The sequence below is a fragment of the Streptomyces sp. NPDC001348 genome (assembly GCF_053597535.1).
Genome location: NZ_JBSFIK010000014.1, coordinates 1 through 99,152 on the forward strand (window position 1 = coordinate 1; position 99,152 = coordinate 99,152).

Below are 99,152 nucleotides of genomic sequence, written 5' to 3' on the forward strand. Positions count from 1 at the left end.
CCGAGTTCGCTCGGCGAGTGGGGTCCCTTCGCACTGGTGAGGGCCGAGACCAATGGGGCCCGTTCTGATCGAGATGTTGGCGCGTCAGGAATCGGCCTGACCGCCAGCGGCAAGCCACAGTCGGTGGTCTCTGACCTGATCGGTGAAACTCTGTACGTCCCTGTTGCTACCGACGCCTGCAAGGTTCTGCCGGAACTCGGCAAGGTAGCTGATGCAACGAGCCGACTTCAGCTGCTCACCCAGGTCGAGCGCATCAAGGGCGACCCGGCAGGCCTCCTCGACGTCGCCGGCGCGTAGGTGGGCGTCGGCCAGAACCATGGTCGCGAAGAAGTCGCTTCGCACATGGCTGCCGCTCATGGCGTTCTCGGCGTGGGCGACGGCCCTTCGGGCGCTGTTGACGTCGCGAAAGCAGTGGGCGGCCTCGGCAGCAAGTTCAGCCTCGTCGAAGTAGCTGATCCATTCGGGCTCGTCGTCGCTGTTCCGGCTCTCCAGCGCTTTCGTGGCTGCGGTGAGGGCAGCTTCGCAGGCCCGTACATCGCCGGTTCGGGCAAGCGCGCGGGCCTCCATAGCGTGGAACTGGGCACGCAGTGTCGGCGTGGCCACGGGGGAGATGCCCATGAGCGCCGCGCGGGCGAGGGTTGCGGCCTGCGTGTAGCGACCGAGGAACGTCGCCTGGTGGCTCATGGCGGACAGGATGCTTCCGGCGAGCCGACGGTCGTTGGCGTCCTGGGCCAACCGGAGGGCCTGGAGGAAGTACCGCTGTGCCAGGCCATGGCGGCAGGCGTCGTACGACATCCATCCGGCCAGGAGGGTCGCCTCTGCCACGGTGGAGAACAGGGCTCGGCCAACCTGCTCGGTGTACTGCCCGCGCAGGAGCGGCGTCACTTCGGTGCTGAGGTACTGAACGGCTGCGTGCCGAGCGTGGTCGCCTCCGAACCGGTCGTCTAACTCGGCGAACATGTCCGCTGTGGTCTTGACGGCGGCGACGTCTCCGAAACTGACGCGCATTCCGTCTCGACGTTGGCGAGGAATGGCCGGCTCGGGTGCGACCAGCCAACGGAGCGAGGCTTCGTTCCACGCGGGCTCTGAGGGCTCGGCTTGTAGCAGGGGCTCATACCGGTTGAGATCAGCACGCCACAGCTGACCGACCGTATCGATCGCGCCCTCGGGACTCGCCGGATAGCTGGCGTCCAAGAGCCCGGTGTTCCGCTCGCCCTCGTGGTTCAGCCCCAGCTCGGCGGCGCTGAGATCGTACGCCTCGCACAGCAACGGACCGTAGAAGTCGTCCGGCGTGCTATGGCCGTTCTCCCAACTGGCGATACGGCGCTTCACGCTGGCGTCCGCCGGGAGTTGGTGACCGCGGCGGAGCGCAACCTGACGCAGCTCGCGTACCAACCTCGGCTGACTCCAACCTCGGCCCGTACGGGCTTGCCGTAAGCGAACGCTGATCGGCTCCAGCGAAGACGTGACCGTTCCCTCCCAGCACGGGTGCGACTTCTGGGGCGCACGACTCTTTAGCTTCACGACCGAATATACGCGCAGTTCTTTACCGCGCGCTGCAAGTAACCGTAGATCGACGGTCGTTGATCGGTGACGGGGGAGGACGCGTCCACGCCTGACCCGTCATCCCCCGTCACCTCTCGTCATCTGCCCTGGCCAGGGTCGTGCCCCGAGCCTGGACACAGGGCGGCATTGCGGCCGCAACCCCGTCTCGATCGAGGTGAGATGACGTGCAGAGGATGACCAGGAGCGGCATGGAATGGCTGTCGGCGGCAGCTGACAACCCCGTCGAGTGCCGACAGGTGTGGGCGGACGATCCCCGCATGCCGTGCCTGCTGCCGACCGGCCGCTTCTTCGACGTGCTGAGCGTGGAACAGCGCCTCGGGATGGAGATGTTCGATCGCCTCTTGCGGAGTGCGATGCCGTTCGGACCAACGGTCATCGACCGCAAGGCACAGCGAGTCGGCTTCTTCCTCTCCTCGCAGAGTCGCGAGACCTTCACGCAGTACCTCGAACGCGAAACGTCCTCACCACCGCCCTATCGATACCTGAGCAAGGACTGCGCTGTCGTCGTGCCGGGCCCCATCCCGCTGGCCGACGGCCGCTATCAGTGGCTCCGCGCGCCTACGCGTCGACCGGAAGCCAATCCGCTGCGCCCTGTCGCTCTGGCCACTGCGCTGGTCGCTTCCGCGGAACTGCTGGCGAGGATCGACCGCTTCGACGAGCAGTACCCGACGCCGTACGCGGCGGTCGCCGCGCTCCCCGAGGAGTCGAGCCCGGATGGCGAATGAGTCGACCGACGGGCGCGACGCTGCCGCGTGGTCGCCTCTCGACAGCGAAGGCTGGTACGCGGCCCGAAACGCGACCACTGCACTGCGTGACGTCCTCGTTCGTGCCGGCCTGGAGAAGGACTTCCCGTACCTCCGCGCGGACTTGAACGCCTTTGGACACGGCCTTGTCGAGCTGGGCCGAGTGTCCCCCGCTACGGCCGAGCGCGTTGCAGAACTCCTGCGCCTGGCACTCGCGAGCGGCTTCGGCCGAGACCGTAACGGCGAGGGTGACGAACCGACCGTCGCTGAAGAACACAAGGGAAGGGCCTGACATCATGACCGACCGGCGCGGAGTGGTGGCCAAACGAGCGGAGAACCTGTCGCTGGGAGTGCCCTACGTGCGCGGCTGGAACCGCGCACGACAAAGCGCCGGCGCTCTGGCTGATCAGCTTGTGCTGCTCGGGCTGGACTCGGACTTCCCCGGCTTGGTCGCCGACGTCAATGTCTTCGGTGACGGATTGGTGCAGCTCGGGGCTGTTCGTCCTGAGGCGGCTCAGCTGCTGGCGAGTCTGATTGCGGCCGGTCTGAAGGCGGAGTCAGAAGACACGACGGCAAGCATGCCTCTGCTCCCTCCTCGGGAAGCGCCCGCCGCTTGAACCGTTCCTCGGCAGTTGGTTGTCCTGCCGCTCGGCCGGGACCGGCGCCCCAGCGCCGCAGCCCGGACGAACGGCAGGACAAACTCCATCAGCGTGGGACCTGCGCACATTTGCGGCCGGTTCCGTCGCTGGCCTGGACGAATGGTTCGCTCGGCGCATCGATGAGTGCTGACCCTCTCACCGTGGTTCTCGCTGTACTCCGCTTGGTCCGGTGCTGTTGTGGTGCGGTTCGGTGAGCGTTCGGAATCAGCCCTCGGGCCTGTGCAAGCACCTCATAGGTGGTGCTTCGCTGAGCCGACGCCTTGGCTGTCGTTGCCTGGCAGAAAGACGTACGGTTCCAGTCTGCTGCCGACGCGGAAGGTGTACTTGGGCTTCAGATGCTCGTCAAACCATGCCGCGTACTTTCGGGCCGAACCTCCGGTCGGCGCGGAGCCAATCCTGATCTCTGGCGGTTCCTAGGACGCCTCGCCGTGGGGATGCTGATCGCTCTCCCCAAGTCACGCAGGCGCCGCCAGCGAAATACAGGAGTGGCGACCGTGGCGAACGGCGGCGGCTCTCCGGTGTGGAACCGCATCCAGCGCAGACGTTGAATGCAACGGTGCTGCGGACGCGCACCTCTTATGCCAAGTCCTCCGGCATGCCGCAGCCCGAAGTCGCCCATAGTCTGGTGTTGCTCGGGGCTCGTCGCGGACGTCCCCCACGCCCCAAACGATCTGGTCTAGTGCGATTGGTTTCGGCTTGGTCACTTCTCTGGACTTGGCCCGCTTGTCCGTGCGCGGGCGGCGGACCCGGACCTCGGTGCCCTCGATCCACAGGGTCACGCCTGCCGCGCTGGCGTAGGCGAAGGCGTCGGCCGGGGGGCTCGATGAGTGGGCAGCCGCACCCCTGGCCCGGTCGGGGTGAGGTGATCTCTTGCAGCGGGTAAACAACGTTCATAACGGTTAGGTAAGTTGGGCAATCCGTGTTTTTCCCCCCGCGTGGCCGTGGAATGATCGCGACACGCGGCAACCAGGGGAGGCGGTGGGTGCATGTCCAGCCCAGGGGATCCCTTCGAGGCGTCGGCGTCGGCGCTCGGTTACCTCTACCAACTTCGCAGGGCTCTCCAGCGGTGCGTGGAGCTCTCCAGGGGCGGGATCGAGTGGAGTGTGGCGATCGAGGCAACGGACGACGTCCAAGCCCTCATCGGGTCACACACCGAACTGACTCAGTTGAAGAAGCGGGCAGCCAGCGTGAAGCTGACGGACCTGTCGTCGGACCTATGGAAGACGATCAGGATCTGGTCGCAGGCCGTAACCGACAGCCGCATCGACCTCGCTGAGACGAGCCTGTACCTCATCACCACCGCAGAACTGCCTGAAGGCAGCGTGGGGTACCTCCTACAGCACAAGTCGAGTGGACACCGCGACGAGCAAACCGCCGAAGCTCTCCTCGTCCAAGCCCGCCAGTCCTCGCAGAGCAGAACCCTCGCAAAAGCCTTCGAAGCGTTCGACGCGCTTGGCGAGCGCCGCCGTGCTGAACTCGTCAGCCGCATTGAAGTCATCGGTAACGCATCGGGCATGGACGAGATCAGGGATGATCTACTTGGCTACGCGAGTCTTGCCGTCGAACGCCGATTCGCCACTTCCTTCTTACAGCGCTTGGAAGGCTGGTTCTTCGAACGCGCGACCGCTCAAATGAGCTCGCCTGGAGGAGACCCGGTGACGGGCGCCGAGTTCGACGAGCTGTTCACGGATCTGCGTAACCAGATCGGTGATCAGAACCTGCCCATCGATCCTGACATCGCCGCGCTCACAGCTGAGTCTCCTGCCGCTGCCGACGCCGCCGACAAGGTTTTCGTACAGCAACTGCGGCTGATCGACGTGGGCGCAGAACGGATCGGCTACGCGGTGCGAGACTGGATCCGGGCCTTTGTTCAGCGCTCCCGCTGGGCGAACGAGAACCTGCTTCGCGCCGGTGAGATCGGAGCGTACGAGCGCCGGCTTGTGGAGGAGTGGCAGTCGCGCTTCGCAGAGATGCGGGAAGAACTCGGGGACGAAGCCACCGAGGAAGAGATGAAGCGAGAGGCTAAGCTGATCTACCGGTGGGTCGATCGCGAAGCCCGCATTCGAATCCGCACTGGTTGCGAGGAAGTGTTCGTCGCCAAGGGGTCCTACCACATGCTCGCGGACGAACTGCGGGTCGGTTGGCACCCGGACTTCTCCGCGCGACTCGCGGCTCTACTGGAGCCGACGGGAGCCGCTGATGGCCGAGCGTGACCTCAGTCGGGAGGAACGTGGCCTGTTCAACCCGGCATTCACGGCACTCGTATGCGCCCGCGCAGTGCAGGGCTGTGAACAGCAGTACGCTGCCGCGTGCCCGCTACCTGTCGCGGTGACCGCGGCGGTCATGGCTCTTCAGCCGTCCATCCGGGCAGCGTTACCAGCCACCCTGCGCACCGGGCTGATGGGATGGCTCGACACGAACGAGGCCGTGCGCGTCGCCATGGGGCTCAACGCTGCCGCTCTTGCGGCAGTCGTCCGGCCCGGTCTGCTCTTTGCCCTTCAAAGCGATGTCCTGCGGTTTCAGGGCAGCGGCTTGACCGTGACACCGCGCGCTCTGGGCAGGGTGATCAAAGGCGGCACCGAGCAGAACACTGCCGTGCAGCAGGCCGCCCATCAACTCGGGCGCTGGTTGCCCAGCACCGGCAGTATCAGCACTGTCATGACACTTCTGGGAGTTCAAGCGTGACCTTTCAGATCAACGCGGTCACCGTCTACGGCAACCAGCCCGGGCAGGTCCGCACCGTCCCTTTCCGCCCCGGCACCCTCAACATCGTCACGGGGGACTCCCGCCGCGGGAAAAGTGCGTTGCTGACGATCATTGATTACTGCCTGGCCAGTGCCGACTACCCCGTAAAGGCCGGCATCGTCCGCAAGTACGTGAGCGCCTACGCCGTCACACTGACCAAGCCGGGTCAGCAGCTGTTCGTCGCCCGGCGTGCACCCGACGCAGGCAACGCCGTCAGCACGGTGCTGTGCGTCCTGTCGCAGGCCCCGGACAGTCCGCCTCCGCCACTGCAAGAGCTGTCCTTCTCGGCTCCGCTGGATGCCGCCAAGGACATCCTGAGCGGCTTCTGTGGCATCGACCGCACCATCAAAGTGCCGGCTGTCGCGCGCGCTCAGACCATCTCTCCGTCCATCCGCCACGCGCTGTTTTTCTCTTTCCAGGCCCAGAACGAGGTTGCCAACCCGGCCCTGCTCTTCCACTCCCAGGGTGAGGAGTGGCGGCCGAACACGATCCGCGGCGTGATCCCCTACTTCCTCGGCGCCGTAGACCCCGAACAGGCCGCACTGCGTAATCGGCTGCGCCTTTTGCGCCGTGATCTCTCCGACCTAGAAGCGAAACTTGCCCAGGCCCGTGACCTCGCCCCCGCCTCAGGTCAGGCTCGGGCTCTGCTTGCTGAGGCAGCCGAAGCAGGTCTCCTGCCGCCTCGCGACGACGAACCCGCAGCCGACGAAGCACTCGCCCTGCTGCGGTCTGCCCTCGATGACACCCCGCAGCCAGGCCCCGAAACCGACAGTGTTGACGACAGCGACCCGTTGGCCGCTGCAAGCGCCCGCCGGGCACAGCTGCGCCGCGCGCTCGGGCAGACCCGAGCCCGCATAGCCGACCTTAGGCGCGCGCTCGAAGAGAACAACGACTTCGCTGGGCAGGCCAACGAGCAGCGCGGACGCTTGGCATCCCTCGGGCTGCTGCGCCTCAACCCCGATACCTCGCAGACCGATCAGTGCCCGGTGTGCGAAAGCCTCATTCCCTCGGCCAACGCCACCGTGACTGCTATCACAAACGACCTGCAGCGCCTCGACGGCGACCTGCAAGTCATCGGCAGCGATACGCCAGCGCTGCAACGTTTGCTGGACCAGGAGCAGGAGCAAATGCAGCAGCTGCGCTCCGCGCTCGCCCGCAACCAGGACGAGATTGACGAGATCAGCGCCGGGCTGCGCGCGCTCCAACTGGAGCCGGACAATGCGCAGCGCGCCGCGCACGTGCGCGGACGCATCAGCCTCTACCTCGACACCACGGCCCAGCACGCGGCTACCCCCCAGGTCGAAGACCGCCGCGACGAACTCCAACAGCAGATCGCGAACCTGGAGGAACTCCTCAGCGACGACACCCAGGGCGACCGGCTCACCAGCTACCTGTCTCTGATCAGCCAGAACATCCGCGCCAAGGCCGCCGAACTCGGGCTCGACCACTCAGAAGCGCCTATCCGGCTCGACGTCAACCGGCTGACCGTTGTTGCCGATACCGCTGACGGTCCCGTCCGGCTCGCCGACATGGGCAGCGCCGAAAATCACCTCGGATACCACGTAGCCACGCTGCTGAGCCTGCACGAGTGGTTCAGCGAGCACAACAGCCCCGTGCCAAGAACCCTGATTCTCGATCAGCCGTCTCAGGTCTACTTTCCGCCCGACTACACCGGCGAACCCACCCCCCAAGGTACCGACCTCAACCACCTGCTGAATGTCTATCAGACCGTCGTCAACACCATCCAGGCACTCGACGGCGCCCTCCAGGTCATCGTCGTCGAGCACGCCGACCTAGCCGATCCACTCTTCCGCGACCATGTCATCGAGCGCTGGCGCTACAGCAACAACGAAGCCCTCGTGCCAGCGGAATGGATCACCGAACCGCCTGACGACGAGGACGAGTAGCCTCACACGGCCCGTCACTGAAAGCACAGCTCACCTCAACGACTTAGCAGCCGATGATGCCGCCTTCCCGCCTCCTGTGAGGCCTGCTCCTCGGACCTTCATGAACACTGCTCATAAGGCCTCTCTAGCCGGTCACCTGGCGACGTGTAAGCCGTGCGGCAAGAAACACCCCATCTTGCCTGACGTCCACCCTTGGGTGGTAAGCCGTATGACGGGAACCTCCTGACCTGCGGCTTCATGTTCGACTGGTGGGACTTGCCTGTCACTGTCGGTTGTCGTCGAGTGGCCTCGGGGAGCCTCGGACGGCCCACAGACGGCCCCGGGCTCGCTTCGCGCTCACACTCTCCGAAACAGATACACGCCGATGATCTCGCCCTGGATCTTCACGTGCTGCCCCGATGAGAACACCTTGTCTCGCGACTCCTCGGCGAGCTGGACGTACAGGTACTGAGCAGTGTGTAGTTCCCAACCCTCGTCCTCGATCTTGGGCTCACGTCTGACCAGTCCGAAGCTTGTGAGGAATTCGGGAACATTTGCCGCGCCGTGTGGAACACCGCCCTCGAACAGCGCCGTGAGTACCGGCGGCGCGGAGCGTGGATGAAGTACGTGCCGCAGGCCGCCGAGCTGGCGGAGGCCAAACGTGAGCACGAGTGGCTGCGTACTGCCCCGTCGGACATCCTCCAGCAAACGCTGAGGGACCTGGACACGGCATGCCGCACGCACGGTACGTTCAAGGTCCGCTGGCGTTCCAAATCCCGCTGGTCCACATCGTTCCGCTTCCCCGCTGGGAAACGGATCGTGGTGGAGCGACTGAACCGCAAGTGGGGCCGCGTGAAGCTGCCCAAGCTGGGCTGGGTCACCTTCCGCTGGACACGGCGCCCGGACGGGGAGATCCGCTCAGCAACCGTGTCCCGCAGGGCAGGGCACTGGTATATCTCTTTCCTCGTAGAGGATGGCGTCCTCACTCCCGGACACCACGCCGGGACCCCGGTCGGAGTGGACCGTGGCGTCGTCGTCGCCGCGACCACGAGCACGGGCACCTTCCACGACCGCAAGTTCGCCACGGCGGGGGAAAGGATCCGGTGCCGGCGTCTTCAGCAGCGTCTCGCCCGCAGCCGGAAGGACTCGTCGAGGCGCCGTAAGACCATTGCGGCAACGAACCGGATCATGGGGCGCGTCACCGATCGGCGCGCAGATTTCACGGCGTGGATCGCCAGCCGGCTCACGGCCCGGCATAGCGTTATCGTGCTGGAAGACCTGCGCGTGAGAACCATGACAGCCTCCGCCAAGGGCACCAGAGAACAGCCCGGCCGCCGCATTCGGCAGAAGGCGGGGCTGAACCGGGCGATCCTCGACAAGGGATGGCACCGCCTGGAGCTGGCCATCCGCAACGCCTCCAGGACGACCGGCACCGAAGTAGTGCTGGTCAACCCCGCGTACACGTCGCAGACGTGCCACCGGTGCAAGCACGTGGACGCGAAGAAACGTGAGAGACAAGCGGTCTTCGCGTGCACGGCATGCGGCCACCGGGATCACGCAGACGTGAACGCCGCGAAGAACATCCTCAGCGCCGCAGGGCATGCGGTGCCAGCCTGTGGAGACCTCGCCGCTGGGCGGTCTGTGAAGCAGGAACCAGCGGATCCGCGAGGGGTACCGCACCAACTGGCCTTTGAGCTGGTTTGGAATCCCCCGGCTTTAGCCGTGGGAGGAAGCCAAGTGGATGGCTCAGCCGCCCATCCAAGTTGCGTCATCGGGCGACGGTGAGTGGAACATCGCCGTCGAAGGCGCGGACAAGGACGACGTGACCGCGTTCTCCGGGAAGGACACGCGCGACCTGCTCGCCCGGCTGCAGGCTGCCTACAGCGCCGGGTAGACTGGTCGGTCGCCTCAGAGACGTCCTCCATGAGTCTCGCAGGACCGACCTTTGATCACCTTGGGACAGCGCGTGAGCAGCCGACTGGCCGGAAACCCTGAGGATTGCCGGGTGGCGGCAGGCTCGGCCGGACGTGCTGGCACGCGATCGGTTCCCCCTGATCGGCGGTGGGTCCTGTCAGGAGGGGCCATACTGGAGCCGTGACTGTGCACCATGCCGCTGCTTCGCGCTGGGCTCATGTGGCCGAGCGTCTGCCCGCTCGCCTGGACGAGCTGTCCGGTCCCGCGACGGGGACGGTCGAGCTGCCGTTGCATCTGGCGTGGTCGGGGCTGAGGTGCTTCGACGTGAGCGACGAGAAGCTGCTGCTGGGCTTGTACCGCATCGTGCTCACGAACGGTCTGCGCGAGGACCTCACCAGCTATCTCAACGCGGAACTGCTTGTGAGGCACTGGCCGCGGCTGCGGATTGCCTTGGGTAAGCCGGTGCGCACGTGCTGGGAGCAGCGGTTTCCCGAGCTGGTGGCGGCCGCCGCTGCGGCATGAGACTTCCAGACCTGCACCGGCGCCTGCTCAGTGATGCCCTGGACAGTGGTCATGCCTACCGGCTGGTGCTGGCCGGCGGCTATGCCGTCCAGGCTCATGAGCTGGTCAGCCGCACCCAGCCAGCCAGGACCTGGACCTGGCCACCGACGCTCCTGCGCGCATGAACGAGATCACCGGCGCCGTTGCTGCCGGCCTTGAGGACAAGGGCTGGGTGATCCGCATCGTCGAGGTCGCCCCGCGCATGGCCCGTCTGCTCGCCACGGACGCGGCAACCAGTGCGTTCGACCAGACCGAGGACCAGGACGGCGGTCGCGACGTTGCGGGTGATGGCCTCGCGACCAAGGACGCGCACCGTCACCTTCCAAAGGGACTGCGTCTGGCGCATGCCAGCAAGCGTTTTGGTGACCTGTGCCGTCATGGCCGGCGGTGAGACGCCGATGACGATGCGGGTGGCGGGTGCCGCGGTCAGGCGCGAAATGTCCGCGCGGGCAGCGTCCAATCGCAACAGCAGCGGCCCGGCGTGCTCCAGCAGCCGCACGCCGACGCCCGTGGGAGAGACCGGACGCCGCTGCAGCAGGACTGCTCCGAGGTCGCTTTCAAGCGCGGCGATGTGTTGGGACACCGCCTACTGGGTGTAGCCCAGCTCGCGGGCCGCCTCGGAGAAAGAACCCCAGCGTGCCACGGCCACGAGCGTGCGCAGAAGGTGCGGATCCATATCCATCAGTATCGCTAATGAAGAGGCCAAGGATAACCGTTGGTGCTGAACTCGGTTGCTGCTGCAGTATGTTCGTATGTCCGGGCCTACGAATATTTCGAGAGGGCGTGTCGCGCTGGTGGGTAACCGTTCGCCCAGCGTGCGGGCCCACACCTGTATCCCAGGGCTTCTCGACAAGGCCGGGACCTGAGTACGAGGAGAGATACGGTATGTCGGTGCCGACGCCCGGGTTGCAGTGGCCGCTCGTCGGTCGCGAGGCCGAGAGTGAAGCATTCGCACACGCTTTCGCGGGCGGTTTAGGTCAAGGATGGGTCGTTTGCGGTCCGACCGGCATGGGAAAGACGCGGCTGGCTGATGAGTGCCTGGCCTATGTGGCAGGTCAGGGTGGGCGCACAGCGCGGGCTGTAGCAAGCACTGCGGCCTCCGGCGTGCCGCTTGGGGCGATTGCGCCCCTGCTGCCCCCAGGAGCGGATCTCGCCGACCCCTCAACGTTGTTTCGATACGTTGCCCAGGGACTGCGAGGGGAAAACGGTACCCGTACCGCGATCTTCGTGGACGACATCCACCTTCTGGACAGCGCCTCGGTGAGGCTGATCGGACAGTTGCTCGACGCCGAAGCGATTTTCTTGATCTGCTCAATCAACACCAGTGTTTCGTCGCCCTTCCCCGCCTCTGCGCTGCTCGACCGTGGAGATCGCATCACCCGGGTCGATCTTGGGAGCCTGGGGTTTCGTGACGTTTCAGTGCTGCTCGAGCGGGTGCTGGGAGGACCTGTCGCCCTCCGCGCCGTGCAGGCACTCTTCGCGGCCAGCGCAGGGAACCCCCTGTACCTGCGCGAGCTCGTCCTGGGAGCGCTGGCGAGCGCTGACCTGGGCAACGACGGAGAAATCTGGGACCTGTCGGAGACACCCCTGCGCGGGACCCCAGGCCTCGCCGACCTGATCAGCAGGCGTATGGCCGGGTTCGGTCCCGCAGCGCGGCCAGTACTGGAATCCCTCGCCCTGTGCGGTCCACTCTCCCTGGAGGAGGCGGCGGAACTGGCAGACGAGAGAGTTCTGTCAGCCCTGGAGGAGGCCGGGCTGGTGCGCATGTCCACCAGCGGACGCCGCACCACAGTCACCTTGGACCATCCGGTCTTCGGCGACATCCTGCGCTCGAAGATCACCACGGTCCGAGGTCGCAGGCTCCTCCTGCAGCGCATCCAACGGGTCGAGACCCGAGGGTCCCGCCGGCACGAGGACCTCCTGAATCTCGTGTCCTGGCGCCTGAGCGCCACAGGAACGGCCCCGCCTGACCAGCTCGTCACCGCAGCTTCCCTCGCCCTGTCCCTAACCGACAGCGCCCAGGCCCTGCGGCTGCTGGAGAACCTGCAGCCGCAGCAGCGCACGTCGCCTGCTCTGCTCCTACAGGGCACGGCCCTGGCATACCTGGGACGGCTGGAGGAAGCCGACGAAGTCCTGGAAGCAGCCGAAGACGTCGCGCGCAGCGACGCCGAGAAGGCCGACGCGGCCACGGCACGAGCGCAGGTCCTCTTCTGGTGCAGCCATCGCGTCGACGAGGCCATATCGGTGATCGGGGAAGCCCGCGGCAAGATCAAAGAGCCGATGCAGCAGCGGCTTCTGGACATCTCCGAGGCTAGTGTCCTAGCTGCGACCGGAGAGGCCGTTGCTGGCCTGAAACTCCTTGAGTCGCAAGCGTCTCCACAATCGATTCCGGGTGACGCCCGGCAGATGGAGGACGCTGCCAAAGCCGTCGGCCTCCTCTACGTCGGACGCGTGCGGGAAGCAGTCCAACTCGCCGAGCGGGCGCACCATCTAGGTCAGGAAGGCATGAGGTCTATCGCGGTCCCGCACCCATCCACACACCTGCTGGCGGTGGTCTTTGGCCTGGCGGAGGACGGACAATTGGACCGGGCGCGCGCGATCGGGGAACAGGCCGTGCGGGAGCTGCCCGCTGACACCGCCCCGGTGATACGACAGTGGCTGGTGGCCTACCTGGGCAGGCTGGAATGGATGGCTGGCCGTGTGGCTCAGGCCCGGCGCTGGTATGCGGAAGCTGCGGCACTAGCCCGTCGGCAGGGCACCCTCCAGCACCTGGACGACCACCTCTCGGCGCTGGCCGCCTGTGCCGCGCTGCTTCAGGACACGACGGGGGCCGAGAAGGCGCTCGCCGCGCGGGCACGGCCTATGTCATTGCCCAAGCAGGGCCGCACCGATCCGCGCGACGTTGTGACCCAGGCCGTCGGGGTCGCCTGGGACCTGGCGACCAGCGGCAGGGTGAGCCGCGCGAGAACCACGTTGACGTTCGCGGCTTCCCTGGCGCGCCACCGTGAGTACGTCATAGTGGAGGCGTTCTTGCTAAACGAGGCCGCGCGCCTGGGCGCGGCCTCAACCGTGGCGCCCCGACTGCAGGAACTCGCGGGCGTGTGCGACGGCGAGCTCACCGCCGCGCGTGCGGACTTCGCCAAGGCATTGGCCGCGCGAAGCCCGGAAGCGTTGCTCACCGCTGCGGACCGTCTCGAAAGCATGGGGGCGCACCTGCTGGCGGCTGAGGCGTGCGCTGCTGCTTCCTCGGCCTGGAGGCGTGGCGGTCAGGCCCGCCGCGCCACAGCTGCCAGTCGGCGCAGCCAGGAACTCGCAAACCTCTGCGGGGGCGTTAGCACACCGATGCTCCTCGCCACTGGGGTCAGGTCCGCGGACCTGACCGACAGAGAACGGGAAATCGCGGTGCTCGCGAGCAGAGGGGCCAGCAGCCGCGCGATCGCCGAAGAACTCTCGCTTTCAGTGCGCACCGTCGACAATCACCTGCAGCGTGTGTACGTCAAACTGGGCGTCTCAAATCGGTCAGGTCTCTGCAATGCCCTGTGAAACTTCCACAACCGCCCGCCCGTGATGAACGACCGCGCGTTAATCGTCCCTCAGGTGGCCAGACGTTCCAAAACTCGCCTTGCCCTGCTGTTCGGCTCACTGCTGTAGGCACTCACGTCTGTGATCGAGAGGACGGAACGCGTGGTCGTGAACAGGTCGAACAAGAGATCGTCCGTAGTCGCCCAGAAATACACTTTCCAGGCGTCTCCAGCGGCGGTCGGCGACTCAATGCGGAGGCGCTGCTCCTCACCCGCGCCAACGAATCGCAATGACTTCGAGGTGCCCCACATGGTCACAGGCCGCACATCGAGCACCTGAGCCAGGGTCTCGATGTCGGCCTCCGTGACCTGCTGCACAGTGGCTGTCAGCGCACTGCCAGCCTCATCGCCGAAAAGCGCAGCGTCCCACACCCACGTATAGACCCACTGAGAGAAGCTGTCCGCATGGGGAACCCAGGAGTCGGGCTGCACACCGTCCCAGGAGAGCAGTACGGGCGGATCGTCGGAGCCGTCGAGACAGACGGCCAGGCAATAAACCCCGCTGTAATCCTCCAGGAACGGCAGCCAACCGTACGTCACGGGATCAAACTCCCGTTCCTCCTGCTCCTCCACACCGTCCGGCCAGTCCCCGTTATCAGGCGGCCAGTAGTACGATTGTCGTCCACCCAGACGTTCGACTGGATACGCATAGTCGCCTGACTTTGCCGACTCCAGAATCGTGGTGGCGGCGGACAGGGAATACCACTCCCGCACCGCCGCCGGCAGCGCACGCCCGTGTTCGGACTCGAATTTCTCCAGTTGAACAGCGGCCGCTTCCGAAGGTTCGGAAGCCACATCCGCAAGCGCCAGGGCAGTCATCAAATAGTTCACGATTTGTAGTCCATTCGTTGCTGGTGCGATGTGTCGTTCTAGGCACCATGTCGCATCGATTCGCGCTCTACGCCAGCAGCTTGTCGCTGCTTAGTTGCGGGCTGTCTGTTTGGTTGGATGGTGTCTGGCAGACTCCTTCTCCTTTATCAGACAGGACTGGCGCGATGGGTTGCGACGTTGATCGATAGTTGGCGGATTCTTTCTGTAGTTGGCGAGCCGTGGTCCGGTGACTATGAGTTGCGGTCGTGTACGGAGAAACGTGCAGGCGTCGTACGCCACGGTATTGTGCTGATGTCGTGAAGACACGCAGAGGTGCCCGCATCTGGTCGGACGTATGCGGGTTGGACGGGATGGCCTCCGCGTGCAACGTTGAGGATGCCGCAAGCGGTTGGCTGTTGCTGTACGACTCGTGGCCGCGACGGTAGTCCGCTACATGGTGTTTCGACGGTGCCTGCTGTCGGTGCTCGCAGCCAAGGACAACGAGCTGGAACGTCTCCGACACGAGCTCAATACTTCGCCGGTACGCACGCCGCCCAGGCTCGCAACAACGGTCAACTCCAGTCGTAAATCGTGATCTTCATGGCGAAGCACTGGGCTAAGGTCCTGACCATGAAACCGTACTCCCACGTAGAGCTGTCCCCGCCCGCTGCCTAGCGAGCGGCCCCACCGGATCTCCACTCCCTCCGAGCGTTCCTTGAAGGAGTCGCCGGAGCGGTGCCTCCTGCCCGCGTGCCAAGTCCACGCGCCGTCAGCGACCACTGACCGGAGTCATCCATGCGGGCTGCACCCGTACGTCCCCTGCTCTATTCCGGCTTGGCCTTGCTGTGGGAGCGGCATGTGCGGCCGCAGCGGTGGCCTTTGCAGTGCTGCCGCAGGGGTCGACGCCCTGGCCGACGAGTGGGAGTACCGCCCCTGCCGCCACGGCAAGTCGGTCGTCGCCTGCTTCCATGCCCCCGTCGGCCGCGTACGGGGCTGACGCGCGGAAGGGCGGGGAGGAACCGTGCGGACGGAGCCGCGGGGCACGGATCTGCGTGAAGGTGCCCTTCACCGGGCCGCAGCGTGCTCCATGGCCTGGTCGCGATGCGTGATGACGGCCGGTACGTCATCACTTTCGGTACGCCGGATCAGCTCCAGAACCGGCCGAACCAGACCGCCCGGTCGCGCGATCAGCCGTGCCAGCACTGCCGCCCGGTGGCACAGCCACCGCAAATCGGCGTGGGCGGTGTCCGCGGGGCTGCTGTTGAAGGCGAGGGCTGCTTCGGGCGCTGGCCCGTTGAACTCACGAGCAACGGATTCCATCCCTTGGGCCAATGCCCTGACTGGGCCGATCGCGCCAGCTCGGAAGAGGGGCGTCGAACCCGGCCGCAGCAGTTCGCCCTTCCAAAGCCTCCGCCCCCGGCGTCGCTGACGCCGGGGCAGAACCTCCATAGCCGTTGTTGCGCAGCCGTGTCGCAAGAGGCTGCAAGGTGGGTACTTCCGGCTCAGCCTCCGAACACCTCCGGCGGCACTCCCAGTTCCTTGGGTCCGACAAGCCCGAACGAGGGGCCTCGGGTGAGCCAGAGCAGTAGGGGCAGGGCGCGGTCGGGGTGTCGGCGGCTCATTTCGCGGGCGATGTCGGCGACGGGTACCCGTGGCTTGGCCACCTCCTGGTAGTCCTCCAGCCAGGCGCGGGTGTCGTCGATCACCTCTTCCCCGCCCACCGGGCCATGGCCCGGGACCACGATCCGGTGTTCTCCCAGCGCCTGGACCTGATCCAGGGCGATGAGCCATGACGCGGGGTTGTTGGTGTCCGCCATGTAGCAGTGCGAGTGGTGGTTGAGCAGGTCCCCGGCGATCAGGGCTTGCGCGTCGGGTACGTGGAAGGCGGTCGCGTGCACCGTCTCGGCCACCGGGAGGTCCACGAAGACCACTGCGTGGCCCTCCAGGTAATAGCTGTCCCCGGTCAGCGGCTCGGGCACCGGCATCTCGTCCGGGATCTGGTCGCCGTAGGCATCCTGCCAGTGCAGGCGCTTGGCCGGCCACTCCAGGATCCCGTCGATGACGCCCTGCCGGGCCAGGATCGGGACGTCCGGGAAGGCGGAGGCGATCTCCCCCATGCCGCCGTAGTGGTCCGGGTGCGCGTGCGTGATGAAGGCCGCCTTGAGCTGCTTACCGCTGTCACGGACGCGGTCGGCGAGTTCGCGTGCCTCGTCGATGACGAACTGCACGTCGATCAGGATCGCGTCGTGCTCGCCGCTGATGAGGACGCAGTTCGGCGACAGAGCCGCTTCGGAGCCCGCGAACACATCGAAGCGAAGCCCGTTTCGCTGCTCCGAGAAGATATTGGTGATCATGGGTCGTTCCTCTCTGACCGGCCCTTTTCGTTCCACTCAGTGCGTGGCATCCTCTGAGCCGTGCGGTAACGCTAAGGAAATCTGGGAATCCGTGACATGACTGGGAGCGCGCCGTTTCCGGCACCACAGCGCAGCTACGACGCCGAATGGCGTTTCACCACGCTCGGCCTGGAACATGACCCGTGGGACTACTGGAGCGAGGTGACCCGCATGGCGTTCGTCGCCATGCGCGCGGCCGCACTGCCCGACACGGTCCCCGTCTCAGGCAAGCACGGATTCGCCGCATCCGCTGTCGCCCGGGCGACGGGCGGGCTGCTGGTCAGCACCATGCGGGCGGATCCGCATGAGGCCGCTCGTACGCCTGACCTGGTCAGGAGGGCGGCAGGAGAGGACTTCTTCCTGACGCTGCTCACCGAGGGGTCGGCCAGGCTCCGGCAAGGCGACCGCGCCGCTGAGGTGGGTCCCGGCGACTTCGCTCTCGTGGACAGCGCCCGCCCCTACGTGTTCTGCTTCGACCGCCCGTTCCGCTCGGTGGTCCTGCAGATACCCCGCGCGATGCTCACCTCCCGCTGCGCTGTCGCCGAGCACGTCACCGCCGTACCGTTCCGGACCGCGCGCGGCACGGGCGCCTTCGTCAGTCCCGTCCTGTGCGCTCTGGCCGAACAAGGTCATGACCTTAGCGAGGCGACCGCGGCATCCTTCATGAGGAACCTTCTCGATCTCCTGGCCACCGCGTGTGACGCTCTTGGCTCGGACGTCTCGGGGAAAGCGAGTGCGGCCGTTCATCGACGTGATCTTCGGCGGGCCAAAGCCCACCTCGCCGACCGGCTCCACGACCCCGGCCTGACGCTGCTGGCCGCCAGCCACCACCTGGGCTTTTCACTGCGTTATCTGCACGAGCTGTTCCGCGAGGCCGACACCACACCGCGCGCATGGCTCTACGCCCAGAGGCTTGACCGCGCCCGCGCGATGCTGTCGGGGGCCGGATACGACGCTCAGAGCATCAGCAGCATCGCGCTGCGCGTCGGGTTCAAGGACGCTTCCCACTTCTCCCGGGCGTTCAAGTCCCGCTTCGGGACCAGCCCCGCTACCTACCGCAGGACGGCCGCAAGGGCGCCATCGGGGATCGCATCATCCTGATCGCTGCTGTGGCGTATGTCCATGACGGCCACAGAGAGTGCACGTGCGTCATGCGGGACGATCTGCCGCCCAGGCGGAATCGGGCAATTAGGCCCTTGTCGGGATGATTCGGCGCATGGCGCATAGGCGCAGGCCTGCGGCCGCGGGGCTGTGAAGAACGTGTCGCCGGTTGCAAAGGCGGGGGATTTGGGCGGTCAGGGGAGCGCAATGGCTTGGTTCATGGGTTCTGGGTTCGTACGGTTCCTGGCAGTGTTGCTGCGGACCACAGGTCGGCTGCGATCTGGTCGGTGGCGGCAGCGGCGGGGTGGTTGGTGGCTTCGGTGAGGGAGGCGGGGGAGGCGGGTTTTGTGCTGGTGGCGGGGTGTTCGGCGAAGAGGGCGACGGCCAGGGCGAGGTGGGGGCCGTATCCGGCTGCCCAGGCAGTACGGTTCCCGGCTGTACCTGTGTGGATGGCCGGCGGGCCGTCTGGGGCGGGACTGTGCAGCAGGTCGGTGACCGACTTGGCGGCGCCGGCTGTCATGGCGGGGCGGAGATTGTGGTACGCGGTGTAGACGGTTCGGGCATTACGGGTGATCTCGGTGACGGTGTAGGGCGCGGCGTAGTGGCCCTGGGCGGCCAGGGTGGCGTAGGCGGCAGCCATCTGAACGGAGGTAGGTGCGGCGGTGTGCCGGAATCGGTCCAGCGGCGGGTCAAGTTGGACATGGTCGAGGGGGGTCAGGGCGGTGCCGGCTTCGATGGCGCCGTTGAGGGCGTCGTTGAAGGGCTGGTGGGCGTAGTCGGCGCCGCCATACAGCAGGCGGATTGCGCCGTCGCCGGGAGCGATCGCCGTGATCGCTGCGTGTAGCCGGGCCCCGGCAGCGGGGCGGTGGCCGTGGAGAGCGGCGTCGGTTTGGGCCTGGACGGTCTGAGTGGCTGTGTCCTGGAGGGTGAGGTCGAAGGTGGTGTGGATGGTGTAGCCGCCGCGGGCGAGCTGGTCCTGGCTGATGCCGAGTCTGTTGGCGGCTTCGTCTGAGGCTGCGTCAATCAGGTACTGGCGCTGGCCTTCGGTCTGCCCGGGCGGGAAGAATCGGAAGGCGGGGAAGGCGGCTTGGCCGCGCTGGTGTGCGGTGATGGCGGCGCTGGCTTTCATGCCGTCCAGGACCCAGGCCCAGCGGCGCTGCAAGACGGCAGTCACCTTGGGGTCGGACCCGGCCCGCTCGTAGTAGGAGGGCAGGTTGATTATGGCCGCTAGCGCGGCCCCCTGAGAGAGAGTCAGCTCTTCGGCGTTGACGCCGAAGTAGTTGCGGGCGGCGGCCTGGATACCGGCCGCCCCGCGGCCGAAGTAGACAGTGTTCAGGTAGCCCTGGAGGATCTCGTCCTTCGTCCGGGTACGGTCCAACTTGACGGCGATCAGCGCCTCCCTGGCCTTGCGGGACAGCGACCGCTCCGGAGTCAGCAGGGCGTTCTTGATGTACTGCTGGGTGATCGTGGAGCCGCCCTGACGCGCCCCGCCGGTGACCGCGGCCAGCACCGCGCGGGCGATCGCGGTCGGCGCGATCCCGGAATCGGTGCGGAAGGACCGGTTCTCCGCCGCGATCACCGCCTCTTGCACAGGCAGGGGCACTTTCTTCAATGGCACGTCCTGCCGGTCCACAGGGCCCCGCCGCCCCAGATAGTCACCATGGACATCGAGGAACACGGTGCTCTGCACAACCGCATCCGGATGCGGGGCAGGGATCTTCACCACCGTGTACGCCCACATCACCACCGCGGACAGAAGTACCACCAACACCAGCGTCAATACGGTCAGGCGGCGCAGCCATCGCAACGCCCAGTGTCGAGGCGGGCGCACAGACGTGAGCGCGGGTGTGTGGACGGCAGAGCGCGGTTTTCGGTGACGCGGCAGTGCCAGAGATCTGCTTGAGCGATATGGCATGGAGAAATGGGCTTTCCGGTGTGTGTGGCCGGTTGAACGGGTGAGAAGTAGGCCACCGCCGTGTGCGGCCGGAATGACGGCAGCTGTTTCTTAGCGGCAGGAAGGGCACGTGACGGTGCGCTGCCGACAGGGAAATGGCCCGCTGTCACCTCAGCGTGGCTGGGACAGCGGGCCCTGGGCGGTGAGGCAGCCCGGCGTGGGTTGGGCGGTAATGCCTCGTAAGTGGTCGCGTAGGTGCGCTTGGCCGTTACAGGAGGGTCCGGGTGGCGATGGTGTGGCCTGCGGCGTCGGAGACAGTGACGCTGTGGACGAAGTTGTGCTTGGAGTCCTTGCTCTTCGGCCCGGCGGGGAGCTTGCTGGTGGCGTACCAGGCACCCCAGCCGGGCTGGCCGGACAGGTGGACCACGTTGCCAGTAATCGTGCCGCGGTCGGTGACGACCTTGACGCTGGCCGCGTCACCCTTGCCGTTGTAGATCCCGGACAGGAAGTACCGGCCGCCCACCGGCTCGGCCTCCAGGCTCACGCCGGGCTGGCTGCGGTCGATGTTGCCGTCGGCGACGCTGCGGAACTGATTCGCCTGAGTGGGCGTGGACCAGTGCTTGCCGTCCTTGGTCAGCCACAACTGCACCCCCGGCGCGGCCTGCACCCGCTCACCCGAAGCCACCACCCGGGCTGACCCAGTGGGAGCCGCCGGCAGCACGATGGGGACGGAAGCGGGTGTGCTGAGGTGGGTGGCAGTGGCGGCCAGCGGGACTGCCAGCAGCGCACAGGCAGTGGCCAAAGTGGCGGTACGGCGCCGCCGCCGGGTCCGGCGGCCTGCCTTCTCGATCGCGGCCAGCGGCAGGGGAGAGGGTGTGATGCCGTAGGCGGCGTCGGTGAACACTTCACGCAGCCGCTCGGTGTCGGGCCGGGAAGTCATGAGCGTGCTCCGGAAGGGGAAGTGTCGGGGGCGAATGCCGGATGGGCCCTCAGCGCCGCGAGTCCGCGTCGGGCGTGGGTCTTGACCGTGCCCAGCGAGCAGTTCAGCACGGTGGCGATGTCCTGATCGCTCAGGTCGTCGAAGTAGCGCAGCACCATCACGGCCCGCTGCCGTGAGGGCAGGGCCGCTAGCGCCTGGGCAAGGGCAGCGCGGTGTTCGACGGAGTCGGCGTGTCCGCTATGAGAGCGGTGTGACGTCTCGGGAAGAAACGGCATGAGCAAGTGGGCAACGCGCCTCTTCCGGATCCGGCTGAGGTTGTTGTTCACCAACGCACGGCGCACGTACAGGTCCACCTCGTCGCGGGGGATGCGGCGCCATCGGGCGTAGACCTTGGCAAGTGTGGTCTGCACCAGATCCTCGGCCTCGTGGAAGTCGCCGGTGAGCATGTGCGCGGTACGCACCAGCCGAGGCCAGGCCGCCCTGGCGAACTCGGCGAAGTCGCCATGGCTCTCGTCCGTCACAACTGGTGATTCCTTTGATGGCAGGGTATACGCATCGAGGAAGGTGGGGACCCGAGACCTCCGGATCCCCACGCGGGTCGAACGCGTTACGGGAGGGTCCGGGTGGCGATGGTGTGGCCTGCGGCGTCGGAGACAGTGACGCTGTGGACGAAGTTGTGCTTGGAGTCCTTGCTCTTCGGCCCGGCGGGGAGCTTGCTGGTGGCGTACCAGGCACCCCAGCCGGGCTGGCCGGACAGGTGGACCACGTTGCCAGTAATCGTGCCGCGGTCGGTGACGACCTTGACGCTGGCCGCGTCACCCTTGCCGTTGTAGATCCCGGACAGGAAGTACCGGCCGCCCACCGGCTCGGCCTCCAGGCTCACGCCGGGCTGGCTGCGGTCGATGTTGCCGTCGGCGACGCTGCGGAACTGATTCGCCTGAGTGGGCGTGGACCAGTGCTTGCCGTCCTTGGTCAGCCACAACTGCACCCCCGGCGCGGCCTGCACCCGCTCACCCGAAGCCACCACCCGTACCGTCGAAGCCGACTTGGAGGCGGCAGCGGCCACCTGCTCAGTAGCCACCGAGGCCTTGGCCGGCACAAACGCGTGCGCCATCGTCGGCATCGCCACCAGCGTGGCCGCGGCCGCCGCGGCCGCCATGTACTTCTTCATTCGTGTCATGAATGAAATCTCCTTGCGGATCTCAGCGAACAGGGTGGAGGGCGCCTCTCCACCCTCCTAAACCCCATCCACCCCAGACCTGGATGACACAAGCCCGAAAAAGACTTACTGATCCATGGGCCCTGCGCCCCCGGTGCATGTCTCTCTCTGGCGCCTGCGCTCACTGCATACAGCTCCCCACACAGGGACGGTGGTCCCACGCAGCAGGGTGCCGTCCATGGCGAAGACATGGAGGCGGCTCACTGTCCTTCCTCCGCAGACGCAACCGTGGCGGCGGCCGGATACCCGTCCATCCCTCGGGCACGGGCTTTTCCTGTCAGGAACCCAGGCCGCTGCGCTGGCCGCCGTGGAGGCGGGAAAATGGGTCTGCTCCGTCCGGAACGCCGGTTTCACTGTGATGCCTGTGAGCTCGCGTGTCAGGATGGCGATGGGGATCGCTGACAGGGACCGTCAATTGTTGCGACAGCACGCGGACCAGACTCTTCAGCCCTGTGGTCCCTCCGGACGGCGTGCCGTTGGCATGTCACGTCGTTGCCGGGGAGGGGTTCGTGGACGTACTGCATGAGCGGTGTGCCGCGCTGGATATCGGCAAGAAGGACCTCAAGGCGTGCGTCCGCACCCCGAGTCCTTCTGGCAGGCGTTCGCGCCGGCAGGAGATCCGTACGTTCGCCACCGTGACCAACTCCCTGCTCGAGCTGCGGGACTGGCTGCTCGCCGAGAAGGTCACCCTCGTGATGCTGGAAGCGACGGGCGACTACTGGCGAGGTGCCTTCTACCTGCTGGAGGACTGCCTGAACGTGATCCTGGTCAACGCCGCGCACGCCAAGGGCCTGCCGGGCCGAAAGACCGACGTCGCCGATGCCGCCTGGCTGTGCCAGCTCGGCGAATGCGGCCTGCTCAAGGCGTCGTTCGTGCCGCCCGAGCCGATCCGGCACCTGCGGGACCTGACCCGCTACCGCACCAGCCTGACCGCGGAGCGGTCCCGGGAAGTCCAGCGCCTGGAGAAGGAGCTGGAGGACGCGGGCTCGTCGGTGCGGCCGCCGACCTTGTCCAGCAGCGACATGAAGGGCGACAGGGCGTCGACCGAGTCCTGCACGGCCAGCACCACCCGCCCGAGGATGTCGTTGAGTCAGCAGGAAGTCGTGCCGCAGCTCGTGGATGTCCTGACCGGGGCTCGTGCGCGCCGCAGCGACGGCCAGGTCGAGGTTGATGTGCGCGTTCACGCCGAGTATCAGGTGCTGGACGATGATGGTGTCGTCGTCCCTGAGCAGCCCGAACGCCTCGCGCCAGCAGCGAGGCCCGCTCTGGTCCCGACGCCAGGCGTCATACGCCTCGAAGTAGCGGTTGGCGAAGTGCGTGTCGAAGCGGTCCATACGGGCGCCGTCCTCGAACTGCCCGGCGTGAATGGCTGAACGGACCTCAACGGTCACCTGCCGGTACGGCGCCGTGAAGTAGCCGATCCGGTCACCGGCACGGCCAGCGTCCCGCACGATGCCGGCAAGTCCGTTCACGCCGTCGGAGGAGGTGCGCGACGTCGGTGGAGGTCGACGCGGCCCTCCCAGCGCAGTTGACGCTCGTGTCCTGTCGCACCCGCGTGACCAGGCTCGTCGGACGGGTGTGCAGGAACACCTCGACAGGGAGAGGGCGACGCGGACCGCGCGCCGGTCAGGGCGCCGTCCTGGCCGAGAGTGGAGACAGCGGGACTGGTCACCATCAGCTACCCCGGCGGCACGGTGGCCGCCGTCGACTCGGCTGGAACATCCTTGCGATCACCCGACCTGATTGGCCTGACACTCACCTGCGCGGGCGAGCGAGCGATCGTCGAACTCGACGCCCTTCCCCGTCTGTCGGACGGCTTCGACACCGCCACCGCCAGCGCCCGCTACGGCCATGCTGGAGGCCTTCCTGGACACGGCCCGCACCAGCCGCCGCCCGGCCGCGGGAAGGGAGGCGGGCCTGCGGTCCCTGCGGGTGGTACTGGCGGCATACGAGTCACTGCGCACGGGCCAGCCGGTGGCGCTGCCGAGCTGATGGGCGGCCTCTGCGGTCGTACGGGGAAGGTCCTGCCGACGGCCCGGGTACGGCCGGTGCCCAGGAAGCGGGGGACTTCCTGGGCACCGGGGTTGTCCGTCGGTGTGCTCTCAGCCGGGTGTCAGGCGTCCGTGGCCGTGACGTTCGCCGCGTACACGAGGGCGACGCGGTGGTTGTACTGGATGGTGTACATCGCCTTGGCGCCGGTGACGACCCGCCCGCTGGAGGGGAAGTAGTCGTCCGTGAGGGACGGTGCGGTGGTCGCCACGTAGGCCTGGCCGGTGGGGACCATGTACATGCTCAGCGGGGCCTGCGTGGAGGGCGACAGGCCCGAGGGGTACTCGGTGGCGTCGGGGTAGCTGGAACCGTACACCGCCACCGGGGAGCTGCCGGCCGCCGTGATCACCTTCACGCCCTGGGCCGGCGCGGTGTTGCAGCCGTCCGGGTTGTAGAACCACGCCTTGGCGCCGCTGTACCAGATGGCGGTCCAGTCGCCGTCCTGGTCGGCGACTACGAACTGCTGACCGGCCACGGCCGTGCCGCCCCAGTCGTTGATCCGGTCGGTGCCGGCCGCGCCGGGATGGATGGCCTGGTCGCCGAAGAGCGGGGCGGTGTCGCTGGGCTCGGTGCGCAGATAGACGAAGTTCGCCTGCTGCTGCGTCTCGGTGCAGGCGGTGGTGGCGCCGGTCGGGTCGTCGGAGGGGCAGATCTGGAGGGTCTGCGCGGTGTCGTCGAAGCGTGGGGCGATGGTGACGACCGAGCCGACGGGGCCGACACCGTGGGTCCCGGTGTGCACCCCGAGCAGGCTCATGAAGTGGTTCCAGTCCCAGCCCGGGCCCGGGTCCCAGTGCATGCCGGAGACGAGGGAGGACTTGGGGCCGGCGACGTTGTCGTGGCCGATGATGTGCTCGCGGTCCAGCGGTATGCCGAAGCGGGCGGCGAGGTACTTCACCAGGTCGGCCGTGGCCTCGTACTGCGCCTCGGTGTACCAGGTCGCGCCATGGGCGGCGTAGCCCTCGTGCTCGATGCCGATCGAGTGCATGTTGGTGGAGTAGTTGCCCGCGTGGAAGGCGAGGTCCTTTGTGGGGACCATCTGCGTGACGGCGCCGTCGGAGGAGCGCATCACGTAGTGCGCCGCGGACCCGCCCGCCCGCTCGAAGGTGGTGATGGCGGCGTCGTAGGAGCTCTCGGTGTCGTGGATGACGATGGTGTCGATCCGGATGCCGTTGGCGGGACGGTTGGAGACCTGGCCGTTGGAGGGCGACGCCGGGACGAAGGTGCAGGCGACGGTGGTGGGGCACTCGGTGGCGGTGGCGGCCGCGGTCTTCAGGTGTAGCGCGGCCAACTGACCGGTGGCCGGGCGGATATCGGCGTCGGCGGTCAGGGTCACGCGCGTGCCGTCGGTCGTGGTGCGGTGCGCGCCCTTCTTCATCGTGGCGAAGACACGGTCGGCGAAGGCCTCGGCGCCCTGGCGCCGGGTGGACTGGCTGTAACGGGCCACGGCCGCGTACCAGTCGGAGGGCTGCGCGGAGGTGGAGCCGGTCGCCGCTTTCTGGTACGAGGCGAGCAAGGCCGCGCCGCCGCGGATGTTGGCGGACGGGTCGGTGCGCAGTTTCTGCGCCGACAGGCCGGTCAGCTTCGCGGCGGCCTGCACGGTGTGCAGGGCCGGGTCGGCGGCCAGCTTCGTCAGATCGCCGCGGCCCGCCGCGCCCGCGTCGCCGCCGGCCATCATGGCGGGGGTGACGTCGGTCAGGTGCATCGGCCCGTAGCCGCCGTCCGTGCTGTGCTGCCCGGGATGGGTCTCCCAGGCGGACTCCTGGTACGCCACCGCCAGCAGGACCTGACGCGGGACGTGATACGCGTCGGCGGCGTCCTTGAAGTCCTGCTGCAGACCGGTCGCCGCAGGTGCGGCCTCACCGGTAGCCAGTGCCGTCATCGGCACCGCCATGCCGCCCCCGACGGCGAGCGCGAGGGCGGCCAGCAGGCCGACACGGCGGCGCTTCGACGCGCGTCCGCGTCTGATACTGCTAACCTCGCGCTTTCATGAAGCGGGCTGTCCGGCAGGCGGTCAGGAAAGCAGAAAGTGCCTCTGACCAGCAAGAATGAGGATTGTCGAGGTCCTTGTTCCTGCCGGCGCCGGAGGCACTTCCCAGGTGAAGTACTGTATCGGGTCCTATCCCCGCGTCCGTGTCCAGGACGACGGCCGCCAGGTCGTCTCCCAGGCCGGGTCGGTCCTGCTCGTCGAAACGGTCCGCAAGACCGGTCTTGACCAGGCCATATCCCAGGCTCTGGGTCCGTGGCGCAAACCGCGGGCCGTCCACGATCCCGGCAAGGCCCTTCTGGACGTCGCACTGGCGGTCGCACTGGGCGGGGACTGCCTCGCGGACATCGCGATGCTGCGGTGTGAGCCGGCCGTCTTCGGCCTGGTCGCCTCCGACCCGACCATCTCCCGCCTGATCGACACCCTCGCCGCCTCCGGCGAGAAAGCCCTGCAGGCCATCCGGTCCGCACGGTCCGAAGCCCGCCACCGTGCCTGGTCGTTGGCCGGCGAGAACGCCCCCGACGCCGACGGCCAGGTCATCGTCGATCTCGACGGTGTCCTCGTGATCGCGCATTCCGACAAGGAAGACGCGGCCGCGACCTGGAAGAAGACCTACGGCCATCACCCCCTGACCGCCTTCGTCGACCACGGACCGGGCGGAACCGGCGAGCCCGTCGCCGCCCTGCTCCGGCCGGGAAACGCGGGCTCCAACACGGCAGCCGACCACATCACCGCCGCCCAACTCGCCCTGGCTCAACTGCCGAAGCACTACCGGCGAGGGCAGCAGACCCTGATCCGCACCGACTCCGCGGGCGGCACCCACGACTTCGTGTCCTGGCTCGCGCGACGAGGCCGATGGCTGTCCTACTCGGTCGGCATGACGGTCACCGAAGCGATCCACGAACACGTGCTGAAGGTCCCCGCCTCGGCCTGGACCCCGGCCGTCGAGACCAGCGGTGAGGCCCGTGACGGGGCCTGGGTCGCCGAGCTCACCGGCAAACTCCTGGACGGCTGGCCCAAGGGCATGCGACTGATCGTCCGAAAGGAACGGCCCCATCCTGGTGCTCAGTTGAGGATCACGGACGCGGACGGCATGCGGATCACGTGCTTCGCGACCAATAGCCCCCACCGGCCGATCGCCGAGCTCGAGCTCCGTCACCGGCTGCGGGCCCGGGCCGAGGACCGTATCCGAGCCGCCCGGGCCACCGGCCTGCGCAACCTGCCCCTGCACACAACAGCCCAGAACAAGGTCTGGCTCGAGATCGTCCAGATCGCCCTCGACCTGCTGGCCTGGATGCCCATGCTCGCTCTCACCGGCAAGGCCCGCCTCTGGGAACCCCGCCGCCTGCGTTTCCGCCTGTTCTCCGCGGCCGCCCAGCTCGTCACCACCGGCCGACGCAGGATTCTCCGCCTCACCCAGCACTGGCCCTGGACCGGCGAGATCACCGCCGCTCTCGAACGGCTCACGCTCCTGCCCACCCCCGGCTGACCAGCAACCTCAACCGTCCCGACGACAGCGCCACCCGATCCCGGGCCGTGGAACCCGGCGCCCACCCGACGCGACAACCGGGACACCGGCCTGCCTATCGCCAGCTCCGGAAAGCGAAAGGGCCCACCGACTCCGTCGGCGGACCCTCGCGAAAGATCGAGGCTAATGGTCATGAAGGTCCCCCGGACCTGAGCTGCGCGAACTCTGCGCCGTCGTCCGTCGGCTTCTGCGAAGTGGATGATCCACCTCAGGGGGAACTTACGTCAACCTCGGCCCAGGGAGCGGCAGTTCATCATGACGGAGGGTCCTGGCGCGATCACGGTTCCACGACGCGTAGGGGGCCGGCTGTGGTCAGTCGCACCACAGATCGTCGGCATTGCGCACCTGGGTCCGATTCCCACGTAGCGATGCCCCGGTGTCTCACCCGCAGAGCGAACGGCCCAAGACGCGACGCCCGTCATCGCAAAAACCGCGCTTGCCATAGTAGGCAAACAGATGAGTGACGTCTTGGCCGTTAGGGGCGATGACGACCTGAATGTGCCTACAGCCCTGCGTCCGAGCCCACTGTGCGGCGTCATCAATCAATCGTTCGGCGAGTCCCTGCTTGCGAGCGTCGGGAGCAACGTAGAGGTCCTCCAGTTCCGCAACCAGGCCGCCCTCCAGACCGAAAACAGTTGTCGTGATCGCAAACGCGGCGATCTTGCCGCTTACCTGGCTGACGGCGACACGGGCAACCGGAGAGGTGATGAGCGTGGAGAGGTTGGTACGCAAGTCGCTCTCCGGAGTCGAAAAGTTGTCCTCCTTGTAGAAGGCGATCGCAAGCGAGAGAACAGCTTCCAATTCGTCGATGACAGCGGCGCGCAAGATCATGTCTCCGATGCTCGCATACTGCATAGCTGCTGCGGAACTCTGCTCAATCCGTTGGGGCAAGCGTGTGAATGAGTGGCAATTACTCAAGCGGAACTGTGTCAGTGTCACGGATACCGAACCCGGAACGGTTCACTCGGCCTGTTGTTCCTGGTCTCGACCGACGAGCGGGGCAACGGCTGTGGATCTCTGCGGCACGGCCGGTTCCGAGGCGGGACCGTCGCAGCAATGCGACCGTCTTACCCGACTCTCACTGCACTTGGCTCATGAATACGCCTCCACGCCCGTGAACTGGCGGCTGTTCCTGCCCAAGTCCCAATGCCACTGACCTTAAGTTGATCATGGGTGTGGCATCGGCCGGTGGCGGATGGTTGTGGGCCGGTTCGGTGTGCCCTGATGGTGGGGTCGCTTGACGGGGAAGCTGCTGCTGCGGGGCTTCTTGACGACTCGTGGGTAGCTGGGGGGCCGCCTGGGCCGGTGGAGGTGTCGGGGCTTGACGAGTCCGGCTTCGAGGCGGACGCGCTCGGCTGCGATCTGTTCTCGCTGTTCAGGGGGGAAAAGCCGCGGTGTCGCGGACACGGCGGCGGACGGTCTTGAGCATGCGGGTGAACTGGATCCGGTCGGGGTCGACCTGGGCGTGAGTGGCAGCGCGGGCGCGGACCGCGGACAGGGCCCAGTGCAGGAGGAGGATGGCGTGGAGCTCCTGTTGGGCCATCTCCGGGCTCTTGGAGCGCAGGACCTTGGCGGGCGGCAGCAGGTTCGCCTTGATCTCGCCGATGGCGGTCTCCTCCTCCCAGCGGGAGGCGTAGGCGGACGCGAGCAGCGGTGCGCTCGCCGTGCGGGGGTCCAGGAGCGTGGTGATCAGGCAGAACAGTTCACTGCCTGTGGTTTCGGCGATGTCGTACTCGATGACGCGGACCAGGCGGGCGCGGTCCGGGTCGATGTCCTGTCCGGCGCGGGCGGCCCCGAGCAGGCGGGCCCGCTGCTGGGCGCGGGTGCCGGGGGCGAAGACCAGGCTGGTGAAGGTGCCGTCGGTGAGGACCTCGACCACGGGCAGGTCGATGCCGTCTTTCAGCCGCCACAGCAGCTCGCAGTGCCCGGCGGCGGCGCACCACTGCTCGAAGGAGTAGAAGCCGCGGTCGGCCAGCAGCAGCATGTCCTCTTCCAGGCGCGGGTACAGGGTGCGGGCCAGGGCGCGTTCCCCGGTGCCGTCGCCGCGGACCGGGCCGATCGCCGCGCCGAAGGTGGCGCGGGTCCCGACCTCGGCCAGCGCCACGACCCTGGCCTGCGGGAACGGACCCGGCGCGGCGGCGTCGCCCGGCCGGCCGAAGTATGCGTCGTTGGCAGGAGTGTCGGGCAGGTCGACCACGGTGCCGTCCACGGCCGCAAGCCGCCACCTCCCGGCCCAGGCCCCCGGGGTGAGGATCTCCGCGACCGGCTCGGCCAGCCGCTCGTACAAGTCCGCCAGCACCCCGGGCCCCAGCCGCTGCCGGGCCTTGGTGATCCCGCCCGAGGTCGGGGCCTCCCAGCCGGCCTCCCAGCCGCCCAGGCCCCCGAGCCGGTCCGTGAGCTGGGCCATCACCTGCTCGTAGTCGTCACCCGACCACAGCCCCAGCGCAAGTGCGAAGTACACCATCACGTGCGCAGGCAGTTTGGAGTCCCGCCGCCTGGGCTGCTTGCCATGCGCGGCAACGACATCGTCCACGGCCTCCCTGGGCAGCTCCGAGGCCAGCACCCCGAACGACATGAACTCCTGCAGCGAACCCGACGACACCCCGTCAACATCCATGGCCACAACGGAACTTTACGCAAGGACCGACACCCGAAACAGACAGATGACCTTAAGGTCAGTGGCATTGGCCCAAGTCCTGGGACCCGGCCAGCGAGCAGACAGATCCTGACCCGCCTGGGCATGTGAAGAAGTGGCTGCTCGTACTCGACCTGATCGACGAGACACCGCGAACATCCGGTGCTGGGCGGACAAGGCCTACCAGGGCGCCGGCCTAGCCGTCCGCGTTCCCTGCCGCGGCCGTTGGAACAAGCTCTCCGCAGGCCGGCGTCGACCCTGACGGCGCAAAACCATCCGGTCAGCGCCGCGACCGTCGGACACCTACTGCACGCTTTGGGCTTCAGCCTCCAGGCCACCGCGAAGACCACCGAAGGCGCCCGCCATCCGGACCGCGATGCCCAGTTCGCCCACCTGAACGCGACCGCCACCGCTTTCCTCGATGCCGACCAGCCCGTGATCAGCGTCGACACCAAGGCCAAGGAATGGCTCGGTGATCGTGACCGGCCCGGCCGCACCTGGCGGCCGGGCGGAAACCCGATCAGGGTGGACTGCCACACCTTCATCACCAGCGGCCAGCCGGTGGTCATCCCCTTCGGGATCTACGATATCGCCCACAACAGCGGCTGGGTCAACGTCGGAACCGATCACGACACCGCCGAGTTCGCGGTGGAGTCCATCCGCCGCTGGTGGCAGCACCGCGGACAAGCCGATCACCCGAACGCAACCAGGCTGTTGATCACTGCCGACTCCGGCGGCTCCAACGATCCCCGCCGCTGGACATGGAAGAAGCACTTGCACGCCTTCGCGCAGGAGAGTGGGCTTGAGGTCACGGTCTGCCACTTCCCACCTGGCACATCGAAGTGGAACAAGATAGAACACCGGATGTTCTGCCACATCACCGCGAACTGGCGAGGACGGCCGCTGACCAGCTACGAGATCGTCCTCGAGACCATTGCCGCAACGACCACCACGACCGGGCTTTCGATCGGCGCCGAACTCGACACCGGCAGCTACCACCTGGGCACGACCGTCACGCCCGCCGAGTTCCACGCTCTGCCGATCACACCGAGCGGGTTCCACGGCGACTGGAACTACACCCTCGCACCTGCCCCGCCCAAGCCTCCCGAGGCGCTGCGCACTCGTCGCCGGATCGACCCGGCCCTGACCGAACTGCTTACCGACCCCCCCTGACGGGCATGGCCCGCTCTGACTTCGACGACTTGGTGGCGGTCTCGGAGCCGTACTGGGACGCCTTGGCCGAGGCCGCATTCCAACGACGCTTTCACCGTCCGCGCAGCTATCTCCACCCGCAGACCAGCAGTCTGGACCACTATCACCGGTTGCTGACGGCCTTGTTACGCCGCCGCAGAGCAGCGACCAGCACGCTCCTGGCCCACTTGCTGGGCGTCACCCGCACCAATCTGTCCAACCAGTTCCAGGACGGGCACCGTCTCCTGGACCTGCACAAAGTCACCGTCACGCCATTGCCCGGAGGGCCCGCCCGCACCCTGGAGCAGCTGAAGGCCCGTGGGGCACCTATCGGAAACCACCCCACAGATCAAATCTGCTAGTTATTCAATTACAAGTCCCGGGACGCACGGAGAACTCCCAGATCGGGGTCTTTCTCGCCTATGCAACTGGCCGCGGACGCACGCTGATCGACCGGCGGCTGTACCTGCCCACGTCCTGGACGGATGACCGCGAGCGATGTCGACGGGCAGGCATCGACGACAGCGTCGCCTTCGAGACGAAGGTGGCCATGGCCAAGGCCATGGTTCGCCGGGCCATCGCCGAGAAGATTCCGTGCCGCGAGTGAAGTAGGCCGCCAACGAGGTGCCTCCGGCTGAGGTCCTTTTCCGACGGCCCCTTCCCGAACCGGACGGGCCCGATTTCCAGGCATCCGGCTCTCCAGTGATCACTTCCGGAGTGGTGCGGTGGGACGTCCCGCGTGGATGTCTTCGTGGCAGCGGCGGCAGATCACGAGGGTCTTGCGCCGTCGCATCGCCATCAGATGGACCCATGCGGGCCGTTCCCGGCGTCCGGACCGGTTGAGATCAGCGAGTGCATGTCTCCACCGCCTACGTCGGTGGCGTGCGCGCCCCGGAGGACCTCCGGGGCGCCGAGTTCGAGGGCTACCGTAACGGCTACGAGTGGTCGAAGGCCGTGTGCGAGGACATCGTGGCGACCGAGCACCGCGGACCGGTGACCATCGTCCGTCCACCCCTGGTTGTGGGACGTCGCGAGGACGGGTGCATCGCCCGCTTCTCCGGCCCTTACAGCCTCTTCCCCGCGCTCGTCTCCGGCCTCGCCGCCGTCGTTGTCGGCGACCCGGACGGCTACGCCGAGATCAGCCCCGTGGACGAGGTCGCCGAGGTGATCGCCGCAGGCCAGGACAGCCTGCGTCTGGACGCCCTCGTCGACATCACCTGCGACACCCTCAACGCGTTCCGGGCCGAGCACGGCGTCGAACCGATCGCCAAGCCGCCGATGGTGTCCACCGAGAGCTGGAACCGCTTCTTCCTGCCGCTGGCCGAGCAGTGGCTCTCCCCGGTCCAGCAACAGGCCGTGAAGCTGCTGGCGATGTTCCAGAGCTACACCAGCATGAGCGAGCCGTTCCAGCCCACCCGTCCGGTGGCCGACCCGGGCGGTGTGATGGCGGCATCGGTACGGGGGTTGAGGAACATCCATGTCAGATCGTGCGCTAAGCCCTCGCGGCCTCGATTGGCGCTTTGACCTGGGCTGATCGTACGGCGCAGCCTTCGCGGGTCGATGTTGTCGATCTTCGGAGGACCTGGTGTCGGTCGAGTTTCTGTCGGATCAACAGGCAGCCCAGTACGCGGCGTTCAACGGAGTGCCGTCTCGTGCGGAGCTGGAGCGGTGTTTTTTCCTGGATGACTCGGATCTGGAGAAGGTGCAGGCCAAACGGCGTTCGCACAACCGGCTCGGGTTCGCGGTCCAGCTGACGAGCGTGCGCTACTTGGGCCGGTTCATGCCGGACCCGCGGCAGGTGCCGGCGGGGGTGGCCGAATACCTGGCCGAGCAGTTGGGCATCGCCGATCCGTCGTGCCTTAAGGAGTACGGCGAGCGGGACGGGACGGCTCGTACGCATGCCGGGGAGATCCAGGAGGCGGGAGGCTGGCGTGACTTCGCCGAGGTGCGGGACGAGCTGAGCGAGTGGCTCGACGCGCGGGCCTGGACGACCGGCGACGGGCCGAAGTCGCTGTTCGACGCAGCGGCTGGGTGGCTGCGCGAGCGCAGGGTGCTGCTGCCCGGGGCGAGTCGACTGGCCCGGTTGGTGGGCTCGGTTCGGGAGACGGCGAACAACCGGCTGTGGGACACCCTGTACGGCCTGCTGAGCATCGGCCAGCGGGCGGTGCTGGACTCGCTGTTGTCCGTTCCGCCGGGCGCCCGGATCTCGGAGCTGGACCGGTTGCGCCGGGGGCCGGTGCGGATCTCCGGGCCCCAGATGAAGTGGGCGCTGGAGCGGGCGGAGGAGATTGCAGCATTCGGGATGGGCGAGGTGGACGTGTCCGCGATACCGCCGCGGCGGCTGGCGGAGCTGTCCCGGTACGGCATCGATGGCAAGGCGTCGCTGCTCAGGCGGCACGGGGACTCCCGGCGCCTGGCCACGCTGCTGGCCACGGCGGTCTACCTGACGTTTCGGGCGGTCGATGACGCGCTGGACCTGTTGGAGGTGCTGATCGCGACGAAGCTGCTGGCCAGGGCGGAGCGGGAGACGGCGAAGGAGAAGCTGAAGTCCCTGCCGCGCGTGGAGAGGGCGTCGGCGAAGCTGGCCGCCGCGTTCCAGATCGTGTTCGACAGCACCAGCGAGCAGGTTGACACGGACACCGGGGAGATCACCCCGCCCGAGGTGGAGACGCTGGAGGCGATGTGGGAGCGGATCGAGCAGGTGGTGCCCCGGCACGAGCTGGCGGCGGCGATCGCCGCACTGTTCGAGCTGACGCCACCGCTCGACTCGGACGCGGACGAGGCATGGCGGACCCAACTGGTCACCCGGTTCAGCACCGTGCGGCCGTTCCTGAAACTGCTGGTCACGGTGGTCGACTTCGGCGCCACCCCGGAGGGCCTGCCGGTCCTGAAGGCACTGAAGACCCTGCCGGACCTGATGGGCCGTAAGAAGGTCGGCCCGGCGGAGATCGACACCGGCCTGCTCACCGGCTCCTGGCGGCGTCTGGTGCTGTCCGCCCCGCACCTGGAGCCGGGCACGGTGGACTGGAAGGCGTACGCGTTCTGTGTCCTGGAGCAGATGCACCGGATGCTGCGCCGGCGGGAGGTGCTCGCGAAGAACTCCTCCAAGTGGGGCGATCCCCGCGCGAAGCTGCTGGACGGGGACGCGTGGGAGCAGGCCAAGCCCACCGTGCTCGCCTCGCTCGGCCTGCCCACCGGGGCGGGCGAACACCTGGCAGCGCGGGCCGCGCTGCTGGACGGCACCTACCGCGAGGTCGCCGCACGGGTGTCTGCGAACTCCCAGATCGTGTTCGACGACGACGGCCGACTGCACTTCGCCGCCCTGGAGCCGGAGCCGGAACCTGCCTCCCTGCGCCAGCTGCGGGAGGCGGTGGAGGCGATGCTGCCCCGGGTCGACCTGCCGGAGGTGCTGCTGGAGGTGTTCTCGTGGACCGGGGCTGACCAGGCGTTCACTTCGGTCACCGGGGGCGAGGCCCGGCTGAAGGACCTGCACGTGACGATCGCCGCGCTCCTGGTCGCGCACAGCTGCAACGTCGGCTACACCCCGGTCATCGGGGCCGCGGACGCGCTGAAGTACGGGCGGCTGTCCCATGTCGACCAGACATATCTGCGGCTGGCGACGTATCGGGCGGCGAACGTCACGCTGATCGACTGCCAGGCGTCGATCCCGCTCGCGCAGGCGTGGGGCGGCGGCCTGGTCGCCTCGGTGGACGGTATGCGGTTCGTCGTGCCCGTGCCATCGGTGTACGCCCGGCCGAACCCGAAGTACTTCGGGCGCCGGGGCGGGGCAACCTGGCTGAACATGATCAACGACCAGGCGGCGGGGCTGGGCGGGAAGGTGGTGGCCGGCACCCCGCGCGACTCCCTGTACGTGCTGGACGTCCTCTACGACCGCGACGGCGGCAAGCGCCCCGAGATGATCGTCACGGACACCGCTTCGTACAGCGACATCGTCTTCGGGCTGCTCACGCTCGCTGGGTTTGCGTACGCCCCGCAGCTCGCTGACCTGCCGGACCAGAAGATGTGGCGGATCGACCGCACCGCCGACTACGGCGCCTTCCAGGACGCGGCCCGTGGCCGGGTCGACCTTGCCAGGATCGAACGGCACTGGGAGGACATCCTGCGGATCATCGGCTCCATCCACACCGGCGCAGTCCGCGCGTACGACGTGATCCGGATGCTGTCCCGCGACGGGCGCCCCACCCCGCTCGGCGACGCCATCGCCCACTACGGGCGGATCTCCAAGACCCTGCACATCCTGCGCCTGGCTGACGAGCCCGGCTACCGGCGGCAGATCAAGAGCCAGGCGAATCTCCAGGAGGGCCGTCACGCGCTCGCTCGGAAGATCTTCCACGGCCGCTCCGGGCAGCTCTACCAGCGCTACCAGGACGGCATGGAGGACCAGCTCGGCGCCCTGGGACTGGTCCTCAATGCCCTCGTGCTGTTCAACACGCGGTACATGGACGCCGCGGTGAACCAGCTCCGGGCGGACGGCTTCGAGGTCCGCGACCAGGATGGGGCCCGCCTCTCCCCGTTCGCCCGGCAGCACATCAACATGCTGGGTCGCTATTCCTTCCACCTGCCCGACCTGCCCGACCTGCCCGGCGGGATGCGGCCACTCCGCGACCCCGAGGCGTCCGAGGAGGAGTGACTGGCAGGTCGGCGCCCCCGCGGGGAAGGCGCCGACCCTCGACTCATATCAGCTGACCGTCGCCCACTGGTGGGCGCTGCCCTGGTGGACGGCGGCGTAGATGCGATCACGCAACAGGTTGGCGTCGTGGTCGGTGAGGGTGCGGTCCAGGTGCCGCAGGACCACCTTGAGCAGGACGTTCTTCTGGTCTGGGCGGGCACCGAGCCGCTCCAGGGCCTGCGGCGGGAGTTCGGCGCACGGCGTCTGGCTGAGGATCTCGACAGTTTCCACACAGTCGGCGTCGGGGCCGAGGGCGTCGCGGACCCGGTCGCCGAGGTCTTCGGCCAGGTCGTCGCGGTCGACGGCGACGGACAGGTCCCGGCGGATGGCGGGCATCGCGGACACGGCCCGGTAAGGGGTCAGGTCGGTCATCTGTGCGGCCACAGACGCTTCGGTCGAGCGCAGGATGCGGATGTCCGGGATGCCCTTGAGCAGCATCAGCATCCGGTCGAGCCCCATGCCGAGCGCGAGGCCGCTCCACGAGGCGTCGAGGCCGGCCCGCTCAAGCACCTTCGGATGCGCCAGGCCGCACTCCGCCACCTCGATCCACTCGCCGTCGCGATACACGTCCACTTGGCGGCCGGAGAGGGTGTAGGGGTGGACACGGTCCTCGTGGCGGTGCTTCCCCCCGGGGAGTAGCCCTTCGACGAGGGTCGTGACCATTCCGTCCAGGTCGTCCGTGGTCATGGGGGCCGGGCGGCGGGTGATGCGCCACAGGTCGAGCTGGTGGGGCGTACCGGTGTGCAGGCGGTCGATGCTGTCGCGGCGGTAGACCAGTCCGGGGCAGACCAGGAGCACGTCGTCAGCCGGGTCCGCGGCCAGGGCACGCAGCGCGGCCGGGATCAGCGCGCTGGAGTGGCTGCGCAGCATGCGCTGGTTGTCGACGTAGCGGGTGTAGCGGGCGTCGCGGGTAATGTCGTCGGGGCGGTAGCCGAGGTTGTCGTAGTTGTCCTCGACGGTGACGGTGCGCTCGCCGCGGCACCAGCGGACCTCACAGCCCCAGCGGTTCGTCAAGGCCTCGACCGCGTGGTTGAGGACGAACTGGAGGGCGTGCGGTCCGGCGGCAGGGTCGGTGAGGTCCCGGATGGACAGGTCACGGGCGAGCTGTTCAGGGGAAAGGTGGGCGGGCATGTCGGCCTCCTGGCCAAGAGCAGTGACGGGGATTCGAAACCCCCAAGCCCCTGGGCCTTGCCGCACGGTGGGTCAGCCGACTCAGCTCTGGAGACGTGGCGAAGTCCGACCCCTGCGGCACCCTTCGGGGGCCAGGGGGCCGGTAAATCGGCGATAGATCGCTGCGACGGCCACACCAGGACTATAGCTGGCCCACGTCACCGAGTCTCGCTGTTTCCACCAGGCAGCCACCAGCTCACCGACGAGCGTCACCAGGTGCCAGCAGGCTGGTGATCTCGGCGATCGCCTCTGGAGACGGCTTGAAGTAGCGGCGGACGTTCTCCGGTTTCCTGTGCCGGGGCTTCGCCATCAGCATCAACAGCGACGCACCCTGCTCGCCGAGGTGGGTTAGGGCGGAGTGACGGTACTCGTGCAGGTCCCAGCCCGTGCCCGGTCCGCGCACGGCGGTGTGCTCGTCGAGAAGGGCGCGGGCCTGCCCGTATGACAGCCGGGCCAGCCCGGTGTCCGGGCACACGTCACGCGGGCTGACGACCTTGCCCGGCCCCGGGCGGCGGTGGGTGACGAACACCGGCCCGCGGGTTCGTCCCTTGAGCAGCCGGGGCAGCAGCCGGGCGGTGCCGGCGTCCCAGTACACGGTCTCCAGCACGAAGTCCTCGCGCGCCTGGCCCCGGCGGCGGGCCTTGCTCCGCGCGCCCTTTGCCTTGACCGGGCGGCGGCGCCCGGCGAAGTCCAAATCCTCGACGTTCACGCCGAGGATCTCCTCCGCACGCCCGGCCGTCTCGTCGAGCATTCGCCACAGCGTCTTCTCCCGCAGTTGCACCTCGCGCCGCGCGACCAGCCGGTCGATCGCCATCTTCGAGCGGGCCGGGGTCTCGGAGTCCGGCACCGCCAGCCGCTTGGCCCAGGCCGGGACTATCGGCCCCTCATAGCCCCGCTCACGGCACCAGCCGAGCCAGGACAGTACTCCCGCCCGGCGGGAGTTCCACGTGTTGACTGCCGCGGTGCCCCAGAGCAGCTCCAGGGCCTCGCCGATCTCGTCGTCAGCGACCGACTCCAGCGGCCGGGCCTCGCCGAGCCGTTCGGCGGTCTTGCCCACCCCGATCCCGTAGTTCCGGACCGTGTTCGGGTTGCCGAGCGAGTCGAGGAACACGTCCGCCGCCGCACGGACAGTCAACGCCTTCCCGGTCGGCAGCTGTATGACGGTAGGCACCGCTTCCCCCGTTACCTTCTCCGTGGCCCCGTAATGGGGTTCCCGGTCTCCGGGTCCGGTATGACTTGCTCCCCCTGTCGGTCATGGTCGAAAAGGTGGTGTCGCCGGTCTCGGAGGCATTGGCAGACCGCTGATCAGGGGCATGACCGCTCGTACCCGTCCTGGGTGGAGCAGGCCTTCGTAACGTGGATGCCGGCACGCTGATGCCGCATGTGGGACCGGGAAGCGTCTGCTGGGGAGGGGTGTGTGAACGACACGGACGAGATCGATGTGTACCTCGGTCTGGACGTCGGCAAGGGCGAACATCACGGCACCGCACTGACTCCATCGGGAAAGAAAGTGTTCGACAAGCAGCTGCCCAACAACGAGCCACGGCTGCGTGAGCTGTTCGAGAAACTGCAGGCCAAGCATGGAACGGTACTGGTCGTGGTGGACCAGCCAGCCTCGATCGGCGCCCTGCCGCTGAGCGTCGCGCGTGACGTCGGTTGCCGGGTCGCCTATCTTCCAGGTCTCACGATGCGGCGGATCGCCGACCTCTACCCTGGGGAGTCGAAGACCGATGCCCGCGATGCGGCGATCATCGCCGATGCTGCCCGGACCATGCCGCACACCCTGCGGGACCTGGCGGCAGACGACGAGACCGTCTCCGAGCTGACCATGCTCGTGGGCTTCGACGACGACCTGGCCGGCGAGGTGACCCGCATCAAGAACCGTCTGCGCGGGCTCCTGACCCAGATCCATCCCTCTCTCGAGCGGGTCCTGGGACCGCGCCTGGACCATCAGGCTGTCCTGTTCCTCCTCGAACGCCACGGCTCACCAGCACAGTTACGGAAGGCTGGCCGGCGACGGCTGACCTCGCTGCTGCGGCCCAGAGCACCGCGCATGGCCGAACGGCTCGTCACAGACATCTTCGATGCACTCGATGAGCAGACCGTCGTCGTTCCGGGCACCGACGCTGCTGCACTGATCGTCCCCAGCCTCGCCGCCTCGCTCACCTCCGTGCTCGACCAACGCAGACTCCTCGCGGCCAGGATCGAGGAACTGCTGGAGGCGCACCCTCTTTCCCCGGTCCTGACCTCCATGCCCGGCATCGGGGTCAGGACCGCAGCCCGCATCCTCATCGACGTCGGAGACGGCAGCGGCTTCGCCACCGCAGGCCACCTGGCCGCCTACGCCGGCTTAGCACCCGCCACCCGCAGATCCGGCTCCTCCATCCGCGGCGAACACCCCTCCCAGCGAGGCAACAAGCAGCTCAAGAGAGCCTTTTACCTCGCCGCGTTCGCCTCCCTGTCACAGCCTGACTCACGCGCCTACTACGACAAGAAACGACGCGAGGGAAAGCACCACGTCGCAGCCCTCGTCTGCCTCGCCCGACGCCGCATCGACGTCCTCTTCGCCATGCTCCGAGACGGAACCTTCTACCAGCCGCCCACCCCGGCCACCGATTGACGAAAACCATAGGGGCACCTTTTTTTGCCACAGATAACAGGGTCGCTTGACGCAGCGGCCGGAAAACGTCACCGCAGGTGACGGATCAAGTTACCGCAGATATTGGGGTGTTATCCGTGGGAAGACTTCAGACCGGTCCGCCCGCCGACGCTCCGTCAGCTGCCTACCAGGACCGATGTCGGGCTTAGCGCACGATCTGACATAGATGTCCCTCGACCCCCGGTACGGCACTGGGCGGAGAGCAAGCCACGCCAGGCGCTCGGCCGGCCCACACCGTGGACGCTGATCAACGCCGCGTGACGGGTGTGGTCCGCTGATTCCACACCCGACGAACCTGCTCGTGGACGTGGCACGGGGCGTGGCCCGACCGGGATCCGGTCGGGCCACGCCCCGTGACTCAGGTCCGGGTCCGAGAAATCCGCGTCACACGGTTCACCGGTGTGTCCCTGTGCCCAGCAGGTCGGGCAGCGGATCGACGAGGCCGCCGGTCAGCGACCTCCGCTCGGCCGAGGGTTCGGTCGGCCAGACCGCGGGGCAGTGCGTGCCCGGGAGGGGGGTCTGCAGCGTGAGGAGGTACGTGTCGATGGCGTCCCGTGCGCACGGGCTGCGCCAGTAGTCGCCGTGTCCCACACCGTCGTACGTGAGGAACACGGCCTCGCTGCCGAGCTGGTCGGCCACGTTGACGGCCCAGGGGTACGGGGTGGCCACGTCGTAGCGGCTGTTGGTCACCAGGAGCTTCGGGGTGCCCTCGACACGGAGCCTCTGCTGCGGGTTGGTCACCTTCGTCGGCCAGTTCTGGCAGCCGACCACGTCCTGCCAGCCGATGGTGCTGAAACGGGTGACGGGCGCCAGGCGGGCCAGTGCGCGTTCCTGGCGGGCGAGGGTGGCGTAGGACGGGAGGTTGAACTCGTAGTCCTGGCACAGCACCGGGTAGTACGCGAACGGGGTCGCCTCCCCGTGTTTCTTGACGGACTGTGCCGCGGCGGGAGCAGCGGCGTCCATGTCCTTGAGGGTCCGCGCGAGCTTGAACCAGGAGGTGGGGGTGTACATGTCGCTGACGACGAGATCCTGGAGGTCCCAGGGGGTGGCCTTCTGCGACGGGTCGTCCGGCAGGACCAGTTCACCGGCCTGAGCGCGCTTGTACAGCGAGTCGAACAGGGCGCGGGCGTCCCGGTCGTGGATCGCGCAGGACGACGTGCGGGCGCACCAGTCGGCGAACTGGCCGTACGACTCCTCGGCCGCGACGGTCTCGGACTTCTGGTAGGACCACGGGCCCACGCTGTGGTCCATGGTGGAGTCGAGGGTCATCGCGCGGATGCGGTTCGGGTAGCGCTCGGCGTACTGCTGTTCGATCAGGGTGCCGTAGGAGGCGCCGTAGAAGCTGATCCGCCGCTCGCCGAGGCCGGCGCGGATCGCGTCCACGTCGCGCACGACGTTCGCGGTGGCCATGTGGTCGACGAGCGGTCCCGTGAGGTTGCGGCAGTTCTCGCCGAGAGCGCGGTTCCCCTTGCGGAACGCCGCGAAGGCGGAGGCGCTGTCCGGGTGGATCGCCTTCCACTGGGAGTCCAGGAGGTCCTGGTCGCACTTCACGGGGTTGCTGCGGCTGACGCCACGCGGGTCGAAGCTCACGATGTCGAAACGCGCCCGCAGTTCGGGAGAGAAGGCGTCAGGCGCCTTGAACACCAAGTCCACGCCGGAGCCGCCCGGGCCGCCGGGGTTGATCAGCAGCGAGCCGATCCGGTGCTGGGGGTCGGTGGCGAGGTGGCGGGCCAGGGCCAGGTCGATGGTGGCGCCGTGGGGGCGCTTCCAGTCGACGGGCACCTTGAGCGTGGCGCACTCGAACGTGTCCGAAGCGCTCTTGCCGGAGGGCGGTTCGCAGGACTTCCAGGCTATTAGCCCGGGTGACGGGCTCTGCACGGACGGCGAGGCCACGGACGTCCCGGTGAGCAACTGGCCGAACAGCGCGGTGGTGAGGGCTCCGACAGCCAGTCGTTTGCGCGCTTTGGGGCGCGGGGGCAGTGGGGGGTTGGATGGCACAGGTGTTCCTTCATGCGTCAGGAGTTCACAGACGGAACACAGCATGGCCCCAACGGCCCTGCATTACAAGGAAGTTGATGTCACGTCAGATAATGGTCTCTTGGCCGTCAGGCAGCCCTCCGGAGCGCGGCCGAGGCCGCCTCGGCGGCCCCGCCGTACGGGACCCGGGTGAAATCCTCGACCGTGCTTTCCGGACCGACCACGCCGGCCCTGACGGTGTCAGTCGGCCGTCGGCGGTGTCTTCGGTGCGCGCAGCAGGGCGCCGATCGCCGCGGCGACGACGACGATGCTCACGGCGATCAGGGAAGCGGACAGGCCGTCCATGAAGGCGCTCTTGACGCCGTGGGCGAGGGCCGCGCCCTGGGGGCCGAGTTTGTCGGCGGCGTAGAGGCCGGCGGCTGCCGAGTGGCGTACGGACTCGGCTGCGTCGGCGGGGAGTTGGGCGAAGACTGGAGCAGATGCAGCGCGAGCATCGACGTCTCGGCGTGCTCCTTGTCCGGGCCGGTCAGGGCGCCGTCCTTGCCGTAGTGCAGCACGGTGTTCGCGCTGTTCCAGTTCTCCACGACTTGGAGGCCGCCGTGGATCTCGCGGCGCAGGTCGGGGCTGGCGAGGTAGTCGCAGGCGAAGATCGTGCGTACAGCGCGGCCGAGTTCTTCGAGGGCCTGGTAGGTGGGGTGCTTGGGGCCGCCGCGGGTGAAGCGCCGCAGCACCTGCTCAGCCTCGGCCGTCCCGAGCCGGAGCGCGGTGGCGTACTTGACCATCTGGTCGTGCTGCTGCTCGATCAGGTCCCGGCGGATCGGCCGGGTCAGCGAGCCGCCGAGCGCCGGCCAGCCGGGCGGGGTGTCGTCCGGCCGGTACAGGCGAACGCTGCCGATGTTCTTCAGCCGCGGCAGCAGGCGGAAGTTGAGCAGTTCGGTGAAGGCGAACCCGACCACGCTCGCGCCATGGGTGTCGACGTAGTTGGACTCGATCTCGGCGTCCGTGCAGTGCCTCAGCAGGCCCTCGATCATCGCCGCGACCTCGGACGACGAACAGCTCTTGAGCTGGGAGTAGATGCAGACGTTCTTTTTCTCGACGTGCCAGTAGATCATCACGCCGTTGCCGCCGTAGCGGGCGTGGTACTCGGTCATGAAGTTGCTGGACCAGGACCCGAAGTTCTTCGAGTCCGACGCGCACGAGGTGCCCTGTCCCCACCAGGTGGCATCCCGGGCGGCGAAGGTGCCGTTCACCAGCCGAGTGACGGCCGCGCGGAGGTTGTCGACGGTGATGAAGTGCCGGCGTACGTGCCGCAGCGCGGCCTCGGTCTCGCCGTGCTCGCCGGTCGCCACGATCGCTCGGATGCCCATGTTGGTGCCCAGCGCGAACAGGGCCAGCAGCAGGCGCCGTTGGAGGGTGGCGCGGTCGATGCGCTCGTACGCGGCGACCGAGGAGAACTCGTCGGTGAAGCCGGTGAGGAAGTCGGCGTTCTTGAGCACGTCCAGGAGGTCGAGGACGCCCCACCGTCGTACGACCTCGTCCTTGAGGGCCTGGAGGCCGGTGGGCTCGGCCAGCGGCTCCAGCTTCGGCACGGTGATCCACGGCTCGCCCTTGCAAGTGGTGACCTTCACCCCGCCCGCCGAGCCGTCCGCGAGCGCCGCCGACAGCCGATCCAGGCCGTCAGTCATCCGCCGCTTCAGCCCGGTGACGAACTCCTTGGGGTCCTCGGGCTGGCGGATCGCGGCGTAGTGCACGGTGCGGGCCGATTCGAAGTCGCCGGGCAGGTCGTCCTCCGGGTTGCACCACCGCCTCCCGCCCTCGATGTAGATTTCCCGGCGCCGGATCGCCGCAGCGCCACCAGCACGCACAGCTCGTACGGGATGCGCTCGACCTTGCCCTTGTCGTCGACGACCGCCTCGCGCCAGTCCTTGCGTACGACGCCGTCCATCGGCACTGCGCCGCAGGCGTCGTAGAAGCGGGTCTTGCCGTCGACGTCGGCGTACTTGGCCAGCAGCGCGAGCGCGTCCATCACCGGCCGGTAGGCGGTGTTGTTGCACTTGAAGCCCAGCGTGTTCAGCAGCGGCGGCAGCATCTGCCGGTAGTACGAGCTGTACGACGAGCGCAGTGTGGTGCGGACCTTGGCCTTGAAGGCCTTCTCGTTCGCCTTCGCCTCCGCGACCAGGTCGCGCAGCGTCTTCTCCCCGACCACCGGGTACAGCACCGCGCGTACGGTCCCCTCCGGCCGGCCCACCGCCGCGTCGGCGAGCCGGAAGAGGATGCCCTCCTTGCCCCGCACCTTCTTCAGTTCCGCCGTGAGCTGCCGTTCCACCCGCCGCTCGGCACGAACGTTGATCTTGTGGACCAGGGCGACGAGCAGTTCCACCAGGGCATCGGTGATCTCCGCCTGACGGGACGCGCACAGCGCGGCCAGCAGCGTCGTCCGTACGTCCTCGCCCGCGTCCCGGAGGTCCGAGGGGTACATCTTGATCGCCCGCGCCCGCCACGCGGCCACCAGCTTCTCCGAGCAGCCCGCGAACAGCCCTTCCGGCAACCCGAGTTGCCGTACGGCGGTCAGCTTGGTGATCTCCGTCAGCAGCGAGTCCAGCCCCACCGCGCCCGGGTCCCGCTTCAGCGAGGCCAGCAGCGCGGTGCCGTCCTCGTTTCCCTCCGCCACCAGGTCCGGCAGGCGCCGGGCGCACACCTCGCCCAGGCGCGCGACGGTCTGCGCGCAGAAGACCCGGTCCGCACGCGCACGCGCGGCGGCCACGATCCGCTCGATACGGCCCGGGGGCTCGATGCGATCGCTGCGGCACTGCACAAACAGGGCCTCGCGCAGCCGGTCCTCTACCAGCTCCACCGGGCAGACCTCATCGGCGAGCCAGCCGGTCAGACGTTCCTCGTCGGCCCGGGTCGCCGGCCGGAACCCGAGGGCCTCACGGATCTGCGTGCGGTGGCCCTTCGCGGAGCGGGACGACAGGTCGTACTTCGCCAGGTCCTCCGCCGGCACCTTCACCACATAGGCCACGTAGTCGACCGCGGCCTGCGGAAACTCCTCCACGAACTGGGGGAAGCGACCCTCCAACTCGAAGAACTTCAGCATCAGCACGAACCCGAGCCGGGTCGGGCCGGACTTGTTCGCGACCAGCTCCCAGTCAGGGCCTACCGGCGTCCAGCACGCCACCACGTCCTCGGGTGACCACTCCTGACGCATGAACGTCCCCGCCCCTCCGTCGACAACTCGTTCGGCCTAACGAAGGGGCCGGGCCCGAAGCAACGGGGAGAGGCAGAGGGCCGACGGCTACTTTGCACCGTGGGTCAGCGATAGGACGCCGGGGCCTGATCCGGTGATCTGCCTGGCCCTGTTGGTCTTCTGTCTGATCGAACGCCAGGTCAGACGCGCGCTGCGGACCGAGCAGACCATGGCCAGCCTTTACCCGGACAACCGCCCGGTGCGACCCACCGGCCGGATGGTTCTCTACCATCTCGGCGAACTGACCTTGCGGATCGGCCAGGCGACCGATCCGCCGACCGTCCAGATCACCCGCGGCGTCCAGCTCCATCTCCTCGACCTTCTCGGCGTCGCCGGCAGGCGAACCCGCTGGCCGCAGACCTGCCGGCGACCTGCAAGAGACGAAGCGGAGATCGACTTAATGACCCTCCGTGGCCGGCCACGAGTGACAGGTGATCGGTACTTCACCGAAGCCGAAGCCACTGCAGGACGATATCGCCGGCCAGGCACTGCGCGGCGTCGACGACGGGCAGATCGGCGGGCGCGTACGGGAGGACCGCGCTCAGCTCGAGGCAGGCGACGACGGCGGTCTCGACCCCTGCCTTCCGCAGCAGCCCGCCGATCTCCTGCCAGAGCGCCGCAAGTTCCCCCGAGCTTGCGATGGTACGGGTCATCCCCAGCAACCGGTCGACCTCGTCCTGCCAGCCGACGTCGGCGACGGACAGGCCTCGCCCGACCAGCGCCCGCTGGTAGATTCCCGACTCCACGGTCGGGCGGGCCGCGATCACGCCCACCGTTCCCGCGCCGACGGGCACCGCCTCCGCCGTGAGGCCGACCATGTCGAGCAGCGGGGGTTTCACGGACGCGGCAAGGTTGGCGTAGTAGACATGCGCGGTGTTGCATGCGATGGCCAGGAGGCTGGGACCGGTGCGCTCCAGGTCCTGCAGACCGGTGCGAATCGTGCTCTCCAGCGCATCATGGTCAACGGGCCGGTCCTCATAGAACGGCGCAGGCTGTGAGCAGATCATCATCTTGGGAAAGTCGATGTCGTCCCGTGCCCCGTACTGCCGCTGGCACTCGCTCACCACCATATCCACGAAGGGGGCGGTAGACCGGGGCCCCATCCCTGCGAGAATTCCGATCAGGGGGTGCTCCATCTGTTTCGCCTTTCGGCTCGTCCCGGCTCTGGCACCGCCAGAGCGGCTCCTCGTCCGCTCATCCTGCACCGCGCCCCTTCCCGCCACCACAGCGGGCACCACCACGACCCGCTCAGCCACCTTCGGCGAGTACAGGTTCCCTGGTCGGCCGTCTCTGGCGACCACCCGTTCCCCAGCGTCGACAGCAGGCGAACCCGCTAGCCACAGACCCGAACCAGCGACCTGCGAAGTACGAGCCAGCCATCGTGGGTCTGCCCGCTGCGGAAGACCCGAGTCTCCCGCCTGCGGCAATGCGGGTGTGGCCGAGGGCGAAGCGGTCGTAGGCGACGACTTCGGCGACCCGGGCCGCCAGCTGGCAGGCGGCCCGGCTGACCGCTCCGCTGGCCAGAGAAGCGTCCCGGCCGACGACCCCGGGCACGGGCATGAACCGTCCGTCCTTCGCCCGCACCAGCCAGCCCCGCTTCTAGCACGTAGGCACGCCGCCAAATTTTCTCCACCTCGTTCTTGATTGCCGCCTCCCGGCCCACCGCCCGCGTCAGCTCCACCCCGTTCACCGGCCCCGCAGCAGCCACCACCGCGGCGAACACCTCCCGATACAGGCCGCTGAGCACCTCCTCGCCCATGCCCGACCGCCACACCGTCGGCCGCTCGCCATGCCCCGCGTCCAAGCCGCTCGATCCCACGGCAGCAGCCATCTCATCACCAGACGGCACGGAAACCGGCGTATTCACCGGGCTCTCCCCAGCCAGCACCGACACGAACTCCTCACGCCCCCACTCGACTCACTCCCGCGCGGCATCCACCTCGGCCTGAACCTGCTCCAGGACCTCCGTCCAGGACTCCAGATCCTGCCTCGCGCGCGCCTCACGCTGTCCCATCCACCCCAGCACCGACGGCATCGCACCCTCCTCGATCAACAACAAGCCGTCCGCTGCCTCCCCTACCCCGTCGCGATCATGCCCCGCAACGAAGAAGCCCCTGTTCATCGAACAGGGACTCCCTTTGCCGCAACGCACTGAGTAACTGCTGCTCTCCTGCTCCAAGGCGGTGGCCTGCCAGCGTGGTTGGCGCCGGAGCAGACAGTAAGTCATCGCCTCGGCACACTCGACCAACTGGAAGGGACGAAGAGGGAATGAGATTCCGTCTCGCCACCGCCGTACTCGGGGTAGCGGCGACCGTTCTCTTCGCGGGAACGCAACCCGTGCTCGCTGCGGAGCGACAGAGCGACACGGCCGTCAGGACGGCGATCCGCCACGCCGTGACCGGCAAGGCCACAGCGGCCGACCTGGAGATCATCAAGAGCGATCCCCAACTCGCCCGGTCGGTACCTGTGGCGGCCAAGAAGGGACGCCCCGTCGTCACCGAGGTGGCGCCGCCGACCGGTTCGAAGGCCGTGCAGTCGCGCGTCTCCGCCGCCACGGGTGTCTCTGCGCTGGCCTCTTACCAGCAAATCTGCCGCAGCGTGGACTACCCGCTCACGCTGACGAGCTACGTGGGCACCACTATCTACACTTGGCACCACCAGTTCGCCTGGTGCACGGCGAATCAGGTACCGGACGCCGAGTGGTCTCGGGTGATCACCTACGCACCGTACAACCGCCTGGACTACTTCACCGACAAGAGCTCGGTCGTCTACCCGCAGGCGCTGATCACCGATGCCGTCTACGCGCCTGTCGGGTCCGCCGTCACCTCCTTCTATGACGGATGGGGCTCTCCCTATTACTCGTACATGGCCCGCTCGGTAAACCTCTGCCTGGCGTCGCAGTTGGGGTGCTACGCGAGCAACCTTCCGCAGAGCAAGCTGACCATCGGACGGGACAACGTGTACCCGGCCATCGCCTCGGCTGGATGACCACGACCGCCCGGTAGGGGCGGTCGTCTCTCGGCCGTCCCACCCGACTGTGCGTGCTCGTCCTTGCCGTTCGTCGGCAGACGTAGATGAGAAGAAACCGGACGTCCCGGGGTGGGGTACGGAGTTTTGCCCCGCACCTGTCTCCGGCCGCCCTCCTCAGCCCGAGTCTCCAACCACAGAGGGAGTCATTGCATTGCCCGGCCTCTACGCTCATATGGACGTCGCGCGCAAGGCGCTGTCCCGTTTGACCGCCAACGACGGCGCCAAGTCACTGTTCGGCGCCGGTGGCCCGTCCGCCGCCGCACTGGAGGCCGTGGCGAAGGCGCACCCGGCCTACGTGGCGCTGGGCGCCATCGGACCTGACATGTTCTTCTTCCTGCCGGACTTCAAGAAGGGCGCGGCTGAGGGACTGTGGGGCGCCGCCCAGAGCATCAAGGACCTCTACACCTGGTGGGACGACAACTTCCTCGGTCCGTGGGAGGAGACGCTGGGGCCCATCGCCATGAACAATGCCGACACGCTCGGTGCACTCACCGGTGGTGTCACCACCCAGTGCGGCAGGATCGCGTCGAACGCCGCGTCCTTTCTGATCACATTCGTCGAGGATCTCGTGATCCGCCAGTTTGACGCCTTCGCGCTGCTCAGCAGCGGCGTCCAGGCCGGCTGCGATGAACAGACCTTTATGTGGAGCGATATGTTCCACTACCGGAAGACGTTCGAGTTCGGACGCCACCTCTACGTCACGGCGAAGAAGGCGGGCAACGAAGCACACATAGCATTCGCGCTCGGCTGGATGAGCCATCTCGCCACGGACGTCACCGGTCACGCCTTCACCAACGAGAAGTGCGGGGGGCCATACCGGCTGCACTGGCAGCGCCACAAGCTGGTCGAAAACCACATGGATGCCCGGCTCGTCGACAGCGAACACGGTAGCGACGAGATCTACAACATGCTGAACAACTCCGCCCAGCACCTGTGGATCGCGTTCAACGGGGACGGCACCTCCAAGCACGACTTCTTCAAGGCCCAGCCGGGACCCTCGTACCCAACGGGCGACACGACCCCGGACATCCTTGGCCGCTCCACCGCCTGGGACGTCGACTCCGACCTGCCCCCCGATCTGGCGGAGTTCTTCGCGAAGGCGGCGAAGGAGTTCTTCACGGACAGCCACCTCAACGCCGACCGCGACAGCGCCTCCACCGGCGCCAGCGCCTCGCACCCGACCATCGTCGAGGACCTCGAGCCCGGTTCCGGCGGTTACGCCGACTCGGAGGCACTGAGCACCACCTACTGGTGGCTGTACCACTACGTGAAGTGGACCACCACCGACTACTACAAGATGCGGCGGCCGGAGTTCGACGCCATCACCGTGCCACCCTTCCCGTCCCCTCCCGGCGCGGGCACCGGAAGCCTTGACGACGACGACGATGCCAGCCTGTGGGCGGACAGCCTCAAGATCCTGCTGGCCATCCTCGCCTGGCTTACGTACCTCGCCCAGGTCATCAGCTGGGGGGCCACTGCGCTGGCCTCGATCGTGACGACCTTCTCCACCGCCCCGGTGCGCTACCTCGTGTACGAGTACATCGAAGTCCCCCTCTACAACGCCTGGATGGCACTGCACTGGTACCTGTCCTTCACCGGCTTCGCACTGCCGATGAAGTCGGAGACGAGCCCCGGCCTGATGACGCTGGGTGTCGCGCCCAAGGACTCCTGGACCGAAATGCAGAAGTCGCTCGACGCATTGGGCGGTGGGGTGTTGTTCGATCTGGGCGACACCGACCTCGCAGCCACGGAACCGTCCGGCAAGGACAACAAGGCGCCGCGAGAGGTCGTCGTCGACTCGCCCGACCAGGTGCCGGAATCGACGGTCCTGATACAGGGCCTCACCGGGCCGGGAAGCCCCGGTGGCGTGATACCGAGTGAGTTCCTGCGGCCCTGGCTGTACCCGTCGCTGAACCAGGACGGCAGCACCGTGCCTGCCGAGCCCACCGAGTCGGGCGGCACGCCCGTGCTCGGCCCCTACAAGCCGGGCGAGGACGCCACCGTGCTGACCGAGGACCGGCCGGGCAGCGCGGCGGCGCGCGGCAGCTTCGAATCCGCGAAGAGCGAGAAGGAAACGCTGCGACACCAGCAAACCCACCTGCCGAAGAACGAGACGCTCGGCGGTCCGATCGACTTCACAGGCTATGTGGTCGCCAAGCTGACCCGCGACAACCCCGGTGTCATCCCCAACTTCAACCTCGACTCGGATCGCGGCTACGCCTACCTCTGCTGGGACTGGGTCCGGCAGCACGATGCCACAGCAGCGCCCAAGGCGTACCAAAACTCCACAGACCGGCCGCGATCCACACATCAGTACCACCCGCCGGTCGCCGCCGGCTACGGCTGGGACAGCGACGACGTCATCAGCGGCTCGGCACCCAGCGAACACAACCCCAAGACCCCCACGCCCGTCCGGATCCGCTACATCGACCGGGAGCAGAAGTTCGCATGAGCGAGAAACCGCCCGCCAACCCGCTCTTCGACCAGGCCCCCGGACTCAGCGACGGGACGAACACAAACGCCAGGGACCTGTACGGCCTTCCCCGCGACGACGTGGAGCGCGATCAGCTCTACCAGCTGCAGAAGCGCCTCAAAGCGGGGATGGGAAACAACGACACGGTCTTCCTCCCGCACCTGCTGGTCCGCTCCTATGTGGGCGATCGCGGCGTGCGCCCCTATGCGGGCACCTTCTGGGAGAGCCCGGACATCCTGCTGGCCGCCGGCGGGCCGAACGGGAACCCGGACGTTCCGTCAACCCTCATGCGCAACGCCGTCCTGGGGAAACCACACACCCTGTACGCCCACGTATGGAATCTCGGCGTGGCCCCCACCGTCGGGGTCACGGTGGAGTTCCTGATTTTCGACCCCGTGATGGACTTCGCCCTGCTCCTCGGCGGCTCTGACAAGCGGGTGCCGCTATTTCGTGCCACGACGCGGGTCGACCTTGCCGGGCGCACCACGCCGGGGGAGGCTCACCGGCTGGTCAAGTGTCCGAAGGCATGGGTGCCCAAGTACCCCGGCCTCGGTCACCAGTGCGTCGTCGTGCGGGTCTCGGGGGTCGGCGACACCCTGCAGCCCGCCCACCAGTACGAGCCTGGCCGCGACCGGCACGTGGCCCAGCGCAACCTCCATTTCGGCGTGTTCGGCGAAAACGTACAGCCCCTGATCAACCAGCTCACCTCCACGCTGCCGAAGGGGGCGGCTCTCCAGTACCGGCTGGCGGGCAAGGAAGCGCAGCCGACCGTTGATCTCCTGGCACCGGGCCTGATGGTCGACCCGCAGATCAAGCCCCACCTCATCAAGGGCGTGGAAGCGGCACCCAAACCGGCGGCGGGGCAGGTCACCGTTGTACGGATCGAGGGTGCGGCTCCCAACAGCCCTGATGTATCGGGCGGTTACACACTGCTGCTGACCGCTCAGCCACTGAGCATGTAGGGCAGTCCCCATTCGCCAGCGGGCCCCGCCGGACGTGGCGCGGAGCGACTGTCCGGCCGCCCGCCGTGCGGCCTGCTCCACGCCCATAAAGCGGGAGCGATGTCCAGCCCCCCCTACGACCCCAGGTCTTCGGCGCCTGCCGCGCCGCCCAGGCCCTAAAGGCCTCGACTCCCACGGAGTACCTCCATGGCCACGAAAGACATGTCACGTCGTGACGCGGTCCGCATCACCGGTGGTGCGGTCGCGGGCGGCGGACTCCTCCTCACCGGAGCCCTGCCAGCCTTCGCCGAGACGACGCCCGACCGGCGCCAGAAAGCGTACATAGGCAGCTACACCACCTCGACCCCGTACGGAGTCGGCTTCGGCCGCATCGACGCAACCACCGGGGCGCTGTCCGTCGAGTCTTGGTCGGAGGAGATCGACCAGCCGTCGTGGCTGGCACGGTCACCCGACCACCGTACGCTCTACGCAGTCAGCGAGCTCGTGCCCGACGGAACAGTCAACTCCATCCGCCTCGACCGCTCCGGCCGTCCGTCCACGCTGGAACACCAGCCGACCGGGCGGGGCCCCGTACACATCGCCGTCCATCCCTCCGGCCGTTACCTGTTCGTCGCGCTGTACGACAGCGGCGAGGTAGCGGTGCACCCCGTGTCCGGCGACGGCGAGGCTCAGCAGGCCGAGCAAACGGTCAACCACGCTTCGGGCGCCGTGAGCGGAGCCGCGCCCGAAGGCACACCGATCTCCGGCGGCGCGACCGGTTCCGACCACTCGTCGGCACCACGCTCGCACACACATCAGGCGGTCCTCGATCCCACCGGCCGCTACCTCCTCTGTCCCGACCTCGGCCGTGACCGGATCCATGTGCACGGCTTCGACCAGCGCACCGGTCGTCTCCGCCCGGGCGGGCAGGTGCGACTCGCCGCCGGATCGGGGCCGCGCCATGTGGCCTTCCATCCGAACGGACGCTATGTCTACACCGCCAACGAGGGCGACTCGACTGTGACGGTGTGCGCGTGGCACCAGGGACGACTGGTCGCTATCCAGTCGGCCGCCACGTTGCTCCAGCGCTCCACAGTGCGCAACCATCCCTCCGAGCTGGTCGTCTCTGCCGACGGCCGCCGCCTGTACGTCGCTAACCGCGGGGCCAACACTGTCGCGGTGTTCTCCCTGGAGGCGGGCGGCGGCCAGCTTCGGCTCCGAGCGACGCCATCCTGCGGCGGCGACTGGCCCCGGCACCTGGCGATCGACGCCACCGGCAGGTGGCTGTACGTGGCCAACCAGCGGTCGGACGAAATCGTCTGCTTCGCCCTGGACCCCGACACCGGCGTCCCCGGCCGTGAGGCCGGGCGGCTCCCCGTGCCGGGCGTTTCACAGATCCTTCTCGTCTGAGGACGGGAAGCGGGCCCGCAGCAGCACCGGCAGCGGACACGGGCGGCGGACGCTAACGCTTCCACCGCCCGGCACTCGACATCGCCTGGTTGAAGGACCCGGCCCTCGACGACGCGGGCAGTTTGCTTGCCCCCGAGGTCAACGCACGCCCAGGAGATCGTGGAGGACGAATACGCCGGACATCGCACCCCCGACCGCCTTCAGCGGCTTCTCAACGGTGCCTGCTGGGACGCCGGCGGCACCGCCTGGCGCTGGCGCTTCGACCGGATGGCTACCGTCTGTCACCTGCCGAGCGGCCGGGTGCTGCCGTCTTCGCCGCGATCGCGAAGACTTCTACCACCGGCCTACGACCATTCCGACCAGCTGTCAACCCAGACCACCGCCGGATTTAACGAACCGAATCGAGGTTGAGTAGGGATTACTCAACTGACCGAGTCGTGCAGATGCTTCACTCTTAGTGAGTATCCAGGTGTCGTAAGAGTGCCTCGCACCAGCATTAAGTCGGGGTGGGTGCAGTAATCACTCGCCGGACGGGTGGCGCGGGATCTGCTTGCGCTCTTCGTCGACCTTTGTACCCCTATAAGGGGCCGCCGGGGGTGGTGCGAAGTAACGCCCCACTCATGGAATGTGTTACGAGGATTTTCGGACCCGCGAAAATATATGCAGATTGCAGCGGGCAATGGGGAGCGAGAATGAAGATCAGGCGAGCGGTTTCCGTCGCGCTTGCGTCCACTCTGACGCTGCTGGGCCTGGCGATTTTCCAGCCTGCAGCTCAGGCGATGCCGCCGGTGGATCCTCCGGAGCCCGGCGGCACATCACCGGGAACTGCGTCGGTATCCGATGCCCCTACGCCGGCACATCCCACCGTGCGCTGGATCGTTTCGTCGATCAACTTCAATCACATCCAGGACGCCGATGGCGGTTTCCCTATGATTTCGAGGGATGGTGACGAGGCTGGTGGCATCAATGCGGGAATTACGATAGGAGGTGGGCAGGCCAATCCCGGAGCGGAGCTGTACGGAGAGATCAATCTCGTTGTCTGGACCCCGAACCATAAGGTCCGGCAGAAGGAGATGATTTATCTCGGCGATAGCCATTGCGATTCATCATATCTCTGGCAGGAAAAAAATCTCAATAACAGCGAAAACTGTCCGAAATACGTGGTGACCGCGGAAAGGGGCGGGGCTGGAGCGCAAACGAATGGCAGTTATGGTGATACTGCCTATCCTCTCTCGCAGACTGCCCTGATGGTCGCCCACGAGGGAGGGACGCTCGCAGACCGGTCCTTCGGCTGGGACGCTAGCGGGCTCAATCACAACTGGGTTGATCTCAAGGTAGCCAGAGGCGACGAGGTTCAGGTTCAAGTGCGTCTGGTGGATAAGGACTGGGGATTCTTGGGCGGCGGCGATGACCTCATTTGCGGGGGAAGCTGGTACACCTTCACCCCGGTGGACGACGGGACGATGCTGTTGCCCAGCGTCCGCTACTCCGGTGAGGATTCTGCTTCCTGCACGATTCAAAATTATGCTCTCAAGGTCAGCGGCTACGGAACCTGAGCGCCCGTCCATGAACTGATCGTTGAGGTGGTGCAGCGGAATGGTGAAGTCGTAGCGGGGCCAACACTGTCGCGGTGTCCGAGCGACGCCGTCCTGCGGCGGCGACTGGCCCCGGCACCTGGCGATCGACGCCACCGGCAGGTGGCTGTACGTGGCCAACCAGCGGTCGGACGAAATCGTCTGCTTCGCCCTGGACCCCGACACCGGCGTCCCCGGCCGTGAGGCCGGGCGGCTCCCCGTGCCGGGCGTTTCACAGATCCTTCTCGTCTGAGGACGGGAAGCGGGCCCGCAGCAGCACCGGCAGCGGACACGGGCGGCGGAGGCGAGCGCCTCCGCCGCCCGGCACTTGCAACCCCGCGGAGCCCCTGGCAACAGGACACCGAATACGTGACCGCCTCGATGGGCTGTGATGCGACGATGCTTGTCGCCGAAACATTGCTCGGGCCTGTTGCGTCGACTCACAGAGCCTAGGGCTGCTCGCGTACTGGAACGAGAGCATGCTGGCCCGGCTGCGATCGGCGAAGACCCAATGCCTGGAGGTGGCCTGGCCGCAGCCGCCGAGACCGAAATCGAGACTGTCCCGGTTTATGCGCATCGAGATGGGGACGTCGACCGGGAGGGGCTGGCCGCGGTGGGCAGTGAGGTCGCGTCCTTCGGGCTGGCTCGCCCGGGACAAGGGCGACCATGGTCGACCGCTGCTGCGGCGAGCGCCCGGATGATCGGATGGGGCCGGGTCCCGTCTCCCGCAAGCTCCGGCTGGAACAAGGTGGCGAGGAAGAACGGGTGGCCCGGCAGCTCGGCAATACGCACGTCACCCGCCTCGTCAGCGCCGCTGAAGCGCAGTCCATGCGCACGTAGCAGGTCCAGATAGATCGGCCTGACTCCATACGAGCAGTGGTACCGCTCGAGGGTCCTCTCAGCTCCCAGGACGCGCTCCGCCAGCGATCCTGCCTCTACCTTGACCACACCTTCGTGGCCGACCAGGGAACAGGCCAGGGGGACGATCAGCGGATCAGACGGCTCCGACTGGTTCTCCGCGTGGTCAACGCCGGGGAGCCCACATACGTTGCGGGCGAACTCCTGAGCTTGTTCCGCTTTGACGGACACCATCGGTGTAGTGGTCAGGCTGCGAGTGCGGTCTCGTATTCGGCGGGACTGCGGTAGCCGAGGCTGCTATGCAGCCGGTGCAAGTTGTACCAGCCCTCGATGAAGTCGAAGATCGCGGTGCGGGCGACGGCCCGGCTGGGCCAGGTTCTGGTGTCGAGCAACTCCCTTTTGATGGTGGCGAAGAACGACTCGGCGAGCGCGTTGTCCCAGCACTGACCGGTGCGGCCGACGGACAGGCGGACGCCGAACTCCGTTGCCAGAGAGGCGAATTGCTGACTGGTGTACTGACATCCGCGATCCGAGTGAAAGATCACCGGGCGGGCGGGGCGACGTCGACGGCAGGCGGATGTGAGAGCGTCCGCGACCAGTTCGGTCCGCAGGTGGTCGGCGGTGGACCAGCCGACCACGCGGCGGGAGGCGATGTCGATGACGGTGGCCAGATACAACCAGCCCTCCTCGGTCGGGATGTAGGTGATGTCACCGCACCAGCGGGTGTCGAGGGCGTCTTGGGCGGGAGCGAAGTCGCGGACGACGAGGTCGGGCCGGGACGCCGCCCGCGGGTCGGGAATCGTCGTCAGCCGCCGCCGTCTGCGGTGCCGGCCCTGCAGCCCGGCGTCGCGCATCAGTCTGGCGATGCGGCGGCGTCCGCAGTCCTCGCCCTGCCGTTGCAGGACTGCGTGGATGCGCGGGGCTCCGTAGGTCCCAGGGGAGTCGTCATGAACCTCGCTGATCTTCTCGGTCAGCTCGGCATCGCGGACCGCTCGCGGACCCAGCTTGCCGCTGCGGCGGGCGTAGAAGGCGGCTCGGGAGACCTTCAGCAGTTCACACGCGCGCTTGACGTTGTGACCGTCTCGCTTCTCCGCCTCGATGAACGGGTGCACCGTCACCGGGTCTCCTTCGCGAAGAAAGCCGTGGCCCGCTTGAGGATCTCCACGTCCTCGCGCAGGCGGCGGTTCTCCCGCCGCAGCGCGGCCAGCTCCTCGCGTTCGCTGCTGGTCAGGCCGTCGCGCTCGCCCGCGTCGACCTCGGCCTGGCTGACCCACAACCGCACCGCCGTCTCGGTCAGGTCGAAATCTTTGGCGACCTGGCCGACCGAGCGGTCACCGCGCCGGCACAGCTCGACGATCTCGGCCTTGAACTCCGGCGTGAACGAACGACGAGGCCGAGGCTTCTTCTTCCCCATGCTCTCCATGATGGACATCCTTCCGGGGCAGAACCCCTGATCTCGGATGTCCGTCAAAGCGGATCAAGCCCACAAAACGCTTGCCGCCATGCGCCAGACGCAGCCAGGGCAACTCGACTCCCGGGCATGGGCGGAGATCCTGTCTTTTCTGCGTGATTCGGTGCGCGACCTGGAACAGACGATCGTCATGGTCACCCATGACCCGGTGGCTGCTTCCTATACGGACCGTGTGCTCTTCCTGGCCGACGGCCGGATCGTCGACGAACTCACGCAGCCCACTACGGACGTGGTCCTGGACCGTGTGAAGCGCTTCGACGCCTACACTCGCGCCAACTGACTGGCAGCAGGACGAAATAGGACGCATTGCCCGCGTGCCGTACGCAACATCACCACCCGCAGATTCCGGCTGATGATGCCCATGCTCGCCGTGGTCCTCGGACACCGGAGGCATGGGGAAGACATCGCAGTCGACGGCCCGCGATCCTCGTCGCCATCCACCCCCGCCCCGCGGGGTTAACCACCGGCGAGCGCACCATCATCCTCGCCGCCCCCGTCCGCGAACGCCTGACCAGCTATCTCACCCACCGCAACCAACGCTGGCCCGCGAGCACCAACGCCCACCCGTTCATCCACGTGCGATCCGCCAACGGCACCACACGCCTCGGCTCCGCCTGGATCTCCGGCGGCGGCCGTTGCAGGCAGGCCAGGTCGCAAGAGTTCAGCTGTGACGATCTTCCATGCAAGGCTTCGTAGGTCACAACGGTCTGTATGGCCTTGGTGTCGGGGTTCGCCTTCTCGAAGGCTGCGTTCAGCGCGCGGACGCTGTCCGCGTTGTAGCCGGCCTGTTGCATGAATAGTGCGTGCAGGTTCCAGTGCCACTGCCCTTGCGCCGGTGTGGGTGCTTCTGGTGACGCTGCAGCAGGGAAGCGCGACCGCGGCGCCTGAGGCGAGAGTTGTGGCGAGCAGTTCTCGGCGGGACGGTGCGGCGGCTGGGGCGTCTCTCGTGATCGCGTCCGCAAGCTCGGCAACAGCCGACGGTGATCATTCCTGCCGGGATCCGCGTTCACGGGATGAGTGGACGAAACAAACTAAATCGGGCAGTTTTTCGGGGAGAAATTTTTGGCGGGCCGCGTCATCCGAGTCCGTCGCTGATCGGGTTAGCGGCCCGCCTCGAGCGCCACGAGTGACGCCCAGGGAGCACTGGCGGACCACTTCACAAGCCCAGACACCAGCACTTTTTGGAATCTTACGGCCTCACGGTGAAGCGGGTCGTGCGTAGTAACTACTCATCTTGCGATGTATAGCCAGCTTCGGGCGCGAAGCCTTGGGAGCGCAGCCCGCAAGCTTGCACTCGATCATGTCGAGTGCTAATCATTCGTTTAGCACTCGACATGCTTGAGTGCTAAACGGGACCGGTCGGTGAGGTCCAACCTGGCCATTGGCTAGCCAGGTTGCTTGGCCATCCGTCGCGGGCGCAGACGCGGTCCGTACAGGTCTGAGGCCCTGACCAGCGTTCAGGGCCTAATTTGCAGGAAGGACTGCACATGGCCAAGATCATCGCGTTCGACGAGGAGGCGCGGCGCGGCCTCGAGCGCGGCATGAACCAGCTCGCGGACGCCGTGAAGGTGACGCTCGGCCCCAAGGGCCGCAACGTCGTCCTCGAGAAGAAGTGGGGCGCCCCCACGATCACCAACGATGGTGTCTCCATCGCCAAGGAGATCGAGCTCGAGGACCCGTACGAGAAGATCGGCGCCGAGCTGGTCAAGGAAGTCGCCAAGAAGACGGACGACGTCGCCGGTGACGGTACGACCACCGCGACCGTTCTCGCCCAGGCCCTGGTCCGCGAGGGCCTGCGCAACGTGGCCGCCGGCGCCAACCCGATGGCCCTCAAGCGCGGTATCGAGAAGGCCGTCGAGGCCGTCTCCGGTGCCCTGCTGGAGCAGGCGAAGGATGTCGAGACCAAGGAGCAGATCGCCTCCACGGCCTCCATCTCCGCCGCCGACACCCAGATCGGCGAGCTCATCGCCGAGGCCATGGACAAGGTCGGCAAGGAAGGCGTCATCACCGTCGAGGAGTCCCAGACCTTCGGTCTGGAGCTGGAGCTCACCGAGGGTATGCGCTTCGACAAGGGCTACATCTCGGCGCACTTCGCGACTGATCTGGAGCGTATGGAGGCCGTCCTCGACGACCCGTACATCCTGATCGCCAACTCCAAGATCTCCTCGGTCAAGGACCTGCTCCCGCTGCTGGAGAAGGTCATGCAGTCGGGCAAGCCGCTGCTGATCATCGCCGAGGACGTCGAGGGCGAGGCCCTGTCGACCCTGGTCGTCAACAAGATCCGCGGCACCTTCAAGTCCGTCGCCGTCAAGGCCCCGGGCTTCGGCGACCGCCGCAAGGCCATGCTCGTCGACATCGCCATCCTCACGGGCGGCGAGGTCATCTCCGAGGAGGTCGGCCTCAAGCTGGAGAACGCCACCCTCGACCTGCTGGGCAAGGCCCGCAAGGTGGTCATCACCAAGGACGAGACCACCATCGTCGACGGTGCCGGCGCCAGCGACCAGGTCGCGGGCCGCGTGAACCAGATCCGCGCCGAGATCGAGAACAGCGACTCGGACTACGACCGCGAGAAGCTGCAGGAGCGCCTGGCGAAGCTCGCCGGCGGTGTCGCGGTCATCAAGGCCGGTGCCGCCACCGAGGTGGAGCTCAAGGAGCGCAAGCACCGCATCGAGGACGCCGTCCGCAACGCCAAGGCGGCGGTCGAGGAGGGCATCGTCGCCGGTGGTGGCGTGGCCCTGCTGCAGGCCTCCCAGGTCTTCGAGAAGCTGGAGCTCGAGGGTGACGAGGCGACCGGCGCCAACGCCGTGCGCATCGCGCTCGAGGCCCCGCTGAAGCAGATCGCCGTCAACGCCGGCCTCGAGGGCGGCGTCGTGGTGGAGAAGGTCCGCAACCTCACCCCGGGTCACGGCCTGAACGCCGCGACCGGCGAGTACGTCGACCTGGTCAAGGAAGGCATCATCGACCCGGCGAAGGTCACGCGCTCTGCCCTGCAGAACGCCGCCTCCATCGCCGCGCTCTTCCTCACCACCGAGGCCGTCATCGCCGACAAGCCGGAGAAGGCCGCCGCGCCCGCCGGCGGCGGCATGCCGGGCGGTGACATGGACTTCTGAGCTGCGGGTCGATGCCTCACGAAGGGGCTGTGTTCCTGCCTTCCGGCAGGGACACAGCCCTCTGAAGTCGTCGTCGCTCCGTGCCCGTTGACGGACGGCTAGGTAGGCAAGAACGGTCGAGGTCACGCCAGGCAGGACTGACAGCACGAGAGCGGCCAGGACGCACCGGGCTACGACCGGACCAGACAGGCCAGCAGTCATGCCGGTGAAGCTGATACCAGAAACCGCTATATTACGCGATCTTCAAAAGAAAGTTGAGGAAGAACTACAGTAGCCGCGGTCGAGCAGTGCAGAGGCGGGGAAGGGCGACGAAACCTCCCAGCTGCACCGTGGGCGAATCTGGGATGCCCGGCGTGCCCTGGAGCCCATGCCGCCTCACCGGATCCTGCCGCCGGACGCGGACCGCATGTATATGGAGCTGGGCCCGACTGACGCGGACACGCTGGTGGTGTCCTGGCACACGGACGCCCTTGAGGCCCTGGCGGCCTACCCGTACGAAGCCGCGGCCCTGCTGTAGCTGGCCCTGAAGCAGGCGGAGGTGCTCCGGCCCGACGGCCCGAAGATCAGCAACTTCGGGCTGGCGCTGATTCTCGTGCCGCTCGACTTCCTGACCGTCGGCGAGGTCCTTGAGTGCGTCGAGCGGCTCACGGCACGAGGTTTCCTCGAGCGCGCGGGCGAGGACAGCGTCTGGATCGACCCCGTTGCTATTCGCCTGATCGACCGGCGCGACCTGCCAGCCCGGTTCCGCATGGACTGGAACGCGGCGAAGGCCAGCGCACCCGTCCCGGGGCCCCCTGCAAAGCCTGAGCCGGAGGCGTCCTCTCCGTGACCGGGCCGCATGTCACAAGCCGCGGCGGGTACAGCGCCTTCCAGTGCGCCGGGCGGTTCTCAGTCACGGAAGACGGTTTGCCGCCGAAGATCGGCACTCACCGGGCGATGACTGTTCGGGCCGGCGAAAGCGCGGGTACCGTCGCAGCCATGACGACGCATCAGGGGGAGGAAGCGGCCGCCGGCCGGGCCGTCCACGAGGAGGAAGCCGCACGGCGGGCGCTGAAGGCTCAGCTGTCGTGGGACGACCCGGAACAGGAGCCCGGCAAGCCATGTCCGTGCGGGAGTTCGGATGGGCTGCACGGCGAGACATGTGACTGTGAGGACGGCGCGGTCCTGATCCACGCCATGCGCCTGCCGGGCAGCACTGAGGACGTCACTGTGTGGGAGGACACCTTCGCCTGCACCCACGGCTGCAACGAGTACACGGAGACGGTGACGCTGCCCGACGCGCCCTGGGGCGTACGAGAGCAGGCGGTGGACCGGCGCGGCCTGCCCTACGAGCGCATCCGCCTCTTCCCCGGCATCACGCACCCGCAGGAGGACCTGCTGCCCGGCTTCGGCGTCGCGTGACGCGCTGTTGCCCCTGCTGGCCCGCCGGGACGACCACGGGGGAGGTTCCGCCACCGTCGGCTGACAAACCGGCGCGCCGCGGGGCCCGACCGTATGCGCGTCCAGTAGGTGATGGTGCAGACGTGTAGAGGCGGGAGTTCAGGTGCCGAAGAAGAAGTCGAAGAAGCGGTCACGCCGCGCGGGGCGTCAGCCGGTCGCGCAGCGGGAGTTGGTGCCCCAGCCCCGGATGAGTGACCCCGTTGAAGCCGCCAGTCCGGCCGACGACTTGGAATTCTGGGAGCCCGAGCCCGCGCCGGAGTTCTCGCGCGGCGGTGCCGCGGTGGACCTGAAGTTCGCCACCGGAACGATGCCGGCTGTGCGGCTGGGCTTCGGCGAGCTGTTCGCGCAGGAGCGACGGGGTCCCATCCGTGAGGGCTGGGGCTACACCGTGGAGCTGCCGGCCGTACTGGAGCTCCTGGAACGGATCGGCGACGGACGGGTTACCGCGCACGATGCCCGCAGCGTGCTGCTCAAATCAGTCGACCTGCTGTACGACCCGCTCCGGTGCTGGGAGGCCGAAGACCCTGACGATCTCCGCAATGCGTGCCTGGAGGCCGGGGGATGCGTGCTGTGCGAGAAACACCGCTCGTGGTTCGACGGCCTGCTGGCCAAGGCGGACGACCGCTGGCAGCGGCTGCAGCAGCCGGAGAAGTATCCGTTCGCCGCGGGCCGGCAAGGCCTTCACGAGACGTCGTGCTCCGTCGTCAGGCGTGAGATGCCGTCGGACTACGTCCGGCCGACGGGCGAGGACTACGTGGTGGCGTTGAACGCCTTCAGCCATACCGGCGACCCGCACAGCTCCAGCGAGGACTTCGAAGGATCGCGCAACTATCCCCGCTTCGAGGTCATGACCCCGGAGGAAGCCCGGGCCTGGATCGCCGAAAGGACCGGGCCGAAGGGCTGGGCGCGTCATCGCTTGGGCGCTGACGGGCAAGTATCCGCAGATGAACATGCAGCTTCTGCCGGATCCGGGACCATGGAGGAATATCACTCGGGCTGCTACCCAACATGATCCCAAGCAAAGGCCACAGAGCGTTCTGGACCTCCGCGACCTGATCAACCGCGAGCTCACGGAACCTGCGGAACCGCCGACCGAACGAGCGAAGCGGCTGTGGGAGCGGACACGCGCCGGTGATCCGGCAGCCGTCACTTCCCTGCTCGAACTGATCGCGGATCATCCTGAAGACTATGAGCTGTATCTTCACTCGCTGACAGGGCTCTCGGCCGAACAGGCAGGTCCCTGGCTGTCCCGCAACCACCAGGGAAGTGACCGCTTGCTCAAGGCCATGGCTGAACACGCCGATAGCCGAAGTTCACGACGCGTCCAGTTCAGCGAAGCTGCCCGAGCCGTCGTATGGCTTCACTCCGTCGCCAATTTCGCTGCGGCGAAGGATGACTGGAACCTTCTTGACGAGGCATCGCGCACTATGTGCATCTGGGACGCTGCGTGGGATCAGTGGAACGCCCAAGATCGAATTGCGCCCTGGCTACGCTCTTTGTCTGGACAGGCAGCTCAGCTTGTAGCTGCGGTTTTGCGTGATCACCCCCGCTCCGCGCGGCACTTTTCCGGCTTGGCCCAAGACAGGACTGTGGACCTGTTCATCCGCCAGGCGATTCGGGTCGTCGTCGAAGCGCAGCATCCAAGGTGAGTCAGGTACATCTCGTTCCGGTCGGCCGTGGTCCCTTTGAGGAGGCTCTACGCAGCAGGGCTTACCTTTCCACCTGGACCAGTCCGAAGGCTTCACCGCTGGCCCCGACGCTGCGCGCAACTGAGCCACTCTTGGCCAACGGAAAGCCAAGCGCTTAGAAGGCGCCCGTGCGCTTTTGGCGCCCCATTACACTGACCTGCGCACATCCGGGAGCTTCGGAGCTGGCTTCGTCAACTTCGACCGTATTCGACAGGCGTTATGCTTAGTGTCGACTCAGCGAGGGCCCGAACCATCGTTAGTTTGGAAGATCGCGTACTGGACTCAATGCCCCCGCCTACTGAGCAGAAGCGTGCGGACTCATGGAGCGGGAGTTCCATGCATGTCAGTCCGGCTGGTCCGGCAGGAAAAAGTCAGAGGTTGACACTGCGGGGCCGGTAGCCAGCGCTGCCTCGTAGGCCTCATCTAGGATCTGTATAAAAGTGCGGCTCCGGCGCCCATGTCCCATGGCCTCTCGCCAACCGGATCCCCATATAGCCCAGTACTCTCGGCCAATTTCCCCCCGGAAGAGGCGGGTTGCGTTGAACCTGACGACCGCGTCCGCCGCCGCCCCTTTGGTAAGGGTGTACTCCGAGTGCCAGAAGCTGAGGATCATGTTGGTGTAAGTAAACTGTCTCCAACGCGCGGGCGTGAGCCGGTCAGGTGCCGGCCCCCAACACACGCGGAGTTCGGGATCGTTCAAGGCGACCGACAGGAGTTCTCTATGGGTGGTGTTTCTCGTCTCTTCGTGGCTGACCCTAGTTTGTCGGGCCTGGTATATGAGAGACGCGATAGCTCCCAGCAGAGCTAGTGCTGTGACCGCATAGGTTCGCCGGGTCGGTGGTCGTGGCGGTTGGATGTGCGGTGACGTCCGATCCGACCGCTGGAGGTGCAGTGGCCGAGCCTGTCCGTGTGCGCAGACTGACCGACCAGGAAGGGCAGAAGCTGCAGCGGATCGTGCGCCGGGGCAGCACCAGTTCGGTGCGGTACCGGCGGGCGATGATGCTGCTGGCCTCGGCCGGCGGGAATCGTGTGCCGGTGATCGCCCAGCTGGTGCAGGCCGACGAGGACACCGTCCGGGACGTGATCCACCGGTTCAACGACATCGGCCTGGCCTGCCTGGACCCTCGGTGGGCGGGAGGCCGTCCCCGCCAACTCAGCCCTGACGACGAGGACTTCGTCGTCCAGACGGCCACCACTCGCCCCGCCAAACTCGGCCAGCCTTTTACCCGCTGGTCACTGCGCAAACTCGTCGCTTACCTGCGGAAAGTCCACGACCGTGTGATCCGGATTGGCCGCGAGGCGTTACGCGGCCTGCTCACCCGCCGCGGCGTCACCTTCCAGCGCACCAAGACCTGGAAGGAATCCCCCGACCCGGAACGGGAGGCGAAGCTGGACCGGATCGAGGAGGTCCTTGACCGCTTTGCCGACCGGGTGTTCGCCTTCGACGAGTTCGGACCGCTCGGCATCCGACCCACCGCGGGCTCGGGCTGGGCCGCGCGGAAACATCCCGACCGGGTGCCGGCCACCTACCACCGCACGCACGGGGTGCGCTACTTCCACGGCTGCTATTCGGTGGGCGACGATCGCCTGTGGGGTGTCAACCACCGCCGAAAGGGAGCCGTGAACACGCTGGCCGCGCTGAGATCGATCCGCGCCGCCCGGCCCGACGGCGCCCCGATCTACGTGATCCTGGACAACCTGTCCGCCCACAAGGGCGCCGACATCCGCCGCTGGGCGAAGAAGCACAAGGTCGAGTTGTGCTTCACACCGACCTACGCATCGTGGGCGAACCCGATCGAGGCGCACTTCGGTCCGCTGAGGCAGTTCACCATCGCCAACTCGAACCATCCCAACCACACCGTGCAGACCCGGGCCTTGCACGCCTACCTGCGCTGGCGCAACGCCAACTCACGCCACCGCGACGTCCTGGCCGCCGAACGCAAGGAACGCGCCCGCATCCGCAGCGAGAAGGGCATCCGCTGGGGAGGACGGCCCACAGCTACGGCCGCGTGAGGATCTGATCGCCGCGGCTCACCCCTGGCGACAGCGGGCAATGAGCTGTGCACCCTCTGCGGTGAGCAACTGAGGCATGAGTCGACGCAGCGCAGCGGCATGCTGATGGACTCGCTTTAGCGTGGCTCGCCGGGTCGGGGCCGAGCCGGGGACGTCTTGAGTGGGACCGCATCCGCTCACGACATACAACTCGTCCAGCCATACTCCCCTGGCCCTCACGCCGTCCGATGCGACCGGGGCGACCAGCGTTGCCACCTCGGGCTCGTGACCGTCCAGAAACCAGACCTCCACGTCCAGGCCGACTCGGTGGAAGAGAAGCCCATTGTCAGTCTGCTCCGGGCCCGAGAAGCCGGCGTCCTCGACCAGGAACGCGAACTCAACGCCCACCTCCGCCCGGAATGCCTCAGCCAGATCCCCCCGATTCCCCATTCTTCGATACTCCGAGATCGTCAGCGCCGACGGAAGACCCACACCCGGTGAACCTTCGCGGTCAGAGCACTAGCGTGGGACACACAGTGACCGAGGAAGCCCTGTGCGTGAGGACTCCGGTGGTGGGACCAGAAGGATCTGAGGCCAAGAGCAAGCAGGCGCGCTCCGTCGCGGACTTGCTGAGTGAACTGCGCAAGACAGCAGGCTCACCGTCTCTCCGTCAAATTGAGGCTCGCACAGGAAAGTTGATGGAAGCCCACCGGCAGGCACGCACGCCGCGGCCGGCTGCTCCACATGAACGGCCCGCAAAAGTGCCTGTGACCACCCTTAGCCGACTCTTCAGAGGCGAGCCGATCACGCAATGGGCCCAGGTCTACACGACGTTGTGGGCCTTGTGCGATCTGCAGCAGCGCCCGCCACAGGAACTCGTGGACACCTTACTGAGCTTGTGGAATGCACGATATGACGCCCAGTCTGGGGGCCGGGTTCTCGACGACGACCGCGAGTCGGCCGACTACCGGCAAGAAGTCCGCGACATCTGCAACCGTGCTCTGCGGGAACCTTCGTTGCCGCTCCGGATCTGGCGGCCTTCGCACGGCACGGCCGATGCCCGGGAGGCCCTACAGACGTGGCTGGCCTCGAAGCAGCGGCTGGGCACGATCGTGGGCGGAGTCGGATATGGCAAGTCGATGCTTGCCGTGTGGCTGGCGCGTGAAGTGGCCCAGGAGCCGGACGGGCCCGTACCTGTGCACGTGTCGGCGCGCCGGGTACTGGACGGTGCGGGCCAGGACAGCGGCGCGGAAAGCCAGGCAGACGTGTCACTGCTGCGCTTTGCCCATCCGCCGCTTCCTCAACGGCTCAGGGAAGGCATTGACAGTGGGGCCATCGACGCGGTGGTCTTTCTCGATGACTTGGATGAAGTCGGTGCCCTGACAACTATGGGCTTTGACTCGCCACGCCGCGTGCTCCGCCAGGCATTCGCCTCCCCCAAGTCGAACGTTCGCATCGTCGTCTGCTGCCGCGCAGTTGCGCTCAGCTATCCGGATTCCAACCATGCAGCCGAACGGCGCGTCCTCTTTGAGGAAACAGAATGCGCAGTGCGGCAGGTGATCGGTCCTGATGTCACGGCGTCCACTCTGCTAGGACTCGACGCCGTGGAGCAGGACGAAGCCGCGATGTTCCTACGTCGGCAGGGCGTTTCGGAAGAGTGGTTCGCCAGTGTCGGCTGGCCGCTGCCCATAGAACTCACTCCCCAGTTGGTCCAGCTACTCGTCACCCTGGGCCGGAACCCCCGAGAGAAGGCGCACGAGCTCTCGCTGGATCAGATCTATGAGCAGGTGGCGTCCGCTTGGAAGCGGAGTGTGCCGCTCCTGGAGCGCATGGCACGTCGGGACTGGGCGGCACTCATGACATATTTGGAGCAGCGCTCAGCATTCTTCGCACGTCCCATGCAGACGTCTCCGGAACTGGACAGGCTCGCCGAATTGGCGGGATTCCTCAGCTCCGATCAGCTGGGCCGATTGAGGTTCAGCCACTTCTCGTGGCAGGAGTTCTTCCTGGCTAGGCATTTAGCCTCCGAAATCTTGTCCAATAGGGCCGCTCTGTTGTCACGACTCAACCTTCTTTTCGACTCAAACATTAATCGCTTCCTCGTGCCGCAGCTCATCCACGGTCGACGCTATAGAGGCAGGGTCATTAGCCAGCAACTGAGGGTCGTAACGGTCGGCGAGTTTCGGGAATTTCTGGCGGACACGCGTTGGCGAAGCGGGATCGGTTGGGGCATCCACCCCGTGGAAGAGCGCATCCGTGATCGATGGCGGCAGCTTGGAGACACAACGGGGCCTCTGAGCAGGGACGGCGGTCCGCTACCCGAGGCGAGCGACGACGATCCGGTGGCCAATGTCTCCTGGTACGACGCCGAGCGGTTTGCGGCCTGGGTAGGTGGCCGACTACCGCTAGGTGACGGACTCGTCGTCCACGCTCGTGAGCGGGCCGTCCCCCCTTACGCATGGACCGAGGCATGGGCCGATGAATCCCTGGCCGAGATGGAACTTCAGCCTCTATACCAGGGCCTGCCAGCCCAAAAGGTTTCGCGGAATCCCGACTTCAGGAGCCACCAGATCGGCATCGCAGTGATGACTATGATGCCGTCCTGGCCAGGATTCAACCACGGCTCGACTTCCCACCTGGAAGGTGGTTGAAATCAACGTGGGGAAGCAGAGGACGATAATGAGGGCACTCAGCAGCCTCCAAATTTTTTATCGATCTCGCGCCACCGGGCCCACAGCCGCGACCGTTCGTCACCCAATGCGGCCTGACCGTGACCCGGACGTGCCCGTCGACCAGGTCGACGGGCACGTCCGGGTGTGTCTGCAAGTTGAGCCACCAGGCGGGCGGGCCCTCACCCCACCCGTTTATCGCGAGCGATACCAGGGTCGGACCGTCTTCGAAGTACCTGATGATGATGCTGCGATGGCGGCCTGTGCGGCGGCCGGTGGTGGTCAGCCGCAGGGCGCCACAGCCGTTGGCATGTGGCCGCCACAGGCCGAGGCGGCCTCCGAAGACCCGGTACAGGACCACGGTGCGCGTAGGGGGCCAGACGGATGAACCAGCGCGGCGGCAGCCACGGTGTCTTAGCTCGTTGCTCGACCGACATGGCGAACTCCCGCATGCCCGATTGCCTCCGGTCAAGCGCACGACGCTAACCGCGGTCGTCAACGGCCGGCAGAGCCAAACGGCCCGTCGGCACAGCCGGATGACACCTCCAGCCACGCCAGGGAAGGCGCACGCTTTCCAACTGTGGTGGTGGGGCGATGGGGTGCGTGCAGAGGCGTTCACCTGCGTTCATGGGCGACTTTCCCACGGGTGGGGCCCTGGGGCTGACCTGGCCTGAACGGCCGTGAACGGGGCTGAATGAGACGAAAACTGAGACGGACCGCCCTGCCAGATCACTCGGCGTGGAGCCCTATAGGGAGCAAACGGGCTGTCTCGCCGCGACGCAGACACTGGCTGCGCTCTCTTGCGGGTGGACAAGTCCGTCATGAGTACTGATTTTGTTGGTTCGTGATGACGACTCCCTCCATGGGATGGTGCATGCTCCGACCGCGAGGTATGCCCATGTAGGTAGGTGTTTGGCGGGAGGGATCTGCGTTACGCGGTATAGCCAGAGGGGTGGAACATGCACCAGCGAAATTACCAGCAGCACCACGAATGGGCAGAATTATGGAGCCAGTTCAGTGAATTGCTTGACAATCAGGACTCTCTTGACTCGCGCACAATTGAAGGGATTCCGCGCGACCGTGATCTAAGACATATGATAGCGCAAGAATGCATGGAAGTCCTTCGTGGCGTTGAAAGGATCATTGAAAGGACGGGAGTGTGGGACCATCTGTCCGCGATTGATGATAAAAAGGTGCAGCTTGGCCTGAAGCAAGTGGCCGAGATGCAAACCGCAATCTGGTTAATCTTTCCTGCGATTTTCTCCTATAGCGGATATCGGCCACCGCCGCCCGCAGATGTACTGATAGCGGGAGCTGCGGCAGCCATCGCAAAGGCAGGCCATCGCGGATTGGCTAGACGTCGAGCTGCGCCGCGGGTAGAAACTGCCCGCACTGGGGTTCATTCTGTAATCCAGCGCGCCAAGGTCGAGTTGGAGAGTGCCTCTACAGAGAAAACACTGCAGGGAGTGGTGCGAGGGGTATTAGGAGTGACTCGCAGACTTCTTCCATTCCTTTCGTGTGCAATCATGGTTGCTACTGCGGGCTTCGTCCTCCCGGTCCTCACGGAGAGCCTGTTCCTAATGGGCACATACGCTGCCCTCTTCAATGTAATTAGCGCCTTGACATCGTGGATTATGCCGACCTTTCGTGATCTCATGACGGAATTCAGGAAAGGTGCAGCGTACTCTGAAAACCGACACCAGGGAAATGCCGGTGAACTTTCGGTAAACGCTCTGGCTCTCCCGATAGCTATTCGCCAGGCGGAAAATTCTGCACGTCGCTACGTGAGAACTGGAGGTTCTGAGCCCCTGGAATGGTGTGAAAGGGGAGTGGTCGTCGCGTCCCACCATGTGGCCCATTTGAAGCACGCATGGCGACATGAGCAGCTGGCGACAGGACCTCAACACAATATTGATCTTCTCGAACGAGAGCTGAAAGGGAAAGCCACGCACTTGGCGATATGCCTAGAGCCTCCCCCTGAGCTTCCGACACAGGCCGAAGCTGAGTACTTGGCGGACGAGCTGTCCTCACTACAAAGGGCAGCCAATAATTTACGCCGGCAGCTTCCGGTGCAACGGAGCTGATCACGATCAACTGCAACTCATAGCCATCCGGGACTTGAGGCGGAATCGGCGCGATGGATCGCCGCCAGCAGCGAGGGACACTGCCGTTTCTGCGCTCTGAGCTTGGGAAGCTGCGAGCATTCGGGCCTGGGTTGGGCGCCGACCTGGGCAAACGGCTGAATCGTGGCATCGCCGGACTCGGCAGCTCTCCCCGTGATTCCCCGTTGTTCCCCGCTCGTTCTGGTGCACTTGTGGTGCGGCCATCGTGCGCTCGCCGCGGTCGTACCTTCTGATCCGTCAGATGGTGTCGATCTGCCAGGCGATCACGCCTGTAGATCCTTTGGGGCCGTCGACATTGATGCGTACTGGCAGCTTGCGCGCGGTGATCCGTTGCTGCACCACTGACTGGTCGCACGGCACCTCGGCCCTCGGCCCGGTACTCGCCGGTGTGAACGTCAAGTGTGCGTCGCCGCTGCCGATGCACGCCAGGTTGAGCTTGTAGGTCATGCCCCGGCTCAGGGTGGGCTCGGTGGGGATTCCGTCGGTCACGCGCTCCGCGTCGGCCTCGACCATCGTCCCGCTGGGAACGGCGGCGAGGGCCGCTTGGGCCTGGTCGGTGACCTTCTTCTCCTGCGCCTTGGTTGCAGCCTGAGACGCGCTCGCCGCGGGGGGTCCGTGGCTCCCACACAATCTGGCACAGACCTGTGTTCCGGTCGCAAGATTCGAGCCTCAGACATAGCATAAAGATGGCGGTACAGCCAGTATTAGTCAGACTCGGAGTTGACGTGGCTCGCCTCGCTGGCGCCTTCCATGAGCTCCTCGCGTAGACGCCGCCGACATGATGGGATTTGCTGGCTTGGCTGAGCGGTCGCATGGAGCTCAGAAGGGGCGCTCCGTTGATATTCGCTTTTAGGGCGAGAGCCGGAGAGTGGGGGCTGTGTCGAAATGAGTCACGTTCACCATATTCGGAGGAATCACTCAGTCAACCCGCAGTCTGCATTGACGAAGCAGTTGCTCATCGATCGCAAAGGTGACGCGGGTTATAGTATTACTATCGCCCATTTCCAACAAGGTGTGAGCCTTCACTCTGAGGCGGATGGCACCAAGGATTCGATGATAGTCCTTTCTGGGCACTTCACCGTGGAGCATGAGGGGAAGAGTCGCCAACTGTGTGCCAACAGCTTCTGGCAACTCCCTCAGGGGGTGAATTGGAATGTTCGATGCCTAGAAGGCCCAGGTAGCGCCTTGCTGATCTCCGCTCCTTCTGCCTCTGAGGCCGCAGAACCGGATGAATGGCTTCAGAAGATGTACGAAATAGCCTGGAGTCAGTACACCCATGAAGATGACATGGGACAAAAGAGGGATTCCATTTTTGCCGCCATCAATGCAGCACTGATAGCGGCTCTAGCCGTAATTTCTCCCTGGCTGTGGCGGGCAGGTCCGGTCCATATGTTCCAACGTCAAATCCACCTAGGGCTCACGCTCCTCGGCCTTCTCACTGTCTGCCTAGGCGCCTTGTCTATACAGCTAAATAGTCATTGGCGTTCTATAACGAGAGCGGGGAACGCTTACCTCAAATTGCGCTGGGCCGTTGCCCGCGCCATCGAGGTATATCTAAAACTTCGCCCCATTGGGCTTGCGGATATGGAAAATCAATGGAAGGTATACTCGTCCCGCGAGAATGCCGAAGACTCTTTCAACCCATATCCGGATCTCTTTGAGGAAAAAGGTCTATCATTGGCCCCCCGTCCGCAAGTGAGCGGATGGAGTTCCGTGCTGCACATCGCCAAAATACTCATGATCATGTGGTGGATTATCTTGACTCTGGGTGTCGGATTGATAGTTACATCCATTCTCGAGGGGCTGCTCTAATGAGAGGGTGTGAATTTGGAAAAGGCCGACGGAGGCTAAATGGGTAGAGTCAAGACCTGTCTTCTTGCCCTGGGTCTTGCCGGAGCTCTTGTGAGCTGAGTTTTTGCTGGTCAGGGACTGTGGGCTCGTGCGCCTAGTGGTTGTCGTTGGCCGCTGTTGAGCGTCCTCGGACGGCCCAGAGACGGCCCAACTCCGCCGCACTCGCTTGACGGCCGGCACCCTCGATGCCGCCCCGTCTGAACCTCAGCCGACGACAGCCAGCCACGACGGCGGCGCCGACAGACGACGCACGTGTGTCTCGCTGAACCCCCACCGGCCTTAGCCACGCTGCCAATATCGTCGACCAGAGCGAGCCACGACGGCCGGGCCGTTACGACGATGCCTGAGCCATCAGCCTGGGAAACATGGGTGTTTGGAGACTGTTTCCTTTCTGACCTGCAAGGGAATGGTCTCGGTACCTGGCTGGCCGTCACCTGACGCCCCGGTGTTTCCCTGCGGTTCCCCACTGGATCCGGCACGCGTTTGGCACGGATCTTTTCGTACCGAACTGCTGGCTGGGCGGCCGTTGGGGTCTGGTGGGCTTGTCGGGCTGCCGTCTGGAACTGCTGGCCGTCGCCTTGTGCAGCAGTCACACCACGCGATCTGGCGACAGCCGACGGAGAGGCAGCGCCAACGCCTGAAACAGCTCGGCACCGAAACTGTGAGCTCCGGGTGGCGTGGGCAGGGGGACGGGCGCAGTCTGGAAAAGGGTGCGAACAACAGGAACTGAAGGGGGCAAGCAACATGACACTTGCAGTCACGCTACCCGCGGAGTTTTGGCCGATCGTGCTCACGGCCTGCGTCATACTCCTAGCGATGATGACAGTGGCCAGAGCACTGGCTTTCCTCGTCAGACCCGGATTGACCACCCAGCTTAAGGACCGGCAATGGCTCTGGAGAGCATGGGCAGGGCTTATTTTGCTTTCCCTGACAACGGCAACCTGGACTGCCTACGCTGCCACGAGCAGTCCCATCAGCTCTACCTGGGAAGCCGTCATCATATGCCTTTTCACTACCTACCCGTTCGGTCTCCTAATCTGTGAGATAACACGTTTCTCGCTACCGGGAAGAACAACCTCCGAGGGTCGCAGGATTGCAGTCGCGTCTTGTGGCGCACTGCTACTTATTGGGTGGGCACTGCTAGCCGTCCTCCTCATTCCGCGCGACCGGATCACGGGATACGCTGCCGTGTCGGTCAGCACGGCATTCGGCCTGTTCTACTTCGGCATCATAGGACTCGGTACCCGACTCCGGGTCCGGTTGCGGGTCGTAGGCTCGGACGGAAAAGAAGATCCTGCGAGCGCAGCGTATGCCATACAGCGAATCGAAGCCATGGGACAATTGAGTCCACGGGGGATGGCGGCGCCTGCCGGCGCGGACATTCTCTGGTTGCCAGCCGAAGCCGTTTCCGCGCTGCCGAATGTGGAAAGTAAATTGGTGAGCAGCTTGATGCGTCTGTTGCAGATGGCGGCGTTGATCACTCCATGGACAGCGGAAGTAGCGCTTGTTGGTGACGGCGTTGCCACTGCTCATCTCCGCCGGAACGGGAGTCAGGCAGACTCGACGATGATATTCGCGGACGGGCTGGGGGGAAAACTTGCGAATGAAGACGAACGCGCGGTGTGTCATAAGCTGCTTACGGCTGCTGCGGCGTTCGTGCTTATCAGGCTGAGCGATCGGCATCTGGTATTGAAAGAGGGGCTGTGTGGCACCAGTAAGTGGCGAAGCCTTGCCTGCCAGGTCCTGGCTGGCACCCCCCCCATGGCAAGACGACACCAGGGCGGCCCAACAACTCTTCGCTATGGCGCTTGACAAGGACCGCGATAACGATGCCGCGCGCCTAGGCTACTTGTTTTACCGATCGGGACTCAGGGTCGGTGCACGAGAGAATGAGGCTCTATATGTCAGGCGACTGCAAAGCTTCTGTAGCCATATCACGCAAAAATGGAAAGACGCGGAGGGGTATCTCCCGCTCCGTATGCGGGCGAGATATGCTCTGATTTCCGCACGCCTCAACTATGCACTTGTATTGGCCGAAGGTCATAGCGATACTGCTGACGAATTCCTTAGACAAAGGAAGCTCGCTGCCAGCGACTGCAATTCCCTGTTGCGTCTTATCAACAAGGTTGAAGAGAGTGCCAGGAGGCGTCGTACAGATCTTCTTGGCGTAAAGAAGCGACGCGATGGCGCCAGAAAATATCCGGAGGAGTTGGTGGCATCCTTCGCCACCGATATGAGGCCACGGGTCAAGATACTGCGCACGGCTGCCACGCTCGAGCCTCCACCCGGACGTGCGAACAAGCTCACGCCGAGCAGTTTCTACCTCAAGGCATGTGTTGACGTTGCACGGGGCCCCGACTATTACGAGCGTGCCCTGGATGAACTCGACATGGCGGTCGGTCTGGACAGCCTGCGTACGGAAGCACGCACCGATCCATCCCTCCGCCTGTTGAGGAACGAGCATAAGGCCAAGTTCATGGCACTCATCGACAAGCGCAAGATTTCGAATGTCGAGGTCCTTAACTCTTACGCAGACAAGCTCGCGCAGAACGGAATTCTGTATCCCCACGAATTGGTCAATCGCACCCTGCATCGACGTGAGCGTACGGAATTGGCCACCTCGCTAGGGATTACCCTCGGCACCATGGAGTGGATTCGCAGCCTATGTCAGCTGATCAACGACTGTCCGGACAGCGTGCAGGCCGTACCATGGATCAACCTTCTCACCAATGAGGGAGTCGACACCCGTCTGGAATTGCAGCAGGTGCTCGACGACAAGGTCGAACTGGAGCGGCTCGCAAAGCTCGCTTGGACAACGGGGGCGGCGCCGCTGACAGCTGACTGCATAGAGCAATGGGCGAACGGCCAGAGCAATGGGCGAACGGCCCCAAGACGCACATGATCAGTTCGGCGCGTCGGGCAGTCTGTGAACCTGCCCGGTAAAGAACCGTGCAGCTGACCGCCCCGGCCGCGACGTACCCTTCTCTGGCCTCAGGTGGCTGCATGCTTTGAGCGCGGCACGGGCGTCGGCCGGGCTGGAGCGGGGCGGAGACTGGAGCGCAAGCCCGGCCGGGGGCCGGACCGCGCGCGGGGAGCGGAGCGAGCCGCCTTGATTACGTGAAGAAATTCTGAGCCAACCGTGGTCCGGCTACAGCGTGAACGACAGCTCCAACTCGTCGCCCGGCAGGTGGAACTCCTCCAAAGCCAAGGGCTTGTCGGCCTCTGTGAGTGTCACGCGCAGGACGTGCAAGAGGGGGACCCCGTCTGCCAGCCGGAGGGCCTGGGCCTGGTCCGGTAGGGGCATGCGAGTGCGGACGTACTCCGTGAAGTGGAGCTGGTGGCCCAGGTCGGCAAGCGCGGTGTAGAGCTCCGGCGCCGGCGGTGGGGCCTCCTCCTCGTACTTGGAGTCGATGAGCACCGAGAACGGCACGTACGTGCGGTGGAGTTGGCGGAGGCGGCCGTTGTCTGCCGTCTGTAGAGCGTCGTACGTGAACATCGGCTCGCCCGGAGGGATACGCAGTAGGTCCGCCAGGGCCATCGGAGCATCCGTGCGGGTGGCGACCGGGGGCTCGGCGTCGGCCCAGCGGATACCGTCGGCCTCGATGTAGCGGCCGTCGGAGGCTCGGCGTACGCCACGCGGGCGCGTGAGGCCTGGGCGGCTGTGGGGGGAGCGGGCGAAGGTGCCGCGGCCCATGATGGCCTCGACGAGACCTGACGCCCGTAGCTCAGCGAGGCCCTGACGGACTGTGGGACGCGTCACGCCGAACTGCCTCGCCAACGCTTCCTCGGACGGTAGCGGTTGGCCGGCCGGGAAGGTGCCGTCCAAGATGCCATCGCGCAGGTAGTCGGCGATCTGCCGGTACTTCGGCTGCGTGTCCTTCGGCGGCATGTGGGCCCTCCGTGGCCGTTGCTTCTGCGGCTGTGCGTTGGCGTAGACGACTCGTCTACGAGCGTGAACAGCTTCCCCCATCGCTAGACGGTTGACAACCCGTACTACGGGTCGTCACCCTGGTTTGCGTCACCCGTACTACGGGTGGTCTAGCAACCCGGAGGGTCGGCCTTTGGGTGCCCAGTGATGAGGAGAGACGAAAAGTGGCAAGCCTTCCGATCGACACCGCGAAGTTCACGGGGATCATCTGCGCCGTACCCCCGGCTCCGCGGGTCGCCAACCGTGAGACCGGTCAGCTCCGCGTGGACCGAGAGACCGGTAAGACCATGTACCAAGTCGGCCTCTGCCTGATGGCAGGGGCGTCGGCGGACGTTGTGAACGTGAGCGTGGCCGGTGAACCGAGCGGCGTGCAGCTCGGCATGCCGGTGGCCGTGCGGGACCTGGTCGCGACGCCCTGGGAGAACGACGGGCGGCACGGGATCGCGTTCCGCGCGGCAGAGATCCGGCCCCTGAGCGCTCCCGCTCCGGCGGGCAAGGGGGCCGCACAGTGATGAACGTGGCCTCCTCCACCACTTCGGCCGGTGCGACCGGACCGAGTTGGGTTCTGGTGGCGGCCGCTGTGCTGGTGTCGGGCCTGCTTCTCGCGGGCCCGGCCCTGCGCCGCCGCTACCCCGTCGCCTGGTGGCTGTTACTCGGCTTCCCGGTCGCTGCCTTCCGGGTCATGCAGACCTGGCGGCCCCTGATGGCCGGATGCGGGCTCGCCGTGAGTCGGCGGCCGGCTCTGACGGTCGTGTCCGGGCTTGTCGGCAACGGTGCGCCTCCACCGCAGCCGCGCGTACCCCGTCGCGGTCTCATACGCCCGACCTCCGGCGGCTTCGTGCTGCTGGTACGGCTGTTGCCGGGTCAGGTGCCGGAGGACTTCGTCAAGGCTGCGCCTGCTATGGCCGAGGACTGGCAGGTTCACGCGGTGCGGGTGACCTCCTGGAAGCCGGGAGTCGTACGGATCGTCGCGTCGGCGTCCGACCCATTGGCCGCTCCTCGGGCTCCTAAGCAGCGGGGGTCTGGTCATCTGCTTAGGGTGGCCGTGGGTGTGCTGGAGACCGGTGCCGCCTGGGTGGTCGACCTGCGGCGCGTGCCGCACTGGCTGATCGTGGGAGCCACGCGTTCCGGCAAGTCGACGTTGATCAACGCGCTCGTGGCGGGCCTGGCTCCTCAGCACGTCGCCCTGGTCGGGATCGACTGCAAGGGCGGTATAGAACTGTCGCTCTACGAGCCGCGGTTGTCCGCCCTCGCCACCAACCGTGAGCAGGCGGTCCGGCTGCTCTCCGCGCTCGTAGACCTGACCCTCGACCGCATGAGCCTGTGCCGGTCGGCGCGCGTTCGCAACGTCTGGGGATTGCCGGACAAGGAACGACCGGTCCCCGTCGTCGTGATCGTCGACGAGATCGCGGAACTGTTCCTCATCGCGAACAGGAGCGAGAAGGATGAAGCCCACGCCGCCGGTACGGCACTCATCCGCCTGGCCCAACTCGGCGCGGCGCTCGGGGTTTTCCTCGTCGTTGCCGGCCAACGCGTCGGCTCCGATCTGGGGCCCGGTGTCACCGCGTTGCGGGCACAGCTCGGCGGCAGGGTCTGCCATCGCGTGGCCGACCCGGGGACAGCGGAAATGGCGCTCGGTGACCTCAACCCCGATGCGCTCAAGGCTGCGCAAGCCATCACCCCGGAACAGGCCGGTACTGCCGTCCTCGCCTCAGGCGACGGCTGGGAACGTGCCCGGTCGCACCTGATCACGGAGGCGGAGGCGGAAGCCGTCGCTGCCGAGTACGCGCACCTGACTCCTGTCCTTTCCGAACTGCACGTCGAAGCGCCGTGAAAGGGGCCTGCCGTGCTGGTGTCCATGTCCGCTGTCCTGCTGCTCGGCCTGCTGATCTGGTTCCTCCTGCGCATCCGCTACCTGCGGTGGGTCGACGCGCTGCTCTGCGGAGCCTTCGGCTTCCTGCTCTCCAAGACCGTGGCCGCGCCGTTCGCTCAGGCCTTCCTCGACGGCGTGAACGGCATCCTCGGCCAACTCCGCTTCTGAACCGACCCGCTGACCCGAGAAGAGGACTTCCCGTGTCCGACTACGTCATCCGCTCCGGTGACCGCGCCGAGTTCCTGGCCGGTCTGCGAGAGCTGGTCGACTTCCTGACAGTCAACCCCGCGGTCGTCGTGCCGCGCCGTGCGTCCGTCGCTGTCCTGGTCGACGCATCTGACTCCGCCGGTCGGCGAGAGGGAGTGGCATCCGTTGCTACTCCGCTCGGCGTGCCGACGGAGGACCTCGGCCGGGGCTACTTCGACGCACGCCGCGAGTTCGGACCGATCGCGTACGTCGTCGTCGCGATACCGCCCGAGGAGCGGCAGTGATCGCCCGTACGACGGGCTCCCGACGGGGCGCGAAGTCGCCAAACCCGACCCCGTCAGGAACCCACTCCATCCGCCACATGAGCAGTGAAAGGAGCACTCACACTTTGACCAGCGCGCATCATTCGCGCAAATCCCCGCTGCCCGACTGCGAACTCAGGCAGCGAGACTCGGAGGTCTCGACCTGCGCCGGACGGGAACAGGTCGTCCTCGTCGGGCTCGACGACTCCGAGCAACGCCTGTGTCCCGCGCACGCGGCGGCACTCTGGCTCACGGATCCGACGTTCCGCTTCAGTGCCAAGACTCGGCCCGAGGGCATCTCGGCCGTGATGGCGCACGCGTTCGGCGGTGGGGGTGGTCGCCGATGACCATGACCCTCGTACCGGGCGGCGCAGCCGCTCTGGTCGCCAGGGCCTCAGACCGGGAGTTCGCTGCCTGGCGCCGGAATATCGTCCGCCTTGGTGGCTGCACCAACCCAATTCACCTCGTCGGCACGGCGACCGTCTTCGACACGACTACGGGCGCGGCCCTGCTCTCGTACGGGTCGGACGTCTACGGCGGTCGCTTGCTTACTGCATGCGGTAACCGGCGGGCGACAGTCTGCCGGGCCTGCTCGGCGCTGTATCGGGCGGACACGTACCAACTCGTACGAGCTGGCCTCGTCGGCGGCAAGAACGTCCCGGAGGCGGTGAGCGAGTACCCGCGCGTGTTCGCCACGCTCACCGCTCCCGGCTTCGGCCCCGTCCACACGCGCCGCGAGCACGATGGGCGCGTACGGGCCTGTCGTCCCCGTCGGTCGGGGGAGTGCTGCCCGCACGGTCGGCCGACCGGATGCCGTGCCCGCCACTCAGCGGACGACCCCCGCCTCGGCGAACCGCTCTGCCCGCGATGCTACGACTACGCGGGCGCGGTCCTCTGGCATGCCTTCGCCGGTCGGCTCTGGCACCGGTTCGGGCTGGAGCTACGGCGGGAAGTGGCACGGCAAGTCGGGCTGTCACGTGAGGAGTTCGGAAGAGTCGCCCGACTCTCGTACGCAAAGGTCGCCGAGTACCAGCGGCGCGGCCTGATCCACTTCCATGGCGTGATCCGCCTCGACGGGCCAGACGGGCCTGACTCGTCTCCGCCGGGCTGGGCCACCGTGGCGCTCCTCATGGACGCTGTGCGGTCGGTGGTCGGCCGGGTGCGCTTGGCTGCTCCGGGCGCGGACGTCGTCGGTCCGCGGGTGCTTCGCTTCGGCACGCAGGTCGACGTGCGACCAGTCACCTCGTACGGACGCAATGCGGGGGAGCGGCCGGCCTCCGCGGCGTCTGTGGCTGGCTACATCGCCAAGTACGCCACCAAGGGCGCGGAGTCTGCCGGCGCGGTGGACGGCCGGATCTACCACGCGCGGGACATGGTCATGCTGCCCGTGCGCGCGCACGTGCTACGCATGATCGGCACGTGCTGGTGGCTCGGCGGCCTGCCTGAGTTCGAGCCGCTCGGGCTGCGCCGGTGGGCTCACATGCTCGGGTACGGCGGCCACTTCTCCACCAAGTCGCGCCGCTACTCGACCACGCTGACTGCCCTTCGGGAGGCCCGTGCCGAGCATCGCGCGGAGGAACAGCGGGCCTCTCTCGGCCTGGCTGACGTCCCGACCGTCACGGTCGGCCAATGGCGCTATGCGGGGCGCGGCTACTCGCCGGAGGCGGCTCTCCTGGCTGCCTCCGTTCGGGAGGGCGGTGGTCATCATGACGCGTGAGAACCGTGGTCCGGCCGTTGAGCTGCTCACGGTGCGGCAGGTACTCGACGAACTGGGCGGGATCTCCCGACGCACCTTCTACCGCTGGCGGGAACTGCGCATCGCCCCCGCCTGCATCCGCCTGCCGAACGGGGAGCTCCGGGTTCGGCGGGACGTGCTGAACGACTGGTTGGAGGACCGGGTAGAGAGGACGGCGTCGTGAAGTCGTACAAGGTCTCCGTCTGGAAGATCTCGGTCAACAAGACCACCAAGAAACTGACCTACCTCGTGCGCTGGGTCGTCGATGGTCAGCCTTTCAGCGAGTCGTACAAGACCAAGGCGCTGGCCGACCGCTTCCGCGCCAAGCTGGTGCGGGCGCTCGACAAGGGTGAGCCGTTCGACACCGTCACCGGTCTGCCCGACTCGCTGCGTGGCGGCGAAGCTGCCTTGTCGTTCGTCGACCTGGCGGTGAAGTACGTGGATGCCCGTTGGGCGGAGGCATCGGCCAAGCAGCGGGACAGCATGACGGACGCGTTGGCGACGGTCGTCCCCGCCCTTGTGAAGCCGGGACGTGGGCGGCCCGCTCCCGAGGTTCTCCGTCGGGCGCTGCGGTCGTACGTCCTGCCCGTCCCCCGTAGGGAGCGGGAGCGGCCGGAGGAGATTGACGTGGCGGTGCGCTGGATTGAGAAGGCGTCGCTTCCGGTGGGAGAGCTGCAAGAGATCGCCCGTGTGCATGAGCTGATCGATGCGCTGGGGCGGAGGCTGGACGGGAAGCCCGCGGCGACCCAGACGTACCGGCGACGGCGAGCCGTGGTCTTCAACGCACTTGAGTTCGCGGTTGAACTCGAACACCTGCCCTCCAACCCGCTGAGCCGAGTTCGACGCAAGCGGGGGAAGCGGGCTGTGCAGGAGGTTGACCGCCGAGTGGTGGTCAATCCTCGGCAGGCTCGGGAGCTCCTGACCGCGCTCACGTACGTGGGCGGCTACGACCGAGCGAGCGGCCGGCGCCTGCGGGCGTTCTTCGCGTGCCTGTACTACGCGGCCATGCGACCGGGGGAGGCGCTGGGGCTTCGGCGTTCCGACTGCACCCTTCCGGCGTCGGGTTGGGGCCGTATCGAATTGGCGGAGACTCGTCCCACGGCAGGTAAGGCATGGACCGACTCCGGCGAGGCTCACGATCGGCGCGGACTGAAGCAGCGAGCCCATGGTGAGGTGCGCATCGTGCCGGTACCGCCTCCATTGGTGCGGCTGCTCCGCGAGCACTTGAAGGAGTTCGGTACGGCGAAGGACGGGCGGCTGTTCTTCAGCGAGCGGGGCAACGTGATCGCCGCCTCGTCGTACTCGCGGGCGTGGAAACAGGCCCGGGAACTGGCGCTGGTCCCCGATCGGGTCTCCTCGGTCCTGGCCTTCCGGCCGTACGACCTCCGCCATGCGGGCGTCTCCCAGTGGCTCAACTCCGGTGTTCCGGCACCGGAGGTCGCCGCTCGCGCCGGCCACTCGGTGGACGTCCTTCTGAAGATCTACGCCAAGTGCATCGACGGCCAGGAGAAGGAGATGAACGACCGGATCATGCAGGGCCTGGGGGAGGGGGACGATCTCATGGACTGACACGACCACATGACCCATGAACGGGAGCCCCGGGCCGCCTCTGGTCCGGGGTTCCGGTCCGTCCACAGGTGGTCCACACGGCTACGCTCAGAGGTCCACGGAACGCCTTCTGACCTGCTGCGAAGCCCCCCAAGATCGACACGCTATTACACCGTGATCACTGGCAAACGGCTGCTCTCGGCGGCATCCGGCTGCACATACGCGAAGACCCCGGCCTCAGCGTTTCCGCTGGTGACGGGGTCTTTGGGCACCTCATGCTGGGTGCCCCCGGCAGGATTCGAACCTGCGCACACGGCTCCGGAGGCCGTTGCTCTATCCCCTGAGCTACGGGGGCGTTCGCGGGGAGCTGTTCGCTCCTGGCGACGGGTGAAACACTACCAGCTCTGACGGGGTGGTCATCAACGGGTTTCCGGAGGCCGGGGGTGGGCGGGTCGCTCGGGTGGGGTGGAAGTGGGGAAAACCCGGACGCGGTGGCCGGTCCGGACCTACTCTCGAGTTGTGCCAGGCGCGTCGGGTCGGGTGCTTGTTGTGGACGACAACAAGGTCATCCGGCAGCTGATCAGGGTCAATCTCGAGCTGGAGGGCCTCGAGGTCGTGACCGCGGCCGATGGTGCCGAGTGTCTGGAAGTCGTTCATCGGGTGCGGCCCGATGTCGTCACGCTTGATGTCGTCATGCCCCGGCTGGATGGGATACGGACCGCCGGTCGGCTGCGCGCCGATCCTCGGACGCGGGGGCTTCCCATCGCCGTCGTCAGCGCTTGTACGCAGCACGAGGTGGAGGCCGGCCTTGATGCCGGGGTCGACGCCTTTCTTGCGAAGCCCTTCGATCCGGCTGAGCTGGTGCGGCTCGTTCTGCGGTTGATCGACCGGGGGAGGGGTGACGCGGTGGGGATCGAGACCCACCAGCATCAGCAGCTGCAGTAGGCAGCCCGTTGTCCACATCACGGACCTTCGCGCCTTATCGGCTCGCCTTCCCACCCCCCTCCTCCCCTACGCTTGTGCCGTGACTCCCGTCGAGCTCTCCCGCACCGTGCTGCACGCCGTGCGCTGTGCCGTGGACCAGGGGGAGCTGACCGTCACCGTGCCGGAGCGGGTGCAGGTCACGCCGCCCGGGCCCGGAGGATGCGGGGACTACGCCACCAACGTCGCGTTGCAGCTCGCCCGGCCGGCCGGGCAGCCCCCGCTGCGGGTCGCCGAGATACTGCGGCCCCATCTCGCCACCCTTGATGGTGTTGATGACGTTGTTGTCACCGGGCCTGGGTTTCTCAACATCAGTCTGCGGCCGGACGTCGACCCCGCCGCCGACCTCGTGCGGGAGATCCGCGACCGCGGTCCTGCCTACGGGCACGGCGACGCCCTCGCCGGCCAGGTCGTCACCCTGCGCGTGCCCTACGACGTACGGGCCGAGGTCGTCGCCGACGCGCTCGTGCGGATCGTCGGCACGCAGGGTGGGCGGGTGGAGGTGTGGCACGGGGAGCCCGTCAATCTGCGGCCCGTGCCCGCCCCCGAGGACCCCGCCCCGCTCGGGCCCGACGCCGCCCAGTGGGCCCTGCTCCATCCCGCCGCGCACGACCGGCCCCGGATCACCGCCGACCACCTGGTCCAGCGTGAGAGCAACCCCCTCTTCCGCGTCCGGTACGCGCATGCCCGTACCCGGGCGCTCACCCGCAACGCCGCACGCCTCGGGTTCACCGCCGAGCCCGGTGAGGTCGGAAACTCCGAGCTCGTCGGCGCCCTCGCCGACCACCCCCGTATCCTCGCCGCGGCCGCCATCCACCGTGCCCCGGACCGTCTCGCCCGGCACCTCGTCACCGTCGCCGATGCCGCGCTGCCCTTCCTGCTGACCGTGCTGCCGCGCGGCGACGAGAAACCCTCGGCCGCCCACCGTGCCCGGCTCGCCCTCGCCGAAGCCGCCGGGACGGTGCTGGCCGGTGGCCTGTCCCTGCTCGGCATCGACGCACCCGATCACCTCTGAAAGAGCACGCCCAAGATGAGCCGTTCCGCACACCCCGCCGGGCCCCGTCACGCCGACGTCCTCCCCGAGGGCCACTACTCCGCCCCGCCCACCGACCTCAACGCCCTCGACCCGAAGGTGTGGGCCCAGACCGTCACCCGGGACGCCGACGGGGTCGTCACCGTCGGTGGCGCGAGCGTCAAGGACCTCGCCGAGGAGTACGGCACCCCCGCTTACATCCTCGACGAAGCCGACTTCCGTGCCCGTGCGCAGGCGTGGCGTACCGCCTTCGGGGCCGACGCCGACGTGTTCTACGCCGGGAAGGCGTTCCTGTCGCGTGCCGTCGTGCGGTGGCTGCACGAGGAGGGGCTGAATCTTGATGTGTGCTCCGGTGGGGAGCTGGCCACCGCTCTCTCCGCCGGGATGCCCGCCGACCGCATCGCCTTCCACGGCAACAACAAGTCCGAGAGCGAGATCCGGCGGGCCGTGGAGGCCGGGGTGGGACGTATCGTTCTCGACTCGTTCCAGGAGATCGTGCGCGTCGCCCACATCGCCCAGTCGCTCGGTCGGCGGCAGCGGGTGCAGATTCGTATCACCGTGGGTGTGGAGGCGCACACCCACGAGTTCATCGCCACCGCGCACGAGGACCAGAAGTTCGGGATTCCGCTCGCCGGTGGGCAGGCCGCCGAGGCCGTGCGGCGGGCGTTGCAGCTCGACGGGCTGGAGCTCATCGGGATCCACTCCCACATCGGGTCGCAGATCTTCGACATGTCCGGGTTCGAGGTCGCCGCGCATCGCGTTGTCGGGCTGCTCAAGGACATCCGGGACGAGCATGGGGTCGAGCTGCCGGAGATCGACCTCGGGGGTGGGCTCGGGATCGCGTACACGAGTGATGACGACCCGCGCGAGCCTCACGAGATCGCCAAGGCGCTGACCGAGATCGTGACGCGCGAGTGCGACGCGGCCAAGCTGCGTACGCCGCGTATCTCAGTCGAGCCCGGGCGTGCCATCGTCGGGCCCACCGCCTTCACGCTGTACGAGGTCGGCACCATCAAGCCGCTCGACGGGCTGCGGACGTACGTCTCCGTCGACGGCGGCATGTCGGACAACATCCGCACCGCGCTGTACGACGCCGAGTACAGCGTCGCCCTCGTCTCCCGCGCCTCCGACGCCGCGCCGATGCTGGCGCGTGTGGTCGGCAAGCACTGTGAGAGTGGCGACATCGTCGTGAAGGACGCGTTCCTGCCCGCCGACCTGGCACCGGGTGACCTGATCGCGGTGCCGGCGACCGGGGCGTACTGCCGGTCCATGGCCAGCAACTACAACCACGTGCTCCGGCCGCCCGTCGTCGCCGTGCGCGACGGTGAGGCGCGGGTCATCGTTCGCCGGGAGACGGAGGAGGACCTGCTGCGCCTCGACGTCGGGTGAGTACAACAAGAGACACACCGGCGGCATCCATCGGACGGGGCCGAAAGATCTACGGTCTTCCCGGTCCCCCGTAATGAAATAGATGTCTCACGATCCGGACATGGGGCAGAAAGTCCCGTTCGGTGAGTGAGACTGGTCCAACCGTGACGGTATGAGGAAACGAGGTCGGATGATGCGTACGCGTCCGCTGAAGGTGGCGCTGCTGGGCTGTGGGGTTGTCGGCTCAGAGGTGGCGCGCATCATGACGACGCACGCCGCCGACCTCGCCGCCCGCATCGGTGCCCCCGTCGAGCTCGCGGGCGTGGCCGTGCGGCGGCCCTCCAAGGTGCGCGAGGGCATCGACCCGGCGCTCGTCACCACCGACGCCACCGCCCTCGTCAAACGGGGTGACCTCGATGTCGTCGTCGAGGTCATCGGCGGGATCGAGCCCGCCCGGACGCTCATCACCACCGCCTTCGAGCACGGTGCGTCCGTGGTCTCCGCCAACAAGGCGCTGCTCGCCCAGGACGGTGCCGCCCTGCACGCGGTGGCCGAGGCGAACAACAAGGACCTGTACTACGAGGCCGCCGTCGCCGGTGCCATCCCGCTGATCCGGCCGCTGCGCGAGTCCCTCGCCGGCGACAAGGTCAACCGGGTGCTCGGGATCGTCAACGGGACCACCAACTTCATCCTCGACAAGATGGACTCCACGGGGGCCGGGTACCAGGAGGCGCTCGACGAGGCCACCGCGCTGGGGTACGCGGAAGCCGACCCCACCGCCGACGTCGAGGGCTTCGACGCCGCCGCCAAGGCCGCCATCCTCGCCGGGATCGCCTTCCACACCCGGGTCCGCCTCGACGACGTCTACCGTGAGGGCATGACCGAGGTGACGGCGGCCGACTTCGCCTCCGCCAAGGAGATGGGCTGCACCATCAAGCTGCTCGCCATCTGCGAGCGGGCGAAGGACGGGGCCTCCGTCACCGCGCGCGTGCACCCCGCCATGATCCCGCTGAGTCACCCGCTCGCCTCCGTCCGCGGCGCCTACAATGCCGTGTTCGTCGAGTCGGACGCCTCCGGACAGCTGATGTTCTACGGTCCCGGTGCCGGCGGCGCTCCCACCGCATCCGCCGTGCTCGGCGACCTCGTCGCCGTCTGCCGCAATCGGCTCAACGGGGCCACCGGCCCCGGCGAGTCCGCGTACGCAGCGCTGCCCGTCTCGCCCATGGGCGACGTCGTCACGCGCTACCACATCAGCCTCGACGTCGCCGACAAACCGGGTGTTCTCGCCCAGGTGGCGACCGTCTTCGCCGAGCACGGGGTGTCGATCGATACCGTTCGACAGCAGGGCAAGGACGGCGAGGCCTCCCTCGTCGTCGTCACCCACCGCGCCTCCGACGCCGCCCTGACCGGCACCGTCGAGGCGCTGCGCAAGCTCGACACCGTGCGGGGTGTCGCCAGCATCATGCGGGTTGAAGGAGAGTAACCAGCAATGACCCACCAGTGGCGCGGAATCATCGAGGAGTACCGGGACAGGCTGCCGGTATCCGACAGCACGCCGGTCGTGACGCTCCGCGAGGGCGGCACGCCGCTCGTGCCCGCGCAGGTGCTCTCCGAGCGCACGGGCTGCGAGGTCCACCTGAAGGTGGAGGGCGCGAACCCCACCGGGTCCTTCAAGGACCGCGGCATGACCATGGCCATCAGCAGGGCCAAGGAGGAGGGCGCGAAGGCAGTCATCTGTGCCTCCACGGGCAACACCTCTGCCTCCGCCGCCGCCTACGCCGTGCGCGCCGGGATGGTCTCCGCGGTGCTCGTGCCGCAGGGCAAGATCGCGCTCGGCAAGATGGGGCAGGCCCTCGTGCACGGCGCGAAGATCCTCCAGGTCGACGGCAACTTCGACGACTGCCTCACCCTCGCCCGTGCGCTGAGCGACAACTACCCCGTGGCGCTGGTGAATTCGGTCAACCCGGTGCGCATCGAGGGGCAGAAGACGGCCGCCTTCGAGATCGTGGACATGCTGGGCGACGCCCCCGACATCCACGTCCTCCCGGTCGGCAACGCGGGCAACATCACCGCGTACTGGAAGGGGTACAAGGAGTACGCCGCCGACGGTGTCGCCGCGAAGAAGCCCCGCATGTGGGGCTTCCAGGCCTCCGGCAGCGCCCCGATCGTGCGGGGCGAGGTCGTCAAGGACCCGTCGACCATCGCCACCGCGATCCGCATCGGCAACCCCGCCTCCTGGCAGTACGCCCTGGCGGCACGGGACGAGTCGGGCGGCTCCATCGACGAGGTGACGGACCGTGAAATCCTGCGCGCCTACCGGCTGTTGGCCTCGCAGGAGGGTGTCTTCGTGGAGCCCGCGTCCGCCGCGTCCGTGGCCGGTCTGCTGAAGGCGGCCGAGCAGGGCAAGGTCGACCCGGGGCAGCGGATCGTGTGCACGGTCACCGGCAACGGTCTGAAGGACCCCGACTGGGCCGTCGCCGGCGCCCCGCAGCCGGTCACCGTCCCGGTCGACTCGGCCACCGCCGCCGCGCGCCTCGGCCTCGCCTGAGATCCGCCGCCGGCTGAGACCGCCGGCTGAGACCGCCGGCTGAGGCCGTCGGCCGCAGCCGGCGGCCGGGGCCGGGGGCCGGAGCCCGCCCACGGGAGTCCGCCGACTGCGATCGCCCAGTTCGCAGGCCCGCCGGCCGGCTCCCGGATCCGCCGGAACGCCCGCACCGGGCAACCCGGCGGACCCCCGCGGCGTCTCAACCTCGGGGCCTCCCTAGGGAGGGGGCACAGGAGGCCCACGACACGCATCGTGCGCCTCCTGTGCGCCCTATGTCGCCACAGAACCTTCCTTCGATAGGCTGTACCGAACCCACCCACTGCATATGCCTCGCATATGGCAGGGTGCCGCGCCGTCTGTGCGGCCCTGAGGGGGTCAGGTACGTATCGAATTCATTCGACCATCACGCAGCTCAAGGAGAGTCATCGAGCGATGGCCGGTCCAGCGTTCCGCGCCGCCGCCGTCCGGGTGCGCGTCCCCGCCACCAGCGCCAACCTCGGCCCGGGCTTCGACGCCCTGGGCCTCGCGCTGGGGCTCTACGACGACGTCGTCGTCCGGGTGGCCGACTCCGGGCTGCACATCGACATCGCGGGTGAGGGCAGCGAGACGCTCCCGCGCGACGAGAGCCACCTCCTCGTCCGCTCCCTGCGCACCGCCTTCGACCTGCTCGGCGGCCAGCCGCGCGGCCTCGAGATCGTCTGCGCCAACCGCATTCCGCACGGCCGTGGCCTCGGCTCCTCCTCCGCCGCGATCTGCGCCGGCATCGTCGCCGCACGGGCGGTGACCATAGGCGGCGAGGCCAGGCTCGACGACACCGCGCTGCTCGAGCTGGCCACCGAGATCGAGGGGCACCCCGACAACGTGGCGGCCTGTCTGCTCGGCGGCTTCACGCTCTCCTGGATGGAGGCCGGTGCCGCACGGGCGATCAGGATGGAGCCCAACGATTCCATCGTTCCGGTGGTTTTCGTGCCCGGAAAACCGGTACTGACAGAGACGGCGCGCGGTCTGCTGCCGCGCACCGTGCCGCACGTCGACGCCGCCGTCAACGCGGGCCGCGCCGCACTGCTCGTCGAGGCCCTGACCAGGCGCCCCGAGCTGCTGCTGCCCGCCACCGAGGACCGTCTGCACCAGGAGTACCGCGCCCCGGCGATGCCGGAGAGCGCCGCGCTGGTGGAGCGGCTGAGGGGGGACGGGGTCCCCGCGGTGATCTCGGGAGCCGGACCCACCGTCATGGCGCTGGCCGACGTGGGCACCGCCGACAAGGTGGAACAGCTGGCGGGCCCGGGGTGGGCCGCCAACCGGCTGAACCTGGATGTCCAGGGAGCGAGCGTGCTGCCGCTTGCGACCTGACACACGGTTGCCGGATTTGGAGAGGGGGAATGTTTGTTGGATCCGGTAGTGTTAATCTCAAGTCTGCACCCGACCCCACCATGGCGAGGTGCTTCGTGTCCCCGTCCGGGACAGACATTCTTCCGGGAGCCTCCCAAGCCAGTCCGTGTTCCGTACGCCGTACCTGGTCAGCACGACGTACGCGCACACTGAGCGGGCCGCTGGGCACGCCCCGGAATCGGTGCTACCACACCACGTGACACTGGGTGCCACGGTTGGAGGAAGCGCCATCACCAGATATCTCTTCCGCCGCTTAGGCGGACCACCGCCCCGGCTTGGTTCACAGAGACAGAACCGAAGCCGGACAGCACAAACGGTCGCCGAGCCAGACAGGCCGACGTCCGCTCCAGGGAAGGACCCTTCGTGAGCGACACCACCGATCTGATGGGCGCACGTGTCGAGGAGACCGCTGCCGCGCCCGCCACGGACGCCTCCGCGCCTGCCACCGGTGCCGGCTCCCGGCGGCGCCGTGGTACCGGCCTCGAGGGCATGGTGCTGGCCGAGCTGCAGCAGGTCGCCTCGGGCCTCGGCATCAGGGGCACCGCGCGGATGCGCAAGAGCCAGCTGATCGAGGTCATCAAGGAGGCGCAGGCAGGCGGCGGCGCCGCCCCGGCCGCCAAGGCCGAGGCCCCCGCCGAGACCAAGCCGAAGCGCCGGGCCACCTCCAAGGCCCGTACGGGCGAGGAGACCGCCGGCAAGAAGGCCGACAAGGCCGCCGAGGCGCCCGCCGACAAGGCCGTGGCCCAGCAGCAGATCGAGATCCCCGGCCAGCCGGCCGGAGGCACCCGCGCGAGCGAAGCCGAGCGCGGGGGAGACGACGCCCCCGTCGAGCGCCGCCGCCGCCGCGCCACCGCCGACGCGGGCGCCCCGGCGAGCAGCGGTACCGAGACCATCGCCGCCGAGGCGAAGAACGAGCCCAAGGCCGAGACGCCCGCCCAGCAGGGCCAGCAGCAGGGCGACGCCCCCAGGGCGGACGCCGGTGACGGCGACGGCCGCGGCCGTCGCGACCGCCGCGAGCGCGGCCGGGACCGCGGAGACCGCGGTGACCGCCGTGGCGGCAAGGGCGACGACCAGCAGGGCCAGGCCGGCGGTGGCCGTCAGGACCGCCAGGACCGCCAGGACCGTCAGCAGCAGGGCCAGCCGCAGGGCGGCGGCCGTCAGGACCGCAACACCGGTCCGCAGGACGACGACGACTTCGACGGCGGCCGCCGTGGCCGTCGCGGCCGCTACCGCGACCGCCGTGGCCGCCGCGGCCGCGACGAGATCGCCGAGCCGCAGGTCGCCGACGACGACGTCCTGATCCCCGTCGCGGGCATCCTCGACATCCTCGACAACTACGCCTTCATCCGTACGTCGGGCTACCTGCCGGGTCCGAACGACGTCTACGTCTCCCTCGCCCAGGTCCGCAAGAACGGCCTGCGCAAGGGCGACCACGTCACCGGTGCGGTCCGCCAGCCCAAGGAAGGCGAGCGGCGCGAGAAGTTCAACGCGCTGGTCCGCCTGGACTCCGTCAACGGCATGGCGCCCGAACACGGCCGCGGCCGCCCGGAGTTCAACAAGCTGACCCCGCTCTACCCGCAGGACCGCCTCCGCCTGGAGACGGACCCGGGCGTGCTGACCACCCGCATCATCGACCTCGTCGCGCCCATCGGCAAGGGCCAGCGCGGTCTGATCGTGGCCCCGCCGAAGACCGGCAAGACCATGATCATGCAGGCGATCGCCAACGCGATCACGCACAACAACCCCGAGTGCCACCTGATGGTCGTCCTCGTCGACGAGCGTCCGGAAGAGGTCACCGACATGCAGCGGTCGGTCAAGGGCGAGGTCATCTCCTCGACCTTCGACCGTCCGGCCGAGGACCACACCACGGTCGCCGAGCTCGCCATCGAGCGCGCCAAGCGCCTGGTGGAGCTGGGCCACGACGTGGTCGTGCTGCTCGACTCGATCACCCGTCTGGGCCGTGCCTACAACCTGGCCGCGCCCGCCTCCGGCCGCATCCTGTCCGGTGGTGTCGACTCGACCGCCCTGTACCCGCCGAAGCGGTTCTTCGGTGCGGCGCGGAACATCGAGGACGGCGGTTCGCTGACCATCCTCGCCACCGCCCTGGTGGACACCGGGTCCCGCATGGACGAGGTGATCTTCGAGGAGTTCAAGGGCACGGGCAACGCCGAGCTGAAGCTCGACCGGAAGCTCGCCGACAAGCGCATCTTCCCGGCGGTGGACGTGGACGCGTCCGGTACCCGTAAGGAAGAGATCCTGCTCGCCAGCGACGAGCTCGCCATCGTCTGGAAGCTGCGCCGAGTGCTGCACGCCCTCGACCAGCAGCAGGCGGTCGAGCTGCTTCTCGACAAGATGAAGCAGACGAAGTCGAACGCCGAGTTCCTGATGCAGATCCAGAAGACGACGCCGACGCCGGGTAACGGGGACTAGTCGCCGTTGAGGTGAGGGTTCTTCGTCGACTGCGGGTTGTTCGTGGTTGATCGCGCAGTTCCCCGCGCCCCTTTGGGGGCGCGTTGAGGCCGCCCCCTGTCATGAGTGACGGGGGGCGGCCTTTTGGCGCTGAGTAGGTCGGGACGCATCATGCGTCCCTTCCATCTCATGCATCCCTGGGGAACCTTTGAGCACAACCCTGGACCGCGGCGGCCGGCACAGACGGCGGGTACGTTTCGGCCTTCCGCTCGCCGCCGCCGGTGTCGCCGCGGCCGTCGCCGCCGCGCTGATGACCTCGTCCGCCGGCGCGGCCACCGCACCGCCGACGCCGACGGTCAAGCCCGCCACCGGCTCGCCCTCGCTCAGCGAGCTGGAGAAGCGCGTCGCGGGCGCCCTCGCGGGTGACGACACCGCCGGGCGGACGACACAGAAGTCGTCCCTGAGCGCGCGCACGAGCAGCAGCACGAACACGAGCACCGCCACCGCCGACCCGAAGATCATCGGCGGTACCGACACCACCATCACGTCGGCGCCGTGGATGGCCCAGCTCTGGTACTACGACGACAAGGGCACCACCGACACCGGCGACGACATCGGCTTCTTCTGCGGTGGTTCGGTCGTCGCGCCGACGAAGATCCTCACCGCCGCGCACTGCGTCAAGGGCTACGACTGGCACGCCCACGGCGCCGTCATCACCGGCACCTCACAGCTGGCGAGCAGCGACGGCTCCGGCGGCACCGACCTGCACGGCGGTACGGCCACCGGCGTCTGGCGGCAGTGGAACCACCCGTCGTACAGCTCGGCCACCATCGACAACGACATCGCCGTCCTCACCCTGCCGGTCGCCGTCAAGGCCACGCCGATCCGCATGACGACCTCCGGGGACACCGCCTCGTACGCCGCGGGCCAGAGCGCCACGCTCTACGGCTGGGGCCGCACCAGCTCCACCAGCCAGGACATCTCCGACACACTGAAGACGGCCACCCTGCCCATCCAGTCGGACACCACCTGCGCCGGCTACTACGGCACGGACTTCGTCAAGGGCCACATGGTCTGCGCGGGCAAGCCCGCCACCGGCAGCGACACCGGCACCACCTCCGCCTGCAACGGCGACTCCGGCGGCCCGCTGATCGTGGGCGGCCGGATCGTGGGCGTCGTCTCCTGGGGTGTGCAGGACTGCGTCGAGAAGGGCGCCTACAGCGTCTTCACCAAGGTCAGCACCTACGTCGGCGCCGCCTATCCGCGCGTCGACGACACCAACCTCAGCGGCGACCACAAGGCCGACCTGTGGGTGCGCAACTCGTCCACCAGGACGGGCTACGAGAAGGACTCCACCGGCAGTGGGTTCGGCGCCCGCCAGTCCTGGGGCGACTGGGACGGCGTCGACGTCGTCCTGCAGGCCGATCTCGACCGCGACGGCTACCAGGACCTGATCACCCGCGAAAGCGCCTCCGGAGCCGTCTTCTGGACGCACTACGTCACCTCCAGCGGCTCCTGGGCCACGAAGCAGATCTTCGACAACTGGAAGACCCGCACCCGGATCATCGCCCCCGGCGACCTCACCGGCGACTACCTGCCCGACCTGCTCTCCGTGGACTCCGCCGGCACCCTGTGGCTCTACCCCGGCAAGGGCGACGGCAGCTTCTCCGCGCGCGTGCAGGTGAGCACGGGCTGGAACCAGTACAACTCGGTACGCGGCCACGGCGACTTCACCGGCGACGGCAAGGCCGACCTGCTCGCGCGCCAGAGCAGCACCGGTGACCTCTACCTGTACAAGGGCACCGGCAAGTCCGGCTCCGGGGCGTTCTCCAGCCGGATCAAGGTGCGCAGCGCCTGGACCGGCTACAACGCCTTCGACGCGGTCGGCGACGTCAACGGCGACGGCAAGGCCGACTTCCTCGCCCGCACCCCCGGCGGCACGCTCTACCTGTACAAGGGCACCGGGAAGGCGACCAGCGAGATTTTCGCCACAAGAGTCTCCGTCGGTACCGGTTTCGACCAGTACGGCATCTTCGGATGAACCCGCAGGTGAGACGGGGATGACCCGCTGAGCCGACTACGGAACGTGGCCACCGTCGCACACGGTGGCCACGTTCCGTTGTGCAACCCTGTCCCGAGTTTCCCCGGCTGGCCTGGTGGAGTGACCATGGTGCGGTAAGGGTGCCGCGACACCAGGCCTGTCTCCGAAAACAGGGGGTAACCGACCGGACGAGAATTCGAGGAGCGCATGTCTGCCGAGAGCACGCCGGAACCCGCGATAACGGAACCCGGCTCCAGAGGCCCCCGTCGAGCCAAGGGGCGCCGCCGCAAGGCCCCCAGCGGGCGCCGCAAGGCCCTGCTGGTCACCGCCTGGACCGCGGCGGGCGTCGTCGTGCTGGGCGGCACCGGACTCGGATACGTGTACTTCAAGCTCAACGGCAACATCAAGAGCGTCGACATCAACCAGGCGCTCGGCAACGACCGGCCGGCCAAGGCCGACAACGGCTCCGAGAACATCCTGGTCCTCGGCTCGGACACCCGCGCCGGCTCCAACCGGAAACTCGGCGGCGGCACCGACGACGGCAGCGCCCGCTCCGACACGGCGATGATCGTGCACATCTACAAGGGCCACAAGAAGGCCGCCGTGGTCTCCATGCCGCGCGACACCCTCATCAACCGCCCCGAGTGCACCGACACCAAGGGCGACACCCACCCCGCCGCCAAGGGGGTCATGTTCAACGAGTCGTACTCCACCGGCGGCGCCGCCTGTACCGTGAAGACCGTCGAGTCCCTCAGCGGACTGCGCATGGACCACTACCTCGAGGTCGACTTCGCCGGTTTCCAGAAGCTCATCGACGAGCTCGGCGGCGTCAAGGTGACCACCAGCAAGAACATCGACGACCCGCAGAGCCACCTGGACCTCAGGGCCGGCACCCACCAGCTCACCGGCAAGCAGGCCCTCGGCCTCGTACGCACCCGGCACGGCGTCGGCGACGGCTCGGACCTCGGCCGCATCCAGCTCCAGCAGGCCTTCGTCAAGGCCCTGGTCAACCAGGTCAAGGAGATCGGCGTCCTCACCAACCCGAAGAAGCTGCTCGACCTCGCCGACACCGCCACCAAGACCGTCACCACCGACTCCGAGCTCGGCTCGGTGAACTCCCTCACCGACTTCGCGAACGGCCTGAAGGGCATCAGCTCCTCGCAGATGCACATGGTCACGATGCCGGTCCAGTACGACCCCACGAACCCCAACCGCGTCATCGTCCAGCGGACCAAGGCCCAGCAGGTGTGGACGGCTCTCAAGAACGACCGGCCCATCCCGGCGAGCGCCACCAAGGGCGCGGCCAAGGGCGAGGCGAACGGAGTCGTGACGTCGTCGTAGGAGTACGGCGACTTCGTCACGGGCGGCCCGTGGCAGCGCCCCAAAGGGGCGCGGGGAACTGCGCGAACAACCACAACGGCCCCGCAGCCGCCCATGGCGAGACCGTCGCAGCCCCCTGGGCGAACCACCCCAACCCCCAGGGAATAGAAAACGCGAACCCCCGGTTTGGGAGGATGGCCCCAGTCCTGGCAGACTGGTACGTCGGCTCCGGTTCACGCCCCCGCACCCCGCGGAGCGACCCGGCGCCCTCCCGAAACCTAGGAGACACCTTGAAGCGCGACATCCACCCCGCGTACGTCGAGACGCAGGTCAGCTGCACCTGCGGCGCGTCGTTCACCACCCGCAGCACCATCGAGTCCGGCACCATCCGGGCCGAGGTCTGCTCCGAGTGCCACCCGTTCTACACGGGCAAGCAGAAGATCCTCGACACCGGTGGCCGTGTGGCCCGCTTCGAGGCCCGCTTCGGCAAGGCCGCCGGCTCCAAGAAGTAGCGAGCGCCGAATCGCCGGTCCACGGCAGCGACCCCTCACCCGGAGGGCGTCGCGCCGGGACCGGCGTTTTTGGTCGCCCGCCAGCCCTTCACCCGCAGTACAGGAGCCCCAAGATGTTCGAGGCCGTCGAGGAACTCGTCGCCGAGCACGCCGACCTGGAGAAGAAGCTCGCCGACCCGTCGGTCCACTCCGACCAGGCCAACGCGCGCAAGCTGAACAAGCGCTACGCCGAGCTCACCCCGATCGTCGCCACGTACCGCTCCTGGAAGCAGACGGGCGACGACGTCGAGACCGCGCGCGAATTCGCCGCCGACGACCCCGACTTCGCGGCCGAGGTCAAAGAGCTGGAGAAGCAGCGCGAGGAGCTGACCGAGAAGCTGCGCCTGCTGCTCGTCCCGCGCGACCCCAGCGACGACAAGGACGTCATCCTGGAGATCAAGGCGGGCGCCGGCGGCGACGAGTCCGCCCTGTTTGCCGGCGACCTGCTGCGCATGTACCTGCGCTACGCCGAGCGCGTCGGCTGGAAGACCGAGATCATCGACGCCACCGAGTCCGAACTCGGCGGCTACAAGGACGTCCAGGTCGCGGTGAAGACCAAGGGCGGCCAGGGTGCCACCGAACCCGGACAGGGCGTGTGGGCCCGGCTGAAGTACGAGGGCGGCGTGCACCGTGTGCAGCGGGTGCCCGCGACCGAGTCCCAGGGCCGTATCCACACCTCCGCCGCCGGTGTCCTCGTCACCCCCGAGGCCGAGGAGGTGGACGTGGAGATCAACCCCAACGACCTCCGCATCGACGTCTACCGCTCCTCCGGGCCCGGCGGCCAGTCCGTGAACACCACCGACTCCGCGGTGCGCATCACCCACATCCCGACCGGCGTCGTCGCCTCCTGCCAGAACGAGAAGAGCCAGCTGCAGAACAAGGAGCAGGCACTGCGTATCCTGCGCTCCAGGCTGCTTGCCGCGGCGCAGGAGGAGGCGGAGAGGGAAGCCGCCGACGCCCGCCGCAGCCAGGTCCGCACCGTCGACCGCTCCGAGAAGATCCGCACCTACAACTTCCCGGAGAACCGCATCTCCGACCACCGCGTCGGCTTCAAGGCGTACAACCTGGACCAGGTCCTGGACGGCGACCTCGACGCGGTGATCCAGGCCTGCGTCGACGCGGACTCGGCGGCGAAGCTCGCGGCCGCGTGAGGAACGTCGCGCGGGCCGCGCACGACGAAGTACCGAGCACCGGAAAGTACTGAACACCGGAGGACGAGCGTGCAGCAAGAATTTGGGGGGCGGCCCCCAAGCCCCCGCAGCGTGCTGCTCGCGGAGGTGGCGCAGGCCACCCAGCGGCTGGCCGACGCCGGCGTGCCCTCGCCGCGCACCGACGCCGAGGAACTCGCCGCGTTCGTGCACGGCGTGAAGCGGGGCCAGCTGCACTCCGTGAAGGACTCCGACTTCGACGCCCGCTACTGGGAGGTCATCGCCCGGCGCGAACAGCGCGAGCCGCTGCAGCACATCACCGGGCGGGCCTACTTCCGCTACCTCGAACTGCAGGTCGGGCCAGGGGTGTTCGTACCCCGGCCCGAAACCGAGTCCGTGGTCGGCTGGGCCATAGACGCGGTGCGCGCCATGGACGTCGTCGAGCCCTGCATCGTCGACCTGTGCACCGGCTCCGGCGCCATCGCGCTCGCCCTCGCCCAGGAGGTGCCGCGCTCCCGGGTGCACGCCGTGGAGCTGTCCGAGGAAGCCCTCCAATGGACCCGCAAGAACGTGGAGGGGTCAAGGGTCGACCTGCGTCAGGGCAACGCCCTGGACGCCTTCCCCGACCTCGACGGCCAGGTCGACCTGGTCATCTCCAACCCGCCGTACATCCCGCTCACCGAATGGGAGTACGTAGCCCCCGAGGCCCGCGACTACGACCCCGATCTCGCGTTGTTCTCCGGGGAGGACGGTCTCGACCTCATCCGCGGTCTGGAACGCACGGCACACCGGCTGCTGCGCCCCGGCGGAGTCGTCGTCATCGAGCACGCCGACACCCAGGGCGGCCAGGTGCCCTGGATCTTCACCGAGGAACGGGGGTGGGCCGACGCGGCCGACCACCCCGACCTCAACAACCGCCCCCGGTTCGCGACGGCCCGCAAGGCGCTGCCGTGACCACCAGCACTTCCGACCCGCAGCAGTACGTGTACGAGGAGGCCCGTTAGACATGGCACGGCGATACGACACCAACGACGCGACCGACCGCGCGACGGGTCTGCGCGAGGCCGCCTCCGCCGTCCGCCGGGGCGAACTCGTGGTGCTGCCCACCGACACCGTGTACGGCATCGGCGCCGACGCGTTCTCCTCGCAGGCGGTGGCCGACCTGCTCGACGCCAAGGGGCGCGGCCGCAACATGCCCACCCCCGTGCTGATCGGCTCCCCGAACACGCTCCACGGGCTCGTCACCGACTTCTCCGAGCTCGCCTGGGAACTGGTCGACGCGTTCTGGCCTGGCGCCCTCACGCTCGTCGCCAAGCACCAGCCGTCCCTGCAGTGGGACCTGGGGGACACCCGTGGCACCGTCGCCGTGCGCATGCCGCTGCACCCGGTCGCCATCGAGCTGCTGACGGACGTCGGCCCGATGGCGGTGTCGTCGGCGAACCTCACGGGCCACCCCGCGCCGGAGAACTGCGACGCCGCCCAGGAGATGCTCGGCGACTCCGTCTCCGTCTACCTCGACGGCGGCCCGACCCCCGGCAACGTGCCGTCGTCCATCGTGGACGTCACCCGTGAGGTGCCGCTGCTGCTGCGCGAGGGCGCCATCTCGCCGGACGAGCTGCGGAAGGTCGTACCCGACCTCGAGGTGGCGAATTGACGGCCCCTGACGCGGGGCGTGGCATAGGCGGCGGTCGCTACAGCGCGGAGGAGACGACGACGTTCGGGTTTCCGCGCGACAGCTTCCGCATCCTCCACGTCAGCACAGGCAACGTGTGCCGCTCGCCGATCACCGAGCGGCTGACCCGCCATTTCGTGGCGGAGCGGCTCGGGGTCCTGGGGCGCGGGCTGATCGTGGAGAGCGCGGGCACCTGGGGCCACGAGGGGGCGCCCATGGAGGCCAACGCGGAGGCGGTGCTGGCCGAGTTCGGCGCGGACGCCTCCGGCTTCGTGGGGCGGGAACTGCTGGACGAGCACGTGATCATGGCGGACCTGGTGCTGACCGCTACGCGGGATCACCGGGCGCAGGTGATCTCCATGGGGCACTCGGCCGGTCTGCGCACCTTCACGCTGAAGGAGTTCACCCGACTGGTGCGGGCGATAGACCCGGCGACGCTGCCGCCGCTGGAGCACGGGCTGGTGGCGCGGGCGCGGGCGCTGGTGCGGGCCGCTGCCGCGCTGCGGGGGTGGTTGCTGGCGCCCACCGCCGAGGCGGACGAGGTGTACGACCCGTACGGGGCGCCGCTGCCGTTCTTCCGTTCGGTGGGGGACGAGATACACGAGGCGCTGGATCCGGTGGTGACCGCGTTGACCGGGGTGCCGGCGCGGACGTAGTGGCGGTCTGCCGGGTTGGCGGAGTGGTCTCGCCCCCGCCGCCCCTACCCTTCCCGTCCCCAGGGGCTCCGCCCCTTCGACCCCGCAGGGGGCTGCGCCCCCCGGACCCCCGCGGGGCTGCGCCCCCGGACCCTGCTGGGGGAGGGGGCTGACGCCCCCTGGACCCCGCGAGGTGCCGCCCCGGCATCCGCTGGGCCCCTGCGGGGCTGCGCCCTTGCACTCCCTGCGGGGCTGCACCCCTGCGGGGCTGCACCCCTGCGGGGCTGCACCCCTGCGGGGCTGCACCCCTGCACTCCCTGCGGGGCTGCGCCCCTGCACCCCTGCGGGGCTGCGCCCCTGCACCCCTGCGGGGCTGCGCCCCTGCACCCCTGCGGGGCTGCGCCCCTGCACCCCTGCGGGGCTGCACCCCTGCACCCCTGCGGGGCTGCACCCCTGCGGGGCTGCGCCCCTGCACCCCTGCGGGGCTCTGTCCCTGCACCCCGCTGGGGGCTGCGCCCCCAGACCCCGCTTCGGCCCTGGACGGGCCTCGTCCTCAAACGCCGGACGGGCTGAAAGCCTGGGGCCGGCTCCGTGTGTGGGGTGGGGGCCGGATGGGCTGAGGACCCGGGGCCGGGCCCGCCCGTGCGGTGGGGGCCGGATGGACGGAGAACCACGGGCCGGCCCCGCCCGTGCGG

79 protein-coding genes, 1 tRNA gene and 10 pseudogenes are annotated in these 99,152 nt (G+C 67.4%); 60 read left to right on the forward strand and 30 right to left on the reverse strand.

The genetic code is table 11. From position 1 onward, the window contains the following. Positions 1 to 84: 84 nt before the first annotated feature. On the reverse strand, positions 85 to 1,332 hold the full coding sequence (locus ACWC21_RS16720) for a hypothetical protein (protein ID WP_450882391.1): 1,248 nt from the start codon (positions 1,330 to 1,332) through the stop codon (positions 85 to 87). 398 nt (positions 1,333 to 1,730) lie between these two features. Between ACWC21_RS16720 and ACWC21_RS16725 the strand changes: the two genes are divergently transcribed. From ACWC21_RS16725 to ACWC21_RS16765, 9 genes and pseudogenes are all read left to right on the forward strand, one after another. Further along, positions 1,731 to 2,291, forward strand: a complete 561-nt coding sequence (locus tag ACWC21_RS16725; protein ID WP_450882393.1) for a bifunctional DNA primase/polymerase — start codon at positions 1,731 to 1,733, stop codon at positions 2,289 to 2,291. Then, entirely contained in the window at positions 2,281 to 2,601 is a 321-nt protein-coding gene (locus ACWC21_RS16730; RefSeq protein WP_450882395.1) for a hypothetical protein, read from the forward strand. The genes ACWC21_RS16725 and ACWC21_RS16730 overlap by 11 nt, the downstream gene beginning before the upstream one ends. Before the next feature lie 4 nt (positions 2,602 to 2,605). Next, entirely contained in the window at positions 2,606 to 2,926 is a 321-nt protein-coding gene (locus ACWC21_RS16735) for a hypothetical protein (RefSeq protein ID WP_450882397.1), read from the forward strand. Between the two features lie 1,145 nt (positions 2,927 to 4,071). After that, on the forward strand, positions 4,072 to 5,181 hold the full coding sequence (locus tag ACWC21_RS16740; protein ID WP_450882399.1) for an ABC-three component system protein: 1,110 nt from the start codon (positions 4,072 to 4,074) through the stop codon (positions 5,179 to 5,181). Beyond that, positions 5,168 to 5,653: a three component ABC system middle component gene (locus ACWC21_RS16745; RefSeq protein ID WP_450882401.1), complete on the forward strand. Its 486-nt coding sequence runs from the start codon at positions 5,168 to 5,170 to the stop codon at positions 5,651 to 5,653. Before ACWC21_RS16740 ends, ACWC21_RS16745 begins: the two co-directional genes overlap by 14 nt. Continuing rightward, the gene (locus ACWC21_RS16750) at positions 5,650 to 7,620 is read left to right on the forward strand and encodes a DUF3732 domain-containing protein (protein ID WP_450882403.1); all 1,971 of its coding nucleotides are present in this window, start codon (positions 5,650 to 5,652) and stop codon (positions 7,618 to 7,620) included. The genes ACWC21_RS16745 and ACWC21_RS16750 overlap by 4 nt, the downstream gene beginning before the upstream one ends. 495 nt (positions 7,621 to 8,115) lie before the next feature. Continuing rightward, positions 8,116 to 9,384 (forward strand): annotated as a pseudogene (locus tag ACWC21_RS16755) (RNA-guided endonuclease InsQ/TnpB family protein); the annotation flags it as partial. Beyond that, complete coding sequence (locus ACWC21_RS16760; protein WP_450882405.1) at positions 9,341 to 9,493, forward strand: hypothetical protein; 153 nt, start codon at positions 9,341 to 9,343, stop codon at positions 9,491 to 9,493. The pseudogene ACWC21_RS16755 and the gene ACWC21_RS16760, both read left to right, overlap by 44 nt. Before the next feature lie 200 nt (positions 9,494 to 9,693). Further along, on the forward strand, positions 9,694 to 10,035 hold the full coding sequence (locus tag ACWC21_RS16765) for a hypothetical protein (RefSeq protein WP_450882407.1): 342 nt from the start codon (positions 9,694 to 9,696) through the stop codon (positions 10,033 to 10,035). 450 nt (positions 10,036 to 10,485) lie between these two features. Here the strand turns inward: ACWC21_RS16765 and ACWC21_RS16770 are convergent. Continuing rightward, positions 10,486 to 10,750 (reverse strand): annotated as a pseudogene (locus ACWC21_RS16770) (LysR family transcriptional regulator); the annotation flags it as partial. Positions 10,751 to 10,959: 209 nt separating this feature from the next. On the opposite strand from ACWC21_RS16770, the gene ACWC21_RS16775 reads away from it, so the two are divergent. Next, positions 10,960 to 13,617, forward strand: a complete 2,658-nt coding sequence (locus ACWC21_RS16775) for a LuxR C-terminal-related transcriptional regulator (RefSeq protein ID WP_450882409.1) — start codon at positions 10,960 to 10,962, stop codon at positions 13,615 to 13,617. A 50-nt stretch (positions 13,618 to 13,667) separates the two neighbouring features. Here ACWC21_RS16775 and ACWC21_RS16780 read toward each other — a convergent pair whose 3' ends face one another. From ACWC21_RS16780 to ACWC21_RS16790, 3 genes are all read right to left on the reverse strand, one after another. Continuing rightward, positions 13,668 to 14,486: an SMI1/KNR4 family protein gene (locus ACWC21_RS16780; RefSeq protein ID WP_450882411.1), complete on the reverse strand. Its 819-nt coding sequence runs from the start codon at positions 14,484 to 14,486 to the stop codon at positions 13,668 to 13,670. Positions 14,487 to 15,530: 1,044 nt separating this feature from the next. After that, a complete protein-coding gene (locus ACWC21_RS16785) occupies positions 15,531 to 15,785 on the reverse strand; it encodes a hypothetical protein (RefSeq protein WP_450882413.1) in 255 nt (84 codons plus the stop codon). 182 nt (positions 15,786 to 15,967) lie between these two features. After that, positions 15,968 to 16,819, reverse strand: a complete 852-nt coding sequence (locus ACWC21_RS16790) for an MBL fold metallo-hydrolase (RefSeq protein ID WP_450882415.1) — start codon at positions 16,817 to 16,819, stop codon at positions 15,968 to 15,970. A gap of 96 nt (positions 16,820 to 16,915) precedes the next feature. Here ACWC21_RS16790 and ACWC21_RS16795 point away from each other — a divergent pair, with 96 nt between their 5' ends. Continuing rightward, positions 16,916 to 17,959, forward strand: a complete 1,044-nt coding sequence (locus ACWC21_RS16795) for a helix-turn-helix domain-containing protein (protein ID WP_450882416.1) — start codon at positions 16,916 to 16,918, stop codon at positions 17,957 to 17,959. Positions 17,960 to 18,176: 217 nt separating this feature from the next. Here ACWC21_RS16795 and ACWC21_RS16800 read toward each other — a convergent pair whose 3' ends face one another. The 4 genes from ACWC21_RS16800 to ACWC21_RS16815 form a co-directional block, all read right to left on the reverse strand. Then, positions 18,177 to 19,766 carry a transglycosylase domain-containing protein gene (locus ACWC21_RS16800; protein ID WP_450882418.1) on the reverse strand — a complete coding sequence of 530 codons (1,590 nt, stop codon included), beginning with the start codon at positions 19,764 to 19,766 and terminating at the stop codon, positions 18,177 to 18,179. Between the two features lie 355 nt (positions 19,767 to 20,121). Next, complete coding sequence (locus ACWC21_RS16805; protein WP_450882420.1) at positions 20,122 to 20,793, reverse strand: hypothetical protein; 672 nt, start codon at positions 20,791 to 20,793, stop codon at positions 20,122 to 20,124. Next, on the reverse strand, positions 20,790 to 21,314 hold the full coding sequence (locus tag ACWC21_RS16810; protein ID WP_450882422.1) for a SigE family RNA polymerase sigma factor: 525 nt from the start codon (positions 21,312 to 21,314) through the stop codon (positions 20,790 to 20,792). The genes ACWC21_RS16805 and ACWC21_RS16810 overlap by 4 nt, the downstream gene beginning before the upstream one ends. An 86-nt stretch (positions 21,315 to 21,400) precedes the next feature. Continuing rightward, positions 21,401 to 21,973 (reverse strand): hypothetical protein, encoded by a 573-nt coding sequence (locus tag ACWC21_RS16815; protein ID WP_450882424.1) that lies wholly within the window; start codon positions 21,971 to 21,973, stop codon positions 21,401 to 21,403. Positions 21,974 to 22,521: 548 nt separating this feature from the next. On the opposite strand from ACWC21_RS16815, the pseudogene ACWC21_RS16820 reads away from it, so the two are divergent. Further along, positions 22,522 to 22,995, forward strand: a pseudogene (locus tag ACWC21_RS16820) (IS110 family transposase); the annotation flags it as partial. Between the two features lie 171 nt (positions 22,996 to 23,166). On the opposite strand, the pseudogene ACWC21_RS16825 reads toward ACWC21_RS16820, so the two are convergent. Then, a pseudogene (locus ACWC21_RS16825) lies at positions 23,167 to 23,484 on the reverse strand (DUF5995 family protein); the annotation flags it as partial. Positions 23,485 to 23,863: 379 nt separating this feature from the next. Here ACWC21_RS16825 and ACWC21_RS16830 point away from each other — a divergent pair. Then, complete coding sequence (locus ACWC21_RS16830) at positions 23,864 to 24,004, forward strand: Gfo/Idh/MocA family oxidoreductase (protein ID WP_450882426.1); 141 nt, start codon at positions 23,864 to 23,866, stop codon at positions 24,002 to 24,004. A gap of 121 nt (positions 24,005 to 24,125) precedes the next feature. Here ACWC21_RS16830 and ACWC21_RS16835 read toward each other — a convergent pair whose 3' ends face one another. Continuing rightward, on the reverse strand, positions 24,126 to 25,940 hold the full coding sequence (locus tag ACWC21_RS16835) for an N-acetylmuramoyl-L-alanine amidase (protein ID WP_450882428.1): 1,815 nt from the start codon (positions 25,938 to 25,940) through the stop codon (positions 24,126 to 24,128). Between the two features lie 217 nt (positions 25,941 to 26,157). Here ACWC21_RS16835 and ACWC21_RS16840 point away from each other — a divergent pair, with 217 nt between their 5' ends. Then, positions 26,158 to 27,534, forward strand: a complete 1,377-nt coding sequence (locus tag ACWC21_RS16840) for an IS1380 family transposase (RefSeq protein ID WP_450882430.1) — start codon at positions 26,158 to 26,160, stop codon at positions 27,532 to 27,534. A gap of 420 nt (positions 27,535 to 27,954) precedes the next feature. Here ACWC21_RS16840 and ACWC21_RS16845 read toward each other — a convergent pair whose 3' ends face one another. Together ACWC21_RS16845 and ACWC21_RS16850 are read right to left on the reverse strand one after the other, a co-directional pair. Then, positions 27,955 to 28,404 carry a GNAT family N-acetyltransferase gene (locus ACWC21_RS16845; protein WP_450882432.1) on the reverse strand — a complete coding sequence of 150 codons (450 nt, stop codon included), beginning with the start codon at positions 28,402 to 28,404 and terminating at the stop codon, positions 27,955 to 27,957. A gap of 544 nt (positions 28,405 to 28,948) precedes the next feature. Continuing rightward, complete coding sequence (locus ACWC21_RS16850) at positions 28,949 to 30,190, reverse strand: IS4 family transposase (protein ID WP_450882679.1); 1,242 nt, start codon at positions 30,188 to 30,190, stop codon at positions 28,949 to 28,951. Positions 30,191 to 30,442: 252 nt separating this feature from the next. On the opposite strand from ACWC21_RS16850, the pseudogene ACWC21_RS16855 reads away from it, so the two are divergent. Both ACWC21_RS16855 and ACWC21_RS16860 read left to right on the forward strand, forming a co-directional pair. Then, positions 30,443 to 31,775 (forward strand): annotated as a pseudogene (locus tag ACWC21_RS16855) (ISAzo13 family transposase); the annotation flags it as partial. Between the two features lie 6 nt (positions 31,776 to 31,781). Then, positions 31,782 to 31,994 (forward strand): annotated as a pseudogene (locus tag ACWC21_RS16860) (transposase); the annotation flags it as partial. Between the two features lie 111 nt (positions 31,995 to 32,105). On the opposite strand, the pseudogene ACWC21_RS16865 reads toward ACWC21_RS16860, so the two are convergent. Then, positions 32,106 to 32,210, reverse strand: a pseudogene (locus ACWC21_RS16865) (hypothetical protein); the annotation flags it as partial. 41 nt (positions 32,211 to 32,251) lie between these two features. On the opposite strand from ACWC21_RS16865, the gene ACWC21_RS16870 reads away from it, so the two are divergent. Further along, positions 32,252 to 32,923, forward strand: a complete 672-nt coding sequence (locus ACWC21_RS16870; protein WP_450882434.1) for an SDR family oxidoreductase — start codon at positions 32,252 to 32,254, stop codon at positions 32,921 to 32,923. 61 nt (positions 32,924 to 32,984) lie between these two features. Further along, a complete protein-coding gene (locus ACWC21_RS16875; RefSeq protein ID WP_450882436.1) occupies positions 32,985 to 36,050 on the forward strand; it encodes a Tn3 family transposase in 3,066 nt (1,021 codons plus the stop codon). A 48-nt stretch (positions 36,051 to 36,098) separates the two neighbouring features. Here ACWC21_RS16875 and srmL read toward each other — a convergent pair whose 3' ends face one another. Continuing rightward, on the reverse strand, positions 36,099 to 37,220 hold the full coding sequence (gene srmL, locus ACWC21_RS16880) for a PheS-related mystery ligase SrmL (protein ID WP_450882438.1): 1,122 nt from the start codon (positions 37,218 to 37,220) through the stop codon (positions 36,099 to 36,101). Positions 37,221 to 37,455: 235 nt separating this feature from the next. Continuing rightward, the gene (locus ACWC21_RS16885; protein WP_450882440.1) at positions 37,456 to 38,430 is read right to left on the reverse strand and encodes a site-specific integrase; all 975 of its coding nucleotides are present in this window, start codon (positions 38,428 to 38,430) and stop codon (positions 37,456 to 37,458) included. 246 nt (positions 38,431 to 38,676) lie between these two features. Here ACWC21_RS16885 and ACWC21_RS16890 point away from each other — a divergent pair, with 246 nt between their 5' ends. Then, positions 38,677 to 39,879 carry an IS110 family transposase gene (locus ACWC21_RS16890; protein ID WP_450882442.1) on the forward strand — a complete coding sequence of 401 codons (1,203 nt, stop codon included), beginning with the start codon at positions 38,677 to 38,679 and terminating at the stop codon, positions 39,877 to 39,879. A gap of 432 nt (positions 39,880 to 40,311) precedes the next feature. Here the strand turns inward: ACWC21_RS16890 and ACWC21_RS16895 are convergent, their stop codons facing one another. The 5 genes from ACWC21_RS16895 to ACWC21_RS16915 all read right to left on the reverse strand — a co-directional run bounded on the left by ACWC21_RS16895 (position 40,312) and on the right by ACWC21_RS16915 (position 47,264). Then, the gene (locus tag ACWC21_RS16895; RefSeq protein ID WP_450882444.1) at positions 40,312 to 41,916 is read right to left on the reverse strand and encodes an alpha/beta hydrolase; all 1,605 of its coding nucleotides are present in this window, start codon (positions 41,914 to 41,916) and stop codon (positions 40,312 to 40,314) included. A 299-nt stretch (positions 41,917 to 42,215) separates the two neighbouring features. Then, the gene (locus ACWC21_RS16900) at positions 42,216 to 43,580 is read right to left on the reverse strand and encodes a Tn3 family transposase (protein ID WP_450882681.1); all 1,365 of its coding nucleotides are present in this window, start codon (positions 43,578 to 43,580) and stop codon (positions 42,216 to 42,218) included. An 8-nt stretch (positions 43,581 to 43,588) separates the two neighbouring features. Then, complete coding sequence (locus ACWC21_RS16905; RefSeq protein WP_450882446.1) at positions 43,589 to 45,103, reverse strand: DUF4158 domain-containing protein; 1,515 nt, start codon at positions 45,101 to 45,103, stop codon at positions 43,589 to 43,591. Positions 45,104 to 45,585: 482 nt separating this feature from the next. Further along, positions 45,586 to 46,278: an aspartate/glutamate racemase family protein gene (locus ACWC21_RS16910; RefSeq protein WP_450882448.1), complete on the reverse strand. Its 693-nt coding sequence runs from the start codon at positions 46,276 to 46,278 to the stop codon at positions 45,586 to 45,588. A 782-nt stretch (positions 46,279 to 47,060) separates the two neighbouring features. After that, the gene (locus tag ACWC21_RS16915) at positions 47,061 to 47,264 is read right to left on the reverse strand and encodes a hypothetical protein (protein ID WP_450882450.1); all 204 of its coding nucleotides are present in this window, start codon (positions 47,262 to 47,264) and stop codon (positions 47,061 to 47,063) included. A gap of 146 nt (positions 47,265 to 47,410) precedes the next feature. Between ACWC21_RS16915 and ACWC21_RS16920 the strand changes: the two genes are divergently transcribed. The 6 genes and pseudogenes from ACWC21_RS16920 to ACWC21_RS16945 form a co-directional block, all read left to right on the forward strand. Beyond that, positions 47,411 to 48,130: a hypothetical protein gene (locus ACWC21_RS16920; protein ID WP_450882452.1), complete on the forward strand. Its 720-nt coding sequence runs from the start codon at positions 47,411 to 47,413 to the stop codon at positions 48,128 to 48,130. Between the two features lie 193 nt (positions 48,131 to 48,323). Next, positions 48,324 to 50,624, forward strand: a complete 2,301-nt coding sequence (locus ACWC21_RS16925) for a zinc dependent phospholipase C family protein (RefSeq protein WP_450882454.1) — start codon at positions 48,324 to 48,326, stop codon at positions 50,622 to 50,624. After that, positions 50,621 to 51,607 (forward strand): hypothetical protein, encoded by a 987-nt coding sequence (locus ACWC21_RS16930; RefSeq protein WP_450882456.1) that lies wholly within the window; start codon positions 50,621 to 50,623, stop codon positions 51,605 to 51,607. The genes ACWC21_RS16925 and ACWC21_RS16930 overlap by 4 nt, the downstream gene beginning before the upstream one ends. A 186-nt stretch (positions 51,608 to 51,793) precedes the next feature. Beyond that, positions 51,794 to 52,996, forward strand: a complete 1,203-nt coding sequence (locus tag ACWC21_RS16935; RefSeq protein WP_450882458.1) for a lactonase family protein — start codon at positions 51,794 to 51,796, stop codon at positions 52,994 to 52,996. A 692-nt stretch (positions 52,997 to 53,688) separates the two neighbouring features. Continuing rightward, positions 53,689 to 54,552: a hypothetical protein gene (locus tag ACWC21_RS16940; RefSeq protein ID WP_450882460.1), complete on the forward strand. Its 864-nt coding sequence runs from the start codon at positions 53,689 to 53,691 to the stop codon at positions 54,550 to 54,552. A 100-nt stretch (positions 54,553 to 54,652) separates the two neighbouring features. Next, positions 54,653 to 54,823 (forward strand): annotated as a pseudogene (locus ACWC21_RS16945) (beta-propeller fold lactonase family protein); the annotation flags it as partial. A gap of 413 nt (positions 54,824 to 55,236) precedes the next feature. Here the strand turns inward: ACWC21_RS16945 and ACWC21_RS16950 are convergent. The 3 genes and pseudogenes from ACWC21_RS16950 to ACWC21_RS16960 all read right to left on the reverse strand — a co-directional run. Beyond that, positions 55,237 to 55,632, reverse strand: a pseudogene (locus tag ACWC21_RS16950) (hypothetical protein); the annotation flags it as partial. A 41-nt stretch (positions 55,633 to 55,673) separates the two neighbouring features. Then, positions 55,674 to 56,546 carry an IS3 family transposase gene (locus tag ACWC21_RS16955; protein WP_450882462.1) on the reverse strand — a complete coding sequence of 291 codons (873 nt, stop codon included), beginning with the start codon at positions 56,544 to 56,546 and terminating at the stop codon, positions 55,674 to 55,676. After that, positions 56,543 to 56,851 (reverse strand): transposase, encoded by a 309-nt coding sequence (locus tag ACWC21_RS16960; protein WP_185093433.1) that lies wholly within the window; start codon positions 56,849 to 56,851, stop codon positions 56,543 to 56,545. Before ACWC21_RS16960 ends, ACWC21_RS16955 begins: the two co-directional genes overlap by 4 nt. Before the next feature lie 97 nt (positions 56,852 to 56,948). On the opposite strand from ACWC21_RS16960, the pseudogene ACWC21_RS16965 reads away from it, so the two are divergent. Beyond that, a pseudogene (locus ACWC21_RS16965) lies at positions 56,949 to 57,179 on the forward strand (ABC transporter ATP-binding protein); the annotation flags it as partial. 235 nt (positions 57,180 to 57,414) lie between these two features. Here the strand turns inward: ACWC21_RS16965 and ACWC21_RS16970 are convergent. After that, entirely contained in the window at positions 57,415 to 57,693 is a 279-nt protein-coding gene (locus tag ACWC21_RS16970) for a hypothetical protein (RefSeq protein ID WP_450882464.1), read from the reverse strand. A 693-nt stretch (positions 57,694 to 58,386) separates the two neighbouring features. Between ACWC21_RS16970 and groL the strand changes: the two genes are divergently transcribed. The 6 genes from groL to ACWC21_RS17000 all read left to right on the forward strand — a co-directional run bounded on the left by groL (position 58,387) and on the right by ACWC21_RS17000 (position 63,098). Next, the gene (gene groL, locus ACWC21_RS16975; RefSeq protein ID WP_450882468.1) at positions 58,387 to 60,009 is read left to right on the forward strand and encodes a chaperonin GroEL; all 1,623 of its coding nucleotides are present in this window, start codon (positions 58,387 to 58,389) and stop codon (positions 60,007 to 60,009) included. Positions 60,010 to 60,376: 367 nt separating this feature from the next. After that, a complete protein-coding gene (locus ACWC21_RS16980; RefSeq protein WP_450882470.1) occupies positions 60,377 to 60,526 on the forward strand; it encodes a hypothetical protein in 150 nt (49 codons plus the stop codon). 21 nt (positions 60,527 to 60,547) lie between these two features. Next, the gene (locus tag ACWC21_RS16985; RefSeq protein WP_450882472.1) at positions 60,548 to 60,838 is read left to right on the forward strand and encodes a hypothetical protein; all 291 of its coding nucleotides are present in this window, start codon (positions 60,548 to 60,550) and stop codon (positions 60,836 to 60,838) included. 149 nt (positions 60,839 to 60,987) lie between these two features. Next, entirely contained in the window at positions 60,988 to 61,410 is a 423-nt protein-coding gene (locus ACWC21_RS16990; protein WP_450882474.1) for a hypothetical protein, read from the forward strand. A 142-nt stretch (positions 61,411 to 61,552) separates the two neighbouring features. Beyond that, positions 61,553 to 62,461, forward strand: a complete 909-nt coding sequence (locus ACWC21_RS16995; protein ID WP_450882476.1) for a hypothetical protein — start codon at positions 61,553 to 61,555, stop codon at positions 62,459 to 62,461. After that, positions 62,394 to 63,098, forward strand: coding sequence for a hypothetical protein (locus tag ACWC21_RS17000; RefSeq protein ID WP_450882478.1), 705 nt, complete (start codon positions 62,394 to 62,396; stop codon positions 63,096 to 63,098). The genes ACWC21_RS16995 and ACWC21_RS17000 overlap by 68 nt, the downstream gene beginning before the upstream one ends. Positions 63,099 to 63,480: 382 nt before the next feature. Here the strand turns inward: ACWC21_RS17000 and ACWC21_RS17005 are convergent, their stop codons facing one another. Beyond that, positions 63,481 to 64,029 (reverse strand): DUF6082 family protein, encoded by a 549-nt coding sequence (locus ACWC21_RS17005; RefSeq protein ID WP_450882683.1) that lies wholly within the window; start codon positions 64,027 to 64,029, stop codon positions 63,481 to 63,483. On the opposite strand from ACWC21_RS17005, the gene ACWC21_RS17010 reads away from it, so the two are divergent. Beyond that, positions 64,029 to 65,150, forward strand: a complete 1,122-nt coding sequence (locus ACWC21_RS17010) for an IS630 family transposase (RefSeq protein WP_450882480.1) — start codon at positions 64,029 to 64,031, stop codon at positions 65,148 to 65,150. The two genes, ACWC21_RS17005 and ACWC21_RS17010, sit on opposite strands and share 1 nt — an antisense overlap. A gap of 677 nt (positions 65,151 to 65,827) precedes the next feature. Beyond that, the gene (locus ACWC21_RS17015) at positions 65,828 to 67,780 is read left to right on the forward strand and encodes an SUMF1/EgtB/PvdO family nonheme iron enzyme (RefSeq protein ID WP_450882482.1); all 1,953 of its coding nucleotides are present in this window, start codon (positions 65,828 to 65,830) and stop codon (positions 67,778 to 67,780) included. Here the strand turns inward: ACWC21_RS17015 and ACWC21_RS17020 are convergent. Further along, positions 67,743 to 68,417: a nitroreductase/quinone reductase family protein gene (locus tag ACWC21_RS17020; protein WP_450882484.1), complete on the reverse strand. Its 675-nt coding sequence runs from the start codon at positions 68,415 to 68,417 to the stop codon at positions 67,743 to 67,745. The genes ACWC21_RS17015 and ACWC21_RS17020 overlap by 38 nt on opposite strands. A gap of 340 nt (positions 68,418 to 68,757) precedes the next feature. On the opposite strand from ACWC21_RS17020, the gene ACWC21_RS17025 reads away from it, so the two are divergent. After that, positions 68,758 to 69,882: a hypothetical protein gene (locus tag ACWC21_RS17025; RefSeq protein ID WP_450882486.1), complete on the forward strand. Its 1,125-nt coding sequence runs from the start codon at positions 68,758 to 68,760 to the stop codon at positions 69,880 to 69,882. A gap of 276 nt (positions 69,883 to 70,158) precedes the next feature. Here ACWC21_RS17025 and ACWC21_RS17030 read toward each other — a convergent pair whose 3' ends face one another. Beyond that, positions 70,159 to 70,434, reverse strand: a complete 276-nt coding sequence (locus tag ACWC21_RS17030; protein WP_450882488.1) for a hypothetical protein — start codon at positions 70,432 to 70,434, stop codon at positions 70,159 to 70,161. A gap of 426 nt (positions 70,435 to 70,860) precedes the next feature. On the opposite strand from ACWC21_RS17030, the gene ACWC21_RS17035 reads away from it, so the two are divergent. From ACWC21_RS17035 to ACWC21_RS17045, 3 genes are all read left to right on the forward strand, one after another. Further along, entirely contained in the window at positions 70,861 to 71,733 is an 873-nt protein-coding gene (locus tag ACWC21_RS17035) for a hypothetical protein (protein ID WP_450882490.1), read from the forward strand. A gap of 1,227 nt (positions 71,734 to 72,960) precedes the next feature. Further along, a complete protein-coding gene (locus ACWC21_RS17040) occupies positions 72,961 to 73,584 on the forward strand; it encodes a hypothetical protein (protein WP_450882492.1) in 624 nt (207 codons plus the stop codon). Then, positions 73,574 to 74,674 carry a hypothetical protein gene (locus ACWC21_RS17045; protein WP_450882494.1) on the forward strand — a complete coding sequence of 367 codons (1,101 nt, stop codon included), beginning with the start codon at positions 73,574 to 73,576 and terminating at the stop codon, positions 74,672 to 74,674. Before ACWC21_RS17040 ends, ACWC21_RS17045 begins: the two co-directional genes overlap by 11 nt. Positions 74,675 to 74,920: 246 nt before the next feature. On the opposite strand, the gene ACWC21_RS17050 is transcribed toward ACWC21_RS17045, so the two are convergent. After that, a complete protein-coding gene (locus ACWC21_RS17050) occupies positions 74,921 to 75,661 on the reverse strand; it encodes a GntR family transcriptional regulator (protein WP_450882496.1) in 741 nt (246 codons plus the stop codon). 203 nt (positions 75,662 to 75,864) lie between these two features. Here ACWC21_RS17050 and ACWC21_RS17055 point away from each other — a divergent pair, with 203 nt between their 5' ends. The 8 genes from ACWC21_RS17055 to ACWC21_RS17090 all read left to right on the forward strand — a co-directional run bounded on the left by ACWC21_RS17055 (position 75,865) and on the right by ACWC21_RS17090 (position 81,386). Continuing rightward, positions 75,865 to 76,212 (forward strand): SCO3933 family regulatory protein, encoded by a 348-nt coding sequence (locus ACWC21_RS17055; RefSeq protein WP_263212656.1) that lies wholly within the window; start codon positions 75,865 to 75,867, stop codon positions 76,210 to 76,212. After that, positions 76,212 to 77,534, forward strand: a complete 1,323-nt coding sequence (locus tag ACWC21_RS17060; RefSeq protein WP_450882499.1) for an FtsK/SpoIIIE domain-containing protein — start codon at positions 76,212 to 76,214, stop codon at positions 77,532 to 77,534. The genes ACWC21_RS17055 and ACWC21_RS17060 overlap by 1 nt, the downstream gene beginning before the upstream one ends. Before the next feature lie 12 nt (positions 77,535 to 77,546). Beyond that, positions 77,547 to 77,741, forward strand: coding sequence for a hypothetical protein (locus tag ACWC21_RS17065; protein ID WP_317633497.1), 195 nt, complete (start codon positions 77,547 to 77,549; stop codon positions 77,739 to 77,741). Between the two features lie 32 nt (positions 77,742 to 77,773). Beyond that, on the forward strand, positions 77,774 to 78,064 hold the full coding sequence (locus ACWC21_RS17070) for a hypothetical protein (protein ID WP_450882501.1): 291 nt from the start codon (positions 77,774 to 77,776) through the stop codon (positions 78,062 to 78,064). 104 nt (positions 78,065 to 78,168) lie between these two features. After that, entirely contained in the window at positions 78,169 to 78,429 is a 261-nt protein-coding gene (locus tag ACWC21_RS17075; RefSeq protein WP_450882503.1) for a hypothetical protein, read from the forward strand. Next, positions 78,426 to 79,799: a replication initiator gene (locus ACWC21_RS17080; protein ID WP_450882505.1), complete on the forward strand. Its 1,374-nt coding sequence runs from the start codon at positions 78,426 to 78,428 to the stop codon at positions 79,797 to 79,799. The genes ACWC21_RS17075 and ACWC21_RS17080 overlap by 4 nt, the downstream gene beginning before the upstream one ends. After that, positions 79,789 to 80,001 (forward strand): helix-turn-helix transcriptional regulator, encoded by a 213-nt coding sequence (locus ACWC21_RS17085; protein WP_450882507.1) that lies wholly within the window; start codon positions 79,789 to 79,791, stop codon positions 79,999 to 80,001. The genes ACWC21_RS17080 and ACWC21_RS17085 overlap by 11 nt, the downstream gene beginning before the upstream one ends. Continuing rightward, positions 79,998 to 81,386, forward strand: a complete 1,389-nt coding sequence (locus tag ACWC21_RS17090; RefSeq protein WP_450882509.1) for a tyrosine-type recombinase/integrase — start codon at positions 79,998 to 80,000, stop codon at positions 81,384 to 81,386. Before ACWC21_RS17085 ends, ACWC21_RS17090 begins: the two co-directional genes overlap by 4 nt. Before the next feature lie 262 nt (positions 81,387 to 81,648). Here ACWC21_RS17090 and ACWC21_RS17095 read toward each other — a convergent pair. Next, positions 81,649 to 81,720 (reverse strand) — tRNA-Arg (locus ACWC21_RS17095). 110 nt (positions 81,721 to 81,830) lie between these two features. Here ACWC21_RS17095 and ACWC21_RS17100 point away from each other — a divergent pair. The 14 genes from ACWC21_RS17100 (at position 81,831) to ACWC21_RS17165 (ending at position 98,478) form a co-directional block, all read left to right on the forward strand. After that, positions 81,831 to 82,310, forward strand: coding sequence for a response regulator (locus ACWC21_RS17100; RefSeq protein WP_450882511.1), 480 nt, complete (start codon positions 81,831 to 81,833; stop codon positions 82,308 to 82,310). Positions 82,311 to 82,389: 79 nt separating this feature from the next. Beyond that, positions 82,390 to 83,361, forward strand: a complete 972-nt coding sequence (nrtL, locus tag ACWC21_RS17105; protein ID WP_450882513.1) for an ArgS-related anticodon-binding protein NrtL — start codon at positions 82,390 to 82,392, stop codon at positions 83,359 to 83,361. Positions 83,362 to 83,376: 15 nt separating this feature from the next. Continuing rightward, positions 83,377 to 84,768, forward strand: coding sequence for a diaminopimelate decarboxylase (lysA, locus tag ACWC21_RS17110; protein WP_450882515.1), 1,392 nt, complete (start codon positions 83,377 to 83,379; stop codon positions 84,766 to 84,768). Positions 84,769 to 84,937: 169 nt separating this feature from the next. Continuing rightward, on the forward strand, positions 84,938 to 86,230 hold the full coding sequence (locus tag ACWC21_RS17115; protein ID WP_450882517.1) for a homoserine dehydrogenase: 1,293 nt from the start codon (positions 84,938 to 84,940) through the stop codon (positions 86,228 to 86,230). Positions 86,231 to 86,236: 6 nt separating this feature from the next. Continuing rightward, positions 86,237 to 87,295, forward strand: coding sequence for a threonine synthase (gene thrC / locus ACWC21_RS17120; protein WP_450882519.1), 1,059 nt, complete (start codon positions 86,237 to 86,239; stop codon positions 87,293 to 87,295). Positions 87,296 to 87,724: 429 nt separating this feature from the next. Continuing rightward, positions 87,725 to 88,642 (forward strand): homoserine kinase, encoded by a 918-nt coding sequence (gene thrB / locus ACWC21_RS17125; RefSeq protein WP_450882521.1) that lies wholly within the window; start codon positions 87,725 to 87,727, stop codon positions 88,640 to 88,642. A gap of 402 nt (positions 88,643 to 89,044) precedes the next feature. Next, positions 89,045 to 91,111 (forward strand): transcription termination factor Rho, encoded by a 2,067-nt coding sequence (gene rho, locus ACWC21_RS17130; protein ID WP_450882523.1) that lies wholly within the window; start codon positions 89,045 to 89,047, stop codon positions 91,109 to 91,111. A gap of 289 nt (positions 91,112 to 91,400) precedes the next feature. Then, positions 91,401 to 93,131: a trypsin-like serine protease gene (locus tag ACWC21_RS17135; protein ID WP_450882685.1), complete on the forward strand. Its 1,731-nt coding sequence runs from the start codon at positions 91,401 to 91,403 to the stop codon at positions 93,129 to 93,131. Between the two features lie 207 nt (positions 93,132 to 93,338). Further along, positions 93,339 to 94,472: an LCP family protein gene (locus ACWC21_RS17140; RefSeq protein ID WP_450882525.1), complete on the forward strand. Its 1,134-nt coding sequence runs from the start codon at positions 93,339 to 93,341 to the stop codon at positions 94,470 to 94,472. 269 nt (positions 94,473 to 94,741) lie between these two features. Then, on the forward strand, positions 94,742 to 94,963 hold the full coding sequence (gene rpmE, locus ACWC21_RS17145; protein WP_030740744.1) for a 50S ribosomal protein L31: 222 nt from the start codon (positions 94,742 to 94,744) through the stop codon (positions 94,961 to 94,963). Positions 94,964 to 95,076: 113 nt separating this feature from the next. After that, positions 95,077 to 96,153, forward strand: coding sequence for a peptide chain release factor 1 (gene prfA / locus ACWC21_RS17150; protein WP_389151703.1), 1,077 nt, complete (start codon positions 95,077 to 95,079; stop codon positions 96,151 to 96,153). A 111-nt stretch (positions 96,154 to 96,264) separates the two neighbouring features. Next, positions 96,265 to 97,104: a peptide chain release factor N(5)-glutamine methyltransferase gene (gene prmC / locus ACWC21_RS17155; RefSeq protein WP_450882528.1), complete on the forward strand. Its 840-nt coding sequence runs from the start codon at positions 96,265 to 96,267 to the stop codon at positions 97,102 to 97,104. A gap of 52 nt (positions 97,105 to 97,156) precedes the next feature. Continuing rightward, positions 97,157 to 97,804 carry an L-threonylcarbamoyladenylate synthase gene (locus ACWC21_RS17160; protein WP_450882530.1) on the forward strand — a complete coding sequence of 216 codons (648 nt, stop codon included), beginning with the start codon at positions 97,157 to 97,159 and terminating at the stop codon, positions 97,802 to 97,804. After that, positions 97,801 to 98,478, forward strand: a complete 678-nt coding sequence (locus ACWC21_RS17165; RefSeq protein ID WP_450882532.1) for an arsenate reductase/protein-tyrosine-phosphatase family protein — start codon at positions 97,801 to 97,803, stop codon at positions 98,476 to 98,478. Before ACWC21_RS17160 ends, ACWC21_RS17165 begins: the two co-directional genes overlap by 4 nt. Positions 98,479 to 99,152: the final 674 nt, after the last annotated feature.

Bases quoted from the DNA above. Each gene is read 5' to 3' on its own strand.
- ACWC21_RS16730 (WP_450882395.1), top strand. From the start codon at position 2,281: ATGGCGAATGAGTCGACCGACGGGCGCGACGCTGCCGCGTGGTCGCCT.
- ACWC21_RS16735 (WP_450882397.1), top strand. From the start codon at position 2,606: ATGACCGACCGGCGCGGAGTGGTGGCCAAACGAGCGGAGAACCTGTCG.
- ACWC21_RS16745 (WP_450882401.1), top strand. From the start codon at position 5,168: ATGGCCGAGCGTGACCTCAGTCGGGAGGAACGTGGCCTGTTCAACCCG.
- ACWC21_RS16760 (WP_450882405.1), top strand. From the start codon at position 9,341: ATGGCTCAGCCGCCCATCCAAGTTGCGTCATCGGGCGACGGTGAGTGG.
- ACWC21_RS16775 (WP_450882409.1), top strand. From the start codon at position 10,960: ATGTCGGTGCCGACGCCCGGGTTGCAGTGGCCGCTCGTCGGTCGCGAG.
- ACWC21_RS16785 (WP_450882413.1), bottom strand. From the start codon at position 15,785: ATGGAATCCGTTGCTCGTGAGTTCAACGGGCCAGCGCCCGAAGCAGCC.
- ACWC21_RS16790 (WP_450882415.1), bottom strand. From the start codon at position 16,819: ATGATCACCAATATCTTCTCGGAGCAGCGAAACGGGCTTCGCTTCGAT.
- ACWC21_RS16795 (WP_450882416.1), top strand. From the start codon at position 16,916: ATGACTGGGAGCGCGCCGTTTCCGGCACCACAGCGCAGCTACGACGCC.
- ACWC21_RS16805 (WP_450882420.1), bottom strand. From the start codon at position 20,793: ATGACTTCCCGGCCCGACACCGAGCGGCTGCGTGAAGTGTTCACCGAC.
- ACWC21_RS16815 (WP_450882424.1), bottom strand. From the start codon at position 21,973: ATGACACGAATGAAGAAGTACATGGCGGCCGCGGCGGCCGCGGCCACG.
- ACWC21_RS16830 (WP_450882426.1), top strand. From the start codon at position 23,864: ATGCTGGAGGCCTTCCTGGACACGGCCCGCACCAGCCGCCGCCCGGCC.
- ACWC21_RS16835 (WP_450882428.1), bottom strand. From the start codon at position 25,940: ATGACGGCACTGGCTACCGGTGAGGCCGCACCTGCGGCGACCGGTCTG.
- ACWC21_RS16845 (WP_450882432.1), bottom strand. From the start codon at position 28,404: ATGATCTTGCGCGCCGCTGTCATCGACGAATTGGAAGCTGTTCTCTCG.
- ACWC21_RS16850 (WP_450882679.1), bottom strand. From the start codon at position 30,190: ATGGATGTTGACGGGGTGTCGTCGGGTTCGCTGCAGGAGTTCATGTCG.
- srmL (WP_450882438.1), bottom strand. From the start codon at position 37,220: ATGCCCGCCCACCTTTCCCCTGAACAGCTCGCCCGTGACCTGTCCATC.
- ACWC21_RS16900 (WP_450882681.1), bottom strand. From the start codon at position 43,580: ATGACTGACGGCCTGGATCGGCTGTCGGCGGCGCTCGCGGACGGCTCG.
- ACWC21_RS16905 (WP_450882446.1), bottom strand. From the start codon at position 45,103: ATGCGTCAGGAGTGGTCACCCGAGGACGTGGTGGCGTGCTGGACGCCG.
- ACWC21_RS16910 (WP_450882448.1), bottom strand. From the start codon at position 46,278: ATGGAGCACCCCCTGATCGGAATTCTCGCAGGGATGGGGCCCCGGTCT.
- ACWC21_RS16915 (WP_450882450.1), bottom strand. From the start codon at position 47,264: ATGAACAGGGGCTTCTTCGTTGCGGGGCATGATCGCGACGGGGTAGGG.
- ACWC21_RS16920 (WP_450882452.1), top strand. From the start codon at position 47,411: ATGAGATTCCGTCTCGCCACCGCCGTACTCGGGGTAGCGGCGACCGTT.
- ACWC21_RS16930 (WP_450882456.1), top strand. From the start codon at position 50,621: ATGAGCGAGAAACCGCCCGCCAACCCGCTCTTCGACCAGGCCCCCGGA.
- ACWC21_RS16935 (WP_450882458.1), top strand. From the start codon at position 51,794: ATGGCCACGAAAGACATGTCACGTCGTGACGCGGTCCGCATCACCGGT.
- ACWC21_RS16940 (WP_450882460.1), top strand. From the start codon at position 53,689: ATGAAGATCAGGCGAGCGGTTTCCGTCGCGCTTGCGTCCACTCTGACG.
- ACWC21_RS16960 (WP_185093433.1), bottom strand. From the start codon at position 56,851: ATGGAGAGCATGGGGAAGAAGAAGCCTCGGCCTCGTCGTTCGTTCACG.
- ACWC21_RS16970 (WP_450882464.1), bottom strand. From the start codon at position 57,693: ATGCAACAGGCCGGCTACAACGCGGACAGCGTCCGCGCGCTGAACGCA.
- groL (WP_450882468.1), top strand. From the start codon at position 58,387: ATGGCCAAGATCATCGCGTTCGACGAGGAGGCGCGGCGCGGCCTCGAG.
- ACWC21_RS16980 (WP_450882470.1), top strand. From the start codon at position 60,377: ATGCCGCCTCACCGGATCCTGCCGCCGGACGCGGACCGCATGTATATG.
- ACWC21_RS16990 (WP_450882474.1), top strand. From the start codon at position 60,988: ATGACGACGCATCAGGGGGAGGAAGCGGCCGCCGGCCGGGCCGTCCAC.
- ACWC21_RS17000 (WP_450882478.1), top strand. From the start codon at position 62,394: ATGAACATGCAGCTTCTGCCGGATCCGGGACCATGGAGGAATATCACT.
- ACWC21_RS17015 (WP_450882482.1), top strand. From the start codon at position 65,828: ATGGAAGCCCACCGGCAGGCACGCACGCCGCGGCCGGCTGCTCCACAT.
- ACWC21_RS17025 (WP_450882486.1), top strand. From the start codon at position 68,758: ATGCACCAGCGAAATTACCAGCAGCACCACGAATGGGCAGAATTATGG.
- ACWC21_RS17030 (WP_450882488.1), bottom strand. From the start codon at position 70,434: ATGGTCGAGGCCGACGCGGAGCGCGTGACCGACGGAATCCCCACCGAG.
- ACWC21_RS17045 (WP_450882494.1), top strand. From the start codon at position 73,574: ATGGCGCTTGACAAGGACCGCGATAACGATGCCGCGCGCCTAGGCTAC.
- ACWC21_RS17050 (WP_450882496.1), bottom strand. From the start codon at position 75,661: ATGCCGCCGAAGGACACGCAGCCGAAGTACCGGCAGATCGCCGACTAC.
- ACWC21_RS17060 (WP_450882499.1), top strand. From the start codon at position 76,212: ATGAACGTGGCCTCCTCCACCACTTCGGCCGGTGCGACCGGACCGAGT.
- ACWC21_RS17080 (WP_450882505.1), top strand. From the start codon at position 78,426: ATGACCATGACCCTCGTACCGGGCGGCGCAGCCGCTCTGGTCGCCAGG.
- ACWC21_RS17085 (WP_450882507.1), top strand. From the start codon at position 79,789: ATGACGCGTGAGAACCGTGGTCCGGCCGTTGAGCTGCTCACGGTGCGG.
- lysA (WP_450882515.1), top strand. From the start codon at position 83,377: ATGAGCCGTTCCGCACACCCCGCCGGGCCCCGTCACGCCGACGTCCTC.
- ACWC21_RS17115 (WP_450882517.1), top strand. From the start codon at position 84,938: ATGATGCGTACGCGTCCGCTGAAGGTGGCGCTGCTGGGCTGTGGGGTT.
- thrC (WP_450882519.1), top strand. From the start codon at position 86,237: ATGACCCACCAGTGGCGCGGAATCATCGAGGAGTACCGGGACAGGCTG.
- thrB (WP_450882521.1), top strand. From the start codon at position 87,725: ATGGCCGGTCCAGCGTTCCGCGCCGCCGCCGTCCGGGTGCGCGTCCCC.
- ACWC21_RS17135 (WP_450882685.1), top strand. From the start codon at position 91,401: ATGACCTCGTCCGCCGGCGCGGCCACCGCACCGCCGACGCCGACGGTC.
- ACWC21_RS17140 (WP_450882525.1), top strand. From the start codon at position 93,339: ATGTCTGCCGAGAGCACGCCGGAACCCGCGATAACGGAACCCGGCTCC.
- prfA (WP_389151703.1), top strand. From the start codon at position 95,077: ATGTTCGAGGCCGTCGAGGAACTCGTCGCCGAGCACGCCGACCTGGAG.
- ACWC21_RS17160 (WP_450882530.1), top strand. From the start codon at position 97,157: ATGGCACGGCGATACGACACCAACGACGCGACCGACCGCGCGACGGGT.